We start from the raw sequence: 114535 nt of genomic DNA, 5'->3' as shown, positions 1-114535 counted from the left end.
ACGTGTACTCGATTTGCCTGTTGCGGTCCTGATGGCGGGCGTCAACGGGTACTCAACCTCCGGAATCTACTACCTGCCCGGTCCGTGACTGCCCTTCGCCGACGCTGCCCGTATCGTCATGCCCGACCCTCTGGCGCTGGCGCCCCGGACACTCAACGTCGGGCGCAGACGCAGGCGCTCCCTACACGCCCTGTGGAACACGGGACCTGCCCTCCAGCAACGAAGGATGACAACGAGCGAAAGTCGCTGGAGGCGGTCCACCGGTCATGGCCGGTCCCGCGTGTTGACGGGCTTAGTTTCGAAAATCAGCCGAAAAACCATCCTCAGTGGGGGTTCAAGTCCCCGTCCGCGCACAATACAAAGAAGGCCCTGATTCCAGGGCCTTCTTTGTGTCTCCGCGCACGGCCCTGTAGGTCCGGGCGGCCGCCTGGTTTCTGCCTGTTGACGGAACTGGGAAACCAGGCGTAGACAGGGCCGTACCCATCCATTCGCAGGCCACCGTTCGTGAGCCTGCACGCCTCAGGGAGCATGTCATGGCGGTTGCGATCATCATGGAGTTCGACGGCACCACCCTCGAGCAGTACGACGAGATCAACAGATTGATGGGCCTCACCGCAGGTGGTCCGGGCCCCGCAGGATCCATTTCCCATTGGGCAACCATGACCGACAAGGGGCTGCAAGTCACCGATGTCTGGGAGAGCCGCGAACAGTTCGATGCCTTCGCTCAGGAAAAGCTCGGGCCCCTCAGCGCTAAAGCCGGTTTTGCGGGGCCTCCGACAATGTCGTTCCATGAGGTGCACAACTATTACACTCCGGGCAAGGGCGCCTGACGCCCCACTGATCGGACCGTGTGCATCGCGTTCAGGCACGGTCGCCCCCCGGGAATTTGGATTTTCTTCGCCGTGCGCCGCAGTGTGGCGTCCACGTCCGATCCCTGAACACACTATCCATCGTTCAGGGACCGGGATAAGGGACTTATGGCCCGTCTTGTCGTGACGCAGTTTTCGAATCATCGGGCAGACTGTTGTGCGACGGCGATTGCCGAGCCCCCGGGCCCGCATCGGCGATGATGGTGGCATCTGGCGTTGCCAGCGAACAACACGCGAGGGAGTCCCTATGTGCCGACTGTTCGGCCTGCACGCCGGTCCCCTGCCGGTCCGGGCCACGTTCTGGCTGCTGGACGCTCCGGACAGCCTGTCAGACCAGAGCCGGCGCGAGCCGGACGGGGCCGGCATAGGCACCTACGACGCCGACGGCACAGCCCATGTGGCTAAGCAGCCGCTGGCCGCCTGGGAGGACCATGCGTTCGCCCGCGAGGCGCGGGACCTGAAGAGCACGACGTTCCTTGCCCACGTCCGATATGCCAGTATCGGCGCACACACGCTGGCCAACACGCACCCGTTTGAGCAGGACGGCCGGCTGTTCGCGCACAACGGCGCCTTTGGCGGCCTGGAACGGCTCGAGCACCGGCTGGCCACGCTGGGTGTCGGGGACCTCGTGCACGGCCAGACGGACAGCGAACGGCTCTTCGCCCTCATCACCGCCGAGAGCCGCAGGGCTGCCGGCGACGTCGGAGAAGGCATCGCCCGTGCCGTGACCTGGGTCGCCAAGGAGTTGCCGGTGTTGAGCCTGAACCTCATCGTGACGACGGCGACGGATCTTTGGGCGGTCAGGTACCCGGCCACTCATGAGCTGCACATCCTGGAACGGAACCCCGCCCGTGTCCACGGCCCGGCAGCGCCTCTGGACGCCCGGAGCCACCGTATCCACGCACGCAGTGAAGACCTCGCCGGCTCCTCGCATGTCCTGATCGCCACCGAACCCATGGATCACAACCCGGCGTGGCGACCTGTGGAGGCTGGTGAACTGGTGCACGTGGGTCCGGATCTGGCGGTCACGGCCAGCTTTCCCTTCCCAGGAGCACCCGCCCATCCACTGACGCTGTCCGATCTTGACCCGGCCGCCGCGGCATCCCAGCGGCCCTGACCTCGGCGCGGGCAGCCCGGGGGACTGTGCCTATTTGAGCAGTTCGGTCATGACCGGAGCGTTCCGGTCATTGTCCGTCAGGGCCGGCAGCCCCCACACTTCCTCGATCGTGTGGAGCAAGGAGTAGTGGCTGTACGCAGCATCGGAGCTGAACGCCTTACGGGCGGCCGGCCCGGCAAACACCGTGGCCACCCGATTGTCCTTACCGCTGCCCTCGTCCCACGTGACCACCAGCAGGGAGTTCTGGGTCGTGAACGCGGGCGAGCCCAGAATCTTACCGACCTGCGTGGACAACCAGTCATCTCCGGTGCGGACAGGGCAGTCGTGCGTATCGTTGCACAGGTCGGGGCTGATGAAGACGAAGTTCGGAAGACTTGAAGCGGACGCCAGGTCCTGGTCCAACCCGATCGAAGGCACCACATGCGCGGCGCAGGAGTTTTTGTCCGACGTGACGGAGGGGTAGTACATAAAGGGATTGTGCTTCACCGCGTACCGTCCGGAGTTCTCTGCCCCGCACGGCGCAGGCATTCCCTCGGCGTACATTTTCCAGGTCCGTCCGGAACTGGAGACCTCATCGGCGATGTTCCGCACCGCTGCCGTGCAGTCTTTCGGTTTGCAGTCGCTGGTGATCCCGGCGTTGGTGCCGCTGGTCAGGGCGAGGTAGTTGGGCAGGCTCGGGTGCATGATCGCCTGGTAATTCCTGGCCAGTGCGTTCTCGCCCGCGAGCTTGTTGAAATAGGGGGCCTCGTTGCCGCCCAGGATCTGTGAGGAGGGTTTGTTTTCCTGGACGATGATGACGATGTGGTCGATCCCGGTGCCGGCCCCCTGGGCGGCATGCGGGGGCGCCGTCGGCGCGACGCTAGCAGGGGACGACGGCGGCCGGGAGGACTCCGCGGAGGACGGCGGGTCACTCGTGTCCGGGGTGGCTGCCTGCTGGCTCGAACGTGACGGAGTCGGGGGCTGGGGAGGGTCCGGTTGTGACGGAGTGCAACCCGCCAGCAACAGGGCCAACGCAAAGCCGCCGGCGAGAGCGCGTCCACCAATTCGCCTCATCGGATCATGCTAGCGGGACTGGGCACTATGTGTCATGGCTTTCCGGCGGTAGCAGTGTCGGTCTTCCGGTCCGCCCGTCTCGAGTTTCGGCATGGAGGGCTGTCCGGACGGTCCCGACGAGGTCGCGGAACGACGGGATATCGGACAGGCCGTCCAGAAGGACGGGTCCGCCGGGTCCCGCGAGCGGGATGCACCAGTTCGGGTACTGCGTGCTGGTACCCGGCTGGTTCTGGGTGCGCGTCTCCCCCACAGCATCGACGAGGGCAACTCCGAGCAGCGAGGACGGCGACAGCGCCGTGAACGCGTACAGGGCCTCCACCGTCGACCGGACGTCCGGGCGGCCCGTCTGCGGCAGGAGTCCGCGTTCCCGGACGAGCGCCAGGACGGCTTCCTGCTCGGCAGCTGCCTCGGCGCGTTCTTCGTCGGCGGGACGCTGCAGCAGTCCCAGCGATTCACGGAGGGTGACGTGTTCACCGGCCAGGTAGCCCGCCGTCGGAGGCAAATCATGGGTGTTGACGCTGGTCAGGCACTGCCGGCGGTACCGCTCCGGCGGGATCGGGCCATCCGCGTCATGTTCGAACCAGAGGATTGAGGTGCCAAATATCCCCCGCTCGGCCAGGTAGTCCCGGACCCAGGGCTCGAACACGCCGAGGTCCTCGCCGATCACAACCGCCCCGGCGCGCTGGGCCTCCAGGGCAAGGATGCCGATGAGGGCCTCGTGGTCGTAGTAGACGTAGGTGCCCTGACCGGGACCCGCCCCGGCCGGGATCCACCACAGCCGGAACAGGCCCAGGATATGGTCCACCCGGATCCCGCCGGCATGGCGGAGCACGGTTCTGAGCATGTCGCGGTAGGCGGCGTAGCCGGATTCGGCGAGGCGGCCGGGATGCCACGGTGGCTGGGTCCAGTTCTGGCCCTGCTGGTTGAACATGTCCGGCGGCGCCCCCACGGTGACGCCCTTCGCCAGAACGCCCGAAAGTGTCCAGGCGTCGGCGCCGCCGATTTTTACTCCGACCGCCAGATCATGGATGACGCCGATTTCCATGCCTGACTGTCTGGCCGAGCGCTGCGCCGACTCCAGCTGCTGGTCGCAGCACCATTGCAGCCAGCGGTGGAATTCGATCCTGTCCGCGAGCGCAGTCCGTTGCTCCGCGCAGTACGGCGTTCCCGGGAAGGCGGCCGCGTCCGCCCACTCCGGGGCCTGTGGTGGCAGTTTTTCGGCAAGCGCACACCACAGGGCAAAATCGTCGAGCCCTGGCCCCTGTTCGGCGCAGAACGCTGCAAACTGCCGGGCCCGGGCCGGGTCCCGGCGGATCTTGAAGATCAGTTCCAGGGCGGACAGCTTAGCCCCGTAGCTCGCATTCCGGTCCAACAACTCCGGTGACCGGTTGGCCGTGTGGAATCCCCCGGCCAGCCGTGCCACCTGGCTCCGCCCGGCGGCGTCGAGGTAGCCGTACTCGGGAACCTCCTCCACCCTCAAGTAGAGCGGGTTAAAGAAGCGCCGTGTCGTGGGCAGGTACGGGGAATCCTCCACCGGCGGGGCCGGCTCTGCGGCGTGGAGGGGGTTGACGAGGACAAAACCGGCGCCCTCCAGCCCCGAAATGGTGGCAAGGTCCGCGAGATCCGTGAAATCGCCGATCCCCCACGACCGTGAGGACCGGACGGAGTAAAGCTGGGCCGTCAGCCCCCAGTGGCGCCGTCCCGCCAGCTGCCCGGTGGTGCGCAGCTGCCGCGGGGTCACGACGAGCGGGCACTCGGCGAGCACGCCGCCGGCGTCTGCCCGCAGGGTATGCCAGCCAAGGGCGAGATGGTCCGGAACGGCGAAGGTCGCGCGTCCGGTGAGGACGCCGTCGACCTCTGTGGGTTCGTCCCAGTTCTCCCGCTGGGCGGCGTCGTGCCTGCTGCCGTCCTCGGCATCAATCCAGACGGAGACCCCGCTTCCGTGCGGGACGTGGACATCAACATGGATCTCCTGGCCTTCCCGCAGCACGAGAACCGGGGGAAGGATGCGCCGCCACGGCGCCAGCCGGGCCTCGTGCAGGGACCGCTGCATCTCCTCGGTGCCGTGGGAGGGGATGCCCAGCGCCGCGAGCACCCCGTGCAGGGTGCTTGCCGGCACTGAACGTTCGACGCCGTCCCAGCCCCAGTAGCTTGTTCCGACGCCGTGGGCCGCTGCCAGCTCGTGCAGGAGCCCGCCTGCGAGATGCGCGTCATCGTGGTGCGTAGGGTCCGCCATGGGCCCACTCTAGACGCTGCCGCGGCGGTCCGCGCCCTCCCCGTGGATGTGGGATTCGCCTACCAGTTCCTCGTGCCCCTCCACTGCTGCGGCCAGTGAAAGCCCCGGGGTGGATGTGATGAACGGCAGCAGAAGCCGGTTCTCCCTATCCAGGTGCAGGGCGAAGATGCGGCGGAGGGCCCCGGCGGTGACCGCGGCATCCACGCCCCGGGCCGGGCGGAGATCGTCGACCAGGGCAACCATCACCTGGTTATCGGCCAGCAAGCTTTCCACCAGCAGCCGGCCCTCGGGCATCACCTGCGGCGCGCCATACAGCGGACCCTCCTCGGCGAGCGCATGCGGGACGAGTTCCGTTTCGCACCACTCGAGGAGAATTTCGTGGGCAGCGTGTTCCGCCAAAGCGTCTGCCGCTTTGACGGCGTGCGTGAGGGATTTCGCCAAGGCGTCCAAACGCTGCAGCATCGTGGCGTGGTGTTTCTCGACCGCCGCAAGGGCGCGGACTTCGTCGTCCGCGTCCCTGGGCAGCGCATCCCCGGGCGCTGCAGCCGCGGCCCGTGGCTCGTCCATGGCGACCCCCTGGTGCTGCTGTGAAGAGTGGCTGTTCCGGGAAAGGTAGGCCTCTTTCCACTCTAGGGCCGGCTGTGCACCGGCAAACGGGTCTTTCGACCCCCTCCCTGTCCTGCAGCGCCCTGCATCTGCTTCTTTGTCCCGCAGTTTCGACGCGGACGCGCGGTCCGCGTTAGCCTTGCAGCCTATGGTTGACGTCGAACACTTCCGGATCCTCCTGCTCGCGGAGCGAGACCGGAAACTTGCCCTCCTTCCCGCACTCCGCCAGGACATCACTTCGGTGAACGCCGCACGGCAGGACTCCAACGTCGACGACGAACACGATCCGGAGGGTGCCACGATCGCATTCGAGCTCTCCCAGGCCTCTGCGCTGTTGGAGCAGAGCAGGAAGGGGCTGGCCCAGATCGAGGCGGCCCTGGCCCGGATAGCGGACGGCACTTATGGAATCTGCGCCGTCTGCGGGGGACCCGTCGCGGAGGGCCGGCTCGAGGCCAGGCCCTGGACCCCCTATTGCATCGAGCATTCGGCGGGCAGGCCATGACTACCGCGGCCACCGACAACATTGCCGGGGCCTGGTGGGACCGGATCCTCGCCGGGTTCACGCATTCTCCCAGCCCGCACGTCACGGGAACCGAGCTGACTGTGGTGATCCTTCTCGCCGTTGCTGTGTCCCTGCCCCGTATCACGTGGCGCTACTTTGGACTGTTCGCGACGGTGACCCATGAACTGGGCCATGCGTTCGCCGCCCTCATGACGGGTCAGCGCCTCGGCGGGATCCGCCTGGGTCTGGACCATTCCGGCACCACCACGACGTACAGCAGGGGACGCCTGCCCGCCGTCTGGTCCACGTTCTGGGGCTACCCCGTGCCGGCCGTTGTTGGCGCCGCCATGGTGTGGTGCGGCTTCAACGGCTGGGGGCCGGCTGCGATGTCCGTGGGCACGCTTGTCCTGCTGGCCTCGTTCGTGTTCCTCCGGAACGGCATCGGCATCCTGATCACGGCCGCCGCGGTGCTGACCGCGGGGCTCCTTGTCCTGTTCGTACCCCCGGAGTTCAACGGACACGTAATGATCGTTCTTGGCCTGGCGCTTCTTGTGGCCGCAGTCCGGGACCTCGGCAAGCTGGCCAACGTGCACCTGCGGCACCGGGACCGGCTTCCGACCTCGGACGCGTTCTTGCTCTACCGGGCCACATCTGTTCCCGCCGCCATCTGGATTCTCTTCTTCGCCGCGGTGGTGGCGGGATCCTGGTGGGTTGCGTGGCAGCCGATGGCACAGGTCCTTGCTGTCCTGCTCGGCGGCGGCCCTTCCCCGGCATAGGCTGGGACCATGAGCCACAGCAAGACAACGCACACTGACGACCCCGGTTTCAGCACCAAAGGCGCCTACGTCACGGGCGGGGCGGAGTTCACCCGGGACACGAATTACATCGAGGACCGGATCACGAAAACGGGGGCCGAGGGCCGCAACGGCGAGCCCGGCTGGCGTGTGGAACCGGGAAGGTACCGTCTGGTCGCTGCCCGCGCGTGCCCCTGGGCGAACCGGACAGTCATCGTGCGGCGGTTGCTCGGACTCGAGGACGTGATCTCTCTCGGCCAGCCCGGTCCAACCCATGACGCGCGCTCCTGGACGTTCGACCTCGATCCGGGAGGCAGGGACCCCGTCCTCGGCATCGAGCGCATCCAGGACGCCTACTTCCGCCGCTTCCCGGACTATCCCCGCGGCATCACGGTGCCGGCAATCGTCGACGTCCCGACCGGCCAGGTCGTGACCAACAACTACCCGCAAATCACCCTGGACTTCTCCACCGAGTGGACCGAATACCACCGGCCCGGCGCCCCCGACCTGTATCCGGAGCACCTCCGCGGGGAGATCGACGCCGTCAACCGCAGGGTCTTCACCGAGGTGAACAACGGCGTCTACCGCTGCGGCTTCGCCGGCTCCCAGGCCTCCTACGACGCCGCCTATGACCGGCTCTGGACGGCCCTGGACTGGCTGGAAGAACGGCTCTCCGGCCAGCGGTACCTTGTGGGCGACACGATTACCGAGGCGGACGTCCGGCTCTTCACCACATTGGCCCGCTTCGACGCCGTCTACCACGGACACTTCAAGTGCGGCCGGCAAAAGCTCAGCGAGATGCCTGTGCTGTGGGCCTATGCACGGGACCTCTTCCAGACCCCGGGCTTCGGCGACACGATCGATTTCGTGCAGATCAAGCAGCACTATTACATCGTCCATGAGGACATCAACCCCACCGGGATCGTCCCGCGCGGACCGGAGCTGGGGAACTGGCTCACGGAACACGGCCGCGCGGCGCTCGGAGGCCGGCCGTTCGGCGACGGTACCCCGCCGGGGCCGGTCCGGGCCGGCGAGGAGGTCGCGCCCGGGCACGGCGCCCGTTGAGAAGACGGCCGGAGACGGGGCCGGGGTGGCCAGGGTAGTGCCATGAAATCCTCCGCCGACACGACCCCTGGGCAGTCCCTCCCACCCGCGGCAGGCTCTGCCGGGTACGCGGCGCCTGACTTTGCCGGCGCCGGCCGTTCGGCGTCGACTTCTTCCTGGGACTGCCCGAGGACCAGGAACCGCGCTACCGCAACGTCCTCTACGACGACGGCGGGGCGCCCTGGCTGGACCCGCAGAACAACGCCTTTGCTGTGGTGTTCATGAAGCCGCAGCCGGGACGAAACTTCGGCAGCCGTCGGGCCTTCGGCCATGAGGGTGCCAGCGCGGCGCTCGGGTTTGCGGATCCCTCCTATGGCCTTGGCTTCGGGTACGTGCCGCTGCGCAGCGAAGAGGGCCGCACCGGCGGTCGGGCGCAGCGCCTCTCACTCGCCGTCAGGCAGGCGGCGCAGGCCGCAGGCCCGGAGTTCGTCCACTTGTAGCACCATTCTTCCCCGCCTAGGGTGGGCCGGGATGAACAGCGCAGAGGAAACGACCAAGATACCGTCCCTGACCCGGAAAGCGGGGCGGATCGTCAGCGCCAGCGTCTCCTCGGCGCTTCTTTGGCCCCGCCTGCAGCTGGCAGCCAAGGCCGGGCTGGCGGCGGGGATTGCGTTCTTCCTCGCCCCCTTCATGCCGGGATCGGCAGCCGACTACCCGTATTACGCCCCCCTGGGCGCCCTCGTGGTCATGTACGAGAACGTGGCAGGATCCGTGCGGCAAGGCCTGCAGACGCTTGTGGGGCTGGGGCTGGGCATCGGCCTGGCATTCATGCTGTTCGTCCTCGGGAGTCCCTCCCCGCTGACGGTCGCCGTCGTGATGGCGCTGGGTGTGGTCCTCGCGGGACTGCCGCGGCTCGGATCCGGCGGGGACTGGATTCCGACAGCGGCGCTGCTGGTCCTCTTGGTGGGCGGGCACAACCCGGACAAATTCTCCTTCGGCTACCTGTTCCAGATGGGGGTCGGCGTGACGGTCGGCATCCTCGTGAACTTCCTTGTCTTCCCTCCGCTGCATTTCCGGGCCGCCGCGCTCAGCATCGCCGAACTGCGGCTCGCGCTGGCCCAGCAGCTCTGGGACATGGGCAAGGCGCTGAAAGAGAGCTGGCCGCCGGAACACGAAGACTGGTCAGGCCGGTCTGAGAAGCTCGCGGTTTCTGCCCGCTCGGTCCGCCTCGCGGTGCAGAAAGCCGACGCCAGCAGGCGCGCCAATCCCCGACGGCGGCGCTATCCCCGGGACGTGGAACAGGATTACCGGAACCTGAGGGACCTGGAGAAACTGACATTCCACGTCCAGGACGTCACCCAGGTCCTTTCGGATGTCATCTGGGCCACGGACACGCCCTTCGTGGTGCCGGACCAGTACGCGGGGCCGCTGGCCGACGCCATGTCAGCGACCGGGGATGTGCTGCGCGCCATCGAAGAGGACAGCGTTGAACGGCAGGGGGAACTCGTTGAAACCGCTGATGCGGCCGTGAATGCCCTCACAGCCCGGGTAGCCCAGGAGGATGTGCCGAGCGAGGGGCCCAGCGCGGTCGAGTCCATCCTGTTGAGCCTGCACCGCATGCTGCGCGTGGTGAAGACCGCACGCGCATAGCGCCCGCCACACGGCGGCGGCATCCCGAAGATCGCCGCCGCCGGCCGGCCGGCCGGTGCTTGGTGCAGGAAGCACGCCGCTACAGGGCGAAAACCGCTCCACTGAAGTGCTTGCGCCCCGACCGCGGGTTCCAAGCAACGTAGTCGGACCGCCGCCACGCGCCGCCGGCATCCTGGATGGTGCTGATGTCCAGCGCCACGCCCGTGGGCAGGAACACCGGCGCGTCGAAGGCTACATCCCAGGTGAAAGCTTCGCCCTTGGCTGCCCCCACATCGGCCAGGGCCCTTGAGGCGAGATACATGCCGTGCGCAATGGACCGGCGCATTCCGAGGGCCCTCGCCGTAAGGACGCTCAGGTGGATGGGGTTGAAGTCACCCGAAACTGCGGCGTACGCGCGTCCCGTGTCGACTCCCAGCCGCCAGAGGGCCGTGGGATCCGGCGCTGAAAAGGTCGCCGGCGCCGGAGCTGCCGAGGCTTTGTCGATCCCGGGCAGGAACACGCCCTTGGACAGGTAGGTGGAGACGCCGCGCCAGCGGAGGTCTTCCTCCCCCGGCCCGCGGACCTCGGCCACAACGTCAAGCTGGGTGCCGGCACGGTGGCCGCGCAGGTTCTCCACCCAGGAACGCACATCAAGTGCTTCAGTGAAGAGGACGGGCGCGTGCTGCACCACCTTGTTGGCCAGGTGGATCATGCCCAACAGCGGCAACGGAAAATCATCCCGGTTCATCACGCTCATGGCGAGGGGAAAGGCGAGGGCGTGGATGAACCCCGCCGGAAGCACATCGCTTGCAGTCTCCCCGACGAGGTGCTGATAGGCCGTGAGGTTGGCGACGTCCACGTTCACGCCCCGGACCTCATGGCTGGCCTCCGGCAGTCCGGTGCCCCCGTGGATGCCGAGCATCCGCCGCCTGGCCACTGTCGCGGCCGCGTTGACGTACAGCTTGGAGAGGGACGGCATTTCGCCCAGGATGACGGGCTGGGGACCGGTCATGCCCCCACCAGGTTCTGCCCGCAGACGCGGAGGACCTCGCCGGAGATCCCGCCGGCGGCGTCGCTGGCCAGGAACGCGATGGCCTCAGCGACGTCTCCGGGCTGGCCGCCCTGCTGCAGCGAGTTGAGCCTGCGCGCCACTTCGCGGGTGGCGAAGGGAATCCGGGCGGTCATTTCGGTTTCGATGAAGCCGGGGGCGACGGCGTTGATGGAGCCCCCGTGCGCGGCGATCAGCGGTGCCGTGGCCCGGACCATGCCCATGACGCCGCCTTTGGAGGCCGCGTAATTGGTTTGCCCGCGGTTCCCGGCGATCCCGCTGGTGGAGGCGACGGAAACGATCCGCGGCGAGGTGCGGAAGTGCTCCGAGGCAAGGAGTGCCTCGTTGATCCGTAGTTGCGCGGCGATGTTCACCGCGATGACGGAGTTCCAGCGGCCCTGGTCCATGTTGGCAAGCAGCTTGTCACGGGTGATGCCGGCGTTGTGGACCACGATGTCCAGGCGGCCCTGGCGCGCCACCGCATGCTCAATGATGCGCTGCCCTGCATCCTCGCGGCTGATGTCCAGCTGCAGTGCCGTCCCGCGGACCGCGTTGGCCACTTGTGCAAGGTGGTCCCCGGCGGCCGGGACGTCGACGACGATCAGGGTCGCGCCGTCGCGGTGCAGCGTCCGGGCAATCGCGGCGCCGATCCCCCGCGCGGCCCCTGTCACGACGGCGACCCGGCCGGCCAATGGCTTCCCGTCGTCGGCCGGCAATTCGCCCGCGCCCGAGGTGACCGTGAGGAACTGGCCGTCCACGAACGCGGACCGGCCGGAGAGGAAGAAGCGCAGTGCGCCCAGGGCGCTCGGGCTCGTGGTGGTGGCAGCGTCGGAAAGCAGGATGCCGTTGCCTGTGGCCCCGGCGCGCAGTTCCTTGGCCAGCGACCGCAGCAGTCCGTCCACTCCCTGCCGCGCCGCGGCAGCCGCAGGCCCGTCGGCGCCCGCCGCCGTCCGGGAGACGGTGATGACACTGCCGTTGGGGGCAAGGTCGCGCAGTGAAGCGGCCGCCGTCAGGACCGGTTTTTCCAGGTCCTCCGGACGGGCCAGCCCGTCGAGGACGAGGACAATGGCGCCGAGCTTTTCCCTGGGTACTGCGTGGCGGCGGACGTCCAGGTTCCATGCCAGCAGGGTTGCGGCCAGGTCATCGGCGCCGGTGGTGTGTCCCTGCACCAGCACCGGGCCTTCCAGGAGGGGCCGGCCCGGCTGGTGGCGCCGCAGGGCCACCGGCTGCGGCAGCCCGAGCCTGCGGGCCAGGTCCTTGCCCGGGCCCCGGCTCACGAACTGGGTGTATTTATCTGTCACGCGGTCCCCCTAGAGTGCTTCAAGAATTGCGGCGACGCCCTGGCCGCCGGCGGCGCAGATGGAGATCAGTCCGCGTGCCGGACGGCCGTCAACCTCACCCCTGGCGTGCAGCATCTTCGCCAGGGACGCCACGATCCGTCCGCCGGTTGCCGCGAAGGGGTGGCCGGCGGCGAGTGAGGATCCGTGGACGTTCAGCCTGGACCGGTCGACGGTGCCGAAGGGACCGTCGAGACCGAGCCGTGTGCGGCCAAAGTCATCGTCCTCCCACGCTGCCAGTGTGCTCAGGACCGTCCCCGCGAAGGCTTCGTGGATCTCGAAGAAGTCGAAGTCTTCGAGGGTGAGGCCATTGCGGGCGAGCAGCCGCGGCACGGCGAACGCGGGAGCCATGAGCAGGCCGTCTTTGCCGTGGACGAAGTCCACGGCAGCAGCTTCGCCGTCAACCACCGTCGCGAGCTTGGGCAGGTCATGGGCGTCGGCCCATTCCTCCGAGGCGAGCAGCACGGTGGACGCGCCGTCCGTCAGCGGGGTGGAATTTCCGGCCGTCATGGTCGCTTCGGCACCCAGATTCCTGCCGAAGACGGGTTTGAGCGAGGCGAGCTTCTCCAGGCTCGTGTCGGCCCGCAGGTTGGAGTCCTTGGCCAGTCCCCGGTAGGGGGTGAGGAGGTCGTCGAAAAAACCTGCGTCGTAGGCTGCGGCAAGGTTGCGGTGGCTGTTGAAGGCGAGCTCGTCCTGGGCCTCGCGGGTGATCTTCCACTGCGCCGTGGTCAGCGCCTGGTGCTCGCCCATGGACAGACCAGTGCGCGGTTCGCCGGTGTTCGGCGCGTCCGGGGCAAGGTCCTTGGGCCGGAGGCGGCTGAGGACCTGCAGCTTCTGGGGGAGCTTCCTGGCGCGGTTAAGATCCAGCAGCACCTCGCGCAGGCCCTCACTCACGGCGATCGGGGCATCCGACGCCGAGTCCACGCCGCCGGCGATCGCCGATTCGATCTGGCCAAGCTTGATCTTGTTGGCCAGGCCCAGCACGGTCTCCAGGCCGGTGGCGCAGGCCTGCTGGAGGTCATATGCCGGGGTCTCGGCGGACAGTGCCGAACCCAGCACGGCTTCCCGCGTCAGGTTGAAGTCGCGGGAGTGCTTGAGCACGGCCCCGGCAGCAACCTCGCCGATGCGCTCGTCCTGCAGGCCGAACCGTGCGATCAGGCCGTCGAGCGCCGCGGTGAGCATGTCCTGGTTGGAAGACTTCGTGTAGGCACCCCCCGTCCGGGCGAACGGGATGCGGTTGCCGCCCACCACCACGGCATTACGGAGCTGCGGCGCTACGGCACCGCCGGCCTGTCCGCCCGTCCGCGCTGCGGACGCGGGGGTCGGTTCCTGGGGTCCGGTAGCGGACTGTCCGTTGACGGGCATGGCTGTCTCCTTCAATCAAAACGGGTTACCGATACCCAGCGTACCTGATACGCTGGGTATCGTGAACATCCCCGACGCCGATTCCTCCGGCCCCGGCGCAGCCGGCCGGAGCACGCACAGTGTGCCCGTCCACAGTGCGCCCGTCGGTGCCGTTGACGGACGCGCGTCCCGCTGGGAGTCCCATCGCGAGGAACGGCGGCGGCACCTCATCAAGTCGGCCCGCAAGGCAGTGCACGTCCTTGGCAGTGCCGCCTCCATGGAGGAAATTGCCGCCGCGGCAGGAACCTCGAAATCGGTCTTCTACCGCTACTTCGGCGATAAGGCAGGACTCCAGCAGGCCGTGGGCGAGGTAGTGCTCAGCCAAATGCAGCGACGCATCCAGGAGGCAGCCCAGGCCGCGCAGACACCCCGCGAAGGCCTGTTCGCCATGGTGTCGGCCTACCTGCAGATGGCCGAGACCAGCCCCAACGTCTACACCTTCGTCACGCGCTACACCCCCGGCGAGCCGGAGGGCAGCGGCGGGTCGATCGCCACGGCAGGCGCCCTGGGGCATTTCTTCGCGGCAATCAGCGACATGATCGCCCGGCCCATGCGCAGCCACCTGGGCGGCGGCCAGGACAAGGAAGCCGTCATCGGCTACTGGCCGAACGCCGCGATCGGGCTGGTCCGGAATGCCGGCGAGCAATGGCTCGCCAGCCCGGCGTCCCCGGCCAAACCGGACCAGGCGGCGATGGCGCGCCAGATCACCGACTGGCTGTGCTTCGGGATCGCGCCGGAGCTGCGGGCTCCGGAACCCGGTGCTGCCGACTCTCCGGCTGCGGCCCCCCGGGCACCGCACTTCCCCGTTCCAGCCGCCGCCGGCACCTGAGTCATCGGGACCGGGTCATCCGGAACCGGGAACCACTGCCTGCAGAACCAGAGCTTCAGACCCCCTGTCAGAACCAAAGAAGGAATCGACATGACTGAACTAGCGGACCGCCCCGCGGCCCACCCGAAGACCGCTTCCGTCCAGGCCGCTACGGGCGCGGCGGCCACTCCCGGCGCCTCGACGGAACCTCCCGCCGTCGACGTTGCAGCCCTGGGTGAGCAGCTCCTGGGCAAGTGGGCCGACATCCGTCGCCACGCCCGTGCGCTCGCTGCCCGGCCGGAACTGTACAAGACCGAGGGCCTGACCCACACGGAGCACCGCGAGCGTGCGTTCGGCCAGCTCAAGTACCTGGTTGAGAACAACGCGGTGCACCGCGCTTTCCCTTCGTTCCTGGGCGGCTCGGATGATCACGGCGGTAACATCGCAGGATTCCAGGAACTCGTGATCGCGGACCCGTCGCTGCAGATCAAGGCCGGCGTCCAGTGGGGCCTGTTCGGCTCCGCCGTGATGCACCTGGGCACCGAGGACCACCACAGGAAGTGGCTGCCCGGGATCATGAGCCTGGATATCCCGGGCTGCTTCGCGATGACGGAGACCGGGCATGGCTCGGACGTGGCCAGCATCGCCACCACCGCGACCTACGATCCCGGCACCGGGGAATTTGTCCTGCACACCCCTTTCCGGGCGGCCTGGAAAGACTACATCGGCAATGCCGCAATCGACGGCCTGGCCGCCGTCGTCTTCGCGCAGCTGGTCACCCAGGGCGTTAACCACGGCGTGCACGCCTTCTATCTGGAGCTGCGCGATCCCGCGACGAAGCAGTTCCTGCCGGGAATCGGCGGCGAGGACGACGGCGTCAAGGGCGGCCTGAACGGCATCGACAACGGCCGCCTGCACTTCACCGACGTCCGGATCCCCCGCACCAACCTGCTCAACCGCTACGGCGACGTGGACGCTGCGGGCAGCTACAGCTCCCCCATCGCGAGCCCGGGGCGCCGCTTCTTCACCATGCTCGGAACCCTCGTCCAGGGCCGCGTGTCGCTCGACGGCGCCGCAGTGACGGCATCGAAGCTGGCCCTCAAGACCGCCATCCAGTACGCCACCGAGCGCCGGCAGTTCAACGCCTCGTCCCATACCGATGAGGAGGTCCTGCTGGACTACCAGCGGCACCAGCGCCGGCTGTTCACCCGGCTCGCCACGACCTACGCGGCGAGTTTCGCCAGCGAGCAGCTGCTCCGGAAATTCGACGACGTCTTCTCCGGCCGGAACGACACCGACGAGGACCGGCAGGACCTGGAAACCCTCGCTGCGGCACTCAAGCCGCTCAGCACCTGGCACGCGCTCGACACGCTGCAGGAATGCCGGGAGGCCTGCGGGGGTGCCGGCTTCCTGATCGAGAACCGCTTCGCGTCGCTGCGCGCCGATCTCGACGTCTACGCCACGTTCGAAGGCGACAACACGGTGCTGCTCCAACTCGTCGCGAAACGGCTCTTGGCCGACTACGCCAAGGAATTCCGGAGCGTGAACTTCGGTGTTCTGGCCCGCTATGTGGTCGGCCAGGCGACCGGGGCGGCAATCCACCGCACCGGGCTGCGGGGCGTAGCCCAGTTCGTGGCGGACTCCGGCTCGGCACAAAAGGCGGCCATCGCGATCAAGGACGAAGCCAGCCAGCGCACGCTGCTGACCGACCGCGTCCAGACCATGGTCGCGGAGGTGGGAGCCGCCCTCAAGGGCGCCAACAGGCTGCCGCAGCATCAAGGCGCGGCCCTCTTCAACCGGCACCAGAACGAACTCATCGAAGCGGCGCAGGCGCACGCCGAACTGCTGCAGTGGGAGGCCTTCACGGAAGCCCTGGGCGACGTCGCCGATCCCGGAACGAAGATGGTGCTCACCTGGCTGCGTGATCTCTTCGGCTTGTCGCTGATCGAGAAGAACCTGTCCTGGTATCTCATGAACGGCAGGCTCTCGATGCAGCGCGGCCGCACCGTGGGGGCCTACATCAACAGGCTGCTGGTGAAGATCCGCCCGCACGCCCTGGACCTCGTGGATGCCTTCGGTTTCGGCCCCGAGCACCTCCGGGCCGAGATCGCCACCGGGGCGGAAAAGGTCCGCCAGGATGAGGCCCGGGACTATGTCCGCACGCAGCGTGCCAGCGGAACGGCTCCCGTGGACGAGAAGATCCTGCTGGCCCGCAAGGCACTTGCCGCCAAGGCCGGCCGCAGCTGACGGTGCTGCTCCGGGAGCAGCCCGGCGCAAACGACGACGGCGCCGCCCCCTTGACCGGGGCGCCGCCGTCGTCGTTCTGACGGTTTCTTGCTGACTGCTTCGTCCGTTAGGGGGCAGCGTCGGGGAGGACCGACCGGTAGACCTCGAGGGTGGTTTCCGTGATGGATTCCCAGGAGAAGTGCTCCTCCGCCCGGCGGCGCCCGGCCCGGCCCATGGCACGCGCCCGTTCGGGATCGGACACGACTTCGGTGAGGGCTGCGGCAAATTCCGTGACGAACTTCTCCGGATCCAGCGGGGTGCCGGTCCCGTCGGTCACCTGCTCGAGCTGAACAAGAAGCCCGGTCTCGCCGTGCTGGACGACTTCCGGGATCCCTCCGGTGGCGCTGGCCACGACGGCGGCCCCGCACGCCATGGCTTCGAGGTTGACGATGCCGAGCGGCTCGTAGATGGACGGGCAGGCGAAGGCGGTCGCGTGGCTGAGGACCTGGATGAGTTCGTTGCGCGGCAGCATCCGTTCCACCACGACCACACCGCTGCGCTGGCCCTGGAGCTCCTCGATCAGGCGCGCCGTTTCGGCTGCCAGTTCGGGGGTGTCCGCGGCCCCGAGACAGAGCACGAGCTGGACGTCGGCAGGCAGTTTGGCGGCGGCCCGCAGCAGGTACGGAACACCCTTCTGCCGGGTATTGCGGCCGACGAAGACGACGCTGGGCAGCGCCGGGTCTATTCCGAGAGCGCGGATGACGTCGTCGCCCTCGTCCCGGTTCCAGAGGCTCACGTCGATGCCGTTGTGGACCACCTTGACCTTGGCCGGGTCCACCTCCGGGTAGCTGCGCAGGATGTCCTGGCGCATGCCTTCGGAGACGGCGATGATGGCCGCGGCGGACTCGTAGGCGGTCTTTTCCACCCAGGAGGACACCGCGTAGCCGCCTCCGAGCTGCTCGGCCTTCCACGGGCGCAGCGGCTCCAGGCTGTGGGCGCTGAGCACATGCGGGATGCCGTGGAGCAGCGACGCGATGTGCCCGGCCATGTTGGCGTACCAGGTGTGGGAGTGCACCAGGTCCGCGCCGGCGATGTCCGGAACGATCCTCAGGTCCACCCCGAGGGTCTGGATGGCGGCATTGGCGGAGCCCAGGTCTTCGGGTACGGAGTAGGACGTCACCGTCGCTCCGTGATACCCGGGCTCCCGGGGCGCGCCGAAGGCACGCACCTGTAGGTCCACGCGCTGGGCCAGCACCCTGCTGAGCTCAGCCACATGGACTCCGGCGCCGCCGTAGATTTCCGGCGGGAATTCTTTGGTCACAATATCTATTCGCACATGCACCAAGGTAGTCGTTACGGCGGAACTGATCTAGTGTGAAGACGTTCGGGCATGCCGGACTGTATTGGGGAGTAACGAAGGCGTTCAGGAGCTATCACCATGCCGCATCAAAAGAAAGTCTTGGCAATTGTCCTCGCAGGTGGCGAGGGAAACCGGCTCATGCCGTTGACGGCGGACCGGGCCAAGCCTGGCGTGCCCTTTGCCGGAAGCTACCGTCTCATTGACTTTGCCCTTTCGAATCTTGTGAATTCCCGCTATCTGCAAATTGTCGTGCTGACGCAATACAAGTCGCACAGCCTCGACCGGCACATTTCCGAAACGTGGCGCATGTCCACCCAGCTTGGAAACTATGTGGCCTCGGTGCCGGCACAGCAGCGCGTGGGCAAGATCTGGTTCCTTGGCAGCGCCAACGCGATCTACCAGTCACTGAACCTCATCCACGACGCCAACCCGGACATCGTTGTGGTCGTCGGAGCTGACCACGTGTACCGGATGGACTTCTCCCAGATGGTTGCCCAGCATGTAGCCAGCGGCGCCAAGGCCACCGTCGCCGCCGTGCGCCAGCCCCTGAACATGGCGGACCAGTTCGGTGTCATCGAAGTGGATCAGGACAACCCCGGGAAGATTGCCGCCTTCGTGGAGAAGCCGTCCTCCACTCCCGGGCTCGCTGCCGATCCGAGCCAGTTCCTGGCCTCCATGGGCAACTACGTTTTCAACGCCGACGCCCTCGTCGATGCCCTGCACGTCGACGCCGAGCGGCTCGACACCAAGCACGACATGGGCGGGGACATCATTCCCTACTTCGTCAACAAGGGCGAGGCCGGGGTCTACGATTTCACCCTCAACGACATCCCGGGCTCCACGGAACGGGACCGCACGTACTGGCGCGACGTTGGCACCATCGACTCGTTCTACGACGCGCACATGGACCTCATCTCCCCCGTGCCCGTGTTCAACCTGTACAACTCCGAGTGGCCCATATACACGCGCCAGAGCATCTCTCCGCCGGCGAAGTTCGTCCGCGGCAAGGCCAACACCGTGGGCACTGCGCTGGACTCGATCGTCGCGAGCGGCGTCGTCGTCTCCGGCGGCATTGTGGAGGGCTCCGTGCTGTCCAACGACGTGTACATCGACACGTCCAGCCGCGTGCTGGACTCGGTGCTGATGGACAAGGTCAACGTCGGTGAGGGCGCCGTCATCAAGCGCGCCATCATAGACAAGAATGTCAAGGTTCCGGCCGGCGCTGCGATCGGGCTCGACCCCGAACTCGACCGCGCGCGAGGCTTCAAGGTCACGGAATCCGGTATCACCGTCTTGTCCAAGGGGCAGCTGGTGCCGGAGCCCGGCGAGGCCGAGCGCGCCCTGTCCGCAGCCAACCTGCGCGTCGTGCCGAACGCCGTCCGGGCCGCCACGGAGAACTGGCCGGACCTTCGCGAATCCGTGGACAAGGTCGGCGACGTCCAGGCCGCCGCGGTGGGCGTGGACGGTCCCGCCAAGCACTCGACGAAGGCCTTCTAAGCACTACTGCGTGTGTTGGGAGCCGGGCCGTCGGGCCCGGCTCCCAACACGCTGTAAAATTGGGGCAATGAGCTCCCCCGATCTGCCTTCCGTCGTGAACCCTGCTGAATTGACCGCAGCGGAAATCCAGGCCTGCCTCAAGGTCCTGAACTCCATCCACGTCTACGACGAGGAGCACCCGGACTACGTTTCGGTCCGCCGCGCCACCGGCAAGATGTTTAAGGCGGTCAAGCGTCACCGCCGTGTCGCCAAACGGGACCTGATCGCGGAAGCGGACCGCGCCGTCATCGCCCGGACGGCGACGGCGGCCCCTGACCGGATCGACGACGAGACACGCGGCAACAAGCTGGCCACGTCCGCCACCGGCGAGGTGGCAGGACACCTGATCAGGTCGCGGCCGTGCTACATCTGCAAGCGGCACTACACCCAGGTGGATGCGTTCTACCACCAGCTCTGCCCCGAGTGCGCCGCCTTCAGCCACAGCAAGCGGGACGCCCGCACTGACCTCACCGGCCGCCGGGCGCTCCTGACCGGAGGCCGGGCAAAGATCGGCATGTACATCGCGCTTCGGCTGCTGCGCGACGGGGCCCACACCACCATCACCACCCGCTTCCCGAAGGACGCCGCACGGCGCTTTGCGGCCATGGAAGACAGCGGCGAATGGCTGCACCGACTGCGGATCGTGGGGATCGACCTCCGTGATCCTTCCCAGGTCATGGCGCTGACGGACTCCCTGGACGCTGCCGGCCCGCTGGACATTATCATCAACAACGCCGCCCAGACGGTCAGGCGGTCGGGCAACGCTTACAAGCCGCTGGTCGACGCCGAGGACGAGGCGCTGCCCGCTGCGCTGGAGGCGGCCAACGGCGGACCCGAACTCGTGACTTTCGGCCACGCCCACGACAAGCACCCGCTGGCCCTGGCCAGCACAGTCCTGGAGCATCCGGTGCTCGCCGGTGACGCCGTCACCTCGCTGGCCCTGTCCGCCGGGTCCGCCTCGCTGGAGCGCATCGCGGCCGGGACCGCCATCGATGCGGGCGGACTCGTCCCGGACCTCGCCGGCATCAACAGCTGGACCCAGGTCGTCGACGAAGTCGATCCGCTCGAGATGCTTGAGGTCCAGCTCTGCAATGTGACTGCCCCCTTCCTCCTGGTCAGCCGTCTGCGCGGGGCCATGAAGCGCTCCACTGCCAGTCGCAAGTACATCGTCAACGTCAGCGCCATGGAAGGCCAGTTCTCCCGCGCCTACAAGGGACCCGGGCACCCCCACACGAACATGGCCAAGGCCGCGCTGAACATGATGACCCGGACCAGCGCCCAGGAAATGCTGGATGCCGACGGCATCCTGATGACCGCGGTCGACACCGGCTGGATCACGGATGAGCGCCCCCATTACACCAAGGTCCGCCTCATGGAGGAGGGTTTCCACGCGCCGCTGGACCTCGTTGACGGCGCTGCCAGGGTTTACGATCCCATTGTGATGGGAGAGGCCGGCGAGGACCAGTACGGGGTCTTCCTGAAGGATTACAAGCCCAGCCCCTGGTAGGGCAGCGGAGGCGTGCAGGCCCCTGCTAGGGGCCTTATGGCCCTGATGGGTGCCCCGGGCGGTACGTAACGTGTCTCTACATGGACACAACGACGCCCGAGCCCGACTACAAGCTGACCATGGACCAGTGCTGGGTACTGCTGGACACCGAAACGGTCGGGCGGATCGCGTTGATCGTGGACAACCATCCGGAGGTCTTCCCCGTGAACTTCGTGCTGGAGCGCCGCGCGATCGTTTTCCGCACCTCCGGGGGTACGAAACTATGGGGCGCCATCACGTCCAAGCCGGTGGCCTTCGAAATCGACGGTTATGACGCCCACGAACAAAGTGCGTGGAGCGTCGTTGCCCGGGGGGAGGCCGAGCTGATCGACAGCCAGGAAGAGAAGGAAGCCGTGGATGCGCTTCTCCTGGAACCCTGGCAGCCGGGCGAAAAGAACTACTACGTCCGCCTCGCCCCGAAGGCCCTGACCGGACGCCGCTTCAAGGTCAACACACCGGATCTGTGGAACACCCGCCTCACAGACCCCCGTCGCTCGACGTTCGAATAGCCTGATGCTCCCGTAACCCGCTCTTGTAATCCGGCGTTCCGCAGGCCTCGACTAACGCGCGGCCGGCACAGCGGGACCGGGTGCGTTGCCGGCGCGGTCCTTTTCCGGTGTGTGGACAACCAGCACGGGACAATGTGCGTGTGCCACGCAGGCGGAACTCACCGAGCCCAGCAGCAGCCCGCCGAAACCCCCGTGCCCGCGACGGCCCAGCACCAACATGTCCGCCGACTTGCTCTCCTCGATGAGCATGCGCCGGGGGTGTCCCTGAACCAGCCGCTTCCCGACGTTGGCGGGGGTATCAGGACCGAAGGCCTTTGCTACGGCGTCAGCAAGGATTTCGCCTGCCCGGACGTCGAAGTCGTCGATGCCCATGGCGACGTAGCCGTCATAGACCGGCGGGAAGTCCCAGCAGGCCAAGGCAACGACCTTCGCCGAGAGCGGGACGGCGAGGCGCTGCGCCTGGCGCAGGGCCTCCACCGAGGCCTCAGAACCATCCACGCCCACCAGGATCGTCCGGACATCAAGGTCTTCACTCATTGCTGATCCCTTCATAGTCCCGGCAACCCGGTTCATACTCCTGGCAGCGCGGCGCCGGCAGCGTGTCCCTCCTAGGATGGCGGCGCAGGTCCGGGCCGCCTAGGGCCTAAAGTCACGCAGAGGACCGGGCCGCACTCCGGCGGCTAGGTCCAACGACCCTTGCCCCGTGAGTCGGCGTGCAGAAGAATGGCAGAGGCCAGGGGAACGGCATCACACGAGGCAGCGCCAAGCGGCCGGACAGGAGAATCATGATTGCCTGGGCAGACGGAGGTCTCTCTGCACCCGATGGCGTTCCGGCTGTCATCCGTGTCTTTATTCTCGATGACCATGAACTTGTCAGGCGGGGGCTGCAGGAACTCCTGGAGGGCGAAGGCTTCCAGGTCGTGGGCAGCTCCGGATCCGCGGTGGAAGCAACCCGCCGGATCCCCGCCCTGCATCCGGATGTCTGCGTGTTGGATGCCCGGCTCCCGGACGGAACAGGCATAGAAGTCTGCCGGGATGTGCGTTCCGTGGATCCTTCGCTGAACTGCATCATCCTCACGAGTTTCGACGACGAGCAGGCTTTGCGCGGCGCGGTACTGGCCGGAGCCAGCGGCTACGTCCTGAAGGAAATCGGCGGGACGGACCTCATCGGTGCGCTGCGGCGCGCCGCCGTCGGTGAATCCCTTTTCGAGGAGGGCCTGGCGGCCGGCATCGTCGACAGCCTCGTGCAGGCGGAGGACGTGGACCCCCGAACCGCGAATCTGACGCCCCAGGAACGCAGGGTCCTGGAGCTGGTGGGCGGCGGACTCACGAACCGCCAGATTGCCGCCGAAATGTTCCTCGCCGAAAAAACGGTCAAGAACTACGTATCCTCGCTATTGGCGAAGCTGGGTTTCGAGCGGCGCACCCAGGCCGCCGTCTTCATCGCCAGCCCCTCGTCACCGGTGGCGGCCGCCGCCAGCGGTTCCACTGAGGCCCACCGCCCGCACAGCGTCCGGTAGGCGCGGCTGGCTGCGGCAAGGGTTCGTTCGGCTAAAGCGGCACGGACCACTCCAGGCTGGTACCGGCGTCGGGCGCGCTGGTAATCGTGCATTCTCCGTCCAGCATCCGCGCGCGGTCCTCCAGATTGATCAGGCCATTACGCTTTTCGGGATCGGAGAAGCCCGTTCCGTTGTCAGTAATGACCACGGTGACCCGTCCCTTGATGGCGCCGACGGAGACCGAGATTGAGTCGGCGCCGGAATGGCGGATGGCATTGCTGAGGCCTTCGGAGACCACAGCGACGACGTTGTCTGCCTTGTCCGGGGTCACCGCGTCGACGGGACCGGTGATGGTCAGCCGCGGCGCGAACGGCATGGACTTGGCCGAGCTCCGGGTGACCCGCCGGATGCGGCCGCTGAGCAGCTCGGTTTCGCCGCTGTTGCTCTTCAGCGAGTAGATGGTGTCCCTAAGGCTCCGGATGGCCTCGTCCAGCTCGCCCGTGATGTTGCGGATCCGCTCGAGCGCGAGCTCGTCCTTGGTGAAGCGGGTCAGGCTCTGGACGCTCAACCCGGCCGCGAACAGCCGCTGGATGACGAGGTCGTGCAGGTCCCTGGCAATCCGGTCCCGGTCCGTGAAAACCAGGAGCTCTTCGCGGAGCCGGTGGACACGGGCCAGCTCGAGGGCCAGTGCCACGTGGGAGCCGAAGACGGCTCCCATTTCGATGTCCGTGCGGGCGTAGCGGACGGAATCGCTGTCGCGGAGCAATAGAAGCAGGCCGTGGTGGGCGCCCTGGGTGCTCAGGGCCACCGCCAGCAGCGGACCCCTGGCTCTCGCGTCGATCCCACCGAACAGGACTACAGCATCCTCAAGAAGCACGGGTTCTCCCCCGTCCAGTACCCCCTGGAGCACCGGGGAGTCCAGCATCAGCGTCCGGCCCGAATACAAGCTTCCGCGTTCACCGGCAACGCCCACGACGACGTACCCGGGTCCGTTCACCGCCGGGGCCGCCAGCAACGCCAGCTGGGATTCAGACTCCTGCAGGGCCCGGCTGGCGATCGGATCCAGCCCGCCCGAGGTGTAGTCGCGGTCGCTGCTGAGCATGAGCCCGGAGATATCCATGCAGGCTTCGAGCCAGCGCGCCCGGCGCCGCGCGTCGTCATAGAGCCTGGCGTTCTCGATGGCGACGCCGGCGGCGGCGGCCAGTGCTACAGCCAGGGCCTCGTCCTCCGCGGTGAAATCGTTGCCATCTTCCTTCTCCGTCAGGTAAAGGTTCCCGAAGACGACGTCCCGGACCCGGATGGGGACGCCGAGGAAAGACTGCATGGCAGGGTGGTGGGCCGGGAAACCATAGGCCTCCGAATGCTTGCTGAGGTCGTGCAGCCGCAACGGCCGCGGTTCGGAAATCAGCAGGCCGAGCACTCCGTGGCCCGTTGGCAGCGGCCCGATTTCGTGGGCCAGTTCGTCGTCGATCCCAACCGTGATGAAGTGGCTGAGCGCCCGGTCGTCGCCGATCACGCCCAACGCGCCATAGCGGGCGTGCAGCAATGTCCGGGCCGACTGGACGACTCGTTCCAGCACGGCGTTGAGGCTCAGGTCCTCGGCCACCGCGACAACGGCCTCGAGCAGACCCGCCATACGTTCCTGTGACTGGAGCAGCTCTTCGGCCCGGGCCGGGAATCCGCTCGGCAACTCCTCTGTCCGGGGAATGCCGCCCGGCACGGTCTGCTCCCGGCCTTCTCCCGTTGAATGCATGATCTATGCCCCAATTCAGTACGACGCACATCAACGCTGACGACGTGTTGCCAGAATACCGTGTCAGCGGGCGGAAAGCGGCTGTAAGTCGCAGTTTGTTGCTCGCGTGGGGGACCTTCTGCCCTAGCCGTCCGGCGCCGTGGGGGCATAGGCTCGCGGCCATGAGTACTGATTCGAAGCCCGGAGACCAGCAGCCGCACGCCGTGGAGAACCTTGATCATCATGAGTGCTGGAGGCTCCTGCGCAGCGTCACAGTGGGCCGGCTGGCGGTCTGGGTGGATGACCATCCGGATATTTTCCCCATCAACTACAAGGTGGACCACGGGACGCTGGTTTTCCGAACGGCGGAAGGCACCAAGCTGCAGGCAGCCACTGGGGACACCCCCGTGGCGGTCGAAGCAGACGGCGTCGACGCGGACACCGGGATTGCCTGGAGCGTGGTGGTCAAGGGGCAGGCGGCACCGGTGAAGAACCAGCAGGAAGTACTGGATACTGTGGGCCTGTTGCTGTTCCCGTGGCAGGCCGGCAAGAAGGAGCACTTCGTCCGGATCACTGCCGACACGGTCACCGGCCGGCGGTTCAAGGTGGTGCCGCCCCTGACCTGGTGGACGCCGCTGGACGACGCGACCCGGTCAGGCCTCGAATAGCCTCCGCCATCCCCGCTCAGACAACGGAGAGCGCATCGGGTGGTTCGGGGCTGATTAGGCGAGGCGCGTGATTTCCACACTCACGCTGAGGGCAGATCCCCCGCCGCCGGACAGGATGCCCTTGAGCGGGGGCACGTCGCGGTAGTCCCGGCCCCGTGCGACGGTGACGTGGAAGTCACCCGCAGGCTTGTGGTTTGTCGGGTCCCAGCTGCGCCACTCGCCGTCCCACCACTCCAGCCATGCGTGCGACTGCCCCGCGACGGTCTCGCCGAGGTCCGCCGTCGAACGCGGGTGCAGGTAGCCGGAGACGTAGCGGGCAGGGATCCCGCAGCTGCGCAGCGAACCGATGGCGAGGTGGGCCAGGTCCTGGCAGACGCCCTGGCGCTGGTTCCATGCCTCCTCCGCGTTCGTGGTGACGCCCGTGGAGCCCAACATGTACGTCATTTCGCCGCGCATCCACTCAAAGACCGCGAGGGCCGCCTCGTGCGGGTTGCAGCCCTCGACGACGCCCGGGACGATGCCAAGGACCTCGGCGCCTGGTCCGGTCAGCTGTGACTGGGGAATCCAGTCACTGAACTGGTTGAGCGTCTCCGGAGCGGCCAGCACGTCCCAGCCGGCGATGTCCGCCTCGGCCGGGATCCTCTCCACCCGGTGCACCTCGACCGTGGTGGTGGACAGGACCTCCAGGTGCTCGTGCGGCATCTGCATGTCGAACGCCGTCACGCGCGTGCCCCAGTAGTCGCGGTAACTGCTCAGGGCGGCCTGCGACGGTGAGACCTTCATGGAGGACTCCAGGACCACCTGCTGGGGATCCGTCAGCGGCGTCATGCGGGCCTCGTTGTAGGAGAGCGTCACGCGCTTGTTGTACTTGTAGGCCGTCTTGTGGACGATACTCAGCCGGGTCATGAAACTTCTCCCACCCAGGCCAGTTCGTCTGCCTGATTGAAGTACTTACGGGAAATGGCGTCCGAGGACTGCGAGACCGCCTTCTGCACCCGCTCCATGTGCTCCGGCAGCTCGGACATGAGGTCATCGGTGCGGTGGAATTCCAGGAACGTGCGGGCCTGGCCGACGATCCGGCGGGCGTCGTTGATGAAGCCGACACGCTGCGCCGACGGATCGAGCTTGGCCAGGCAGTCGTCCGCGTCGCGCAGCGCGTATACGATCGAGCGCGGGAACAGCCGGTCCAGCAGAAGGAACTCGGCAGCATGCTGGTCCCCGAACGCTGCCCGCCGGGTCCGCAGGAAGGATTCGTAGGCGCCGGCGCACCGGAGCATGTTCACCCACGACATGCCAGCGGAGAGCACGTCCCGGGTGGAGAGCATGCGGGCCGTCATGTCGGCGCGCTCCAGTGACCGGCCAAGGACCAGGAACAGCCAGCTTTCGTCGTGGCTGACGGTGGTGTCCGCGAGGCCGCTGACCATGGCTGTACGTTCCAGGACCCAGTTGCAGAACCGGTAGGTGCCAACGACGTCCTTGCGGTGCTGGTTGAGTCCGTAATACGTGGTGTTCAAGCTTTCCCAAAGCCCGGAGGAAACCGTCTCCCGGGCGCGCCGGGCGTTCTCCCGCGCAGCACCGAGCGAGCCGGCGATGGACGTGGCGCTGTGCTTGTCATATGCGAGGGCATTGAGCAGCTCGTTGAGGCCGAACTCCTCGTTCTGCGCGCGCGCCCCCATGACAGCGAGGAGTTCCTGCGCAACGCTGCGCTGCTCCTCCATGGGCAGGTGGTTCAACCGTTCCAGGTGGACGTCGAGGATGCGGGCGGTGCCGTCGGCCCGTTCCACATACCGGCCGATCCAGAAAAGGGACTCGGCAATACGGCTAAGCATTCGGGGCAACCTCCATCGGCTCTGAAATCTGCTGCTGCTGCTGCTGCTGCTGCTGCTGTTCCTTTTGGCTGTCGCGCCAGTTGCTCTCCACGGGCCAGACCGACACCCGTTCCCGGACGGCGATGGCGGGCCGGGGCAGGGTCTCAACCGGAACCTGCGGCGAGTCCGCCAGCACCCAGGTGTCCTTGGATCCGCCGCCCTGGCTGGAGTTGACGATCAAGGATCCTTCCTTGAGCGCCACGCGTGTCAGCCCGCCGGGCAGGACCCAGACGTCGTCGCCGTCGTTGACCGCGAAGGGCCGCAGGTCCACGTGCCGCGGGCCGAACTTGTCCCCGGACAGGGTGGGGACGGTGGACAGCTGCAGGACCGGCTGGGCGATCCAACCGCGGGGGTCGGCAATGATGCGTTTCCGCAAGGCCTCGAGCTCGTCCCTGGACGCGTCCGGGCCGATCACGAGGCCCTTGCCGCCGGAGCCGTCGACGGGCTTGACCACGAGCTCATCAAGCCGGTCCAGGACGTGCTCCCGGGCCTCTTTCTCTTCCAGGCGAAACGTGTCGACGTTGGCGATGACCGGCTCTTCGTTGAGGTAGTAACGGATCAGATCCGGGACGTAGCTGTAGACGAGCTTGTCGTCGGCCACGCCGTTGCCCACCGCGTTCGCGATAGTGACGCCGCCGGCCCGGGCGGCGTTGACCAGGCCGGGGCAGCCGAGCATGGAGTCGGCGCGGAACTGCAGCGGGTCGAGGAACTCGTCGTCGATCCGTTTGTAGATGACGTCCACGCGCTGTTCGCCGGCCGTGGTGCGCATGTAGACGCGGTTGCCGCGGCAGATGAGGTCCCGGCCCTCGACGAGTTCGACGCCCATCAGACCGGCCAGCAGTGTGTGCTCGAAGTAGGCGCTGTTGAAGACGCCGGGGGTCAGGACCACGACGGTGGGATCGTCGACGCCGGACGGTGCCGTCTTGCGCAGGGCGGACAGAAGCCTGCGGGGGTACTCCTCGACCGGGCGGATGAGCTGCTGGCCGAAGGCCTCGGGCAGGCCCTTGGCCATGGCCCGGCGGTTCTCGAGGACGTAGCTCACCCCGGAGGGCACGCGCACGTTGTCCTCGAGGACGCGGAAAGTGCCCTCGCCGTCGCGGACGACGTCGATGCCGGAGATGTGCACCCTGACACCGCCCGCCGGCTCGAAGCCGTGCACGGCGCGGTGGAAGTGGGCGCTCGTGGTGACGAGCTGGCGGGGAATGACGCCGTCGGCCACGACCGCCATTTTGCCGTAGACGTCATTAAGAAAGGCCTCAAGGGCCCGGACACGCTGCGCGACGCCGCGTTCCAGGACCGCCCATTCGTCGGCGGGGATCACGCGGGGAACGATGTCCAGCGGGAAGGGGCGCTCCTCCCCCGCGAAGTCGAAGGTTACGCCACGGTCCAGGAAGGTCCGCGCCATGGAGTCTGCGCGGGCGGTGACGTCAGCCAGCGAGAGTTCACGAAGGGCCCCGGCAACCTGCCCGTAAGACTTCCGGGCCTCTTGGCCGGGCGTAAACATCTCGTCGTAGGCGCCGGTGCGGCCGGCCGCCTCTGAGTAATCCTGGAAAAGGTCAGACATGGACTCTAGCCAACCATCTTTTCGTTACGAAATCATTTCACGGGCCCGGCAAGCCTACCGGGAACGCCGGAGGACTCAGGGCCGGAGGCGCCCGCAGATGGCCGCGCCGGGGCACTCCCGTGCAGCAGCCATGGCGATGTCCGATATTTGCGGCACGTGGGGCAAGGTAGGTGCGTGCCTTCGTTGAATCAGAAGTTCCCCGCTCTGCCCGGGCTGGTGGGCGCCGCGGCCGCCGTCGCCGTTGCCATGGCCGTCCATGCCCTGGTTCCCGTGCTCCCGGCGATGACCGTCGCCGTGGTGCTGGGTCTTCTCGCCGCCAACCTCCCGGGGGCAGGCGCGTGGACGGCCGGGACCGGCCGGCGCGGGCTCGACGCCGCCGGCAAGCACCTGATGCGGGCCGGGATCGTGGTGCTCGGCCTGAAGGTCAGCCTCGTGGACGTCCTGGGCCTGGGCTGGGCCGCCCTGCTGTTGATCACCGGTGTCGTACTGGCCGCCTTCGCCGGCACGTACGTCATCAGCCGGCTGTTCCGGCTTCCGCCGCATGTCTCGCTGCTCATCGCGACAGGATTTTCGATCTGCGGGGCGTCCGCGATCGGCGCGATGGCGGCCGTGCGCCGGATCCGGCACCCAGACACGGTCCTTCCGGTCGCCCTGGTGACCCTGTGCGGAACCCTTGCCATCGGCGTCCTGCCGCTGCTGATGCAGCCGCTTGGTCTCGGCCCGGAGACATTCGGGGCATGGACTGGAGCCTCCGTGCACGACGTCGGCCAGGTGGTAGCTACCGCTCAGACCGCCGGCGCGACCGCGCTTGCGACCGCCGTCGTCGTCAAACTCACCCGCGTCATCCTGCTGGCGCCGATGGTCGCCGCCGCCGGCTACCACCACCGGAGCGGTGCCGGGGCGGACACCGCCAACCGCCCGCCCATTGTCCCGCTGTTTGTCCTCGGATTTGTTGCACTGGCCGCCCTGCGTACGACCGGATGGCTCTCCCCCGCCGTGCTCGAGGCGGGTGCCGTGGTGCAGGATGTCCTGCTGGGCATGGCGCTCTTCGGACTCGGATCTGCAGTCCGGGTGGGACAGCTGCTGCACACCGGAGCCCGGGCACTGCTTGCCGCGCTGGCGTCCTGGCTGCTGATCGCCGGCCTGGGCCTGGCCGCCGCGCAACTGATGTTTCCGCACCGCTGATTGCCGCCCGGGGGCGCAGCGCGTGATCGCGCCCACACGCGGCCGTGATTGAATTGCTGGGTGTCAAACCAGAATCTGCGCCGCGATGAGGCCGCAATCCGCTCTGCCGTGATCACCACCCACAGCTACGACGTTTCCCTTGACATCCGCCAGGCGGCCGACCCGAACGCCGCCGGCTACACCAGCCGCAGCGTCATCACCTTCTCCGCCCACGAACCGGGAGCCTCCACCTTCGTGGACTTCATCGCGGGCGACGTGCACAGCGTGTTCCTGAACGGCAAGGGCCTGGCAGTCGCCGACGTCGTGGACGGATCCCGGATCCGGCTGGACGGCCTCCAGGCCGAGAACCAGGTCACAATCACAGGCACCGCGCTCTTCAGCACCTCCGGGGAGGGAATGCACCGGTTCTTTGATCCCGCAGACGGGCAGTGCTACCTCTATACGCAGTATGAGCCCGCGGATGCGCGGCGGGTCTTCGCGAACTTCGAGCAGCCGGATCTCAAGGCCGAATTCACTTTCCACGTCATGGCACCCGCGGAATGGCAGGTGGCCTCCAACGGCGCCGAAGCCGAGCGCACGCTCCTCACAAGTGATCCGGCTACAAGCCGCTGGGACTTCGCCCCCACCAGGGCCATGTCCACCTACATCACCACGGTCCTCGCCGGGCCATACTTCAAGGCCGAGGACACCTGGCGCGGCACGCTCGAGGACGGCACGGACCTCGATGTGCCGCTTGCGCTGTACTGCCGGGCTTCCATGGCGCCCTCCTTTGACACCGAGTCGCTGTTCCAGCTGACGAAGAACGGGCTGGACTTCTTCAGCGGGCTCTTCGACTACCCGTACCCGTGGGGCAAATACGACCAGGCCTTTGTGCCGGAGTACAACCTGGGCGCGATGGAAAACCCGGGCCTCGTGACCTTCACGGAGAGCTACGTGTTCACTTCCCGCGCCGCCGATTCGCAGTACCAGGCGCGCGCCAACACGCTGTTGCACGAGATGGCGCATATGTGGTTCGGGGACCTGGTCACCATGCAGTGGTGGGACGATCTGTGGCTCAAGGAATCCTTCGCCGACTACATGGGCACGCTGGGCGTGGACCGGACCACGGACTGGGACACGGCCTGGGTGAACTTTGCCAACAACCGCAAGGCGTGGGCCTACGTCCAGGACCAGCTGCCCACCACCCACCCCATCGTCGCCGATATCCCGGACCTGGAGGCCGCGAAGCAGAACTTCGACGGCATCACCTACGCCAAGGGCGCCTCCGTGCTCAAGCAGCTCGTCGCGTACGTTGGGTTCGAGGCCTTCGTCGCCGGCTCCCGGCAGTACTTCAAGGACCACGCCTTCGGCAACACCACGCTGGTGGATCTGCTCGCCGCGCTCAGCGCCGCTTCCGGCCGGGACCTGGGTGAATGGGCCCGGAAGTGGCTCCAGACCTCCGGTATTTCGGGCCTCACCAGCGAGATCGAGGACCATGACGGAGTCCTGGGCACTGTGACGGTGGTCCAGGACGCCGTGGACCCGATCACAGGGCAGCAGGAACCGCGGCCGCACCGGCTGCGGATCGGGCTCTACAACCACGATGCGGCCGGCCAGCTGCTCCGCATGGACAGTGTCGAGGCCGACGTCAGCGGGGCCCGGACAGCGGTGGCGGCCCTCGCCGGGAAGCGGCGCCCGGACCTGTTGCTCGTCAATGACGATGACCTCAGCTACGCCAAAGTCCGGCTCGACCCGCGCTCTGAAGCGACCGTCCGCATCTCGCTCGACAAGCTCCGGGACCCGATGGCGAGGGCCCTGTGCTGGACGGCGCTGTGGGATTCGGCGAGGGATGCCGTCACTCCGGCGTCACTCTATGTGGACGCCGTGCAGAGCTTCGGCCCGGCGGAAACCGGGATCGGCGTCCTGCTCAATGTGCTCGGCAACGCCTCCACCGCGATCGAACACTACGTGCCCCGGGGCCAACGGGACGCGGTTCGCCGCGTGTTCCTGGACGTCGCTGCCGACCACCTGCAGGCGGCGGCGCCGGGGTCCGACCAGCAGCTCGCATGGGCGCGTACCGTGGCTGCCACCAGCCGATACGACGCGGGCCGGCTGGACCTGCTCCGCAGCATCCTGGCCGGCAGCACGGTGATCGACGGACTCGCCGTCGATGCGGAACTGCGCTGGAACCTCTGGCACGCCCTGGCGGCCAACGGCCAGGCCACGCCGGACCAGCTCGACCAGGAGCTGGCCCGGGACAACACCGCGGCCGGCAAGTCCGGCCACGCCACCGCTCTCGCCGCACGGCCCGAGGCAGCCGTCAAGAGTGCCGCGTGGGACGCCGCTGTGCACGGCACGTCGCTGTCCAACCAGCTGCTCAGCGCCACGATCACCGGCTTCAATACCGGCCCGGCGGCCCTGCTGGGGAACTTCATTGATCCGTACTTCGAATGCCTGGAGCAGGTCTGGGGGGAGCGGAGCATCGAGATCGCCAGCAGGATCGTCCGCGGACTCTACCCTGCGGGGCAGGATCTCGACGGGCACGGCGGCTCGCCGGACCGGCATGCCGTCATTGTCCGGACCGACAACTGGCTGGCCGAACACGCCCACGCGCCGCACGCCCTGCGCCGCATCATCATTGAACAACGCAGCCACCTCTACCGGGCCCTGACGGCACAAGCCCTGGCCGCAAACCCGGCATCGACTGCTCCGTAACCGTCCTTTTGACGGCCCAGAACGGCCGTTACGGAGCAATCGACGGGGTCGTGGGTGGCCGCAGGGGGTCAGGGGACCCGGTGGAGCCACTCCGGGGTGCCGAACTTGGACTCCACCCGGCGGCGGGCCGCGGCCAGTTCGGCATCCGTGAGCTCCGAGGGCGTCGCCGAATAGCGTTCGGTGAAGACGTCCATCATCGCCGCGACGATCTCGGCGCGGGCCAGCCCGGTCTGGCGCCGGAGCGGGTCCACCCGCTTCCTGGCACTCCGTGTGCCCTTGTCGGAGAGCTTCTCCTTGCCGATCCGCAGCACCTCCACCATTTTGTCGGCGTCGATGTCATAGCTCATGGTCACGTGGTGCAGCATCCCGCCGTTGGCGAGCCGCTTCTGGGCGGCGCCCCCGATCTTGCCCTGGTCCGTGGCGATGTCGTTGAGCGGGACGTAGAACGCGGTGATGCCCACCTTCTCAAGTGCCGCCATGACCCAGGCATCCAGGAAGCGGTAGGAATCAGCGAAGCTGATGCCGTCCACGAGCGTTTGCGGCAGGTAGAGGGAATACGTGATGCAGTTGCCGGCTTCCATGAACATCGCTCCCCCGCCGCTGATCCGGCGGACGACGCTGATGCCGTGCCGGGCCACGCCCTCCGGATGGAGTTCGTTGCGGACGGACTGGAAGCTGCCGATCACGACGGACGGTTCCTCCCAGTCCCAGAAGCGCAGGGTCGGATTCCGCCGCCCGGCGCCGACCTCCTCGGTGAGGACCTCGTCGAGGGCGACATTGACGTGCGTGGGCAGCACGGAGGGCGCAATGATGTTCCAGTGGTGGTCCGCCCAGCCTGTCGCTTGCGCGAGGGCGCGGCGGACCGTGACCGCCACGGCGTCGGCAGAAAAACCGAACAGGACCGCATCCGGGGGCAGCGCCGCCTCCACCGCGGCGGCTATCTCTGCGGCACTGTTGTCCGCCGCCAGCCCAGTGAGTGCGCGGTTGATCTCCGGGAGGGCCTCGTCCGGTTCCAGGAAGAAGTCCCCGCTGAGCGAGACGTTGGCCAGGACACCGTCCGCGACGTCGAAGTCGGCGACCACGAGTTTGCCTCCCGGGACTTTGTACTCACCGTGGTGGCGTCCGCCGTCGTCGGCACTGGAGGGATTGCTGGGGCTGGAAGGCGGGTTGCTCATACCTTCCATCCTGCCCCAAGAACGGGGTAATCCGGAACGCAAAAAAAGCCCGCACCCAAGGGGTGCGGGCTTTTCCAAAAGACCTTGGGGAAAGAATGTTACTTCTTGCCGCCGAAGCCCTTGAAGCGAGCGTTGAAGCGCTCGACGCGGCCTGCAGAGTCCATGATGCGCTGCTTGCCCGTGTAGAACGGGTGGGACTCGGAGGAGATTTCGACGTCGATAACCGGGTAGGTGTTTCCGTCTTCCCACTCGATGGTCTTCTTCGAAGACACGGTGGACTTGGTCAGGAATTTGACGCCGGAAGCCAGGTCGTTGAAAACAACAGCTTCGTACTTCGGGTGTGTATCAGACTTCATAATTGGGCCTTTGTTCGCACAACTGGATTTTGCCAGCTGCCAGGTATGAATGGGATGGCCGCTTGGCGCCGGAAAGCGCAGTACAGCCAGCTACTTATGTTAGCGGAAATCCGCAGAGCCGACGAACCAGCGTGGCAGGCGGGCCAACCGGCAGGCAGCGGACCCTCAGTCCCGGGGCCGGAGCTCCCAGAAGGCAACGGCCGACGCGGCGGCTACGTTGAGCGAGTCCACTCCGGCGCGCATGGGGATCTTCACCGCCAGGTCAACGGCGGCAAGGGTGCCGTCGCTCATGCCCGCTCCCTCCGTGCCCAGCACCAGGGCCAACCGCTCCGGCCGGCGGGCGGCGAGTTCGTCGAGGTCCACGGCGTCTGCAGTGAGTTCCATCGCCGCCAGCGTGAAGCCGTGCCCGCGGAGAACCGCCAATCCCGCCTGCCAGTCGTCGAGCCGCGCCCACGGCACCTGGAAGACCGTGCCCATGCTGACCCGCACGCTGCGCCGGTACAACGGGTCCCCGCAGCGCGGCGAGACGAGGACGGCATCCACACCCAGGGCAGCGGCGGAGCGGAATATGGCCCCGACGTTGGTGTGGTCCACGATGTCCTCCAACACGGCGACGCGGCAGGCACCGGCGAGCAACTCCGCCAACGGCACGGGCGGCGGGCGGTGCATGGCAGCCATCGCCCCGCGGTGCAGATGGAAGCCGGTGATGTCCTCAAGCAGCGCGGCGGAACCGATGTACGCCGGCACGTCGGGGTACTTCTCAAAGATGTCCGACAGGTCCTCGAGCCACTTCTCGGCAAGGAAGAAGGACCGGGGGCGGTGCCCCGCGGCCAGCGCGCGGCGCAGCACACGGGAGGATTCGGCAATGTACATGCCCTCCGCGGGTTCCCTGATTTTGCGCAGGTGCACGTCCGTGAGCCGGGTGTAGTCCGCCACCCGGGGGTCGTGGGCGGATTCAAGGTAGTGGAAGGTCACGGGCAGGTCATTTCAATCGGTCATTTCAGGAGGTTGGCGATCATGAAGCCCAGCGCCACGATGCCCAGGGTGAAGATGACCCCGCGCAGGACCGCCGGCGGGAGCCGGCGCCCCACTTTGGACCCGATCACGCCGCCGATCAGGGAGCTGATGGCGATCAGCCCGACGGCGGGCCAGTTGATGCGGTCGAAGGCGAAGAGCAGGTACGAGGCCGCGGCGACGATGTTCACGCCCAGGACCAGGATGTTCTTCATGGCATTGGCGTTCTGGATGGTCCCGGCCATGAACACGCCGAGGATGCCGACCACCAGGATTCCCTGGGCCGCGACGAAGTAGCCGCCGTAGACGCCGGCGAGGTAGACCAGCACCACGAGCATGACGCCGTGGCTGCGGTCGCGGATGGCGTGCTCGGGGTTTTGTTCCCGGTTGTTGACCCATTGCTGGAGGCGCGGCTGGAAGACCACCATCAGCAACGCCACGACGATCAAGGCGGGGGCGGCGTACTGGAAGACCTTCTCGGGCAGGTGCAGCAGGAGATACGCCCCGGTGACGCCGCCGAGCAGCGAGGCAGGCATCAGCCGGATCAGCTGTCTGCGGCGTCCGGCCAGCTCCTTGCGGTAGCCCCAGGCGCCCGCGGCGTTGCCCGCCACGAGGCCTGTGGCGTTGCTGATGGAGGCTGTGACCGGAGCGTAGCCCAGTGCGATCAGCACCGGAAACGTCACGAGGGTCCCGGACCCGACCACGCTGTTGATCGTGCCCGCCCACAACCCGGCAAAGAAGATGAAGACGCTATTGAAGAACTCCACGCGCTGTCAGCAGCCCCGTCAGCGGCGGGCGGTGGCGGTGTAACGGCCGTCGTTGACGGTGACCTCCAGCGGCAGCCCGAACGTCTCGCTCAGGTTCCCTGTGGTGAGGACCTCGGCCAGCGGACCAGAGGCCACCACGCCGCCGTCGCGCATCAGCATGGCGTGGGTGAAGCCGGGCGGAACCTCTTCAAGGTGGTGGGTGACCAGGACGACGGCCGGCGCGGACTCGTCGCGGGCGAGCTCGCTGAGGCGCCGGACAAGGTCTTCACGGCCGCCGAGGTCAAGGCCGGCGGCCGGCTCGTCAAGGAGCAGCAGTTCCGGGTCCGTCATGAGGGCGCGGGCAATCTGCACACGTTTGCGTTCGCCCTCGGAGAGCGAGGCGAAGGGGCGGTTGAGCAGCGGGCCCATCCCCCACTCGTTCAAGAGGCGGAAGGCGCGGCGTTCGTCGTCCTTCTCGTAGCCCTCGCGCCAGCGGCCGGTGACGCCGTAGGCAGCCGTGACCACGACGTTGAGGACCTTCTCGTGTTCCGGGATCTGGTTGGCCAGGGCGGCCGAGGAGAGGCCGATCCGGGGCCTGAGCTCAAAGACGTCCACGGCGCCGAGGACTTCCTCCAGGATGCCGGCCATGCCGGACGTGGGATGGATCCGGGCGGCGGCCACCTGGAGAAGAGTGGTCTTGCCGGCGCCGTTGGGGCCCAGGACCACCCAGCGTTCACCTTCTTTGACCTGCCAGTCCACCTTGTTCAGGAGGGTTTTCGCCCCACGTTCAACGCTGACGCCGGCCATTTCAAGAACATCACTCATAGGAGTAGACACTAGGACAAAAAAGCGGACGACTGATAACCGGAACGGCGGCCCCCCGCGTCGCGTCACCTGGTGCGGCCGGGGCGCTACGAATTCGGGCCGTGCAGCGGCCGCTCGCTAGGATTGAAGCCATGACTTCGAACGTGACCGCAGTGAGCTACGGCCTGAAACTGTCCCTTCCCGACATCGAGCGGCTGCGTTCGCTCCTCACCGCCGCCGGGCTGACAGTCGACGCCGGGACCCGTACCGGGAACGGCCGCTTCGAGGTCCATACGGCGGAGTGCGCGCTGGAGTCCACGGGCGGCGGGCCGGCCGGTGACACCGCGCGGACGGCGGATGGACTGGACGGGCTCCGCCGCGTCATGGCCGGTTCCGGCATCGAGGGCGTGGATACCGCGCTTGTTCCCGCCGCCCTGCGGGACGCCCCGCGGAAGTTCCTGATCATGGACGTTGATTCGACCCTCATCCAGCAGGAGGTCATCGAGCTCCTGGCCGCCTATGCAGGCAAGCGCGAGGAAGTGACGGCGGTGACGGAGGCTGCGATGCGCGGCGAACTGGACTTCGCGCAAAGTCTCCACGCCCGGGTGGCGGTGCTCGCCGGTCTGCCGGCCGACGTCGTCGATTCGGTCCGTGCGGAAGTGAAACTCACGGATGGCGCGGCGGAGCTCGTGGCCGCGTTCAAGGCCGCCGGGCATGCGGTGGCGGTGGTCAGCGGCGGCTTCAACCAGATCCTCAGGCCCATCGCCGAAGGCCTCGGGCTGCACTACTGGATCGCCAATGAGCTGGAAATCGTCGACGGCGCGCTGACCGGCAAGGTGATTGGGGACGTCGTTGACCGTGCCGCCAAGGAGAAGTACCTCCGCGAGTGGGCCGCCGCGGAAGGCATCCCCATGGAGCACACGATCGCCGTGGGCGACGGGGCCAACGACCTCGACATGCTCGGGGCTGCCGGGATCGGCATCGCCTTCAACGCCAAGCCGGCTGTGCGGGCGGCCGCGGACGCCGCGGTCAACCTCCCCTACCTCGATGCCGTGCGCTACATCGCGGGCGTCTGAGGCCCTAAACGCGGGAAGGCACCCCGTGGCAATGTTCCTGGGAAACATGCCGGGGGGTGCCGTCGCGAAGGCTCGGTCGACTAGCTGGAGCGCTTGTCCTCTGCCTTGTCTGCGGTCTTATCGAAATAATCGGCGCCGCCGACGTATTCGGTGTGGCCGGTCCCGACGTCTGCCGTGACCATCCTGGCGACCTCTGCGGCGAACTCGGAGACCGAGTAGAGCTTGCCCGCCTCGGCGCGCCGGGCTTCGATGGCACCGGGGTTGGAGCGGTCCAGCAGCGTCGCCGTGACGGTGCCTTCGATCATGTCACCGGACACCACCACCAGCGAGATTCCCTTGTCGGCCAGGTTCGGGATGAGCTCGCGGAGGGCGTCCTCGCCGGCGCGCTTGCTGCGGGCCACGGGCTCGTACTCCGGCATGGTCGGCACTGAGTCGATGAAGTGGGCCTGGTGGCTCGTCACGAAGACCACGCGCGATCCCTCGGGCATGAGCGGCACGGCAGCGTTGAGCATGTTGACCTGGGCATCGCGGTTCAACTTCAGCGCGTAGCCCTCTTCCATGCCCGATTCCATGCCGCCGGAGGCATTCAGGACCAGGACGTCGAGCGAACCAAAGTTTTCCATGGCAGCGCTGGCCAGGGCCTGGACGCCTTCCTGGGTCGTGAGGTCCGCTCCGACGGCGGCCGCGCGGCCCCCGTTGGCCTCGATCTCCGCGACGACCTTGTTGGCGCGGGGTGCCTTCTGGCGGTAGTTCACGACGACGGCCGCACCTTCGGCGGCGAGGAACCTGGCGACTTCTGCGCCGATCCCCCGCGATGAACCGGTCACGATTGCGGTCTTGTTGTCCAGCAGTCCCATGCGAGCTCCTTTGTTCCAAACGTCCAAAAACTGTGGGTCTGCTGTCCATCATGCCAGCGGAGTGCGCGTTTTCGGTTGTTCAGGCCCCACAAAGAAGCTGCCGCAGGCTAGTTCCCGCAGGTGCGGCGGGCGCCCTGATCCTCCCCCGTCTCTCCCCCGCGCGGGACATGCCCTCCGCCTGGGCTCTGGACTGGACATGTGGCCCATATGTTCAACGGCCCAGGCAAAGACTGGACATGTCCCTCGGAAGACGGCCGGTCTCGTGCGGTCATGTTCCGCGGCCACGGCAAGGACTGGACATGTCCCCCGGGCCGGGACGGGCGGCCCTGGACTGACTGTGCTTCGGCCAGCCCTGTTGTGGAGAGTCGGCCTGACCTAGTCTCGCTGCCATGGAACGCCCGGCCGCCGAGTCGACACCGGAGGAGGACTTGAGCGGCTCGCCGCGGGGCTTGGCGCTGTTCCGGGCAGTGGAGGACTTGCTGGCATCTCCGGCCCCGCCGGAGATCCGGGCGACCAGGAGCCAGGCGGCTTTCCGGGAGGCCCGGGGTTTCGCCTATCTCTGGTGGCCGGGGCGGTACGTCTGCTCCGACGTTCCGGCCGTACTGTCGATCGCCCTGCGCAGCGGCATCGACTCCGCCAGGTTCAAGTCCGTGGCCAACCCGTCCCCCGGCGTCTGGATTCACCACCTGGATTCACCACCTGGAACTCCGCTCGGAAGTCGACCTCGACGCCGAGGTTGCCGCCTGGTTGCGGGAAGCCCGGGACGAGGCCCGCCGACCTCGCGCCGGCAGTTGCTGCCGCCCGTCCCGGCACGCCAGCGCCACGGACCGGTCAGCTGCGAGGATCCGTCGTGGCCAGTCAGGCGCAGCCGGTCAGCTGCGGTCGATCCGGATCTTCTTGGTTGTTTCCTCGGGCGTCACTACCGGCGCGGGGGCGCGCACCTCAAGGACCCCGTCCTTGTAGGTCGCCGTGATGTCTTCCTCCCGTGCCCCCCGCGGCAGCGCGATGCTGCGCATGAAGGATCCGTAGCGGAACTCCGAGCGGTAGCCGGTCTTGCTCTTGTGCTCGGTCTTTTCCTCGCGTTCGGCCTTGATGTGCAGCATGCCCTCGCTGACGGACACGTCGACGTCCTTGTCGGGATCGATTCCTGGAACTTCCGCCCGTACCACCAGGGTGTTTCCGTCCTGGAACTGCTCCACTTTGATCGACGTCATAGGCAGTTCGCCGTCGAGGAAGCGCCGGACCGGCTCAAGCATGTCCGAGGGCGCCCACTTGCTGAGGTCAGCCATGATAATCCTCCTGGTTCCATGCCCCTGCCTGTGCACGGTCCGGGGCGGTAAACCCCATTACACACTGACCACGCAACGGACACTAAGGGCAAAAGGCCTATCGGCTCGGGCTCTTTCCCCGGCCCGCACGCCGCGCTGGCGGCGCCGTCGAAGGAGGGAGGGCCGGCGCCGGCGGCACGAGCCGCCGTCGTCGGGCGGAAACCGGGTCTAGTGGCCCATGCCGAGGCCGCCGTCGACGGGGACGACCGCGCCGGAAATGTAGGCGGCCTCGTCGCTGGCGATCCAGCGGACGACGTTGGCGACCTCGGACGCCTCCGCGAACCGGCCGGCGGGGACCTTGGTGAGGTAGTCCTTCCGGGTCGCTTCCGGCAACTCCGCGGTCATGTCCGTGTTGATGAAGCCCGGGGCCACTACGTTGGCGGTGATGCCGCGGGCACCCAGTTCGCGGGTCAGCGAGCGGGCGATGCCGACGAGGCCGGCTTTCGAGGCGGAGTAGTTGATCTGGCCGGGGGCGCCGTAGAGGCCGGAGACGGAGGAAATCAGGACCACACGGCCCTTCCGTGCGCGGATCATGCCCTTAGAGGCCCGCTTGATGACACGGAACGCGCCGGTGAGGTTGGTGTCGATGACGGACGTGAAGTCGTCCTCGCTCATGCGCATCAGCAGGGTGTCCTTGGTGATGCCGGCGTTGGCGACCAGCACCTCCACGGGACCGTGGGCGGCTTCGACTTCGGTGAAGGCGGCGTCGACCGAGGCCTCGTCCGTAACATCGGCCTTCACGCCGAGAATGCCCTTCGGGAGTTCCGACGCACGGCGGTACGTCACAGCCACCTTGTCGCCGTTGGCCAGGAAGGATTCGGCGATCGCCAGGCCGATCCCGCGGTTCCCGCCGGTGATCAGAACGCTGCGGCCGGTGTTGGGTGTTTCAGACATGTGGGGCTCCGGGATTCTGCGGCGGGTCGGCGCCGCGATGGGGGCTGGATTTTCCTGCCTCCGATCTTAGCGCCCGGACAGCGTCCGTTTGGGCGGCACCGGTGATGGTGAGAGAATTGAAGTAAGCCTTGGGAGCGTGATCTGACAGCCTTGACACTCAAAAACCGAGCCGGTGAGCCGACGCCCGGCGACCCGGATGCGCCTTACGGCGACACCGAGGTGCACAGCATCACGGACGCGGCCGCCGCGCACTCTGACGAGATGCGCCAGCGGATGATCAAGTACGCCGTGGCCATGGGCATCCGCATGGTGTGCCTGGTCCTGGTGTTTGTGGTGGACGGCTGGTTCAAGCTCATTCCGGTCATGGGCGCGGTGTTCCTGCCCTGGGTGGCCGTCGTGATAGCCAATGGCAGCGACAGGGCCGAGGTCCACAGTGATTCGCTGCTGGACTACGTACCAAGGGGCGAGCTGGATGCCCCGGCCGCGGGCGCAGGCGCCCCCGCGTCCCCGGCAACAGGAACCCCGGAACCCGGGGAAGACGCCTCGGTGACGCTGCTCCAAGGCGAGCTGGTCGAGGACGGGAACGGACCTTTTGAGGACAACGGCGAACACGGGCGGGCAGCTTCATGAACCTATTTGACCTGGCCGGACGCGGCGATGGGAACGGCGGCGAGGCAGCCCTGCCCGCCGGCACTCTCTGCTCCCGCAAGGCCTGCCGCGCGTCGGCCCAATGGCAGTTGCTGTGGAACAATCCCAAGATCCACACCCCGGAGCGGCGCAAGATCTGGCTTGCGTGTGCAGAACACCGGGCGTGGCTCGAGGACTACCTCCAGACCCGCGGCCTCTGGAAAGACACCATGGCCCTTGACGCCATCCCGACTACAGGCCAGGTCCGCTGAATGTATCGTTTCCTCTTCTCCAGCAAATGGCTGGGGTACTTGTTGCTGGCCGCGATTTTCGCTGCCGCCTGCGTCGGCCTGGGCCGCTGGCAGATGGACCGCCGGGCGGAGACTCTGGCGGAAATCAACCGCGTCGTCTCCAACTACTCCGCCACGCCGGTCCCCTTCGCCAGCGTCAGGGAGCAGTTCTCGAGGCTGGATCCCGAGCGGGAGTGGACGCAGGTGGAACTCCGCGGCAGCTACGACGCCGCCGGGCAGCGCATCGTGCGCAACCGCCCGCTCAACGGACAGCCGGGCTACGAGGTAGTGGTACCGCTCAAGCTGGACAGCGGCGAGACGGTGGTTGTGGACCGCGGCTGGCTGCCGATCGGGAACAACACCCCGGGCCGGCCCGACTCGGTTCCCGCACCGCCGCAGGGCCACGTGACAGTCATTGGCCGTCTCAAGGCGGCCGAACCGGAACTCCAACGCGGCGCCCCGGACGGGCAGTTGGCCTCGATCGACCTGCCCGCCTATTCCGCGCAGCTGGGCTATCCCCTGCTCACCGGCGCCTACGGTCAGCTCGCCTCCGAGAACCCCTCGGTGGCGGACATGCCGGTCGGCTTCCCCATGCCGTCGACGGACGAGGGGACGCACCTTTCCTACTCGCTGCAGTGGTTTGCTTTCGGGGTGCTGATGTTCGTCGGCTTCGGCTACGCAGCGAGGCAGCAGGCACGCAACGCCGCGATCGACGCGGAGGACGCCGGGACCGGGGCTGCCGAGGGCGGATACGTGCATTCCAGCGGCCCGACCGTCCGGCGTCGTCCTGTCCCCAGGAAACGGAAGAATGCCACGGCGGAAGAAGAAGAAGATGCCATCCTCGATGCCCAGGGGTTCTGAGAAGGTCGCCGGGGTGCCTCCGGAACCGGTCGCGAACGTGAAGGACGCGCTCATCGCGGCCGGAGCCGAGGACACGGTGACGGTCTTCGGCTCAGAAGTCCCGACGGCGGCCGCGGCGGCAGAAGCCCTGGGCTGCGACGTCGCCGCCATCACCAACAGCCTCGTGTTCGATCTCGGCGGGTCTCCCCTGCTGATCCTCGCCAGCGGCGCCGCCAAGGTTGATATCCGCAAGGTGGCCGCACAGCTGGGCGTGGGAAAAATCCGCCGGGCCAGCCCTGACTTCGTGCTGGAACATACGGGCCAGGAAATCGGCGGAGTAGCCCCGGTGGGGCACCCGGAGCGGATCAGGACCCTGCTGGACGAGTCATTGTCCGCCCACCCCGTGCTCTGGGCGGGCGCGGGAGACCACTATTCCATGTTCTCGATCACCTACAGCGAACTCCGGCGCATCACCGGCGCGGAGGAAATGCCAGTCCGCTAGCGAAGGCAGCCTGGGCCCCGGGCGCAGCCGCGACATGACCGCAAGCGCAACAGTGACGGCGGCACAAGCGCCGAACGCGGATGATTTGCGTAGCGTGCGTCTATGCGCGGGTCCACGCCGTCCGGGTTCCCTGGCCGAGCTTGCGAGGTTAGGGGGACGTGGGGAGAACGAGCGAGCACGCGGCAAATGATCCGCGCGAGGCGTGAAGGCGCCCGAAGCAGCCTACGCCAGCGTGATCAGGTCCAGGTAATCTTCGTTCCAGAGGTCCTCGACGCCGTCGGGCAGCAGCACGACGCGCTCGGGGTTCAGCGCCTCGACCGCGCCCTCATCGTGGCTGACCAGGACGACCGCCCCGGTGTAGTTGCTCAGGGCGCCGAGGATTTCGGCGCGGCTGGCAGGGTCGAGGTTGTTGGTGGGCTCGTCGAGGAGCAACACGTTGGCACTCGATGCCACGATCGTCGCCAGCGCCAGCCGGGTTTTCTCGCCGCCGGAGAGCACGCCGGCGGGCTTGTCGACGTCGTCGCCGGAGAACAGGAAGGAACCGAGGATGCCGCGCACCTCGGCGTCGTTCATGTCGGGGGCCGAGGAGCGCATGTTCTGCAGGACGGTGCGGTCGACGTCGAGCGTCTCGTGCTCCTGGGCGTAGTAGCCCACCTTCAGGCCGTGGCCTGCAACGACTGCGCCGGTGTCCGGCTTGTCGACGCCGGCGAGCATCCGCAACAACGTCGTCTTGCCGGCGCCATTGAGGCCCAGGATGACCACCTTGGAGCCGCGGTCGATGGCAAGGTCCACATCGGTGAAGATTTCCAGCGAGCCGTAGGACTTGCTGAGGCCGTCCGCTGTGAGCGGGGTCTTGCCACACGGCGAGGGGTCCGGGAAGCGCAGGGCTGCCACGCGGTCGTTCTCGCGGACTGCCTCGAGGCCGCCGAGGAGACGTTCGGCGCGCTTGGCCATGTTCTGCGCGGCGACAGCCTTGGTGGCCTTGGCGCGCATCTTGTTGGCCTGGTCGAACAGCACCTGGGCCTTCTTCTCCGCGTTGGCACGTTCGCGCTTGCGGGCCCGCTCGTCGGTTTCGCGCTGCGCGAGGTAGCGCTTCCAGTCCATGTTGTAGAAGTCGATCTGCGCGCGGTTGGCGTCCAGCAGGAAGACCTTGTTCACGGTGGCTTCGAGGAGTTCGGTGTCGTGGCTGATCACGATCAGGCCGCCCTGGTGGTTTTTGAGGAACTCACGGAGCCAGGAGATGGAGTCGGCGTCGAGGTGGTTGGTGGGCTCATCGAGAAGCATGGTCTCGGCGCCCGAGTACAGGATGCGCGCAAGCTCCACACGGCGGCGCTGGCCACCGGAGAGTGTCTTCAGGGGCTGGTTGAGGAGCCGGTCCGGCAGCGCCAGGTTGGAGCAGATCGCCGCGGCCTCGGCCTCTGCCGCGTAGCCACCCGCCGCCAGGAACTCGGATTCGAGGCGGTCGTAGCGGTTCATCGCCTTGCGCTGGACCTCGGCGTCCTCGCTGGCCATGTCCTCATGCGTCTGGCGCAGCTTGCCGACGGCGATATCAAGTCCGCGGGCGGACAGGATCCGGTCGCGGGCCAGTTGCTCCATGTCCGGCGTCCGGGGATCCTGCGGCAGGTAGCCGATCTCGCCGGTGCGTGTCACCTTGCCGCCGGCCGGCAGGCCCTCGCCGGCGAGCACCCGTGTGAGCGTGGTTTTTCCTGCACCGTTACGGCCAACGAGACCGATCTTGTCTCCCTTGTCGATCCGGAAGCTCACCTGGTCCATAAGGAGGCGGGCGCCGGCGCGCAGTTCGAGATCCTGGACGGTAATCAATGCAGCTAATGCCTTTCACAACAGGGAACGCCGCGGCACAACGGATGGAAGCTGGAGGGGGCCGGGGCGGTGCGGCCGAGAGAACGGCCTCTACCAGTCTACCGGGGCCTGCCTCCGCCCAGTGACATCGGTCAGGAACGGGGAGCCGGCCGGCGCCGTTGGCGGCCGGTCAGGAACCGCCCGGGTCCGTTGGCTGTGCCGGTCCGGCGCGGCCGGTCCGGAACCTCCCCGCCCCCGTTGGCGGTGCCCTCCAGCATCCGGGCCGCCCCTTAGTGGGCCACCTACAAAAAACCCGTTGCCCGGCGAACGTACAGTCGGAAGTACGAGCCCCACCGATTGCCTCACTCGACAGGAACACCCATGATCCAGATAGATAAGGCCCTCCCCGCCCGGCCCGTCCAGCGGCGGACCCGCTGGAACGCCACCGACCTCGGCCTGATCGCCGTCTTCGCTGCCCTCGTGGCCGTTTCCGCGCTGGTAGCAGCCGTTCCCGTGGGCGGACTGGGAGTCCCCATCACCCTGCAGACGCTCGCCGTTATTCTCACAGGCCTGGCCCTCGGCCCCGGCCGGGCGTTCGCGGCGGTAGGCCTCTACACGCTCCTGGGACTCGCCGGGCTGCCGATCTTCAGCGGCGGACGAAGCGGGCTCGGCATCCTCGCCGGGCCCTCGGCGGGCTACATCATTGCATTCCCGCTGGCCGCCGCAGCAGCCGGCTGGCTGGCCGCCGTCGTGCTCCGGCGCACTTCACGAAAGCTCCGGGCGGTCCTGCTGTTCTGCGCCGCCATGGTGAGCAGCATCGTCCTCATCCACACCCTGGGCATCCTGGGCTTGGCCGTCAATGCCAAACTGGACTTCGCCGAGGCTTTCGTCGTCGACCTTGCCTACTACCCGGGCGACATCATCAAGAACATCCTGGCTGTCAGCATTGCGCTGGCACTGCACAAGGCGTTCCCTGACCTCCTGATCCGCCGGGTGCGGATGGCAGATCCCCGCCCGTGAGCAGCATCGTCCTTGACCGGGTGGCAGTGCGGGTCGCCGTCGAGGACCGTCCCGCCCTAAAAACCCTGCTCGGTGAGCTGACGCTGACCCTCACCGAGCACCGGATAGGGATCATCGGGGCCAACGGCTCAGGCAAATCCACCCTGCTCCGGCTCCTCAACGGCCTCGTGAGGCCCAGCGCCGGGGCTGTCACGGTCGACGGCAAGGACACGGTCCGGGCCGTGCGGGAAGTACGGCGCCGGGTCGGGTTCGTTTTCACGGACCCGCTCTCCCAACTGGTCATGCCTACGGGACGCGAGGATGTGGAACTGTCGCTGCGGCGCTCCGTGCGAAACGCCAGGGAACGCCGCGGCCGGGCTGAGGCCATCCTGGACCGATTCGGCCTCCTGCCCCTGGCCGACCAGAGCATCTACGAACTCTCCGGCGGCGAACGCCAGCTGCTGGCACTGGCCGCTGTCATGGCCGTTGAGCCGGACGTCCTGGTGCTGGACGAGCCCTCGACGCTGCTGGACCTGCGCAACAGGGAACTGCTGCGCCGGACGCTGGCGGGGCTGCGCCAACAGGTCATCCTGTCCACCCACGACCTCGACCTCGCGCTGGACCTGGACCGGGTACTTGTCGTCGAAGCCGGAATCGTGGTGTTCGACGGCGCCGCTGCCGCCGCCGTCGCCCATTACCGTGAGCTCTCGACAGCGGGCGTCCCTGGCGTTTACCCGGCGGGCAGTCCTGTTGTGGCGGGTGCCAAACCGGATCGACAGGACCCGGAGCGACGGTGAGCGGCCACGGCTTCCTTCTGGCCAACTACGTGCCGGGCGCCTCCGGGGTCCACCGGGCTCCGTTGTGGTTGAAGTTCCTGCTGGTCCTCGGCTGCGGCATGGCGTCCTTCCTGATCGCAGACTGGGCTGTGGCGGCCGGGGCACTGGCGCTGTTGTCGCTGTTGTTTCTGCTCAGCGGGGCCGGCGTCGCCCGGCTGGTCCGCGCCGTGCGTCCGGTCCTGCCCGTACTGCTGGCGATCGGCCTGTTCCAGTGGTGGCAGCTTGGCGCGCCTACCGCCGCGCGGATCGTCCTCAACGTGCTCGTCTGCGTCGTGGCTGCGTCGGTCCTGACCGCCACCACACCTGTCCAGGCCCTGCTGGACGGCGTAGCATCGCTTGCCGGGCCTTTCCGGCGTTTCGGTGCGGACCCGGAACGCTTCGCCCTGACCATTGCCATCATGCTCCGCAGCATCCCGTTCATCGCCGGAGCCTATGCGGACGTCCGGGATTCCGCCAAGGCGCGGGGGCTGGAACGCAACCCCCGCGCGATCGTGCTGCCGGTATTCATCACCACTGTGGCCTTCGCACGCCAGACCGGGGAAGCCCTCGCCGCACGGGGCCTGGGCGACGCCGAGGACCTCGACGACTGACGCTAGCTCTGCGGCTCCGCACCACGGGACATGCCCTCCCCTGCCCTCGGCCAATGGACATGATCCCGCTATGCTCACCCGCCAGCACCAAGAATGAGCATGTCCCGTAGAGGGCTGGCGGAGGGTTCAGCCGGGTTCGGACGGAGGCGTTGTCCAGCGCCCACCAGGGATGGACATGCCCTCCCCTGCCCGCAGCCAATGGACATGTTCCCGCCATGCCCACCCGCAAGACCAAGGAATGAGCATGTCCCGTGGAGGGGGTCGGCTGAGGGGTCGGCTGAGGGTTCAGGCGGGGAGGTCAGGCGGAGGCTTGGTCGTGCGCCTCCCACCAAGGATGGACATGCGCTCCCCTGCCCGCAGGCACCGGACATGATCCCAGGATGCCCATCCGCCAGCCCAAAGAATGAGCATGTCCCGCGGACAAGAATGAGCATGTCCCGCGGACAAGAATGAGCATGTCCCGCGGACAAGAATGAGCATGTCCCCCGGACAAGAACGAGCATGTCCCGCGGAGGGGTCAGCCGAGGCGGCAGTACCCAAACAACGCGGCCGTCCCCATGCCGCCTGCAATGCTGATCATGGCCAGGGCCAGCTGTCCTTCCACCGGATTCCGGCGCGCCTGGGCCAGCAACCGGGTCACGAGCACCGCGCCCGACGCCCCGTAGGCGTGGCCCAGGGCCAGTGCGCCGCCGTCGAGGTTTACCCGCCCGGGGTCGATGCCCAGCTGGTCAAAGCAGGCAAGGGCCTGGGCGGCAAAGGCCTCATTGAACTCGATGAGGCCCACATCCCCGGCCGTCAGCCCCCGCTCCGAGAGTAGCCGGTCTGCCGCCGCCGCCCCCCCGATCCCCAGGAGCTGCGGGTCGACCCCGGCAGTATCCGTGCCCAGGACCAGGAGCCCGTCGGTCGCGCCAAGCTGCCGCGCCCGCCCTACCGTAGTGATCACGACGGCGGCAGCACCGTCTGCGTCGAAGCAGGAGTTTCCCGCCGTCACGGTGCCTTGCTCGGAAAACACGGGCGGGAAGCGCGCCATGAGCGCCGCACCGAGGCTGGCCCGGGGGCCGTCATCCGACCGGACAACGTCGGCCTTCACGTTCCTGGAGCCGGACATGCGAGCGAGCGGGACGAGTTCGCCGTCGAACGAGCCGGCGGCAGCGGCGGCCAGCGCCAGCCGGTGGCTGCGGAGTGCAAAGGCGTCCTGGCGTTCCCGGCTGATGCCGAACCGGGCGGCCACGGTTTCCGCCGCCACCCCCATGTCCGGATCCCCGTAGCTGAGGGGCGCGAACTGGGCGCGGCGGAAGAAGTCCGGAGTGCCGTCGTCACCGCGGCGGGCGCGCAGGGGTGCCGTGCTGATGCTTTCCACCCCGCCGGCCAGATACACGCCGCCACCGCCGGCCGCCACCAGGCGTGACGCCAGCACGATCGCGTCCAGTCCCGAACCGCACTGCCGGTCCACTGTCACCCCGGGGACGCTCACGGGCAGCCCGGCCTCCAGGGCAGCAAGCCGGGCGACGTTGCCCCCGCCGCCCACGGCGTTGCCGATCACGACATCGGTCACGGATCCCGCGGCCAAGCCGGCGGCCCCGCCCACGCCGGCCAAGCCGGCGGCCCCGCCCACGCCGGCCAAGCCGGCGGCCCCGCCCACGCCGGCCAAGTCGGCCCCGCCCGCGCCGCCCGCGCCGGAGCCGTCGAGCAGGCTGCGGAGGACAGGTGCGAGGAGTTCGTGGGCCCGCAGAGTTTTCAGTGCCCCGTTGGCGCGGCAGATCGGCGTCCGGCGCGCGGCAATGATGACCGGCTGCCGGTCCTCCGGAAGGGTCCTCGTGCGGTGCTCAGGCAAGGCGCCGGATCCTTGGGTCGTTATGGCCGACCCAGTCGAGGAGGAGTTGCCTGCTGAGTTTGCCCCGGTCCGTCAGGGGAAGCTCGGCCAGTGCGTAGTACTCGAGCGGGCGCTTGTTCCTCGCCAACACGCCCTCGACGCCTGCTTTGAGCTGGGTGGCCGTGACCGCCCCGTGAGACGGCACCACGCCGGCCACCACGCGCTGGCCGCGGACGTCATCAGCCGCGCCGGCGGCAACGGCTGCCGCCACACCCGGCACGGACGCCAGTGCCAGTTCGACCTCGTGCGGATAGACGTTGGTGCCGGCGGTGATAATCATGTCGGAGCGCCGGCCCAGCATGTGCAGCGTGCCGCCGGACAGGTAACCCTGGTCCCCGACCGTAAACCAGCCTTCGAAGCACCGCAGAGCCTGCCCGTCGTCGCCCCACAGGTAGCCGTCGCTGACCATGCCGCTGCGGACGCAGATGTTTCCGTCGACGCCGTCGGCCAGCCGGGTTCCGACGTCGTCCAGTATCCGGATTTCGACGCCGGGAAAGGGCTTCCCGATGCCGGTGCCGCCAGGCTCCGCTGCCTGGCCAGGCCGCAGACCGGAGCCTGAGACGAAGCTGAGCTCCGAGGCACCGTAGTACTCAAAAATGGTGGCGTTCGGTGCCCAGCGGCGGGCTGCTTCAAGCGTCCGGGCGTCCAGCTTGGAGCCCGCGCAGATGATGCTGCGGATGCCGCAGCCGTCCACGCCGCCGGTGAGTCCGCGTTCGCTCAGCAGCCTGAGCATCGTCGGAACGAGGACCAGACGGGTAATACCGTCGTGATTGACGGCGGCGTGCGCGGCGCCGACGTCGAAGTGGGCCAGTGTGTGGAACTCCGCCCCGGCGTACAAACATTCGGCCAGGGCGTACAGGTTCAGGCTGGCCGCGAGGGGTCCGGGGGCTAGGGTCCTGTCTTCCGGGGTGAGACCGAAGAATTCAATCGAGGCGTCGAAGGACTGCTGCCAGGACCGGCGCGAGCGCGTGAACGCCTTGGGAATCGATGTGGTGCCGGATGTCAGGCCGATCAAAAACGGCGCCGCCGGCGGTCCGTCCGTAAGTTCCGCCCCGTTCGCAGGACTCCGCAGCGCAGGACCCCCCAGCGCAGGACCGGGCGCCGCCGGCACGGCCTCGGCGATCCGCTCCGCGATCCCGTCCTGCAGCTGGTGAGGCCACGCAGGGTCCAGGACGGCGCACTGCCGTTCCCCGGCGACTGCTGCCGCGAAGGCCACGACGAAGCCGGTGGAGTTGTTTTCGGACAACACGGTCACCGCCGGCGCTGCGGGCACGAGGGCGGCGGCCGCATCCCGGAGCCCGGCCCAGCTCAGGCGCTGCCCGGCCACGGCGACGGCTGTACCGTCGGGGCGCTCATCGGCCCAGCGCTGGAGTCTGTCGAGAAAAGGCATCGGATCAACTTTACCGGCCGTCGGTCCGGTCACAGTCAGCACACGATATTGTGACAGCATGAGTTTCAACGACAACGCCCAGCTGGATCCTTCGCAGGTCCAGGACCGCCGCGGGATGGGCCGCGGCCCGATGATCGGGGGCGGGATCGGCGGCGGCATCATCTTGCTGCTGGCGGCCCTGTTCGGCATCAACCCTTCCCTCCTCGAGGGCCTGACCGGCACCTCGCAGAACCCCACGTCACAGGCGCAGGGTTCCGCGCCCGCCTGCAGGACAGGCGCGGACGCCGATGCCCGGCTGGACTGCCGGATTACCGGCACGGTCAACAGCCTCAACGCTTTCTGGCCGACGTATCTGGCCCAGTACAACAAGAAGTACCCGCAACCCAAGACGGTGATTTTCAGCGGCAGCACCAGCACCGGCTGCGGCGCCGCGACGTCAGCCGTGGGACCGTTCTACTGCCCGACCGACACCACGGCCTACTTTGATCCCGGCTTCTTCCAGGAACTCGTCGACCGGTTCGGATCCTCCGGCGGCCCGCTGGCCCAGGAGTACGTGGTGGCCCATGAGTTTGGCCACCATATCCAGAACATCCTCGGCACCATCGACCGGGCCCAGCAGGATCCCCAGGGACCGGCATCCGGTTCCGTGCGCGTCGAGCTGCAGGCGGACTGCTACGCCGGAATCTGGGTGCATTACGCCACGACGCAGCCTGATCCCAAGACCGGCCAGCCGTACCTGGATCCGTTGAAGGCCCAGGACGTCAACGACGCATTGTCGGCGGCGTCGGCCGTGGGTGATGACCGGATCCAGAAGGCCGCCACCGGCCGGGTGTCCCCCGAGGCCTGGACGCACGGCTCCAGCGCGCAGCGGCAGAAGTGGTTCTCGCAGGGCTACAAGACGGGCGACATCAACCAGTGCGATACGTTCGGCGTCGCAACTCCCTTCGCTGGAAGGTGGCCGGCCGCCGTCTCAAGCAGGGAAGGCGGTGGGGATTTAGATGTTGAAGCCGAGGGCGCGCATCTGGTCGCGGCCGTCTTCGGTGATCCGTTCCGGACCCCACGGCGGCATCCACACCCAGTTGAGCCGCCATTCGTCGACGACCCCGTCCAGGGCCTTGCCGACCTGTTCCTCGATCACGTCGGTGAGCGGGCAGGCGGCCGTGGTGAGGGTCATGTCGATGAGCAGCGCGCCGTCGCCGTCGGAGTACTTCAGACCGTACAGCAGGCCAAGATCAACGATGTTGACCCCGAGTTCCGGGTCGATCACATCCTTGAGTGCCTCTTCGACATCTTCGAGGCCCGTGCGGGCCACATTGAGTTCGGTCATGGTGGAGTCCTAACTAGGCCTGGGCTGCGGCGTCGGCGGCAGCGATGGTGGCTGCCCCTGCGCCGGTGGCGTAGCGGTCGTAGCCTTCTTCTTCGAGGCGGTCGGCGAGCTCCGGGCCGCCCTCTTCGACAACCTGGCCGTCAACGAACACGTGCACGAATTCCGGCTTGATGTAGCGCAGGATCCGCGTGTAGTGGGTGATGAGCAGGGTGCCCATGTTGCCTTCGGCGTGGGCGCGGTTGACGCCCTCGGAGACGACCTTCAGCGCATCGACGTCGAGCCCGGAGTCGGTCTCGTCGAGGATGGCGAACTTCGGCTTGAAGAGCTCCAGCTGGAGGATCTCCACGCGCTTCTTCTCGCCGCCGGAGAAGCCTTCGTTGACGTTGCGCTGGGTGAAGTCGGCGTCGATGCGCAGCTGCGCCATGGCGGCCTTGACGTCCTTCGTCCAGGTGCGGAGCTTGGGGGCTTCGCCGTCGATGGCGGTCTTGGCGGTGCGCAGGAAGTTGGTCATGCTCACGCCGGGAACCTCGACGGGGTACTGCATGGCCAGGAACACGCCGGCGCGGGCGCGCTGGTCGACGCTCATGGCGAGGACGTCTTCGCCGTCGAGGGTGATCGAACCCGAGGTCACGTTGTAGCGCGGGTGACCGGCGATGGTGGACGCGAGGGTGGACTTGCCCGAGCCGTTCGGGCCCATAATGGCGTGCGTTTCGCCGGTCCTGATGGCCAGGCTGACGCCCTTCAGGATTTCCTTGGTGCCCTGCTCGGTGTCAATGCTGACGTGCAGGTCCTTGATCTCAAGAGTAGACATGTGCCTTGTTCTCCTCTGCACGGTGCCCTCCGGCACTGTGCGTTTTCTTGTCGAATTCTTGTCGATAAATTTCTGTGGTGCGGGTTGCCGGCTGCGGGCAGCTAGCTGAAGTTCGGAGCCTCGGCGCCGTTGAGGACGTTCGTGAAGTCCACGTAGACCTCGTCGCCCACGACGGTCACGGCAAAAACAGGAACAGGATCGTAGGCCGGCAGCTGGAGCGGCTCGCCGCTGCGCAGGTCGAACTGGGAGCCGTGGCCCCAGCACTCGATCTTGCAGCCTTCCACTTCCCCTTCGGAGAGGGAAATGTCCGCGTGCGAGCAGGTGTCGCCGATGGCGTGGATCTCGCCCATCGAGTCCTTCACGATCGCTACGGGGTAGTCGTCGATCAGGATCCGCAGCGCCTGCTTGAGGTGGATCTCGCTGGCGTTGCAGACCAGTTCGCCCTTTGGCTGTTCAGTCATTGATGTTTTCCGTGTTCTCTGGTGCTGCGCACTAGTGGTTCGTTGCCGCGAGTTCGCGCTCGACGGCGGCCGTGAGGCGTTCTTCGATGGCCGGAACCTTGATCTGCTGGATGATCTCGTTCAGGAAGCCGCGGACCACCAGACGGCGGGCCACCTCTTCCGGAATGCCGCGGGCCATCAGGTAGAACAGGTGCTCGTCGTCGAACCGGCCGGTGGCGCTGGCGTGGCCGGCGCCGGCGATCAGGCCGGTCTCGATTTCAAGGTTGGGCACGGAGTCCGCGCGGGCGCCGTCGGTCAGGACCAGGTTGCGGTTGGCCTCGTAGGTGTCGGTGCCTTCTGCTTCCTTGCGGATCAGGACGTCGCCCACCCAGACGGTGTGCGCATTCCGGCCCTGCAGGGCGCCCTTGTACAGGACGTTGGACTTGCAGTTGGCGACGGCGTGGTCCACGAACAGGCGCTGCTCGAGGTGCTGGCCGGCGTCGGCGAAGTACAGGCCGAAGAGTTCCACTTCAGCGCCGGGGGCTGTGAAGCGTGCCGACGGCGTGACGCGCACGAGGTCGCCGCCGAGGCTGACAACGATGTGCTTGAACTTGGCGTCGCGGCCGAGCTTCACCTGCTGGGAGGACGCATGGACGGCGTCGTCGTTCCATTCCTGGAGCGAGATGACCGTCAGCTGCGCGCCGTCCCCGACGACGATCTCGACGTTTTCCGAGACAACGGCAGTGCCCTGGTGGTCCAGGACAACGACGGAGCTGGAGAGCTTTTCTGCCACGATGACGAGGTGCTGCGCCGCAGCGGCCGTGCCCTGGCCGGTCAGCACAACGCTGACTTCGCCGTCCGCCTGGACCCCGGCGGGAACGGTGACGACCGTGGCCTCGGAGAAGTTCTCCCAAGCGTTGGCGGAGACCCGGTCCTCGGGGATGCCGGCGGAGCCGATCCGTTTGTCGCCGCGGCCGACCGTCTCGACCGTGACGCTGGCCGGAGCGGTGACGCTCACGGACGGGGCGGCACCATTGAGAACCTCGGTGTGCAGGCCGCGGAGGCGCTTGAGCGGGGTGAACCGCCAGTCCTCCTCCATGCCGGTCAACGGCTTGAAGTCGGCCAGCTTGTAGGACGTGAGGCGTCCGGCGCGTGAGCTGTCCGGAATGCCGACGCCGCCGCCGTGCGAGTGGCGCTTGACGGCCTCGCCGCCCAGCGGTGACTTGGACTCCGCCGCGTTCACGGGTGAGAGGCTTTCGCCTTCCTCCGTGAAGCCGTTGATGAACGGCTGGGAAGAGGGCGCGCCGATGCGGGCCTTTTCAGTAGTGATGTCAGTCATTAACCGACCGATCCTTCCATCTGCAGTTCAATCAGTCGGTTCAGCTCGAGGGCGTATTCCATCGGCAGTTCGCGGGCAATCGGCTCGATGAAGCCGCGGACGATCATCGCCATGGCCTCGTCTTCGCGCATGCCGCGGGACATCAGGTAGAAGAGTTGCTCTTCGCTGACGCGGGAGACCGTCGCCTCATGCCCCATCGTGACGTCGTCCTCACGGATGTCGATGTACGGGTAGGTGTCCGACCGGCTGATGGTGTCCACCAGGAGGGCGTCACAACGGACCGTGTTGGCCGAGTGCTTGGCGCCTTCACGGACCTGGACCAGGCCGCGGTAAGCCGCACGGCCGCCGCCGCGGGCCACGGACTTGGACACGATCGAGCTCTTGGTGTTGGGCGCGATGTGGACCATCTTGGAGCCGGTGTCCTGGTGCTGGCCTTCGCCGGCAAAGGCGATGGAGAGGGTCTCGCCCTTGGCGCCCTCGCCCACGAGGTAGACGGCCGGGTACTTCATGGTGACCTTGGAGCCGATGTTGCCATCGATCCACTCCATGGTGGCGTTCTCCTCGCAGATGGCGCGTTTGGTGACCAGGTTGTACACGTTGGTGGACCAGTTCTGGATCGTCGTGTAACGGACGCGGGCGCCCTTCTTCACGATGATTTCCACTACGGCGGAGTGCAGTGAATCCGAGGTGTAGATCGGTGCGGTGCAGCCCTCGATGTAGTGGACGTAGGAGTCCTCGTCAGCGATGATCAGGGTGCGCTCGAACTGGCCCATGTTTTCCGTATTGATGCGGAAGTACGCCTGCAGCGGGATGTCCACGTGGACGCCCTTGGGCACGTACACGAAGGAACCGCCGGACCAGACGGCCGTGTTCAGCGAGGCAAACTTGTTATCGCCCACCGGGATGATCGTGCCGAAATACTCCTGGAAGATCTCCGGGTGCTCGCGCAGGGCCGTGTCCGTGTCCAGGAAGATGACGCCCTGCTGTTCCAGGTCCTCGCGGATCTGGTGGTAGACGACCTCGGACTCGTACTGGGCGGCGACGCCGGAGACGAGGCGGCTGCGTTCCGCTTCCGGGATGCCCAGCTTCTCGTAGGTGTTCCGGATGTCCTCCGGAAGGTCTTCCCACGTTGCGGCCTGCTTCTCGGTGGACCGTACGAAGTACTTGATGTTGTCGAAGTCGATGCCGGACAGGTCCGCGCCCCACGTGGGCATCGGCTTCCGGTCGAAGTACTTCAGGCCCTTGAGGCGGAGGTCGAGCATCCATTCCGGCTCGTTCTTCTTGGCCGAGATGTCACGGACCACGTCCTCATTAATCCCGCGGCGGGCATTGGCGCCGACGTCGTTCTTGTCGGCCCAGCCGTACTCGTAGGTGCCGATTCCGTGGAGCTCGGGATTCTTTTCCAGAATCTCCGAAATCACAGTAGATTCAGCAACCGTCTTCTCTGATAGTTGGTCCGTCATCACGGCCTTTCTTGCAGATGGTTGGATACTTCGTCCAGGGCGCCCGGAGCTGCGGAGCCCAGGGGCCTCCTGGCTGCCGGACGCCCTGTAGGTATATGGGTGGTGCAGACATGGCCGCCGCGCGCCAGCGTGGAAAGCCGGCGTACGTCGACGCCGACCAGCCGGGAAAATACGTCGGTCTCCACATCGCAGAACACCGGGAACTGGGCGGCCAGGTGCTGGATGGGGCAGTGTCCCTGGCATAGCTGGACGCTGGACAGGGCTGCCGGCAACGGGGCTTTGGCTTCGACGGATTGCGCCGAGGCCACGAAGCCGTCACGGCTCAGGGCCTCCGAAAGGACCCGGGCGCGTGCCGTGATGTCCGTACCGGCCGCTTCGATTTCCGGCGCGTAGCGGCGTTCCATGTCGGCGAAGCGTTCGACGGCGAACTGCCGGACTGCCTCCGGGCCGGCCATTTCGCCGAGGCGGCGCAGCGCCAGGGTGGCGATGTCGAGGTAGTCGTTGCCGAGCGTGGACTGGCCCTGCGAGCTGAGGACGTAGCGGCGGGCCGGTCGTCCCGCGCGCGCACCGGCGCGGGCAACCCGCTTGACCTCGATCACGCCGCTCCGCGCGAGGTGGTCCAGGTGCCGGCGTACCGCGGCAGGGGTGAATCCGAGCTGGTCACCGAGTTCTGCGGCGCTGATCGGGCCATGCTCAAGGACCGCGTTCAGGACGCGGTCCCGGGTGCGCTCTTCGGCGTCGTGCACCGGAACCGCACCCGCTGCCGGCACTGCCACTGCGGCAGTGCTGCGCGGGGCGCCGTGCCCGGCGAGGGCAACAGAGGAGGAACTCACGGAATACACAACACAATCATGTCGTAATTTACTCCGGCAAGCCAGTAAGGCATGGCTACGCTCCATACGGCCGCGCTCGGCCCCGGCCGTACTACATCACGTAGAATGCTGTGGTGCGATCTCCCGAATCCCCCGTCCTGTCCATCAGCGGGCTCGTCAAGGATGTTGGTCCACTGTCCTCCCTCGACGGCAAGATGCTGCGGGTGGTCAGCGGGCTCTCCCTCGTTGCCGAACGCGGCCAGGTCACGGCCCTGCTGGGCGCCAACGGTGCCGGCAAGACCACCACCATCGAGTGCGCCCAAGGGCTGCAGAAGCGCACCGCGGGCAACATCAGCCTGCTGGGCCAGGATCCTGACACGGCCGGCGCCGGGCTGCGGGCACGCGTCGGTGTGATGCTGCAGGACGGCGGCCTGCCGCCGTCGGCCCGGCCGATTCCGCTCCTCCATCACATTGCCGGCATGTACCAGGACCCGTGGCCGGTCGACGAGCTGATCCGGCGCCTCGGCATTGACACGTTCAGCCGCACCAACGTCCGCCGCCTCTCCGGTGGCCAAAAGCAGCGCCTCGCCCTCGCCGCGGCCCTCGTCGGCAACCCCGAGGTACTCTTCCTCGATGAGCCGAGCGCCGGCCTGGACCCGCAATCCCGCCAGATGGTCTTCGAACTGATCTCCGAGCTCCGCGACCGCGGCATGGGAATCATCCTCACAACCCACCTGATGGACGACGCCCAGCGCCTGGCCGACTACATCTACATCATCGACGCCGGGCGCAACGTGGCCGAAGGCACCGTGGCACAGCTGCTGCAGCACGAGCTGGAGCCCGGCGGCGGCGAACAGCACGTCCGGACTCTCCTGTTCGAGGCCCCGCCAGGACTGGACCTGACCGGGGTACTCCCCGACGCCGTCGAGGTCCGGGAATCCAGGGCCGGCAGCTACTCCGCGACCGGCGCACTCACCCCCGCCGACCTGGCCGCCGTGGCAGCCTGGTGGGCTGCCCGCGGCATCATGCCCACGTCCATGAGCCTCGAGGCCCGCAGCCTCGAGGACGTTTTCCTGGACATCTCCGGAAGGGAGATCCGATGACCCCCGTTCCGGGCAACCGTGCCCTGGGCAGTGCCCCCGCCCCGCTGCTGCAGCGGATCCTCCTGCAGGGCAGGTACGAGACCGTCACCATGCTCCGCAACGGCGAACAGCTGATCCTCGCCGTGGTCCTTCCACTGCTGGCCATGGTGGGGCTGACCGTCACCCCTGTGCTTGACGGGCTCGGCTCCAGCCGGATCAACATCGCGGTTCCCGGCATTCTGGCCCTCTGCGCCATGTCCACGGCCTTCACCGGCCAGGGCATCGCCACGGGCTTCGACCGCAGGTACGGCGTGCTCCGCTTCCTCTCCACCACTCCGCTGGGCAGGACCGGGCTGATCGCCGGCAAAGTGCTCGCCGTCCTGGCCGTGCTGCTCCTGCAGGTCCTGGTCGTCACCGCCGTGGCCCTGATGCTCGGCTGGCAGCCCGACCCGCTCGGCTGGCTGCCGGGCCTGGCCTTGCTTGTCCTCGGTGCGGCCTCCTTCACCTCACTGGGTCTTCTCGTGGCCGGCACGGTCCGGCCGGAGGCGACGCTGGCCATCACCAACCTGCTGTGGATCCTGCTGGGGGCGCTTGGCGGCATCGTGATACCGGCCGAACGGCTGCCCGCCCTGGCGCAGGCCGTGGTGCATTTCCTGCCTTCAGGCGCGCTGGGTCAGGCACTGAGGGACGCGTTCCTGCATGGCAGCATCAACAGCGCTGCCGTGCTTGTCATGTTGCTCTGGACGGCGATTGCCGGCGGCGCAGCAACCCGTTGGTTCAAGTGGAATTGAGAAAAACTGTGAGTACGGCGTCACGCCCACCCCTCGCCTCCCGGATAACGTCCATGCTGCCCGTCGCCGTGGACAAGACGGTGAAACGGCTTGCCGTGTTGTCCCTGGTCGGCCAGATCGTCCTCGTGGTGACCGGCGGGGCCGTCCGCCTGACGTCCTCGGGCCTGGGCTGCCCGACATGGCCCCGCTGCACCGAAGGCTCCCTCGCGACCACGCCGGAAATGGGCTACCACGGCGTCATCGAATTCGGTAACCGGCTCCTGACGTTTGCACTGGCCGCGGTCGCCGTGATGATGCTGGTGTACCTGTGGAACCTGCGCAAGGAACGCCGCGACCTCTACCTCCTGGCTTTGGGGCTGCTCGCCAGCATCCCCGCGCAGGCCATCATCGGAGGCATCACCGTGCTCACGGGGCTCAACCCCTGGGTGGTCGGGCTGCACTTCCTGGTGTCCATGGCCCTCGTGGTCCTCGCGACCCTGCTCGTCAACCGGGCCTTCGGCCGGACCGGCAGGGCCCGGCACCAGTCCGTGCCCGCATCGCCGCTTCCCGCATCGTCCCTTCCGGCGCTGCCGGGTGCCGCGCGTCCGGTGATGCTCGCCGTCGCCATCTTCTCCGCCGTCGCGGTCTGCCTGGGCGTGGCCGTGACCGGGGCCGGCCCGCACGCCGGCGACGCCAACGCACCGCGGAACGGCCTGGACTGGGACCTGATCTCGCACGCCCACGCCGTGCCGGCCTACCTCGTCACGGCAGGAGCGCTGTTCGGGCTGTTCCTGGTGTTCCGGGACCGGATTGGCGGCCCGTTCCGGAGCGGTGTGTTCCTGCTTCTTGGCGTCACCGTGCTGCAGGCCGTCATCGGCTTCACGCAGTACTACAACGGCATCCCTGCCCTCCTCGTGGGGGCACACATGCTGGGCGCCGCCCTGCTCATGTGCGCTGCCACCAACGCCGCCGACGTCGCCCGGTCCAGTCCCGTGAAATAGCCCGACTCTGTAGCCTGACTCTGTAGAGAGAAAGGTGCCCGCCGTGAACGCAATCATGGAAGGCCTGCTGAACATCAGTCCCGCGCTGGCTTTCACCATCGTGGGGTGCCTGGTTTTCGCTGAGGACGCGGTGTTCATCGGGTTCGTGTTCCCGGGCGAGACCGCCGCGGTACTGGGAGGCGTTGTCGCCAGCCGCGGCGAGGTGCCGCTGTGGGGCATGGTTGCGGTCGTTGTGCTGGCCGCGGTGGCCGGCGACACGGTCGGCTACGAGCTCGGAAAGCACCTCGGTCCCAGGTTGCTGGATTCCGGGGTCATGAAGAACCGGCGCGCCGCCCTGGCCAAGGCCCAGGAGTTCCTGCGCCGGCGCGGCGGCTCGGCCGTCTTCCTCGGCCGCTTCGTGGCGTTCTTCCGGGCCGTCATGCCGGCCCTGGCCGGGACCTCGCGGATGCACTACCCGCGCTTCCTGGCCTTCAATGCAGCCGGGGGCCTCGTCTGGGGTGCCGGCTTCGTCCTGCTGGGCTTCTTTGCGGGCAATTCCTATGAAGCCGTCGCCAAGGCTGCCGGCCGGGACATCACGGCAGCTGTCCTGGTGCTCGGCGTGCTCGCCCTGATCATCTGGCGTATCCGCCGTGCCCGCGTCAACCGCCGGCAGTCGGCGGAGCCTTCAGATCCCCCTTCAGAGCCGAAGGGCCATGCGGAGCCGGGGGTCACAGGCGGCCCCGGGAACCCGGGGGGTACTAACGGCCCATGACGGCCGGGCCCACGAACGGGTCGATGGCCAGGGCGATGAACAGCAGGGTGAGGTAGCTGATGGAGCCGTGGAAGACCTTCATCGCGCCCTTGTTGGAGACGTCGCCGCCCTGTGCGCGGGTGTGCAGCGCATGGGACTCGTAAAGGAACCAGGCTCCGGCGACAACGGCCGTGACCGTGTAGACCCAGCCCGCTCCGCCGGCCGGGACCATCAGCAGGGAACACGCCACCATGGCCCACGCGTACAGGACAACCTGCACTGAGACGACCTTGGCGCCGGCGATGGCGCCGAGCATCGGCACGTTGGCGTTGCGGTAGTCCTCGCCGTAGCGCATGGAGAGCGGCCAGTAGTGCGGCGGGGTCCAGAGGAAGATCACCATGAAGAGCACGACGGCGGGCCACTGCACCGTGTTGGTCACGGCGGCCCAGGCGATGAGTACCGGGAAGCAGCCGGCAGCGCCGCCCCAGACGATGTTCTGAGCGGTGCGGCGCTTGAGGATCATGGTGTAGATGACCACGTAGAAGACAATGGCGCCGAGACCGAGCCAGGCCGAGAGCGGGTTCGCGCCGAACCAGAGGATCGCCAGCGCCGCCGCCCCAAGAAGCCAGGAGAAGACGAGCGCTTCCCGGGGGGTGACCTCGCCTGTGACCAGCGGCCGGTTCTCCGTGCGGTGCATGAGTTTGTCGATGTCGCGGTCGATGTAGCAATTGAACGCGCCCGCGCTGCCGGCCGCGAAGGCTCCGCCGACAAGAGTCGCCAGGATCAGGCCGATCGAGGGGAACCCGCGCTGTGCGTAGATCATGGTCGGGAGCGTGCTGACCAGCAGGAGCTCGATGACGCGGGGCTTCGTGAGAGCCAGGTAGGCCTTGGCTTTGCGGGCGAAGCCGGTCCGTCCCCGGGCCGGGGAGGCGTTCAGCGGCGTATCTGTTGTGCTCACGGTGGCAGTCACTCTGTTCTGTCTGGCTGTTCAGTCCGGCTGGGAATTCGCACCACCGGTAGCGTAAGGAAACGGTCCACGCCCGGGACACGCGCGTGTCCCCGCCCCCGGTGGAAGCCACGTCCCATCATACCGTGGTGCCGCAGGCGCGGACGTCCCGGGAACGGCGCTGTGGCGCACGCCATGATTCCGGCACGTTAACGCGTGCTCACCGCCGCTCCCGTGCGTGGTGATTCATATAAGCCGAAATGCGGTCCAATTGGTGAGATATACGCTGCCCGCCCAGTGGAATAGGGCTAAGCTGTCTGCAGATCAGCGCACACGGGCGATTGCGCAAAAAGGCGTTTCCCGCATCTGTTGATGCGTCTGAATGATAGATCAACGTTTCGATGGTGAACGGCTGGTACGAACCGCAGCGGGCACCGAACTGTGCCCGGGACCGGACCGACCGTACCGCCGGCCGTCAGCACAGAGAGGGGCCCGGTTTTCGTGCCACATTTGGAAGAGCAAGAACTGTCATGGACCAGCTTGGACCAGCGCGCCGTGGACACTGTCCGCGTGCTGGCCGCCGATGCGGTGGAGAAGGTCGGTAACGGCCACCCCGGCACGGCGATGAGCCTGGCCCCGGCCGCGTACCTTCTTTTCCAGAAGCTGATGCGGCACGATCCGAAGCATCCGGACTGGCTGGGCCGGGACCGGTTCGTCCTCTCCCCTGGCCACACCTCCTTGACCCTGTACATCCAGCTTTTCCTCTCCGGTTACGGACTGGAGCTCAAAGACCTGCAGGCGCTGCGGACCTGGGGATCGCTGACCCCGGGCCACCCTGAGTACAAGCACACCTCCGGTGTGGAGATCACCACCGGCCCGCTGGGCCAGGGCCTGGCCTCCGCGGTCGGCTTCGCCTACTCCCAGCGGCGCCAGCGTGGCCTGTTCGACGCCGACGCCGCCCCGGGCACCAGCCCCTTCGACCACACCATCTGGGTGATCGCCTCCGACGGCGACATGCAGGAGGGCGTGACGTCCGAGGCGTCCTCGCTGGCCGGCCACCAGGAGCTCGGCAACCTCGTCGTGATCTACGACGAGAACCACATCTCCATCGAGGACGACACCGACGTCGCCTTCACCGAGGACGTCCTGAAGCGCTACGAGGCCTACGGCTGGCACGTCCAGCGCGTGGACTGGACCAGGACCGGCGAATACGTCGAAGACGTCCCGGAGCTCTACGCCGCCCTCCGCGCGGCGAAGGCCGAGACCGGCAAGCCCTCCATCATTTCGCTGCGGACCATCATCGGATACCCGGCCCCGAAAAAGCAGAACACCGGCAAGATCCATGGCTCGGCCCTGGGCGCGGAGGAAGTCGCGGGGCTGAAGAGGGTCCTCGGCTTCGACCCGGAGCGTTCCTTCCAGGTCGACGAGGACGTCCTTGCCCACACCCGTGAGGCCGGGGACCGCGGTGCCGCCGTGCGCCGGGACTGGCAGGGGGCCTTTGAGGCCTGGCAGGCCGGCAACCCGGAGGCCGCGGCGCTGCTGGAACGCGTCGAGGCCCGCAAGCTGCCGGCCGAGTTCGACGCCGCACTGCCGGTGTTTGAAGCCGGCAGGGATGTCTCCACCCGCGCCGCGTCCGGCAAGGTACTGAACGCGATCGGTCCGGTCATGCCGGAACTGTGGGGCGGTTCGGCCGACCTTGCCGAATCGAACAACACCACGATCGAGGGGTCGCCGTCGTTCATTCCGGCGTCCCGGCAGACTGAGGCGTGGAAGGGCAACCCCTACGGCCGGGTCCTGCACTTCGGTATCCGCGAGCACGCCGCGGCCTCCATCGTCAACGGCATCTCCCTGCACGGTGCGACCCGCGCGTTCTCCGGCACCTTCCTGATCTTCAGCGACTACCAGCGCCCCGCGATCCGCCTCGGTGCCCTGATGGGCGTCCCGTCGCTGTACGTGTGGACCCACGACTCCATCGGACTGGGCGAGGACGGCCCCACGCACCAGCCCGTCGAGCAGCTGGCTTCGTTGCGTGCCGTCCCGGGCCTGGACGTCGTCCGCCCGGGCGACGCCAACGAGGTCGCCGCAGCATGGAAGAGCATGCTGGAGAACCACGCGAACCCTGCCGGGATCGTCCTGACCCGCCAGAACATCCCCACCTGGGCCCGGGGCGGGGGCGACGCCGAGGGCGACACCTTCGGTTCCACCGCCGGCGTCGCGAAGGGCGGCTACGTCCTGGCCGAGGCTTCCCGGGACGGCGCCACCGCCCCCGCCGAGGTCATCCTCATCGGCACCGGCTCCGAGGTCCAGCTGGCCGTCCAGGCCCGCGAGGCCCTCCAGGCCGAGGGAATCCCCACCCGCGTGGTGTCCATGCCGTGCGTGGAGTGGTTCAACCGCCAGGACGCCGCTTACCGCGAGGCCGTCCTGCCCGCCGCCGTCAAGGCCCGTGTCTCCGTGGAGGCCGGCCTCGCCCTCGGCTGGAAGGACTTCGTCGGCGACGCCGGCCGCAGCATCTCGCTCGAGCACTTCGGTGCCTCCGCGGACTACAAGAGGCTCTTCCAGGAATTCGGCATCACCGCGGAAGCAGTCGCCGCGGCAGCCAAGGAATCCCTCGCCGGCCTCACGGCCTGACCCGCACCTGCCCTGTTTCAAGGACCCAGATTTCCAGGAGTTATCCCATGAACACCACCCCCACCCAGCAGTTGTCCGACGCCGGCGTCTCCATCTGGCTCGATGATCTCTCCCGCGGACGCCTCGCCACCGGCACGCTGCGCAAGCTCATCGAAGAGAAGAATGTCGTGGGCGTCACCACGAACCCCAGCATCTTCCACGCCGCCATCACCACCGGCCACGACTACGACGCCAAGATCAAGGAAATGGCCGCAGCCGGCGCCAGTGTCGAGGCGACCGTCTTCGCGATCACCACGACCGACGTCGCCGATGCCTGCGATCTCTTCGCCCCCGTGGCTGCGGCCACGAAGGGCGTCGACGGCCGTGTGTCCATCGAGGTGGACCCCCGCCTCGCCTGGGACACCGCCGGGACGATCACCGAAGCCAAGGAACTTTACGGCCAGGTCAACAAGGACAATGTCCTGATCAAGATCCCGGCCACCGTCGAAGGACTGGAAGCCATCACCGCCACCCTGGCGGCCGGCATCAGCGTCAACGTGACACTGATCTTCTCCCTCGAGCGGTACCGCGCCGTCATCAACGCGTTCCAGTCCGGCCTGGAGCAGGCCAAGGAAAACGGCCACGACCTCTCCACGATCCACTCGGTGGCATCCTTCTTCGTCTCCCGCGTGGACACCGAGATCGACAAGCGCCTTGACGCGATCGGTACCGACGAGGCCCGGGCACTCAAAGGCAAGGCTGGTGTGGCCAACGCCCGCCTTGCCTACCAGGTCTACGAGGAGCTTTTCTCCACCGAGCGCTGGGGGCTTCTGGCTGACGCCGGCGCGCTCCCCCAGCGTCCGCTCTGGGCGTCCACCGGCGTCAAGGACCCGGCATACCCGGACACCCTGTACGTCACCGAGCTCGTCGCCCCCGGCGTCGTGAACACCATGCCGGAAAAGACGCTCGACGCGACCTTCGACCACGGCACTGTCACGGGCAACACGATCTCCCGCGGCTACGACGACGCCAACGCCACGCTCAACGCGCTCGATGCCCTCGGCATCTCCTACAACGACGTTGTCGCGGCGCTCGAGTCCGAAGGCCTCGACAAGTTCGTGGCAAGCTGGAAGGAACTGCTGGCCGACGTCGAGGTGGCCCTCGCCGCTGCACGGAAGGACGCCTAGCCCACATGACCACTCTCAGCTACGACGCCACGGGCGGTGCCCGCCAGGCCCACGAACAGCACCTGCCCGCACTGCTCGAGGACCGGGTCGCCACCCGGATCTTCGCCAAGGACGCGACCCTGTGGGGTCCCGATGCCGAGTCCGAGGCCTCCGTCCGGCTCGGCTGGGTCGAGGCGGCCACCGTCTCCCAGCCGCTCGTGGCGGACATCCTGGCACTCCGCGACGCCCTCCGGTCCGAGGGTGTTAACCGGATCGTCCTGTGCGGCATGGGGGGTTCCTCGCTGGCCCCTGAAGTCATTGCCGGAACCGCCGGCGTCGAGCTGACCGTGCTGGACAGCACCGACCCGGAGCAGGTTGCCGCCGCGCTGGCGGACCGCCTCGCTGAGACGGCAATCGTGGTGTCCTCCAAATCCGGTTCCACACTGGAGACGGATTCGCAGCGCCGGATCTTTGAGCACGCCTTCACCGAGGCGGGCCTCGACGCCAAGAGCCGGATCATCATCGTCACCGACCCGGGCTCGCCGCTGGACAAGGCCTCCCGCGAGGCCGGCTACCGGGCTGTCTTCAACGCGGACCCGAACGTCGGCGGGCGCTACTCGGCGCTCACGGCGTTCGGCCTCGTTCCCTGCGGCCTTGCCGGAGTGGACATCCAGGCGTTCCTGGACGAAGCCGAGGAAGCCGCCGAGGTCCTCAACGAGGACTCGGAGGACAATATCGGCCTTGCCCTCGGCACCGCACTGGGCGGGACAAGCCCGCTGCGCAATAAGATCGTGATCGCCGAGGACGGCTCCGGAATCGTGGGCTTCGCGGATTGGGCGGAACAACTCATCGCTGAATCCACGGGCAAGCTCGGCACAGGCGTTCTGCCGGTTGTCGCCGGCCCCGCCTCGCCGGAGGCCACCCTCGGCGCTCCCGATGTCCTGGTCATCCGGCTCGTCGCGGCGGATGCGGATGTCGTACTCGCTGAAAACGAGGTTGCGATCGCCGGCGGCCTGCCCACCCAGATGATGGCGTGGGAATTCGCCACCGCCGTGGCCGGCCGCCTGCTGGGCATCAACCCCTTTGACCAGCCCGACGTCGAAGCCGCCAAGGTCGCCGCCCGCGGACTGCTGGATGCGCAGCCGGAACCGACGCCGGCGAGCTTCACCGACGGCGCCATCGAGGTCCGCGGCGGCGAGTGGCTCGGCCGTGCGGCTACGGCGGCGGAAGCCGTCAGCGCACTCCTCGCGGAACTCGGTGCGGACGGCTACCTCAGCGTCCAGGCCTACTTCGACCGCCTGGCCTATGCGCCGCTGGAAGGGGTCAGGGACCAGCTGGCCGCGATCAGCTCCCGCCCCGTCACGTTCGGCTGGGGACCGCGCTTCCTGCACTCCACCGGCCAGTTCCACAAGGGCGGCCCGGCAATTGGCGTGTTCCTCCAGGTCACGGCGGCGTCCGCGACCGATCTTGCCATCCCGGACCGGCCTTTCACCTTCGGTGAGCTGATCTCGGCGCAGGCGGCCGGGGACGCGCAGGTCCTTTCCGAACACGGCCGGCCGGTCCTCCGGCTGCACCTCACCGACCGCGCAGCGGGTGTCCGGCAACTGCAGGACCTCGTCGCGTCACTGGCCGGCAAGGCCGCACTCTCCACTGAAAGCTAAGGCACCCACGCAACCATGCCAGAAACCTACATCGGCGGCAGGAGTCCTGCGGGCCGGGGGCGCAATCCGCTCCGGGACCCCCGCGACCGCCGCCTGAACCGTATTGCCGGGCCGTCCTCCCTGGTCCTCTTCGGCGTGACCGGGGATCTCGCCCGCAAGAAGCTCATGCCGGCCGTGTACGACCTCGCCAACCGCGGGCTGCTGCCGCCAAGCTTCGCCCTCGTGGGCTTCGCCCGGCGGCAGTGGGAGAACGAGGACTTCGCCGCCGAGGTGAAGGAGTCCGTGAAGGCCTACGCCCGCACCCCGTTTGATGAAACGGTGTGGAAGCAGCTTTCCGAGGGCATCCGCTTCGTGCAGGGCGAGTTCGACGACGACGAGGCGTTCAAGCGCCTCAGCGACACGATCGACGAGCTCGACGAGCAGCGCGGGACGCGGGGAAACCACGCGTTCTACCTGTCCATCCCGCCGAAAGCGTTTGAGCAGGTCTGCCGCCAGCTCTCCAAGCACGGCCTGGCCCAGGCCGAGGGCGACAAGTGGCGCCGGGTGGTCATTGAAAAGCCGTTCGGGCACGACCTCGAATCGGCCCGCCAGCTCAACGACATCGTCGAGTCGGTCTTCCCGCCGGACGCGGTCTTCAGGATCGACCACTACCTCGGCAAGGAGACGGTGCAGAACATCCTGGCGCTGCGCTTCGCGAACCAGCTGTTCGAGCCGCTCTGGAACGCGAACTACGTGGACCATGTCCAGATCACCATGGCGGAGGACATCGGCACCGGCGGCCGGGCAGGCTACTACGACGGCGTCGGCGCGGCCCGCGATGTCATCCAGAACCACCTCCTGCAGCTGCTGGCGCTGACCGCCATGGAGGAGCCGATTTCCTTCAACGCGGACGACCTCCGTGCCGAGAAGGAAAAGGTCCTGGCGGCCGTGCGGTTGCCGGAGGACCTTTCCACCCACTCCGCGCGCGGCCAGTTCACCGGCGGCTGGCAGGGCGGCGAGGAGGTCCTCGGCTACCTTGACGAGGACGGCATCCCGGCCGATTCCAAGACCGAGACGTTCGCGGCGATCCGGGTGGACATCAACACCCGGCGCTGGTCCGGTGTGCCGTTCTACCTGCGGGCCGGCAAACGGCTGGGGCGCAGGGTGACCGAAATCGCCGTAGTGCTTAAGCGCGCGCCGAACCTGCTCTTTACGGACCACGGCGAGGACGACTTCGGCCAGAACGCGGTGGTTATCCGCGTCCAGCCCGATGAAGGCGCCACCATCCGGTTCGGCTCCAAGGTCCCTGGCACGCAGATGGAAGTCCGTGATGTCACCATGGACTTCGGCTACGGCCACTCCTTCACGGAGTCCAGCCCCGAAGCCTACGAGCGGCTCATACTTGACGTGCTGCTGGGAGAACCGCCGCTGTTCCCCCGACATCAGGAAGTGGAGCTGTCCTGGAAGATCCTGGATCCGTTCGAGGACTACTGGGCCGGCCTCGACGAGCAGCCGGAGCCCTACGCGCCCGGCAGCTGGGGCCCCGCCTCGGCCGACGAGCTGCTCGCCCGCGACGGACGAACCTGGAGAAGGCCATGATCGTAGATCTTCCTGACACAACAACTTCCAAGATTTCCAAGAAGATCATGGCCCTGCGTGAGCAGGGCGGTGTGATCGCCCTGGGCCGGGTGCTGACCCTCGTGGTCGTCACCCGGTCCGGGCTCGAGGAGGAGGCCATTGAGGCGGCCAACGAGGCCAGCCGGGAACACCCGTGCCGCATCATCGTCCTCGCCGACGCCGGGTCTTCGGCGCCGACGCGCCTCGACGCCCAGATCAGGGTCGGCGGCGACGCCGGGGCGTCCGAAGTGATCCTGCTCCGCGGCTATGGCGAGCTGGCGGAGGAAAGCGAGTCCCTCGTGGCTGCCCTGCTGCTGCCGGACGCGCCGATCGTGGCGTGGTGGCCGCACGGTGCCCCGAAGAACGCCTGCCAGACGTCGATCGGGCGGATCGCGCACCGGCGCATCACGGACTCGGCCAACGAGGCGGACCCGGTGACGGCGCTGGAAAACATCCGCCGCACCTACAAAGCCGGCGACACCGACCTCGCCTGGACCCGCCTGACCAACTGGCGCATCCAGCTGGCCGCGGTCCTGGACCAGGTGGACGACTCCCCGGTGACGGCCGTCGCCGTCGAGGGCGCCTCGGACTCCCCCAGCACCATTCTGCTCGCAGCCTGGCTCACACTGGCGCTGGACGTTCCTGTGACCATCGTCGCGGACCCGGCCGGGACGGGGATCCGGCGCGTCCGCCTCGGCCGCACCGGCGGCGATATCCAGCTGTTCCGGCCCGGACTCACGGTGGCGGAGCTGACGCAGCCCGGCCAGCCCGCGCAGCGCATCTCCCTCCCGCGGCGCAGCCTCAAGGACTGCCTCGCCGAAGAACTGCGGCGCCTTGATCCGGACGAAGTCTTCGGAGAAGTGATTACTATTGGACTGCCACGTACCAACCTAAGGAGTGTCCGTCCCAGTGAGCGCTGACCCCAGAGTAAGCATCCATCCTGACTCGAATGTGCTCATGGCCGCGATCGCGGCACGGCTGATAACCAAGCTCGTGGATATCCAGGACCGGCACGGCGAGGCGACTGTGGTGCTTACCGGGGGGTCCATGGGGATCGGCTCGCTCAAGGCTGTGGCCGAGTCGCCGGCGGCGCCCGCCGTCGACTGGACCAAGGTCAACTTCTGGTGGGGCGATGAGCGCTTCGTGGCAGCTGACGACGCGGAGCGCAACGCCCGCCAGGCGGAGGATGCCCTCCTGTCACGCATCAGCGTTGATCCGGCCCGTGTGCATGTTCCCGGGTCTTCGGACGATTTCGAGACTCCTGAAGACGCAGCCGCGGACTACGCGCGCCGCCTGAGCGAGGCGGCCGCCGCCGAGCACGCCGCGGACATGTCCGATGACCGTCCGGAACATCCGGGACGCCTTCCCCGCCTGGATATCGTCCTGCTGGGTGTCGGACCGGACGCCCACATCGCGTCCCTGTTCCCCGAGCAGACCGGCATCCGCGAGAAGGAGCTGACGGTCGTGGGCGTCCGCAACTCCCCCAAGCCGCCGCCTGGGAGGGTGTCCCTCACGCTGCCGGCCATCAACACGGCAGCGGAAGTGTGGATGGTGGTGGCCGGTGAAGACAAAGCCGGCGCCGTGGGCCTGGCACTGGCCGGGGCCAACCCGGTACAGGTGCCGGCGGCAGGTCCGCGGGGGCGTCGCCGGACGCTGTGGCTGATCGACGAAAACGCGGCCTCACGCGTCCCGGAACAGCTAGTCCGGAAGGGCCCGTCGGGCGCGTAGGCGCTCCAGCGCTCCAGCGAGCACGTCTTCGGCGTCCTGGCTGGAGCGCCGCTCTTTAACGTATTCGAGGTGGGTCTTGAAGCCTTCGGCGGGGACGTCTTCGAGGGCGAATTTTGCCTCGTCCCGGGTAGCCGTGCCGCCGCACCGCCGGCAGTCCCAGACGCCCGGGATCTGGTCCTCGGGGAGCTGTGCGAAGACCAGGGCAGTTTCATGGCCTTTGGCACAAAGGTAGGACACACGAATACGGGGCTGGCGTACGCCAGCCCCGTCAAGCGGCTCGTGGCGGGGTGTTGCCCCTTCGGTCGCACCCACACGGATGCCCCTGAATCCGGAAGCAGAATGCAGCATCGGGAACTCCTGGCTACTCAGCTGGTGGAATGGTGCTTACCTTCAGCGACAGTGTAGTTCGCGGGTTCCCGATGCCGGCAGGGCCGCAAGGCCCCTTGCAAAGTTCCTGAAAAGAGGCGTCTAGGAACTGGCCCCGGTGCTGAACCGCATGAGGAGTCCGAGGGCGATGATGACGACCGCCCAGGTGACGCCCAGGATGATCGTGAACCGGTTGAGGTTCCGCTCGGCGACGCCCGAGGAGCTCAGGCCTGAGCTCATGCCGCCGCCGAACATGTCGGACAGCCCGCCGCCACGGCCTTTGTGGAGCAGGATGAGCAAAGTCAGCAGGAGGCTGGTGATGCCCAGGAGAACCTGCAGAATGACATGAAGAACGTCCACGACGGCCTTTCAGAAGATTTGGAATGCGGGGGCCACGCCTGTGTCCGGTCTAATCCGTCAGCAGGTGACTCTCGAACCTGACAATATTAGCAAACTCGACAGCATCCAGGCTGGCGCCGCCCACGAGCAGCCCGTCGACGTCGCGCTCCCTGAGGATTGACGCTGCGTTGTTCGCCTTGACCGAGCCGCCGTAGAGGAGCCGGGTCTTGGCCGCGACGTCCGCTCCGAAGAGGGTGGACAGCTCGGCGCGGATGGCCGCGCACATTTCCTGCGCGTCTTCCGGGCCTGCCACTTCACCGGTCCCGATCGCCCAGACGGGCTCGTACGCGACGACGAGGCCGGCGGCCTGCTCGGCAGTGAGGGCTTCGACGCCGGCCCGCAGCTGGGCGAGGGTGTGGTCCACGTGCGTTCCGGCCTGGCGGATTTCCAGGCCTTCGCCGACGCAGAGCACGGGGGTGATGCCGTGGCGGAAGGCGGCCTTGGTCTTGGCGTTGAGGACGTCGTCGGACTCGTTGTGGATGGTGCGGCGTTCACTGTGGCCGACCAGGACGTAGGTGCAGCCTAGCTTGGCGAGGAACTGTCCCGAGATATCGCCGGTGTACGCGCCGGAGTCGAACTGGGAGAGGTCCTGGCCGCCGTAGACGACCTTGAGCTCATCGCCCTGGACGAGGGTCTGGACGCCGCGGAGATCCGTGTACGGAGGGAAAACGGCCACCTCGGCGCGGCTGTAATCGTGCTTGGCGTCGGACAGGGTCCACGCGAGCTTCTGCAGAAGCGTGATGCCCTGGACATGGTCCATGTTCATCTTCCAGTTGCCTGCGATGAGGGGCGTGCGGTCGAAGGTGCCGTTGGTTGACGTTGTCACGTGATCTCCAGGAGAAGTGGTGCGGATCAAGAAAGTCTGGTGGTGAAAAAGCCGGCAGGGCGCCCCGCTGGGTGCGGGCGGCGCCCTGCCGGCCGGTGCTGCTACCGGTCCAGTACGCTCAGGCCGGGCAGTTCCTTGCCCTCAAGGTACTCGAGGCTGGCGCCGCCGCCCGTGGAAATGTGGCCGAACTGGTCATCGGCAAAACCCAGGGTCCGCACCGCCGCAGCGGAGTCGCCGCCGCCGACGACCGTGAACGCCCCGGTCTGCGTGAGCGCCTGGGCGATTGCCCGGGTGCCGGCCGCGAAGGCCGCGAACTCGAAGACGCCCATGGGTCCGTTCCAGAACACGGTCCTGGCTCCCTTGATCCGTTCCGCGAAAGCGGCTGCCGATTCCGGCCCGATGTCCAGGCCGATGCCCTGCCGGCCGAAGGCGCCGGACTCGATGGCGTCGGCAGGGACGGTCTCGTGCTCCGCGTCCGCCGCGAACTTGCTGGCCACCACGACGTCCGTGGGAACCACGAATTCGGTGCCGGCATCCGCGGCCCGCTTCAGGTAGGCCTGGACCACGGGGATCTGGTCCTGTTCGAGCAGGCTGCCCGCCACCTTGTGGCCCTCAGCCGCGAGGAAGGTGAACAGCATGCCGCCGCCCACCAGGATCGTGTCCGCCTTGCCGATCAGGTTCTCGATGACCGCAAGCTTGTCCGAGACCTTGGAACCACCAAGCACAACGACGTACGGGCGCTGGGTGTCCGTGGTGAGCTTGCGCAGCACCTCGACCTCCGTGCGCACGAGGTCGCCCTGGTAGGACGGCAGCCGCGTGGCGACGTCGTAGACGGACGCGTGCTTGCGGTGCACGGCACCGAAGGCGTCGTCGACGAACGCTCCATCGGAGCCCGTGAGCGCCACGAGCTCGTCTGCGAACGCGCCGCGCTCGGCGTCGTCCTTTGAGGTCTCGCGGGCGTCGAAGCGCACGTTCTCCAGGACCAGCGCTTCGCCGTCCTGCAGCGCGGACGCCAGCTCCTTGGCGGACTTGCCGACCGTATCGCCGGCCAGTGAGACCTTGAACGGGGCAAGCTCCGCCAGGCGCGCGGCCGCGGGCTTGAGCGAATACTTCTCTTCAGGGGCGCCCTTGGGGCGTCCCAGGTGTGCTGTGACCAGCACGCGGGCACCGGCGTCCGTGAGCTTCGCCAGCACTGGCAGGGAGGCCTTGATGCGGCCGTCGTCAGTCACTGTAGAGCCGTCGAGCGGCACGTTCAGGTCACTTCTGACCAGAACGTACCGCCCGCGGACACCATCAGCGATCAGTTCGTTGAGGGTGTGGAATGTCATGAGTCCTACCCTAGCCCAGCTTGTCTGCGACGAGCTCCGTGAGGTCCACGAGGCGGTTGGAGTAGCCCCATTCGTTGTCATACCAGGAAACAACCTTGACCTGGTTTCCGATGACCTTGGTGAGGCCGGAGTCGAAGATGGAGGATGCCGGGTCGCCGACGATGTCCGAGGACACGATCGGCTCGTCGGTGTAGGTCAGGAGGCCCTTGAGTTCCTCGGACTCCGACGCCGCCTTGAGGGCTGCGTTCACTTCGGCCACCGTGGTTTCACGGGACACGGTGACGGTCAGGTCCGTGGCGGAACCCGTCGGGACCGGGACGCGGATGGCGTAGCCGTCGAGCTTGCCCTTGAGCTCGGGCAGGACCAGGCCGATTGCCTTGGCGGCACCCGTGGAGGTGGGGACCATGTTGATGGCGGCAGCGCGGGCCCGGCGGAGGTCCTTGTGCGGGCCGTCCTGCAGGTTCTGGTCGGCCGTGTAGGCGTGGATGGTGGTCATCAGTCCGCGCTCGATGCCGAAGGAGTCGTTGATGACCTTGGCCAGCGGGCCGAGGCAGTTGGTGGTGCACGAGGCGTTGGAGATGATGTGGTGCGCGGCGCCGTCGTACAGGCCGTCGTTGACGCCCATGACGATCGTGATGTCCTCATCCGAGGCGGGTGCGGAGATCAGGACCTTCTTCGCGCCGGCGTCGATGTGCTTCTGCGCGTCGGCTGCCTTCGTGAAGAAGCCCGTGGACTCGATGACGATGTCGACGCCAAGCTCACCCCAGGGGAGCTTGGCGGGGTCGCGCTCGGCGAGGACCTTGATGATGTTGCCGTCGACGACGATGTTGCCGTCCTTGACCTCGACGGTTTCCTTCAGGCGGCCGCCGACGGAGTCGTACTTGAGCAGGTGGGCGAGGGCTTCCGGGCTCGTGAGGTCGTTGACGGCAACGATCTCGAGGTCTGCACCCTGTGCCAGTGCTGCGCGGAAGTAGTTGCGGCCGATGCGGCCAAAGCCGTTGATGCCAATACGGGTCGTCACGTTTTCAGTCTCCTTGGTGCTTGTGCAAGCACGACTAGTTGAGTCAGGCGTTCAAGCCAACTAACAGATCCCGCACGCCATTGGGCAGAGATGATTACCAGATCGGAGGGCGACCAGCCACATTGCTGAAGGCTAACCGCCTTCCGTGACCTATCTTACGTTTAACTGGGTCTGCCCCCGCAAGTGCAGGGGCAGACCGTCCACGATTCGGGCCTAACGGAACGAATTGTGAGGTTTGTTACACGCAGGTGTCCGCCGGGTCACGCTAGAGGGTGATGAGCCCCGTGGCGTTCCTGCGGGCACCGTCGAAGCGCTTGGCGACATCAGCCCAGTTGACGATGTTCCAGAAAGCCTTGACGTAGTCGGCCTTGACGTTGACGTAGTCCAGGTAGAAGGCGTGCTCCCACATGTCCAGCATCAGCAGCGGGGTGGTGCCCAGCGCAACGTTGCCCTGCTGGTCGTAGAGCTGCTCGATGACGAGGTTGCCACCAATCGGCTCGTAGGCCAGGAAGCCCCAGCCCGAACCCTGCAGGCCCAGCGCCGCGGCGCTGAACTGGGCACGGAAGGCGTCAAAGGAGCCGAAGGCATCGTCGACCGCCGCAGCGAGCTCGCCCTCGGGCTTGTCGCCGCCGTCCGGCGAGAGGTTCTTCCAGAACACGGAGTGGTTGATGTGGCCGCCGGTGTGGAAGGCAAGGTCCTTGGAGAGGCGGTTGATGTTGGCGAAGTCGCCCTTCCCGCGCGCCTCGGCCAGCTGGGCGAGGGCGTTGTTGGCGCCGGCCACGTAGGCGGCGTGGTGCTTGCTGTGGTGCAGCTCCATGATCTTCGCGGAGATGTGCGGCTCCAGCGCTGCGTAGTCATAGTCGAGCTCGGGCAGTACGTACTCGGTCACAAAATCCTCCAATGTCGTGGACGGGTTGTCCGGTTCGGTAACTCTCGGATTGTGCATCCGGATGGCTGAGCACCCGGAAATATGTTCTTGATTCTAGGACGGCGCTAGTCGTCCAGCATTTCGGGCGTCACATTGGCTTCCGTGCCGGGGATGCCGAGGTCCTGGGCGCGTTTGTCCGCCATGGCCAGGAGCCTGCGGATGCGACCGGCGATGGCGTCCTTGGTCATGACAGGGTCCGCGAGGCGGCCGAGCTCGTCCAGGCTCGCCTGCTTGTGGGCCACCCGCAGCTCGCCGGCGTACTTGAGGTGGTCCGGGACGTCGTCGCCGAGGATTTCCAGGGCGCGGTCGACGCGGGCGCCGGCGGCGACGGCGGCCTGCGCCGAACGGCGCAGGTTGGCGTCGTCGAAGTTGGCCAGGCGGTTGGCCGTGGCCCGGACCTCCTTGCGCATGCGCCGTTCTTCCCAGACCATGAGCGCGTCGTGCGCGCCCATCCGGGTCAGCAGCGCTGCGATGGTGTCGCCGTCGCGGATCACGACGCGGTCCACTCCCCTGACCTCGCGGGCCTTGGCCTGGATGCCAAGGCGCCGTGCGGCACCGACCAGGGCGAGTGCGGATTCGGGGCCGGGGCAGGTGACCTCCATGGCGGAGGAGCGTCCGGGCTCGGTGAGCGAGCCGTGGGCCAGGAAGGCGCCCCGCCACACCGCTTCGGCGTCGGCGGCGGAGCCGTTGACGACCACCGACGGCAGCCCGCGGACGGGACGCCCGCGGGCGTCCAAAAGACCCGTCTGGCGCGCGAGGGCCTCGCCGTCGCGGACTACGCGCACCACGTAGCGGCTGCCGCGGCGAAGCCCGCCGCCGGAGACGACGATGATCTCGCTCTGGTGGCCGTAGACCTCGGCGATGGCGGCGCGCAGCCGCCGGGCGGTCGAGGCGAGGTCGACTTCGGCCTCGATCACAATCCGGCCGGAGATGATGTGCAGGCCCCCGGCGAAGCGGAGCATGGCCGAGACCTCGGCCTTGCGGACGGATGACTTCTTGATATCCAGACGGGAAAGTTCTTCCTTGACTGATGCTGTCAGTGCCATGGCACCTTTCCTAACTGTTCCCGAAAATATCGTGGTACGCCGTCGCCAGCCGCAACGGATCGTGGACCGGACGGCGACCAGACGCCCCCACTTTACCCAAGACCACCTCGGCACCGAGCATCCCGGCCGCCTGTTCGAAGTCGGGCAGGTCCTGGACCGACGCCGGATCGGCCAGGACGACGTCGACTGTGAACTCGGGCGCGTACTCGCGCAGCACCCGGAGGTGGTCCGCGGCGCTCATGCCCAGGGTTTCCTTGGTATCCGTGGCAAGGTTCATCGTCAGGCAGCGCCGCGCAGCCGTGTTGCAGAGGGCTTCGCGCATCTCGGGGAGCAGCAGGTGCGGCAGCACGGAGGTGTACCAGGATCCCGGGCCCAGGATCACCCAGTCGGCCAGCTCGATCGCGGTCAGGGCCTCCATGCATGCAGTGGCGTTCTCGGGCAGCAGCCGGACGCGCTCCAGCGAACCGGCGACGGCACACTTGGCCTGGCCGGTCAGGGTCTGCAGCACCGACGTGCCGTCCGGGGCAGTGACCCGGACCTGGCCTTCGATGGTCAGCGGGATGCTGGACATGGGCAGCACCTCGCCGCGCGCGCCGAGGAGGGCGCCGGCCCACTTGAGGCCGGCGACCGTGTCGCCGAGCAGCTCCCAGAGGGTCACGATCAGCAGGTTGCCCATGGCGTGCTCATCGAGGGAACCGCCGCGCCCCTTGCCGGGGGCGAAGCGGTGCTGCATGACGTCGCGCCAGGTGCGGCCCCAGTCGGTGTCGTCGCACAGCGCGGACAGGGCCATGCGGAGGTCGCCGGGCGGGAGGACGCCGTACTCCTCGCGGAGCCTGCCGGAGGATCCGCCGTCGTCCGCGACCGTGACGATCGCGGTCAGCTCCGAAGTGAGCAGGCGCAGGGCGGAGAGCGAGGCGGACAGGCCGTGGCCGCCGCCCAGGGCCACCACGGAGGGTCCTTTGTCCTGCTGGCTGGCGAAGGCCGCACTGGCTGGCGGGACCAGGGGCAGTGGACCGGTGAGGAGTGCCATTATTCGCGGCCCAGGTCCCGGTGGGTGGTGGTCACGGTGACGCGCGGGTACTGCGCGAGCCTCCGTGAGAGCTCGACGGCCACGGCCACGGACCGGTGCTTGCCGCCGGTGCAGCCGACGGCGATCGTGGCGTAGTGCTTGTTCTCCCGCCGGTAGCCGTCCAGGACCGGCTCCAGCGCCAGCACGTAGCGTTCCACGAAGTTGCTCACCCCCTGGGCCTCCAGTACATAGTCGCTAACATCCTTGTCCAGGCCGGTGTGGGGCCGGAGCTGCGGTACCCAGTGCGGGTTGGGGATGAAGCGGGCATCCGCCACGAAGTTGGAGTCGACGGGCAGCCCGTATTTGAATCCGAAGCTCATGACGTTCAGCCGGAGCGCCACCGGCCCGGTTTCGCTGAACAGCTCGGTGATCGCGGTGGCGAGGCCGTGCACGTTCAGTGCGGAGGTGTCCAGGACGATGTCGGCCATGTCCCGGAGTTCGCGCACGAGTTCCCGCTCGGCCGCGATGCCCTCCAGGATCCGGCCGCCGCCCTGGAGCGGGTGGGGCCGCCGGCCCTGCTCGAAGCGGCGGACCAGCGCGTCGTCGTTGGCGTCAAGGAACAGCACGCGGAAGCTCACGCCGGACGCTTCGAGGGAGCGGAGGGCCGTGCGGATGTCGGCGAAGAGTTCCTTACTGCGGACATCCATCACGACGGCGAGCTTGGACATCGAGTGCGGCGTCCGCGACACCAGTTCCGCGAGCGTGCCGAGCATCTGGGGCGGGAGGTTCTCCACGACGTACCAGCCGTGGTCCTCCAGTGCGTCCGAGGCGGTGCTCCGGCCGGCTCCCGACATGCCTGTCACTACGAGCAGCTCCGCCTCTACGGGCTTGACCGGCGTCATACCGTTCTCGTCCGCGCCGGATTCTGCCGTCGACTCTGCCATCTGTGAAGCCCCGTTTCTGCTGTGCAATGCCTGCTGGTCGCGTCGTGCTGGTCGCGCCTTGAGCGGCGCAGGGATGTCTGCCACCGCGCGCGCCGTTCCAACTCCTTACCCTAGCTAAGTTTCGCGGAGCTAGCTAAGTTTCGAGGATTTCGCCGGTGGTCATGTTGACGGCAGGCACGCCGGCCGCGCCCGCATCACCCTCGGGGCCGAAGTGCCGGACGATCGCGTCGGCCAGGGACGGGCCGATCCCCTTGGCCGCCATGAGGTCCCCGGCCGTTGCCGCCTTGATGCTCTTAACGGAACCGAACTGGGCCAGCAGCGCCTTGCGCTTGGACTCCCCCAGGCCCGGAACGCCGTCAAGCGCGGACACGGTCATGGCCTTGCCGCGTTTCTGCCGGTGGAAGGAGATCGCGAAACGGTGCGCTTCGTCGCGGATGCGCTGCAACAAGTAGAGCCCCGCCGAGGCGCGGGGCAGGATCACCGGGAAGTCGCTGTCCGGCAGCCAGACTTCCTCCAGTCGTTTGGCGAGGCCGACGACGTAGACGTCCTCGATGCCGAGTTCGGCCAGTGCCCGGGCCGCAGCGTTGACCTGGGGCTGGCCGCCGTCGACCACGACGAGGTTGGGCGGGTAGGCGAACTTCGTCCGGGACGCCGGCGTCGTCGTGTCCTCGGCCGGGCCGGCCAGTGCGACGGCGACCGCTGCCTCGGACGCCGCATTCAGCGCCGCCTGGCGGCCCGACTGCCGGCCGTGCTGGCGGACGGCTTCCACTTGGGCCGCCTGCGCCGCCTGGTCGTCCAGATAGTGCCGGAAGCGGCGGGTCAGGACATCGTGCATCGCGGCCGTGTCATCGGCGGCGGCGTCTCCGGTCACGGAGAACTTGCGGTAGTCGGACTTCTTCGGCAGTCCGTCCTCGACCACCACCATGGAGCCCACGACGTTGGTGCCCTGGATATGGGAGATGTCGTAACATTCGATCCGCAACAGCGCGACGGGAAGGTCCAGTGCCTCCTGCAGTTCCTGGAGCGCCTGGGAGCGGACGGTCAGGTCGCCGGCGCGCCGGGTTTTGTGGAGCCGCAGTGCGTGCTCGGCGTTCTCCCGCACGGTGGACAGCAGGGCGGCCTTGTCGCCGCGCTGCGGCACCCGGACGTCGACCTTGGCGCCGCGCAGGCCACTGAGCCATTCGGTCAGTTCCGCCGCGTTGCTGGGCTCTGCCGGGACGAGGACCTCGCGCGGCAGCCGGCCCTGGATGCCGGCCTCGTCGCCGTAGACCTGCAGGAGCAGATGTTCCACGAGGTCCGGAGTCGTGGAGTCCTCCACTTTTTCCACGACCCACCCGCGCTGGCCCCGGATCCGGCCGCCGCGGACGTGGAAGACCTGGACCGCAGCCTCCAGCTCGTCCTCGTGCAGGGCGAAGACGTCGGCATCGGTGTCCTCGGCGAGGACCACCGCGTTTCGTTCGAAAACCTTTTTCAGCGCGACGATGTCGTCCCGGAGGCGGGCCGCCCGTTCGTAGTCGAGTTCCGCGACGGCGGCGGCCATCTCCTTTTCGAGCCGTGAGACGAACGGTTTGGCTTCCCCGCCCATGAAGGAGCAGAAATCCTCGGCCAGGGCGCGGTGGCCCTCCGGCGAGATGCGCCCGACGCAAGGGGCGGCGCATTTGTCGATGTAGCCGAGCAGGCACGGCCGGCCGCTGGCTTCGGCGCGCTTGAGGACCCCGGCGCTGCAGCTGCGGACCGGAAAAACCCGCAGCAGCGTGTCCAGCGTTTCGCGGATGGCGCCGGCGGTGTACGGGCCGAAATACCGGGTGCCTTTCCGGCGTTCCCCGCGCAGGACCTGTACGCGGGGGTATTTCTCCCCCATGGTGACGGCGAGGTACGGGTAGGTCTTGTCGTCCCGGAACATGACGTTGAACCGGGGCGCGAACTCCTTGATCCAGGTGTATTCGAGCTGGAGGGACTCGAGCTCACTGCCGACGACTGTCCATTCCACGCTGGAGGCGGTGTGGACCATGGCGTACGTCTTGGGCAGCAGTCCGGCCGGGTTGGCGAAGTAGGAATTCAACCGGGAACGGAGGTTCTTGGCCTTGCCCACGTAGATGACCCGGCCGTGCGGGTCGCGGAAGCGGTACACGCCCGGATTGGTCGGAATTTCACCCGTCTGGGGTCGGTAACTCGCTGGATCTGCCACGTGTCCAGTCTACTGAGCCTGCCGCGGTGCCGCCGACCGCGGCCCGGCGGGACGGCTACTCGGCGCTCTTGCTCTGGTTGTAACTCGTGGAGCGCGCCTGGCCGCTGAGTTCCGCGATCGCGTCCATGATGCGGTCGGTGACCTGGCGGCGTGCGGGCAGCGAATGGTCCGGGCCCGTCTTCTCGAAGTACAGGGGCTCGCCCACTTTCATGGTGAAGTGCTGTGGCTTGACCGATTTGCTGTCCGCGGGCTGCAGGTTCTCCGTGCCGATCAGGCCTACCGGGATGACCGGGGCGCCTGTCGTGAGGGCCAGCCACCCCACCCCGGTACGGCCGCGGTACAGGATCCCGTCCCGGGAGCGTGTGCCTTCAGGGTAGATGCCGATGCCCTTGCCGGAGTCGAGGATGTCCAACAGCGTCTTCAGCGCCTGGACGCTGGCCGCCTGCTCGCCGCGCTCCACCGGGATGGAGCCCACCGCTTCGAAAAAGGACTTCATGACTTTGCCTTTGACGCCGCCGGTGGTGAAGTATTCCGCCTTGGCGAAGAATGCCACGGGCCGGGGCATCAGGGCCTGGACGATCACGCTGTCGAGGAAGGAAAGGTGGTTGGGCGCCACGATGAACGGCCCGTGCCGGGGCACGTTTTCGAGGCCGATGACCGTGGGCCGGCAGGTGGAGGATATGAGTCCCCGGGTCGTCCAGCGGATTGCGTCAAACATTGCCATTGGCGTGGACCTCGTTCAGGGCGGTGGTCATCAGGGCGGGAGTGCGGACCCGGTCCCGACTGCCGATGGCGTCATCCAGGGCCGCGGTGCTGTGCACAATCTCGACGGCGCCCGCCTCGCGGAGTTCGCCGTCGAGCGCAAAACCCCAGCCGACGCCGATGCAGTCAAGTCCGTTCGCCGCGGCGCCGGCAACGTCCTGGGCCCGGTCCCCCACCATCAGGGCGTGCCGGACGTCAACGCCGGCCAGTGTATCCAGATCCGCCAGTGCAGCAGCGACGATCCCCGCCTTCCCGGCCGGGCCGGAAGCAGGACCGGCCTCGTCGGCCGCCGAGCCGCGGATGAACCGGAAGCAGGCGGCGATGCCGTGGTGCTCGAGCACGATCCGGGCCAGGCCCTCGGGCTTCTGGGTGGCGACGGCGATCGGCCGTCCGGCTTCGACGTACGAATCCAGGAGGCTCCGGATACCCGGGTACAGGCGGCTCTGCGCGATCCCCGTCGAAAGGTAATGGGCCCGGTAGATCCGGATGGCCTGTTCCAGCTGCGAGTCCGGGACCCCGGCGATCTCCCTCAGCGAGTGGCTGAGTTTGGGGCCGATCATCGCATCCAGCCGGGCCTTGCCGGGGACTGCGAGTCCCAGTTCGGTGAGGGCCGCGGCTATTCCGTCCGAGATTCCCTGCGCCGGATCGACAAGAGTGCCGTCCAGGTCAAAGATCACGGGCACTGTTGTATGGGTCACCGGCCTAGTTTCTCACGAGTCCGCTGATGCCAGAAACTCCCATGCCCGGAAGGGAATACGTCCGGGAGAGCTTCGGCCTCGGGACGGGGCATCCGCCGAATGCTTTCGCGGATGCCCCGTCCCCGGGAGGATGCCCCGGCCGTGCTCAGGCCAGGAGTTCCGCCAGGAATGCCGCCGTATGGCTCTCGGTCGACTTGGCGACGTGTTCGGGCGTGCCGGTGGCGATGACCCTTCCTCCGCCTGATCCGCCGTCCGGGCCAAGGTCGACGATCCAGTCCGCGCTCTTGATAACGTCGAGGTTGTGCTCGATCGTGATCACGGTGTTGCCCTTGTCCACCAGGCCCTGGAGGACCATCAGGAGCTTCCTGATGTCCTCGAAGTGCAGGCCGGTGGTGGGCTCGTCCAGGACGTAGACGCTGCGGCCGTTCGAGCGCTTCTGGAGTTCCGCCGCGAGCTTCACGCGCTGCGCCTCGCCGCCGGACAACGTGGTGGCGGGCTGGCCCAGCCGGACGTAGCCGAGCCCGACGTCGACGAGGGTGTTCAGGTGCCGGGCGATCGGTGAGAACGCGGCAAAGAACTCGGCGCCTTCCTCGATGGGCATGTTCAGGACATCCGCAATGGTCTTGCCCTTGTAGTGCACCTCGAGGGTTTCCCGGTTGTACCGGGCTCCATGGCAGACCTCGCAGGGGACATACACGTCCGGGAGGAAGTTCATCTCGATCTTCAGGGTGCCGTCACCGGAGCAGGCTTCGCAGCGGCCGCCCTTGACGTTGAAGGAGAACCGGCCGGGCTGGTATCCGCGCACCTTGGCCTCCGTCGTTTCGGCGAAGAGCTTCCGGATGTTGTCAAACACGCCGGTATAGGTGGCCGGGTTGGACCGCGGGGTGCGGCCGATGGGGCTCTGATCGACATGCACCACCTTGTCGAGGTGCTCCAGGCCCTGGATCGACTTGTGGCGTCCGGCCACCTGCTTGGCGCCGTTGAGCTTGTTGGCCAGCACCTTGTAAAGGATCTCGTTGACCAGGGTGGATTTGCCCGAGCCGCTGACGCCCGTCACTGCTGTGAAGAGTCCCAGCGGGAAACTGGCGTCGACGTTCAGGAGGTTGTTCTCCTTGGCCCCGACCACCTTGAGCTCACGCTTCTTGTCGTACTTGCGGCGTTTCTTCGGGATGTCAATTTTCTTGCGGCCGGAGAGGTAGTCGCCGGTCAGGGACGCCGTGTTCTCCAGCAGGGCCTGGTAGGAGCCGGAATGCACTACGTTGCCGCCGTGTTCGCCGGCGCCGGGTCCGATGTCCACTACCCAGTCGGCTTCCTGGATGGTGTCCTCGTCATGCTCCACCACAATCAGGGTGTTGCCGAGGTCGCGCAGCCTGGTCAGCGTTTCGATCAGCCGGCGGTTGTCGCGCTGGTGCAGGCCGATGGATGGTTCGTCGAGGACGTAGAGCACGCCGACAAGTCCCGATCCGATCTGGGTAGCGAGCCGGATGCGCTGGGCCTCGCCGCCGGAGAGCGTACCCGAGGGGCGTTCGAGGTTCAGGTACTCAAGTCCGACGTCGAGGAGGAAGGTCAGGCGGGCCTGGATTTCCTTCAGGACCTGGTGTGCGATCTGGGCCTCCCGGCCGGTGAGCACGAGGGTGTTCAGGAAATGCGCGCATTCGCGCATCGGCAGCGCTGCGACCTCCGCGATGGACTTGCCGTTGATCAGGACCGAGAGCGACGCCGGGTTCAGCCGGGCACCGTTACAGGCCGGGCACGGGACCTGCCGCATGTACTCCTCGTAGCGGTCCCTGGCCGTGTCCGAGTCGGTTTCAGTGTGCTTGCGGTGGACGTACTGGACGACGCCCTCGAAGCCCGTGCTGTACTTGCGTTCCCGGCCGAAGCGGTTGCGGTACTGCACCACGACCTTGTGGTCTTTGCCGTGCAGGACGGTCTGCCGCGCCTCGGCGGGAAGCTTCTCCCACGGCGTGGTCATGGAAAATCCGAGCTCCTTCGCGAGGCCGCCGAGGAGCCGGTTCCAGTACTCGGTCGTCGCCGTCCCGAGCGACCATGGCGCGATGGCGCCTTCGGAGAGTGAGAGCTCCGGGTTGGGGATGAGGAGTTCCTCGTCGACCTCAAGCTTGGTGCCGATGCCGCTGCAGGCAGTGCAGGCGCCGAAGGGGTTGTTGAAGGAGAACGATCGCGGCTCGATCTCGTCGATGGCGAGGGGGTGCTCATTGGGACAGGCAAGGTGCTCGGAGAATGCCCGGATCCTCTCGGGATCGTCAGCCTCAAGGTCGACGAATTCGGCCAGTACCCGGCCCTCGGCGAGTCCCAGGGCGGTCTCGACCGAGTCGGTGAGGCGCTGGCTGATGCCTTCCTTGACCACAAGGCGGTCAACGACAACTTCGATCGTGTGCTTGAACTGTTTGCCCAGCTTGGGCGGGTCGCTGAGCTGGATGAGCTTGTCATCCACCCGCGCCCGCGAGTAGCCCTTCGCGGTGAGCTCCTTGAACAGGTCAACGAATTCGCCCTTGCGGCCCCGGACCACGGGCGCCAGCACCTGGAACCGCGTGCCGTCCGGCAGTTCGAGCAGCTGGTCCACGATCTGCTGGGGGGTCTGCTTCGCTACCGGCTCCCCGCAGATGGGGCAATGCGGCCGGCCCACGCGGGCCCACAGCAGGCGCATGTAATCGTAGATCTCGGTGATGGTGCCCACCGTTGAACGGGGGTTCTTGCTGGTGGACTTCTGGTCGATCGACACTGCGGGCGAGAGGCCCTCGATGAAGTCGACGTCGGGCTTATCCACTTGACCGAGGAACTGCCGGGCATAGGCCGACAGCGACTCGACATAGCGGCGCTGTCCTTCGGCAAAAATCGTATCGAACGCCAGGGATGACTTCCCGGACCCGGACAGCCCGGTGAAGACGATCATGGCGTCGCGGGGAAGATCGAGGTCAACGTTGCGCAGGTTGTGTTCGCGCGCGCCCTTGACGACAAGCCGCGTCAGGTCGGGACGCTTCACGTCCGGGCGCGCCTGGTCGGGGCCCGGCCGGCCAGGGCCCGGTTCGGCGGACGCCACTGGTGCGGAGGCGGACTGGACTTCAACGGCTGGATCTTCAGCTACAGCTTTAGGCACGGAACTAATGCTAATCGAAAACTTCTTCGAAGAACTATTCTCCCCGCAGTCCCGGGGCCGCGCGGCCCTACTGGCGGTCGTAGGCGGCGGCAAGCAATTGGACGGCTTCGGCGAAACTTGCCCCCTGGGCCTTGGCCGCCGCAGCGAAGTCGGCAGCGGAGGCTGACAGCGAGCCCCAGGCGGCGTCCCGGGCACAGACGACCGTCCCGTTCCGTCCCCGCGTCGCCACGATACCGGCGGCTTCGAGTTCCTTGTAGGCGCGCGCCACCGTGTGGGGGGCCACGCCCAGTTCTCCGGCCAGGATTCGGACTGCCGGCAGCCTCGTTCCAGGCGCCAGGGCGCCGTTGTCGGCGCGTTCAATGATGTGGAGCCGGAGCTGTTCGAACAGCGGGACGGTGCTGGCCGGGTTGGGCCGCCACGAACCAGGGAAGCGTCCCGCGGCGGCCTCCGTCGGGCTCACTGTTCCCGCTCCCGGACGCCCTGCAGCTGTTCGCGACCCGCGAACTGCGCCTCGTACAACGTTGCGTAGTGCCCGCTCCTGGCCATCAGCTGCTGATGGGTCCCGAGTTCAACGATCCGTCCATGGTCCATGACGAGAATTAGATCAGCGTCCCGGACCGTGGACAAACGGTGCGCGATGACGAAGCTCGTATGACCCCGGCGCAGCCGCTGCATTGCCTGCCGGATCTGCACCTCGGTGCGGCTGTCCACGGAGCTGGTCGCCTCGTCCAGCACCAGGATGCTGCGCCCGGCAAGCTCTGCGCGCGCGATCGAAATGAGCTGGCGCTGCCCCCGGCTCAAGGAGTCGCCGTCGTTGCCGATCACTGTGTTGTAGCCTGCAGGCAGGGCCCGGACGAACTGATCCACATGGCTGGCCCGGGCCGCCGCGACGATCTCGGCGTCGCTGGCGCCGGGCCGGCCGTATTCGATGTTTTCCCTGATGCTCCCGGTGAACAGCCAGGCATCCTGGAGCACGACGCCGAAGACGGACCGCAACTCATCGCGCGGCAGGTCCGCTATGTTGATGCCGTCAACACTGATCCGCCCCGAATCGAGTTCGTAGAACCTCATCAGCAGGTTTACGACAGTTGTCTTGCCGGCGCCGGTGTGTCCCACGATGGCCACCGTCTGCCCGGGCTCCACGGCAAAGGAGAGATCCTGGATCACCGGGGATCCCGGGCTGTAGCTGAACGTGACATGCTCGAAGGCGACGCGTCCCTCCACGCCCGGAACTGCGCCGGTGGCGCCCGGGTTCCCGGGAGTGCCCGTGTCCGCGGAGGCCCGGTGTGTGGGCGCGGGGTGTGGAAGCCGGACAACGGCCGGACCCTCCGGCGCGATCTCCGGCGCGTCCAGGAGGGCGAAGACACGCTCCGCGGAGGCAAGACAGGACTGCATGAGCGTCAGCATGCCGCCGATCTGGCCCATCGGCTGGCTGAAGAGACGGCTGAACTGGATGAAGGCCTGGATGCCGCCAATGGTCAGGACGCCTGCCGTGACCTGAAACGCCCCCACCACGGCAACAGCGATGTAGTTGAGGTTGGCCATGAAGATCATCAGCGGCTGGACGACGCCCGACAGGTACTGCGCGCGGGCGCTGGAGCGGGTCAGCTTGTCGTTGCTGTCCGTGAAGCTGGCTGCCGACGCGTCCTGCCGCCCGAAGGCCTTGACCACCTCCTGCCCCGTGATGAACTCCTCCAGCTGGGAGTGCAGCTCGCCCGTGTTGGCCCACTGTGCGGTGAAGTGGGCCTGGGATTTCCGTGCCACGGGCACGGTGATCAGCGTGGACACCGGAACGGTCACCAGTGCGATCAGGGCAAGGAGCGGTGAAAGCCACAGCATCATGGCCAGCGCTCCGGAGAGCATCAGGACGGACATGATCAGCTGGTTGAGGAGCTGGTTGAGGGCCTGCGAGATATTGTCGACGTCGTTGGTGGCTCGGGAGAGCACCTCACCGCGGTGCTGTTCATCGAAGTGGCTTGAAGGCAGCAGATGCAGTTTGTCCTCGACAGAGGCGCGAAGGGCGTAGCCGACGCGCTGCACGGCACTGGCGGTCAGCGCACCCTGGATCCAGCTGAAAAGGGATGCGCCGATGTACATCACGGCGACGGTCACCAGCAGGGTCTCGAGCTTTTGCTCGTTAAAGGACCCTCCCAGGAATCCATGCACGACCACATCGGTGGCATCCCCCAGGATCTTCGGGGCCGCTACGTTGAGGGTGACAAAGGCGCAGGTGGCGGCAATGACGCCTGCCATCCGCCACTTGGCCGGCTTGAGCAGTCCAAGCAGCCGCATGGCGGTCCCCCACCGCAGCCGGTCCGTGTCCCGGCTCACTGCGACTCCTCCAGCACGAGCTGGGAGGCTGCGATCTCCCGGTAGCTCGGCGAGGACTCCATAAGTTCCTTGTGGGTGCCCTGCGCGACGAGCCGGCCATCTTCAAGCACGAGGATGAGGCCGGCGTCCATGATCGTGGCCACCCGCTCGGCCACGATCAGCACGGTGGCCGAGCGCAGTAGGGGTTCAATCGCCTCCCGAAGCCTGGCATCCGTTCCGTAGTCCAGCGCCGAAAAACTGTCATCGAACAAATAGACCGGGGCGCGACGGAGCAGGGCCCGGGCGATACACAGCCGCTGCCGCTGGCCGCCGGAGAAGTTGGTGCCGCCCTGGCTCACCGGCGAGTCAAGGCCCTCCGGCAGTGCGCGAACAAAGTCCTCGGCCTGGGCGGTCCGGAGCGCGGCCCAGAGCTCCTCGTCGCCAGCTGTGGGCGAACCGAAACGGAGGTTCGCCGCGAGCGTCCCGGAGAAGAGATAAGACTGCTGGGGCACAAGGGAGATGTGGGAACGGAGAACGGCCAGCGGCAGCGCACGCAGGTCGCAGCCGCCGAGGCTGATCTGTCCGCCAGTGGCGTCAAGGAAACGCGGCAGCAAGTTGAGCAGGGTGGTCTTGCCGCTGCCGGTGGCGCCGATGATCGCCGTCGTGGTCCCGGGAACCGCGGTGAAGCTGACGCCGTCCAATACGGGAGACTGGGCCCCCGGGTAGGCGAAAGTAACGTTGCGGAACTCCAACGGGCAAGCGGAAGGGACGGCGCCGCCGGACGGCAGGGCAGCAGCCGCACCGGCGGCCGCTGCAGGGTCCGCGATCGCGGGATCGGTATCCAGCACTTCCTGGATCCGCTCGGCGCACGCGGCCGCGCGCGGTGCGGTCATGAACACGTACATTGCCATCATGATTGCGATGAGGATCTGGAGGATGTAGGCGATGAGGGCGGTGAGGGCGCCCACCCGCATTTCCCCGGCTTCGATCCGGTGGCCGCCGAACCAGATGACGCCCACGGACGAAAGGTTGACCACGAGCATGATCATCGGCAGCATCCCCGCGACCAGCAGCGCGGACTGCAGGCTGTTCCGTGTGAGCTCCACGTTGACGGCGTCGAAGCGGCGGGCCTCGTGGCGCTGCCGGACGAAGCCGCGGATCACGTTGGCGCCGATGATCTGCTCGCGCAGCACCCGGCTCATCCGGTCGATGAGCCCCTGCCCCTCACGGTAGAGGGGTATCAGGCGGCGCACGATCACGGTCATGATGACGGCGAGCACCGGGATCACGGCAACCACGATGCCGGAGAGTGCCATGTCCTGGTGCACCGCGAGGGCAATGCCGCCGAGGAAGATCGCCGGGGCCGCGATCAGCATGGTGAAGACCAGCACGGCGAGGTTCTGGATCTGGGTGACGTCATTGGTGGCACGGGTGACGAGGCTGGGTGCACCGAAGGCCCCGACCTCCTGCGACGACATGGACTGCACCTTGGCGAATAGTTCCGCACGCAGCTGGCGCCCCAGCTCCATGGCCACGACGGCGCCCAGGTAGCCGGCCCCGATCGCGGCTACAACCTGGACGGCAGCGATCCCTGCCATCCACGAACCAAGGCGAAGGATTTCCGCCGTGTTGCCGGCGATTATTCCGTCATCGATGACGGCGGCATTCAAGGTGGGCAGCAGCAGATTCGCCGAGGTTTGCACGAGCTGCAGGAGGACGATGGCCAGCACGGTCACCTTATGGGCGGACAACAGGCGCCCCATCAGGCCAATAAGCACCGAACCTCCATCACTAGCGCAGGGCTCGGACAAGGAAACAGCATGACGCCCACCCCCGAGGCCGCTCCGTCATTGTAAGCCCCGCCGCGGAGTGCTCCGTGTCATACCGCCGACACCCCGTTCAGTCGTGTTTGCGGGCCACTGCAAAAATGCGCCGGAAGGCGAAGACCGTCCCGTGGGGGCCGGGCGGATAGGCTTCGGCAAGGCGGGCCGAGTACTCGGCCTCGAACTCCTTCGCCTCCGCGGGGGTGAGGGCCGCAAGGACGGGCCGGAGGCCCGTACCCCGCACCCATTCCAGCACCGGGTCCTGACCGGCGAGAAGCTGCAGGTAGGTGGTCTCCCATGCGTCGGCGTCGCATCCGGCGTCGAGCATGATGTCAAGGTAGTCGGCGGGCTCCCCCACGACGTCGTCGTGACGCAGCACCCCGGCAAGCCGCCCGGACCAGGCCTCCGATTCCGCGAGCCCGCGCATGAGCGTGTGCGACGGAGAATTGAAATTGCCGGGCACCTGCAGCGCGAACCAGCCTCCCGGTTTGAGCGCGTCAAGCCAGCGGCGGAGCATCCCACGGTGGCCGGGCACCCATTGCAGCGCCGCGTTGGTGACCACCACGTCCGTCTCCCCCGACGGCATCCACCCGGCGATGTCGGCCAGGCTGAAGGAGAGATTCTCCGCCTGGGCAGCGTAGCCGCCGGACTTCGCCAGCATCTCCTGGGAGGAGTCCAGGCCCAGCACCTGCGCATCCGGCCAGCGGTCCGCGAGAGTCGCCGTCAGGTTGCCCGGACCGCAGCCCAGGTCAACGACATGGTGTGGGGCGTCCGCATGCACCCTGGCCGTCAGGTCAAAGTAGGGTCTGTCCCGGTAATCCCCGAACTGCACGTATTTTGCGGGGTCCCATTTCACTAGTTTCCTCCAGTCGCCGGCAACAAGCCTTATTCGCGATGCGTTATTTGAGATGCGTCGTTTGAGAAGCCCTGTTCGAAGCGTAACCCCGGCTGGGGGGCGCGCCAAGGAGGCCACGCACCCGCGGGCAGTGCCCCGCGGACGCCGCCTGGGGAGTGCGCGCCCGGCCGCGGGCACTAAGCTGGAAAGCAATGAAACTCGTTGATCAGCTCCCCGCCCCGGTCGCCCGAATTCCCGGCAGAACCGGCCTCGATCCGGACGAGCTCTACACCAGATTTGTCGAGTGGACCGAAAGCCGCGGGCTGGCGCTCTATACCGCCCAGGACGAAGCCATCATGGAGTTTGCCTCCGGCGCCAACGTGATCCTGGCGACCCCCACAGGCTCCGGAAAGTCGCTCGTCGCGATTGCCGCACATTTCCAGGCCATGGCCCGCGGCCAGCGCAGCTATTACACCGCACCCATCAAGGCCCTCGTGTCCGAGAAGTTCTTCGCCCTCTGCGAGATCTTCGGCGCCGAAAACGTCGGAATGATCACCGGTGATTCCGGCGTCAACCAGGACGCGCCGATCATCTGCTGCACCGCCGAAATCCTCGCCAACACCGCCCTGCGCGAGGGCGCCGCCGCCGAGCTCGGCGCCGTCATCATGGACGAGTTCCATTTCTACGCCGACCCCCAGCGCGGCTGGGCCTGGCAGGTTCCCCTGCTCGAGCTCCCCCAGGCCCAGTTCCTGTTGATGTCCGCAACACTTGGCGACGTCAGCCGCTTCGAGGCGGGCATCAGCGAACTGACCGGTCGTCCGACGACGACCGTCAGTTCCGCGGAGCGTCCCATTCCGTTGCACTACTACTACGAGCAGACCCCCGTCCACGAGACCCTCGAGGAGTTGCTCGCCACGAAGCAGGTGCCCGTCTACGTCGTGCACTTCAGCCAGGTCGAGGCGATCGACCGGGCCCAGAACCTCATGAGCATCAACGTCTGCACCCGTGAGGAGAAGGACAAGATCGCCGAGCTGATCGCCGGCTTCCGTTTCGCCGCCGGCTTCGGCAAGACCCTGAACCGGCTGGTCCGCCACGGCATCGGCGTCCACCACGCGGGGATGCTCCCGAAGTACCGCAGGCTCGTGGAGCAACTGGCCCAGGCCGGGCTGCTCAAAGTCATCTGCGGCACCGATACGCTCGGCGTCGGCATCAACGTGCCGATCCGCACTGTGCTGCTCACCGCCCTGAGCAAGTACGACGGCGTCCGCACCCGGCTGCTGAATTCCCGCGAGTTCCACCAGATCGCCGGCCGGGCCGGCAGGGCCGGCTACGACACGGCCGGGACTGTCGTCGTGCAGGCGCCCGAGCACGTCACCGAGAACGTCAAGGCGATGGCCAAGGCCACGGCGAAATTCGGCGACGACCAGAAGAAACTGCGCCAGGTGGTCAGGAAGAAGCCGCCCGAGGGCTTCGTGTCCTGGGGCGAACCGACCTACAAGCGGCTTGTCGACTCCGTCCCGGACCCGCTGACGTCGAGTTTCACCGTGACCCACGCGATGCTGATGAACCTGATGGAACGGCCCGGTGATCCGTTCACCGCCGCCCGCCGGCTGCTCACCGAAAACCATGAGCCGCGCAGCTCCCAGCTCCAGCTCATGAAGAAGGCCCTCGGCATCTACCGGGAGTTGCTGGCGGCCGGCGTCGTGGAGCGGATTCCGGCCGCCGAGCAGGGCGCGGACGGCCGGACGGTCCGGCTCACGGTCCACCTGCAGGCCAACTTCGCCCTGAACCAGCCGCTGTCCCCGTTTGCCCTCGCGGCGCTGGAGCTGCTGGACCCGGAGTCGCCGTCGTATGCCCTGGACGTCGTGTCCGTGATCGAGGCGACGCTGGAGAAGCCGAGGCAGATCCTGTCCGCCCAGCAGAAGAAGGTCCGCGGCGAGGCCATTGCGGCGATGAAGGCCGACGGCATTGAGTACGACCAGCGCATGGCCATGCTCGAGGAGGTCACCTACCCGCAGCCGCTGGCCGGGATCCTGGGCGAGGCGTTCGACGTCTACCGCAAGGCCGCACCATGGATCGGCGACTTCGAGCTGGCGCCAAAGTCCGTGGTCCGTGACATGTACGAGCGTGCCATGAACTTCGGCGAGTTCGTGCAGTTCTACGGCCTGGCCCGGTCCGAAGGCATTGTGCTGCGCTACCTCGCGGACGGCTTCAAGGCCCTCCGCCAGACCGTCCCCCGGGACGCGCTCCGCGAAGACCTCGAGGACCTCATCGCCTGGCTGGGCGAACTGGTGCGCCAGGTGGACTCCAGCCTCCTTGACGAGTGGGAGGAGCTCACCTCCGGTGCCGTGCCGACCCGGCACGACGCTCCCCCGCCCCCGCCGCCGTCCCTGACGTCCAACATCCGGGCCTTCCGGGTGATGGTGCGCAACGAGATGTTCCGCCGCGTGGAACTGTTCGCCGACGAGGCCGCCACGGCCCTGGGCGACCTCGACGCCGGCTCCGGCTGGGACGCCGAACGGTGGGAAGACGCGCTGGACGACTACTTCGACGAACACGACGACATCGGCACGGGCCCCGACGCCCGCGGACCAGGCCTCCTCATCATCACGGAGGAGCCCGGGGCGTGGAAGGTCCGCCAGATCTTCGATGATCCGGCCGGCAACCACGACTGGGGCATCTCGGCCGACGTCGACCTGGCGGCCTCGGACGACACCGGCACCGCAATCGTTCGTGTGACGGACGTCAACCGCCTCTAGTCGCTAGTAAACTCGAACAATGAGTGTAATCCGGCCCGCCAGCGCGAACGATGTCCCCGCCATCCTGCGGATGATCCATGACCTGGCCATCTACGAGAACGAACCCGACGCCGTCAGGAACACCCCGGAGATGCTCACGGAGGCGCTGTTCGGCGAGAACCCCCGGGTCTTCGCCACGATGGCTGAAAACGAGACCGGCGACGTCCAGGGCTTTGCCCTCTGGTTCCTGAACTACTCCACGTGGGAAGGCGTCCACGGCATCTACCTCGAGGACCTGTACGTGAGGCCGGAGTCCCGCGGCTACGGCCACGGGAAGGCGCTCCTGCAGCACCTTGCGGCGACCGCAGTTGAACGCGGCTACGCGCGCGTCGAGTGGAGCGTCCTGGACTGGAACGAGCCGTCCATCAATTTCTACAAGAGCCTCGGCGCTTCCCCCATGGAGGAATGGTCCACTTTCCGCCTCACCGGCGGGGCGCTGGAGGCTTTCGGCAACTCCCGCAAGGCGGCGGCCCGTGCCTGACCTGCCGATGACCGGGCTCGCCGCAGCCGCGCTCCTGGAGGCCGGCAGCACCGCGCCCCACATCGTGACCGTGCCCCACATCGTGAAGGCGCGGCACGAGTACCGCGGCGTGCGCACCGCCGAGCACTTCTTTGAGGTGCCCCTGGACCACTTCAGCGAGGACGGATCCGGCGGCGAGACCATCACCGTCTTCGCCCGCGAGTATGTCTCGGCGGACCACAGTGCGGAGGCGGCAGCGGAGTTGCCGTGGCTGCTGTACCTCCAGGGCGGCCCGGGCGGCCGCGGCAACCGGTTTCCGTCCCTGGGCGGCTGGAGCAAAGCCGCTGCGAAGGACTTCCGGATCCTCATGCTGGACCAGCGCGGCACCGGTCTGTCGTCCCCCATCGACCGCAACACGCTCCCCTTGCGCGGCAACGACGCGGACCAGGCGGATTACGTGGCCCATTTCCGGGCGGACTCAATCGTAGCGGACGCGGAGGCCATCCGGCAGGCACTGGGTTCGGCTCCGTGGACCGTCTACGGCCAGAGCTACGGCGGATTCTGCGCGCTGACCTATCTTTCCTTCGCGCCCGAGGGCCTGCGCGAAGTGCTCGTCACGGGCGGCCTGGCTCCGCTGGCGGGCCCCGCGGACCGGGTCTACCAGGCCACCTTCCGGCGCGTCGCTGCACGCAACGCCGAGTACTTCAGCTGGTACCCGGAAGACCGTGCCGTGGTCAGCCGGATCGCCCGGCACCTGCGCGATGTGGAGGAAGTCCTGCCCGATGGCTGCCGTCTGACCGTGGAGCGGTTCCAGATGGTGGGTTCTTTCCTCGGCGGAAACACCCGCGTCGATGCCCTGCACCACCTGCTGGAGGATGCCTTCGTCAGCACCCCCGGCGGCGACCGGCTTTCGGACGCTTTCCTGGGCCAGGTCCACGCGCTCGTGTCCCGGTCCGGCAACCCTCTCTACGCACTCATGCACGAATCCATCTACGGGCAGGGCGACGCCACCGACTGGGCCGCCCTCCGGGCGCTTCAGGACTTCCCGGAATTCCGCCCGGACGTCCCGGAGCCGCTGCTGACCGGGGAGATGGTCTACCCCTGGTACTTCGAGCAGGATCCCGCACTCCTCCCGCTCCGCGGCGTGGCACAGCTGCTTGCCGAGAAGTCCGACTGGACGCCGCTCTACGACCCGGAGCGACTTGCGCTGAACACCGTCCCCGTCGCCGCAGCCGTGTATAGCGAGGACATTTACGTGGATCGTGAGTTGTCCCTCGAAACCGCCGCCGCGGTACGCGGGCTGCAGGTCTGGGAGTCCGCGGACTACCACCACGACGGCATCGCGGACGACGGCGAGGCGATTTTCGCCCGTCTCCTGGGCATGGTCCGTTCCGCCGGGCGCTGACGGCGGACCCGTCCCGGGGCCCGCCGGCGCTGCTACTCCACGTCGCTCAAACTCGTCCGCGAGTCTTCCGCCAGGCGGGCGTCCAGTTTCGCTTTGGAGGCCTTGGAGCTCATCAGGCTGGCGATGACCGCGACGATGATCGTGGCGATGATCACCGCGAGGGAGACGTACGTCGGGATCTCGGGAGCCCACTCGATGTGCCTGCCGCCGTTGATGAACGGCAGCTCGTTGACGTGCATGGCGTGCAGGACCAGCTTGACGCCGATGAACGCCAGGATGACCGAGAGCGCGTGCTTGAGGTAGATCAGCCGGTTCATGAGCCCGCCCAGCAGGAAGTACAGCTGGCGCAGCCCCATCAGCGCGAAGAGGTTGGCGGTGAAGACGATGAAGGCGCTCTGCGTCAGGCCGAAGATGGCCGGAATGGAGTCCACCGCGAAGAGCAGGTCCGTCATACCGATGGTCACGAAGACGATCAGCATGGGCGTGAAGACGTTCCGGCCGTCCACCACGGTGCGAAGCTTCCCGCCGTCGAACTTTTCGGACATGGGAAGGATCCTGCGGATCCGGGCGATGAGCGGGTTTTCTCGGTCCTCCTCGTCTTCGCCTTCGTCCTGCGCCTGCTTCCAGGCGGTCCAGAGGAGGAAAGCGCCGAAGATGTAGAAGACCCAGCTGAACTGTTCGATCACGATGGCACCGAGCAGAATGAAGATCCCGCGCAGGATGAGCGCGATGATGATGCCCACCATGAGCACTTCCTGCTGGTACTTACGGGGCACGGAGAAGCGCGCCATGATGATGATGAAGACGAAGAGGTTGTCGATGCTGAGGCTGTATTCCGTCACCCAGCCGGCGATGAACTGGCCGCCGTACTCGGGGCCGGTAAAGGCGAACATGGCGCCGGCGAACGCCAGGGCGAGTGCCACGTAGAAGGTGACCCACAGCCCGGCCTCCTTCATGGAGGGCTCGTGCGGGCGTTTCAGGACCAGCAGCAGGTCAACGGCGAGAATGATGCCGATAACGACAAACGAGCCAATCTCAAACCAAAGGGGAAGTTCAGGCACGGGGATACCTTTCGCAGGGTACAACTCAGCGGTGCAAGTCTCTCCGGTTGCCCGGACCCGGTATGACCGGCCGGCAGCCCGCTACGCCCGGCAAGGCATCTGTGCCGTGCGTGTTGACGATCGTAGCGCTTGGGATACTCCCCTACGTTGGACCAACTTTACCCTAGGCGTGCCCCGCGGACTGCATCTGCCGCAGTTCTTTCTTGAGTTCCCCGACCTCGTCCCGGAGCCGGGCAGCGAGCTCGAACTGGAGTTCCCCTGCCGCGGCGTGCATCTGTTCCGTGAGTTGTTCGATCAGCCCCACAAGGTCCTCGGCCGGAGCCGCCGCGAGCCCGTCGGCCCGGACCTTCGATGCGCCCTTGCCCTTGCCGCGCGTCTTGCCGGCGGCGGCCAGGAGCTCGCGGGTGTCCGCGTCCTCCTTGTTGATCTGGTCCGTGATGTCGGCGATCTTCTTCCGCAGGGGCTGCGGGTCGATGCCGTGTTCGGTGTTGTACGCCACCTGGATTTCGCGGCGGCGGTTGGTCTCGTCGATGGCCTTCGCCATGGAGTCGGTGATGCGGTCCGCGTACATGTGGACCTCGCCGGAAACGTTGCGGGCGGCGCGGCCGATAGTCTGGATCAGCGAGGTCGCCGAGCGGAGGAAGCCCTCCTTGTCCGCGTCGAGGATGCTGACGAGGGAGACTTCCGGCAGGTCGAGGCCTTCACGGAGCAGGTTGATGCCGACGAGGACGTCGAAGACGCCCATCCGGAGTTCGCGGAGCAGCTCCACGCGGCGGAGCGTGTCGACGTCGGAGTGCAGGTATTCGACCTTGACCCCGTGGCCCAGCAGGTAGTCGGTGAGGTCTTCGGCCATCCGCTTGGTCAAGGTGGTGACGAGGACGCGTTCGTTCTTCGCGGTGCGGGTCCGGATCTCACCCAGGAGGTCATCGATCTGGCCCTTGGTGGGCTTGACGATCACCTCGGGGTCGATCAGGCCGGTGGGACGGATGATCTGCTGGACGTAGCCGTCGGACTTGCCGAGCTCGTATTTGCCCGGCGTGGCGGACAGGTAGACCGTCTGGCCGACGCGGTCCTGGAACTCGTCCCACTTGAGCGGCCGGTTGTCCATCGCTGAGGGCAGCCGGAAGCCAAAGTCCACGAGGTTCCGCTTGCGGGACATGTCTCCCTCGTACATGGCGCCGATCTGCGGCACGGTGACGTGGGATTCATCGATCACCAGGAGGAAGTCGTCCGGGAAGTAGTCGATGAGGCAGTGCGGCGCCGTGCCGCGGGCGCGGCCGTCGATGTGCGAGGAGTAGTTCTCGATGCCGTTGCAGAACCCCATCTGCTGCATCATTTCCAGGTCATAGGTGGTGCGCATCCGGAGCCGCTGGGCTTCGACCAGCTTGTTCTGGCTCTCCAGCACGGCGAGACGCTCGGCAAGTTCGTCTTCGATCCTCTTGATCGCCCGGCCCATGCGTTCCGGACCGGCCACGTAGTGCGAGGCGGGGAAGACGTACATTTCTTCCTCGTCCCGGAGCACTTCGCCGGTCAACGGGTGCAGGGTGTGGATGTTCTCAATCTCGTCCCCGAAGAACTCGATCCGGATGGCAAGCTCCTCGTACATCGGGATGATTTCCACGGTGTCGCCGCGGACCCGGAACGTGCCGCGGTGGAAGTCCATGTCGTTGCGGGCGTACTGCATGGAAACGAATTTCCGGAGGAGGTCGTCGCGGTTCATCTCCGCGCCCTTGCGGAGGGTCACCATGCCGGCGATGTATTCCTCCGGGGTGCCGAGGCCGTAGATGCAGGAGACGGTAGCCACGACAATCACGTCCCGGCGGGTCAGCAGCGCGTTGGTGGCGGAGTGCCGGAGCCGTTCGACTTCCTCGTTGACGGAGGAGTCCTTCTCGATGAAGGTGTCCGTCTGCGCCACGTACGCTTCGGGCTGGTAGTAGTCGTAGTAGGAGACGAAGTACTCGACCGCGTTGTTGGGCAGCAGTTCGCGGAATTCATTGGCCAGCTGCGCGGCGAGGGTCTTGTTCTGCACCATCACCAGGGTGGGCCGCTGGACCTGCTCGATCAGCCAGGCCGTCGTCGCACTCTTACCGGTGCCGGTGGCACCGAGCAGCACCACGTCCTTCTCGCCGTTCTTAATGCGCTCGGTGAGTTCGGCAATCGCTGCGGGCTGGTCACCCGCGGGCTGGAACTCGCTGATGACCTCGAAGGGCGCCACGACCCGGTTGATTTCCTGGGCAAGACTCATGCATCTAATCTACCGCCGCCCACCGACTGTATTCCTTGATTCAGCTTTGGGCGGTACCGGAGGCTGCCGGGGACGCGCTGCCCGCTGTCGTTTCGGTGCGGTACGACGGCGGCTGCCAGCCGGTACGCGCCACCCAGGCGTCCATCCGGGGCGCAGCGTATTCCGTGAACCAGCCCTCCTTGTCCGCCGCGTAGCCGGCGGTGGACTTATCGACGTCGTGCAGCTCGGCGGCCCGGCATTTCTCCGCCACGTAGTCCGCCCGCGCTCCGGCGTCGGACCGCAGCCAATCCCGGAAGCAGAGCGCGTACCGCCATCCGGGCGACCCGGCGGCGCGGAGGTGGAGGTTGACGGGACGGCCGGGATCGGCGTTGCCGTGCAGCCGCTTTCCCCAGTCCGCCGGGTCCGGGTGCGAGGGCTTGGGGTTATCGGAGATGATGCCCGGCCACCGGGGGAACCCCGCCGCGGCCAGCAGCGGCGAAATCCGGTCCGCCGCGGCGAGGTCCGGGACACTGAGTTGGAGGTCGATCACGTCCTTGGCATCGAGCCCGGGGACAGCTGTTGAGCCGATATGGTCCACCGCCAGGACGTCCTGCGGCACCGCGGTCTCCAGCCGTGCGATCAGCCGGCGCGCCTGGGCGTCCCAGTCAGGATTCGCGGCCTTGAGGACCGGGCCGCCCTGCCGGGGCGCGATCCTTTCGGCGGCCAGGTTCTGCGCGAACGGAACGAGCCGCTGCTCCCACAGCCGGTCGACCGTATCCCGAAGCTCCTCCCGCGTGCCTGAATTGTCCAGCACGACGTCGGCCGCCGCCAGCCGGTCTTCCCGGCGGGCCTGGGCGGCCATCCGGGCGCGGGCCTGGCTGATGGTCATGTGCCGGTGTTCCACCATGCGCTGCACCCGCACCGCGTCCGGGGCGTCAACGACAAGGACCAGGTGGAAGTTGCTTCCCTGCCCGGTTTCCACCAGGAGGGGAATGTCCTGGATGACGACGGCGGTGGCCGGGGCGGTCGCGATCATCGCGGCGGCGCGTTCCCGAACAAGGGGGTGGATGATGCCGTTCAGCACGGCCAGCCGTTCCGGGTCGCCGAAGACGAGGGTACCGAGCCGGGCCCGGTCCAGGCCGCCGTCGGCGGTCAGTATGGCGGAGCTGAACGCGTCGACCACCTCCGCCAGCCCGGGCGTGCCCGGCTCCACAACGTCCCGGGCCAGCGCGTCGGCGTCGACCACGACGCCACCGAGCTCGCGCAGCCGCGAGGCCACCACCGATTTCCCTGAGGCGATGCCGCCCGTTAACCCGATCTTCAGCATCCCACCAGACTAAACTGATCCGGTGGCAGATGACGCGCTTTCTCTTCAGAGCAGGGCCGCGGTCTATGCAACCCTTGCCGACGGGCCCGGGTTCCGCCGCGAAATCGACGTCAGACGGTCCCGTTTCATCACCGTCCTCCGCCGCACCGGGGACGAGGCAAGCGCCCGCTCCCTGCTGGCCGGGCTGCGCAAGGAATTCCACGACGCGCGGCACCACTGCTCGGCCTTCGTCATCGGCCCCGACCGCGGCGTGCAGCGTTCCAATGACGACGGTGAGCCGTCCGGCACGGCTGGAACGCCGATGCTCGAGGCACTATTGAAGCGTGAGACAGCCCCCGGAATCGCGGACCTCAGTGACGTCACCGCCGTCGTCGTCCGCTATTTCGGCGGGATCCTGCTGGGCGCCGGCGGTCTGGTGCGGGCCTATTCCGAATCGGTCTCCGGCGCCCTGGACCTCGCCCCGCTGGTGCAGCGGCGCCGGTTGCGGATCTGCTCGGTGCGGGTGCCGCATGCCGCTGCCGGACGGCTGGAGAACGACCTCCGCGCCGCGGGCTATGTCATGGCAGGAACCGGCTACGAAGCCGAGGCAACTGTCCTGGGGCTCGCCCTCCCGGACGAACCGCTCGCTCTGGCCCGGGCCGCCGAGCACTTGGCGGCCATGACGGCCGGGAACACCTCGCTGCTGCTGCAAGGAACGGAGTGGATCGATGTCCCCGTCAGCTGAGCGCTGCCACACCGTCGCGCTTGTGGACGTCAGCGACGACGTCCTGGAGGCGCTGCTCGCGGTGGCGATCAAGGACGCCGACGCCGACGAGGTCACCCCGCCGCTGGGACGTGCCGCCGGCTGGAACCCGGAACGGGTTCGCTGGTTCCGGGAATACCACCACGCCGCCGCGGCCGGGCTGGACGGACCCGCGCACCAGCAGACCTGGGCCATTAGCTGGAATGGCCAACTTGCCGGTTCCATCCGGCTCAGCCGGCAGGTGCGCGCCGGACGCGTCGCCCCGTGGGACGCTTCGTCAGGCGTTTCGTCAGGCGTTTCGCTGGAGACCGGGATCTGGCTGGGACGGAGCTTCCGGGGCCGCGGTATCGGCACGCAGGCTCTCCAGTTGGTCAAGGCGGTCGCCCGTGCGTTGGGAGCCGACACCTTGGAAGCCGACACCACCGCGGGCAACAGTGCCGCGCAGGCCCTCCTGCGCTCCGCCGGCGCCACGGTGGCCCTCCGGGACGCGTCCGGCGGCCCCGGTGGAGCAGCGGGAATGGTGCAAGCCCGGATCCTGCTGGGCTGAGGTGTTGCATGGCCCCGCGGCTGAGAGCATGCACGGGGACATGCCCCACCCTGGGGGCCAGCGATGGACATGATGCCCGCATGCCCATCCCTGATCCCCAAGACTGGACATGTCTCCCCGCAGCGAGCGGCACCAAGATTGGGCATGTCCCGTTCTGGGCGCGGGCGATGGACATAATGCCCGCATGCCCATCCCTGATCCCCAAGACTGGACATGTCCCCCCGCAGCGACCGGCACCAAGATTGGGCATGTCCCGTTCTGGGCGCGGGCGATGGACATAATGCCAATATGCCCATCCCTGAGCCTCAAGACTGGACATGTCCCCCCGCAGCGACCGGCACCAAGATTGGGCATGTCCCGTTCTGGGCGCAGGGGATCGACATAATGCCCGCATGCCCGTCCCTGAGCCCCAAGACTGGACATGTCCCCCCCGCGACGACGGCGCCAAGATTGGGCATGCCCCCTGGCCAGCGAAGGGACGCGGCAGGCCCGGGCTTTGGTTAGTGGGCGATCTCCCAGATGTGGCCGGCGGGGTCGCGGAAGCAGGCCGTGCGGATCCCCCATGGCCTGTCCATCGGGCCGTTGAGCATCTGCACGCCGCGGCGTTCCAGTTCGACGCACATGGCGTCGACGTCGTCCACCTCGATCGTAAATTGCATGCGGGATCCCGCCAGTGCGCTGGCCACCGGCGCCGGATGGATGAGCTCGGCAGCCTCGGAGTCCTTCAGTAGATTGACCATGGTGTTTGCGAACTTGAAGACGGCCGAAGCATCGTCCTCAAAGACGAGCGGCAGCCCGAAGACTTCCTGGTAGAAACGTTTGGTGGCTGGCAGGTCGGCGGCAAACAGCGTGATGGCGCCAATCCCTTTGGGCCAGGCACCGCCGTCCTCACCGTTTGCTGACGCCTGAGCTGCTTCCGATGCTTCAACCATGGATGTCCCCCTGGGGTGTGTTCTTCCTGAAATCGGACTTACGGTTCCGTCAACAGCCCGGCGCTCAACAGGCCGGTTGCTGCGGCGCCGGTCCGGCTTGTACCACCCGGGCCGACGGCGTCGCCGGACAGCTCAAGCGCAGGCATGCCAACGGCACGTCGCAGCTCGAGGCTACCTGAATTTTCGACGAAATATCCTCCAGCCTCTTCACTCGTGGCCACTTTGCCTGCATGGCTTAAACGAAAGGTGGCCGCCCCTTAGGGACGGCCACCTTCACGGTGCTACTTCAAGCTACCAACTGCCTGGACTCCGGGAGCGGACTCCCGAAGTCTTAAGGGCAAATTAGTTGCCGGTCAGCTTCTCGCGCAGTGCGGCAAGAGCCTCGTCCGATGCAAGCGTGCCTGCACCGGTCTCGGTTGCGGCCGGCTCGGAGGAGTAGCTGGTGGTGCCGGAATCGCTCTCGCCGGACGTTGCTGCTGCAGCGTCGTCGGCAGCGTGCTGGGCAACCTGCTTCTTGTGGGCTTCCCAGCGGGTCTGGGCGTCAGCGTACTGCTGCTCCCAGACGGCGCGCTGCGTCTCGTAGCCTTCAAGCCACTCGTTGGACTCCGGGTCGAAGCCCTCCGGGTACTTGTAGTTGCCCTCTTCGTCGTACTCGGCGGCCATGCCGTAGAGAGCCGGATCGAATTCGGTGCTTTCGGCGTCAACGCCCTCGTTAGCCTGCTTGAGGGAGAGGGAGATGCGGCGACGCTCAAGGTCGATGTCGATGACCTTGACGAACAGCTCGTCACCAACGGAGACAACCTGCTCCGCCAGCTCAACGTGGCGCACGGCCAGCTCGGAGATGTGGACCAGGCCTTCGATGCCGTCTTCAACGCGAACGAACGCGCCGAACGGAACCAGCTTGGTGACCTTACCCGGCACAACCTGCCCGAGGGCGTGGGTGCGGGCGAAGGTCTGCCACGGATCTTCCTGCGTAGCCTTGAGCGAGAGGGAAACACGCTCGCGGTCCAGGTCGACCTCGAGGACCTCGACGGTGACTTCCTGGCCAACTTCGACAACCTCGGACGGGTGGTCGATGTGCTTCCAGGACAGCTCGGAAACGTGAACGAGGCCGTCTACGCCGCCCAGGTCCACGAATGCACCGAAGTTGACGATGGAGGAAACGACGCCGGGACGGACCTGGCCCTTTTCCAGCTTGTTGAGGAACGTGGAGCGGACCTCGGACTGGGTCTGCTCGAGCCATGCACGGCGGGACAGCACAACGTTGTTGCGGTTCTTGTCCAGCTCGATGATTTTGGCTTCGATCTTCTGACCGATGTACGGAGCGAGGTCGCGCACACGGCGCATCTCGACGAGGGATGCCGGCAGGAAGCCGCGCAGACCGATGTCGAGGATAAGACCACCCTTGACAACCTCGATGACGGTACCGGTGACAACACCGTCTTCTTCCTTGACCTTCTCGATGTCGCCCCAGGCACGCTCGTACTGAGCGCGCTTCTTGGAGAGGATCAGGCGGCCTTCTTTGTCTTCCTTGGTGAGCACCAGGGCTTCGACGAGATCGCCAACGGAGACGACGTCTCCGGGATCAACATCGTGCTTGATGGACAGCTCGCGGGAGGGAATGACACCTTCGGTCTTGTAACCGATGTCGAGCAGAACTTCGTCGCGGTCGACTTTGACGACGGTACCTTCGACGAGGTCTCCGTCGTTGAAGTACTTGATGGTGGCGTCGACTGCTGCGAGGAAGTCCTCAGCGGTACCGATGTCGTTAATCGCGACTACGGGGGTACCGGGCTTCTCGGTGGAGGTGATGGTCATGTAGTAGGGGCTCCGTTGTGGATAGTGAGTCGGTCAGGCAAACCGCTTCACCTGCATTATGGAATGCAGGCCAAGAACACGGCTTCACAGCAAGCGATCCGCCGGGTCATCCTGATTTTGTGGATTGTAGATGCGCGCACGTAGTACACGCCCGTTTAGTCTAGTCGTTTCCGGGAACGCGGGTCAAAGCGCGCAGGGGCCGCCGCCATGGGAAGCGGGCCGCAGGAAACGCACCGGCGAGCTAGAAGTGCGTGAGGCAGTGCGGCGGGCGTTCGACGGCGAACATGAGCCGCGCCGTCAGCGCCGCCCCGGCTGTGTGCTCGGTGATCCGGCCGGCCGCTTTCAGGGTCACAGGACAGACGGCGCCCAGATAGACGGAGCCGAGATCCGCGACATCAAGCGACAGATCCGGTTCTGCTTCCGGGGCCGGCGTCACCGTCGCTTCTCCCCCGACGATCTTTACGGCGAAGGTCCCGGCAGCGAAACCCAGGCTGTCGGTCACGCGGAGCACCAGGGACCCGTCGGCGGAGTAGCGCCGGGCGCCGAGCGCCTTAGGGGTGTCCAGGATCCGGAGCCAGAGCATGTCCCGGGCCTCCGAAGCATCAACGCAGCGCGGATCCCTGAGGGCCCAGGGCAGCGGGTCGTCAACGGGTGCCTCGTCCCAAGTCACGCGTTCGACGAGGTCGATGGCTCCGAGGTATTGCCACAGTTCCAGGTAGCCCGCATCGGTGGCCGCCACCAGGTCGACGACCTCCATCGTGTAGGGGGTGCTGGACCAGCCGCCGAACTTGTAGGACACGTAGCCGTCCACGTCGCCGTCGGGGCCGTAGTGCAGCGCAACCTTGACCTTCGGGTCCTCACTATCCTCCCGGCTGATAGAACCGGAGACGAACTGCCGGTAGAACTCGTGCCGGCCTATGGAACCCGGCGTCAGGCGGTGAAGGCGGTCGAAGATCACCGGAGCCAACGCAAGGAGCACCTTGGGATCAGCCACCTCGACACTGCCGACCGGGGCGTGGTTCACGACGAAGCGGGCACTAGTGTCGACCTTGATCGACTGCTCCGACGTCGCGACGCCGAAGCCGAAACGCCCGTAGATGGAGGCTTCCGAGGCGGTCAGTGCCGCCATCGCCAAGCCCTCCTGATGTGCCAGCCCCAGTTCCTCGGCCATCATGCGGCGCAACAGCCCGCGGCGGCGGTGCGAGGTCCGTACGGTTACGGCGGTCACGAGTCGGGTGTCCAAGAACCGCCCGAAGCCAATGTTCAGCGTCTTGTTCATCGTGCCGAAAGTCGCCACCGGCACGTCGGCGCCGAGTGCGTGGTCGGCGACGGGCCCGGCGTAGTAGACGCCTGTCATCGTCCGACTGTCCGCGCGCTGCATCTCGAGGCCTCTATCGACCCGTTCATCGCTGCGGCGGGCATCGTGGAAGCCGAATGCAACGGCCCGCATCCAGGCGACGGACTCCGGGTACCCCGGGTCGTCCTTGGCCGCCGGTTTGAACCGCCTGATTTCGTACTGCTCTGCCATGTGCTTCTCCCCCTGGAATCCTGCCAATCCCGCGGTGCCGGCGGCGCCGGCACCGGTAAACCGTTAGTGCCCCGCCTCGTACCAGCTGGAGCCGACGCCGATCTGGACGTCCAGCGGAACGGTGAGGTCCGCGGCCGAGCCCATTTGTTCGGTCACGAGCTTCTCGACGGCCTCGCTTTCGCCGTTGGCGACTTCGAGGACCAGTTCATCATGGACCTGCAGCAGCATCCGCGATTTAAGGCCCTGCGCCGCCAGCGCGCCGGAGACGCCCAACATGGCGCGTTTGATGATATCCGCGGCGGACCCCTGGATGGGAGAGTTCAACGCCACCCGCTCCGCGTTCTCGCGCAGCTGGCGGTCAGTGCTGGTGAGGTCCGGGAGGTAACGGCGGCGTCCCTCGATCGTGGCGGTGTAGCCGTCGATCCGCGCCTGGTCCACCACTCCGCGGAGGTAGTCGCGGACGGCGCCGAACCGGTCGAAGTAGTCCTTCATGAGGGTCCGGGCCTCGTCCACGGAGATCTCCAGCTGCTTCGACAGGCCGAAGGACGTGAGACCGTACGCCAGGCCATAGGACATCGCCTTGACCTTCGAACGCATGGCACTCGTCACCTGGTCTGTGGGCACATGGAAGATGTTGGAGCCCACGAACCGGTGGAGGTCTTCGCCGTCCTTGTACGCCTGGATCAGCCCGGCGTCACCCGAGAGGTGGGCCATGATGCGCATCTCGATCTGGGAGTAGTCGGCGGACAGCAGGCATTCATAGCCCTCGCTGACCACGAAGATGCCGCGGACGCGCCGGCCTTCCTCGCTGCGGATGGGGATGTTCTGCAGGTTGGGGTTGTTGGAGGAGATCCGGCCCGTGGCTGCGACGTTCTGCGCGTAGGTGGTGTGGATCCGGCCGTCTTCCGTGACGGACTTCTTGAGCGACTCCAGCATTTGGCGCAGCTTCGACGACTCGCGGTGCGCCATGAGCTGGACCAGGAATTCGTGCCCGGTCTTTTCCAGCAGGTTCTTGAGCGAGGCCGCGTCGGTGGTGTAGCCGGATTTGATTTTCTTGGTTTTCGGCAACTGGAGTTCATCGAACAGCACCGTCTGGAGCTGCTTCGGCGAACCAAGGTTGACCTCGTGGCCGATCGCGGCGAAGGCGAGCTCCTGGGCGTTGTCGATCACCTTGGCGAGGTCCGACAGCTGCTCGTCCATGCGCGGCATGTCGATGGCGATGCCCGCGAGTTCCATGTCGGCGAGAACCCGGCTGACAGGCAGTTCAAGGGTGGTCAGCAGGTCCTGGGCTTTGCGTTCCTTCAGTTCCGACTCGAAGTAGCGGCTCAGGGCCAGGACGACGGCGGCCACGTGGACCAGCGCGCCGGCGGCGGCGGCGTCATCGCCGTCGAACGCCAGCTCCAGCTGGCCTGCCTTCGCGGCCTCGGTGGATACCGCAATGTTGAGGTGGTGCTGCGCCAGCTCCGCGAGCTCGTAGCTGCGGCGGTCGGGCTGGATGAGGTAGCCGGAAATGGAGGTGTCATCCACGACGCCCTCCAGTTCCAGGCCGCGGGCGGTCAGAGCCTTCAGGGCAGCCTTGAATCCGTGCATCACCTTCGGTGCTTGGGCGTCACGCAGCCACGCGGCCAGGACGTTTTCGGCGGCGGCGTCCTGGCTGGCCAGGTCGATGTAGACGGCGGCGTCGTCGCGGACGATCGCCACCGCCGCCGCGTCCTCGCCGATCCGGCCAGGCACAAGATCGACCGCGACGGCGGACCGCTTGCCGGCGGCGGCCGCGAGGAAGGCGCTCAGCTCGGCGGCGTCTGCGGGGACGGCGAAGTCCGGAGTATCGAGGCTTTCCCGCTCGGCTTCGGTCACTTCACTGCCGTACAGGGCAAACAGCCGGGTGCGGATGGTCTTGAATTCAAGGGCGTCGAAGAGCTCCTCAAGGGCGCCCTGGTCCGGCCGCGGCTCCGCGAGGTCCTCGAGCGTGACGGGCAGCTCCAGATCGGTACGGAGCCTGTTGAGCCGCCGGTTGCGCTTGACGTCCTCGACGTTTTCGCGGAGGGAATCCCCCACCTTCCCGCCGATCGCCTCGAGGTTCTCCAGGACACCCTCCAGGCCGCCGTAGAGGTTGATCCATTTGGCGGCCGTCTTGGGGCCGACGCCGGGAACACCCGGGAGGTTGTCCGCGCTCTCGCCGACCAGGGCGGCGAGATCCGAGTACTGGGCCGGGCTGACGAAGTACTTTTCCTGGATAGCGTCCGCGTCCATCCGGGGAATGTCGCTGACACCCTTCTTCGGGTACAGGACGAACACGTTGTCCGTGATGAGCTGGAACGCATCCCGGTCGCCGGAGACCAGCAGCACCTCGTAGCCGGCCTTCTCACCCATGGCGGCGAGGGTGGCCAGGATGTCGTCGGCCTCCCAGCCGGGCATCTTGATGGTCTTGATTCCCCAGGCGCCCATAACCTTGTCGATGAGGTCGATCTGGCCGCTCATTTCCCGCGGCGTCTCATTTCGTCCGCCCTTGTAGCCGTCGTACTCGGCCTTGCGGTGCGTGGTGTCGTCGGAGACGTCGAATGCCACCGCCACGTGGGTGGGCTTCTGTTCCTTGATGAGGTTGATCAGCATGGACGTGAAGCCATGCACGGCGTTGGTGTGCTGCCCCGTGGCGGTGGAGAACTTGTCCGCAGGCAGGGCGAAGAAAGCGCGAAACGCCATCGAGTGGCCGTCGAGCACCAGCAGCCGGGGCTGGTCCGTGACGGGGATGACCGGCGCCTCGGTGGCGGAAACCTCCGCGCCGGCACGGCGGGACTTCGCCGCCGGTTCGGCCACAAGCACGGAACCGCCAGCCGCTGCATCAGTCAGGGTGGCAGTTTCAGCGCTGACGGCGGTGACTGCGGCAGAAGGGGCAGGGGCCGGTTTGGTAGTTTCACTCACAGGTGCCAGCCTAGTTCCCATGATGGACAATTTCACGCCCGGACCCTACGCGGCCGAACTCGCAGCGGCCGGAGTTCCCGAGGACATGCACGATTGGCTGGGCCGGTACGGTGTCGGCGCCCTCGTGGTGAAGATGGGGATCCGCTTCCTGGAGATGAGTCCGCAGCGGACTGTGGCCACCATGCCGGTCGAAGGCAACACCCAGGTGGCAGGCATCCTGCACGGCGGCGCGCACGTGGTTCTCGCCGAGACACTCGGCTCCTTTGCCGCCGGGATGCATGCAGGCCCGAAGCGGCAGGCGTTGGGGATCGAAGTCGGCGCGACCCACCACCGTGCGATTTCCGAAGGGCTCGTGACCGGCACGTGCACGGCCATCCACCTCGGGCGGACCCTCACCACGCATGAAATCGTCATGACGGACGAGAAGGGGCGCCGGCTCTCCACGGCCCGGATCACGAACCTCATCCGCGATATCGCGGACTAGGCGGGCGGCGGACTCCCGGCAGCCTGGGGCTTGCTGAAACGGTAGTGCAGCTCCATGATTCCGCGGCCCATGGTGCGGGACGAGATCAACTCCAGCGGCGGCGTCGGGCCTGACAGCGGGAGCACGGGCTTGCCGTTGCCCAGCACCACCGGAATGATCGAGATGATCAGCTCATCCAGGAGCCCGGCCTCCGCGAACTGGGCCGCCAGGACTCCCCCGCCCACAATCCAGACGTTCCTGCCGCCGGCGGCCTCGTGGAGGTCCCCGACGAACTCCCGGACCGGCCCCCGGACAAACGTGATGTCGGTGCCCCGGGGCGCTGAGAGCTCGTGGTGGGTGAAGACCCAGCAGGGTGTGGCAGGGTAGGGCCAGCTGCCGGCTTCGTGCTCCGTCAGCCAGGCGTACGTTTCGCCCCCCATGACGATGCAGCCGACGTCGGCCATGAACGCGTCGTAGCTTTCCTTGCCGCCGGAGAACCCGTCGAACTGGATCAGCCAGTCCAGCCCGTCATCGGCCGTGGCGATGAATCCGTCGAGCGATGAGGCAACGAAGTACTGCAGACGCGGCATGGCGCCAGCTTAGCCACTTCGACCACGGGTTCCCAGAGCCGGGCTTCCCGTCGCCTGCGCCTACTTGCTGAAGTAGGGAATGATCAGGTAGAGCCCGAACAGGACGGCGATGCCGCAAGCCGCAAAACACACGTAGGCGAGCGGACGGACCCACCCCGGGCTGCTCTCGCGGACATCACCGGCGATAGCGGTGAGCCGGACACCGAGTGCGTAGAGCACAACGATAGTCAGCGCCGCGACGAGGCTCGCGCCCGCGACGGTGATGATTTCCAACCATTTCATCGCTGGACATCCTTATTCTTGCTCGACTTGCCGGCGGACTTCTTCTTGCGGAACAGGACGGCTTGGCCTGCTTCTTCGACCTCGACGGCGTTGTGGTGGCCCACGTGCGATTTCCGCGAGGCGATGAACATATAGACAACGGCGCCGGTGCCGGCGATGGCCGCGATGACCAGGCCAACCACACCGGTCTTGACGAGCAGCGCAGTCAGTGCTCCAACGATCCCGGCAGCCGGCAGCGTGAAGAGCCAGCCGACGAAGATCCGTCCGGCCATGCCCCACCGGACTGTGGTGCCGCGGCGTCCCATCCCGGAACCGATGACTGAGCCGGAGGCCACGTGCGTGGTGGACAGGGCGAACCCGAGATGTGAGGAAGCCAGGATGGCGGATGCCGTGCTGGTCTCGGCGGCGAAGCCCTGTGCCGGCTTGACCTCGGTGAGCCCGGCCCCCATGGTGCGGATAATCCGCCAGCCGCCCGCGTACGTGCCCACTGCAATGGCGAGGGCGCAAGCGGTAATGACCCACCACTGTGGTCCTGAGCCAGCGGGCTGGGTGCCGGCCGCGATCAGGACGAGCGTAATGATGCCCATTGTCTTCTGCGCGTCGTTGGTGCCGTGGGCGAGGGCGACCAGGCTGGACGTGAAAATCTGGCCGGTGCGGAATCCGCCGCGCTTCTGCGTGAGCTTGCCGCCGGTCTCGGGATCGTGCCGGGACGTCAGTGCGTAGGCCAGGCGGGTGCACAGGTAGGCCACGCCGCCGGCGATAAGCGGGGCGAAGACTGCCGGAAGGATGACCTTCTGGAGCAGCGAGTCGAAGTTCACGGAGTGGATGCCGATGCCCGCGATGGCTGCACCGATCAAACCGCCGAAGAGGGCGTGCGACGAACTCGACGGCAGCCCCTTCAACCACGTGATCATGTTCCAGAGGATGGCGCCCATCAGGCCCGCGAAGATAATGTCCGGGGTGATCTGGATGCCGTTGGAACCTTCACGGATGATGCCGCCCGAAACGGTCTTGGCCACTTCCGTGGAGAGGAACGCTCCCACCAGGTTCAGCACCGCCGCGAGGGCGACTGCCGTTTTCGGCTTGATGGCACCGGTCGCGATGGGCGTAGCCATGGCGTTAGCGGTGTCATGAAATCCGTTGGTGAAGTCGAAGAACAGCGCCAGCGATATCACTAGCGCCACCATTACGGTGATTTCCACCTGTTGCCCAATCTGCAGAGTCGACGGTCAGAAGTTCCACTTCCCCGTTGCCGCATTGCGCGCGTTCGTCCGCTGTCAAGGGACGACGCAAGACGTGCGGCAAAGCAGCTTGAAACCTTATCGATGGTACGTGGGAAAGACGGCTCGGCAAAACATCAGCCCGGGCCCCCGGAAGCCCCGGGGTTGGCAGCGGACGGGCGGATCGCAGACGCCGGATGCCGGACGCCGGTTGGACGTCCGGCATCGGGCACTGCCGTGCGGCGTGAGCCTATGCGTGAACCTTGGCCCGGTCTGCCGGGCTGTGGGCGGGAGGAACACCTTCCCCCACCTGGCCATACAGCCAGTCGTTGTACTGGAAGTCGCCGTCCTTGCGGCTCTTGAACAGCAGGTTCCGCAGGACGCGGGCGAGACCCGAAACGTGCCAGGATTCACCCCAGATACGGGCTGTGCGCTGGACCTTGGCCGTGCGTCCGGCGCGCTGGGCGTTGAAGTCCCGGATCGCATCCTCCCAGGCCGCCGGGTTGATGCCCTCAGCCGTGAACACCGTGCCGTGGCTGGCGTCCTGCAGCACCGCTGCGTCCTCCAGGGCCTGGCAGGCGCCCTGGGCGAGGTACTGCAGCATGGGGTGGGCAGCGTCACCCATGAGGACCATCCGGCCGGCGACCCAGTTTTCGATCGGGTCGCGGTCGTACATGGGCCAGCGGATCCCGGTGGCCAGGTTCTTCAGCGCTTCCTGCACGGCCGGGACGCAGTCCCTGTAGGCTGCCTCGAGCTCGTCCACGCCGCCGTACTGTTCCTCGCCGCGCTCGAACGATGCGGATTTGAAGACGGCCACCGTATTCAACAGCTCACCCTTCCGCAGGGGGTACTGCACCAGGTGGCAGTCCGGTCCAAGGTAGACGATCACATCTTCGAGGTCGGCCTTGGGTGTGTTCTCCGTGATGGGGACGGTGCCGCGGTAGGCCACGTAGGCGGACGGCACGGGGGCGTCGTCCGCCACGAGCGGGCGGAGGGTGGACTTCAGGCCATCGGCGCCGATCACGACGTCGGCCTCGTAGTCCACGCCGGCGGCGGTGTGGGCAACCCCACGGCCGTTCACGGTTTCCACGCTCTCGACCAGGACGTCGTTGACAAGCTTGACGCCCGCCGCCTCACAGCCTTCGAGCAGGACGCGGTGCAGGTCGCTGCGGTGGATCACAACGTACGGAGCGCCGTAGCGTTCCGCGAATTCGGCGCCCAGCGTCTGACGGGTGAGTTCCTCGCCGGTCACGGCGTCGCGGAAGACGAGGTGCTTGGGCTGGACACCGATTTCGAGTGCCTTTTCGAGCAGGCCCCAGCGCTTCAGCACGCGGGATGCGTTCGGGGCCATCTGCAGGCCCGCGCCGACCTCACCGAATTCCGGGGCCCGCTCCACGAGGGTGACGTCGGCGCCGTTTTCACGCAGGGCGAGGGCTCCGGCCAGGCCGGCCATTCCCCCTCCGATGACGAGGACATCGGTGGACGTGGCGTGCTCAGACATTGCTTGCTCCTTGAGGGATTGAGGGTGAGATGGAGGCCGGATGTGAGGCTCGTGCCTTCAGCTTGATGCCGATGGCGGCGAGCAGCACTGCGGCGATGGCGGCTGCGCCGGCGAAGGCGAGGAAATTCGAGTTGACGCCCAGCCCGGCGGCCAGCAGCAGGCCACCGACCTGCGGTGCGGCGACGGCGCCGATCCGGCCGACGCCCAGGGCCCAGCCCAGGGCGGTTCCCCGGAGGTGTCCGGGATAGTGTCCGGCGACCGCGGCGATGACCAGGCACTGCGTGCCGTGGGTGCCGATGCCGGCCAGGACGAGCATGAGGTAGACGACCATGACGGACGGGCCGCTGACGAGCACCACGAGGGCGCCCGCGGCGACGGCGGCTGCGGCGATGGCGGTCGGCGCCGGACCGAAGCGGGTGCCGGCCCAGGCGGTGAGGACCGAACCGGCCACCGCGCCGAGGTTCAGGGCGAGGGCGAAGGTCAAAGCAGACCCCAGGTTGTACCCCGCCAGTTGCATCAGGTTAGGCAGCCACGTCCCGAGGCCGTACCAGGCGAAGAGTGTGGCCAGCGTTGCCAGGGCGAACAGGACGCTGATCCCGAGGTAGGGGGCACGCAGGAGCGACGCGAAGCCGGCCGGCTCCTTGATCGCGGGGTCGCCCGCCGCGGACGTGCCGGCCGGGGCCAGCGTTTCCGGAAGATAGAGCAGGCCGAGCGGGACAACCACCATCAGTGCGACGACGGCGACCAGGAACATGGCCGGCCAGCCGAGGGCCGGAATCAGCGGAATGCCCACAAGGGCGGCGACGGAGCCGCCGATAGGCACGCCGGACATCATCAGGGTTGCGATCGTGGAGCGCCACTTGTCGGGGACGAGTTCGGCGACCAGGGCGTTGGCCGATGGCACGAGGCCGCCGAGTCCAATCCCGGCCATGAGGCGCATGGCACCGAAGACGGGAGCGTTGGGGGCAAAGGCGCACAGGATGGTGAAGACGGAGAAGACGATCGCGCAGCCGAGGATGGTGCGGCGACGGCCCCAGGAGTCGGCCATGCGTCCGGCGAAGATGGCTCCGATCATCATGCCCAGGAAGGCCATGGACCCGATAGTCCCGGCTGTGGCCTTCGTCAGGCCCCAGCCGGTTTGGGAGATCAGGGAGGACTGGACGGTGCCGTAGACGATCAGGTCGTATCCGTCGAAAACTACGAGGAGCCAGCAGACGAGTACGGCCGCGGCCGATGCCCGGGAAGACCGGAATGCCGGCCCATCCTCGGTCGTGGAAATGGCGATGCCTGGTGCGGGCCGCTCCGGCGCTGCAGCGGAAGGTTTGTGATTCATACCACTACTTTCGTGGCGGGCGTCGACGAACCACAATACAATTCTGATGTGCAGAACAACCCGTCAGCCAAGGCCGCGAGGCGGCCGGCACAGAAACGGCCGACGTATTCGGTTGAAGCGGTAGACAACGCCTTGCAGCTGCTGCAGTTACTTCGCGACGGCGGAGCGCTGCGGCTCAAGGATGCGGCCTCAGAGCTCGGCGTGGCGCCGTCCACTGCGCACCGGCTTCTCGCGATGCTTGTCTACCGCGGCTTCGCCGTCCAGGACGAGAACCGCCGATATGTGCCCGGGCCGGCGATGGGCGTGGGCCCGGCGGGACTGAGCTGGACGAGGCTGCTGCGCAGGATCGCCCAGCCGCATATGGAGGTTTTGTCCGGCCAGCTCAACGAAACCGTGAACCTCATGGTGCGGGTGGGCACGAAAGTCCGGTTCCTGGCCACGGTGGAAGGAAACAACGTGTTGCGGGTGGGTGACCGGCAGGGCACGGTGATGCCTGCCAACAAGACCTCGGGGGGCAAGGCGATGCTGGCGGAACTGGAGCCGTCCATGATCGAGCAGCTGTTCCGCAGCAACAACGCTGAAATCGGCGGCGACGTCATTCCGGACAGTGAATACACGGCCTTCCTCCGTGAACTCGAGGCGATCCGGAGCAATGGGTTTGCCGCCAACTTCGAGGGCACGGAGGAAGGAGTCAGCGCCCTCGGTATCGCCCTGCACAACGGGCGGGGCGAAGTGGTGGGGGCGCTCAGCGTCGCCACGCCGGCCACCCGGTTCCGCAGCGTATTCGACGCCGGACTGGTCCCCGCTTTGCGCGAATGCTGCCGCCAGCTGGAGATCGACATCGCCGCCAATCCCGCCGATCCGGACTGAGTCAGGCAGCCCAACTGACTCGCAGTTAAGGCCGTTTTGAGGGCTCATAACGGCCTTAACTGCGAGTCAGTTGGATGGCAATTCTGACTGGCAGAATATGCTGGGGGTCACACACCGGGATCCGTAGAGTCGTACTACGCCAAAGAACTGTTCTGACCTACCGAGGAGGCCCACGTGTCCATCAGCGCCGACAACACGACTCATGAATCAGTGGCCGCGGGGCACACTGCCCCGGAGCCGACGCCCGAAGAGGCTGCCCAGCTCAAGGAGCTGTACCGGGATTTTGACCGGGAGAACCTGATTCCGTTGTGGACGGAGATCGCGGATTTGATGCCGATGGTCCCGGCCCCGAACGCAGTCCCCCACGTCTGGAGGTGGAGCGACCTTTACCCGCTGGCGGCCCGGGCCGGGGATCTGGTGCCGGTGGGCCGCGGCGGGGAACGCCGCGCCATTGCCCTGGCGAACCCGGGCCTGGCCGGGACGCCGTACGCCACCCCGACGCTGTGGGCGGCCATCCAGTACCTTGGTGCCCGGGAAACCGCCCCGGAACACCGGCACTCCCAGAACGCGTTCCGCTTCGTCGTCGAGGGCGAAGGGGTCTGGA

The 114535-nt window shown here is 67.2% G+C and carries 99 protein-coding genes and 3 pseudogenes; 43 read left to right on the top strand and 59 right to left on the bottom strand.

All coding sequences use genetic code 11. The annotated features are described in order from the left end of the window. Positions 1 to 533 precede the first annotated feature (533 nt). Both AC1DES_RS15500 and AC1DES_RS15495 read left to right on the top strand, forming a co-directional pair. On the top strand, positions 534 to 830 hold the full coding sequence (locus AC1DES_RS15500; RefSeq protein ID WP_476896595.1) for a hypothetical protein: 297 nt from the start codon (positions 534 to 536) through the stop codon (positions 828 to 830). Positions 831 to 1116: 286 nt separating this feature from the next. After that, entirely contained in the window at positions 1117 to 1986 is an 870-nt protein-coding gene (locus tag AC1DES_RS15495; protein WP_476896594.1) for a class II glutamine amidotransferase, read from the top strand. Positions 1987 to 2016: 30 nt separating this feature from the next. Here AC1DES_RS15495 and AC1DES_RS15490 read toward each other — a convergent pair whose 3' ends face one another. The 3 genes from AC1DES_RS15490 to AC1DES_RS15480 are packed head-to-tail and all read right to left on the bottom strand — an operon-like array spanning position 2017 to position 5842. After that, positions 2017 to 3039 carry an alkaline phosphatase family protein gene (locus AC1DES_RS15490; RefSeq protein WP_476896593.1) on the bottom strand — a complete coding sequence of 341 codons (1023 nt, stop codon included), beginning with the start codon at positions 3037 to 3039 and terminating at the stop codon, positions 2017 to 2019. Positions 3040 to 3064: 25 nt separating this feature from the next. Further along, positions 3065 to 5275 (bottom strand): 4-alpha-glucanotransferase, encoded by a 2211-nt coding sequence (malQ, locus tag AC1DES_RS15485; RefSeq protein WP_476896592.1) that lies wholly within the window; start codon positions 5273 to 5275, stop codon positions 3065 to 3067. 9 nt (positions 5276 to 5284) lie between these two features. Beyond that, on the bottom strand, positions 5285 to 5842 hold the full coding sequence (locus tag AC1DES_RS15480; protein ID WP_476896591.1) for a hemerythrin domain-containing protein: 558 nt from the start codon (positions 5840 to 5842) through the stop codon (positions 5285 to 5287). A 187-nt stretch (positions 5843 to 6029) separates the two neighbouring features. Between AC1DES_RS15480 and AC1DES_RS15475 the strand changes: the two genes are divergently transcribed. From AC1DES_RS15475 to AC1DES_RS15455, 5 genes are all read left to right on the top strand, one after another. Beyond that, positions 6030 to 6383: a TraR/DksA family transcriptional regulator gene (locus AC1DES_RS15475; RefSeq protein WP_476896590.1), complete on the top strand. Its 354-nt coding sequence runs from the start codon at positions 6030 to 6032 to the stop codon at positions 6381 to 6383. Further along, positions 6380 to 7159, top strand: coding sequence for a M50 family metallopeptidase (locus tag AC1DES_RS15470; protein ID WP_476896589.1), 780 nt, complete (start codon positions 6380 to 6382; stop codon positions 7157 to 7159). The genes AC1DES_RS15475 and AC1DES_RS15470 overlap by 4 nt, the downstream gene beginning before the upstream one ends. 9 nt (positions 7160 to 7168) lie before the next feature. Continuing rightward, positions 7169 to 8242 (top strand): glutathione S-transferase family protein, encoded by a 1074-nt coding sequence (locus AC1DES_RS15465; RefSeq protein ID WP_476896588.1) that lies wholly within the window; start codon positions 7169 to 7171, stop codon positions 8240 to 8242. Between the two features lie 260 nt (positions 8243 to 8502). Then, on the top strand, positions 8503 to 8721 hold the full coding sequence (locus AC1DES_RS15460) for a hypothetical protein (protein ID WP_476896587.1): 219 nt from the start codon (positions 8503 to 8505) through the stop codon (positions 8719 to 8721). A gap of 31 nt (positions 8722 to 8752) precedes the next feature. After that, positions 8753 to 9871 (top strand): FUSC family protein, encoded by a 1119-nt coding sequence (locus AC1DES_RS15455; protein WP_476896586.1) that lies wholly within the window; start codon positions 8753 to 8755, stop codon positions 9869 to 9871. Between the two features lie 79 nt (positions 9872 to 9950). Here AC1DES_RS15455 and AC1DES_RS15450 read toward each other — a convergent pair whose 3' ends face one another. From AC1DES_RS15450 to AC1DES_RS15440, 3 genes are read right to left on the bottom strand one after another with little or no spacing between them, the layout of a single operon-like run. Further along, positions 9951 to 10862: a MaoC family dehydratase gene (locus AC1DES_RS15450; protein ID WP_476896585.1), complete on the bottom strand. Its 912-nt coding sequence runs from the start codon at positions 10860 to 10862 to the stop codon at positions 9951 to 9953. Next, positions 10859 to 12199 (bottom strand): 3-oxoacyl-ACP reductase, encoded by a 1341-nt coding sequence (locus tag AC1DES_RS15445; RefSeq protein WP_476896584.1) that lies wholly within the window; start codon positions 12197 to 12199, stop codon positions 10859 to 10861. The genes AC1DES_RS15450 and AC1DES_RS15445 overlap by 4 nt, the downstream gene beginning before the upstream one ends. 9 nt (positions 12200 to 12208) lie before the next feature. Continuing rightward, entirely contained in the window at positions 12209 to 13600 is a 1392-nt protein-coding gene (locus AC1DES_RS15440; protein WP_476896583.1) for an acetyl-CoA C-acetyltransferase, read from the bottom strand. A 121-nt stretch (positions 13601 to 13721) separates the two neighbouring features. Here AC1DES_RS15440 and AC1DES_RS15435 point away from each other — a divergent pair, with 121 nt between their 5' ends. Both AC1DES_RS15435 and AC1DES_RS15430 read left to right on the top strand, forming a co-directional pair. Further along, complete coding sequence (locus AC1DES_RS15435; RefSeq protein WP_476896618.1) at positions 13722 to 14468, top strand: TetR family transcriptional regulator; 747 nt, start codon at positions 13722 to 13724, stop codon at positions 14466 to 14468. Positions 14469 to 14558: 90 nt separating this feature from the next. Continuing rightward, positions 14559 to 16694 carry an acyl-CoA dehydrogenase family protein gene (locus AC1DES_RS15430; RefSeq protein ID WP_476896582.1) on the top strand — a complete coding sequence of 712 codons (2136 nt, stop codon included), beginning with the start codon at positions 14559 to 14561 and terminating at the stop codon, positions 16692 to 16694. A gap of 106 nt (positions 16695 to 16800) precedes the next feature. Here AC1DES_RS15430 and glgA read toward each other — a convergent pair whose 3' ends face one another. Beyond that, positions 16801 to 18009, bottom strand: coding sequence for a glycogen synthase (glgA, locus tag AC1DES_RS15425; protein ID WP_476896581.1), 1209 nt, complete (start codon positions 18007 to 18009; stop codon positions 16801 to 16803). 102 nt (positions 18010 to 18111) lie between these two features. Here glgA and glgC point away from each other — a divergent pair, with 102 nt between their 5' ends. From glgC to AC1DES_RS15410, 3 genes are all read left to right on the top strand, one after another. Further along, the gene (glgC, locus tag AC1DES_RS15420; protein WP_476896580.1) at positions 18112 to 19530 is read left to right on the top strand and encodes a glucose-1-phosphate adenylyltransferase; all 1419 of its coding nucleotides are present in this window, start codon (positions 18112 to 18114) and stop codon (positions 19528 to 19530) included. Between the two features lie 67 nt (positions 19531 to 19597). Continuing rightward, on the top strand, positions 19598 to 21076 hold the full coding sequence (locus AC1DES_RS15415) for an SDR family NAD(P)-dependent oxidoreductase (RefSeq protein ID WP_476896579.1): 1479 nt from the start codon (positions 19598 to 19600) through the stop codon (positions 21074 to 21076). A gap of 80 nt (positions 21077 to 21156) precedes the next feature. Continuing rightward, complete coding sequence (locus AC1DES_RS15410; RefSeq protein ID WP_476896578.1) at positions 21157 to 21624, top strand: pyridoxamine 5'-phosphate oxidase family protein; 468 nt, start codon at positions 21157 to 21159, stop codon at positions 21622 to 21624. 51 nt (positions 21625 to 21675) lie between these two features. Here AC1DES_RS15410 and AC1DES_RS15405 read toward each other — a convergent pair whose 3' ends face one another. Continuing rightward, complete coding sequence (locus AC1DES_RS15405) at positions 21676 to 22161, bottom strand: universal stress protein (RefSeq protein WP_476896577.1); 486 nt, start codon at positions 22159 to 22161, stop codon at positions 21676 to 21678. Positions 22162 to 22409: 248 nt separating this feature from the next. Between AC1DES_RS15405 and AC1DES_RS15400 the strand changes: the two genes are divergently transcribed. Then, positions 22410 to 23144, top strand: coding sequence for a response regulator (locus tag AC1DES_RS15400; protein ID WP_476896576.1), 735 nt, complete (start codon positions 22410 to 22412; stop codon positions 23142 to 23144). A 31-nt stretch (positions 23145 to 23175) separates the two neighbouring features. Here the strand turns inward: AC1DES_RS15400 and AC1DES_RS15395 are convergent, their stop codons facing one another. Next, positions 23176 to 24876, bottom strand: coding sequence for a GAF domain-containing sensor histidine kinase (locus AC1DES_RS15395; protein ID WP_476896575.1), 1701 nt, complete (start codon positions 24874 to 24876; stop codon positions 23176 to 23178). A gap of 161 nt (positions 24877 to 25037) precedes the next feature. Here AC1DES_RS15395 and AC1DES_RS15390 point away from each other — a divergent pair, with 161 nt between their 5' ends. Next, positions 25038 to 25523 (top strand): pyridoxamine 5'-phosphate oxidase family protein, encoded by a 486-nt coding sequence (locus AC1DES_RS15390; RefSeq protein WP_476896574.1) that lies wholly within the window; start codon positions 25038 to 25040, stop codon positions 25521 to 25523. A gap of 54 nt (positions 25524 to 25577) precedes the next feature. On the opposite strand, the gene AC1DES_RS15385 is transcribed toward AC1DES_RS15390, so the two are convergent. From AC1DES_RS15385 to AC1DES_RS15375, 3 genes are read right to left on the bottom strand one after another with little or no spacing between them, the layout of a single operon-like run. After that, positions 25578 to 26429 (bottom strand): transglutaminase family protein, encoded by an 852-nt coding sequence (locus AC1DES_RS15385; RefSeq protein WP_476896573.1) that lies wholly within the window; start codon positions 26427 to 26429, stop codon positions 25578 to 25580. Continuing rightward, positions 26426 to 27352, bottom strand: coding sequence for an alpha-E domain-containing protein (locus AC1DES_RS15380; RefSeq protein ID WP_476896572.1), 927 nt, complete (start codon positions 27350 to 27352; stop codon positions 26426 to 26428). Before AC1DES_RS15380 ends, AC1DES_RS15385 begins: the two co-directional genes overlap by 4 nt. Next, positions 27345 to 28955 carry a circularly permuted type 2 ATP-grasp protein gene (locus tag AC1DES_RS15375; protein WP_476896571.1) on the bottom strand — a complete coding sequence of 537 codons (1611 nt, stop codon included), beginning with the start codon at positions 28953 to 28955 and terminating at the stop codon, positions 27345 to 27347. The genes AC1DES_RS15380 and AC1DES_RS15375 overlap by 8 nt, the downstream gene beginning before the upstream one ends. 183 nt (positions 28956 to 29138) lie before the next feature. On the opposite strand from AC1DES_RS15375, the gene AC1DES_RS15370 reads away from it, so the two are divergent. Continuing rightward, positions 29139 to 30140 carry a YeiH family protein gene (locus tag AC1DES_RS15370; RefSeq protein WP_476896617.1) on the top strand — a complete coding sequence of 334 codons (1002 nt, stop codon included), beginning with the start codon at positions 29139 to 29141 and terminating at the stop codon, positions 30138 to 30140. Between the two features lie 60 nt (positions 30141 to 30200). After that, positions 30201 to 32834, top strand: coding sequence for an aminopeptidase N (pepN, locus tag AC1DES_RS15365; protein ID WP_476896570.1), 2634 nt, complete (start codon positions 30201 to 30203; stop codon positions 32832 to 32834). A 68-nt stretch (positions 32835 to 32902) separates the two neighbouring features. On the opposite strand, the gene AC1DES_RS15360 is transcribed toward pepN, so the two are convergent. The 5 genes from AC1DES_RS15360 to AC1DES_RS15340 form a co-directional block, all read right to left on the bottom strand. Further along, complete coding sequence (locus AC1DES_RS15360) at positions 32903 to 34009, bottom strand: lipoate--protein ligase family protein (protein ID WP_476896569.1); 1107 nt, start codon at positions 34007 to 34009, stop codon at positions 32903 to 32905. A gap of 98 nt (positions 34010 to 34107) precedes the next feature. Beyond that, positions 34108 to 34365, bottom strand: a complete 258-nt coding sequence (locus AC1DES_RS15355; protein WP_024365679.1) for a type B 50S ribosomal protein L31 — start codon at positions 34363 to 34365, stop codon at positions 34108 to 34110. Positions 34366 to 34530: 165 nt separating this feature from the next. Then, positions 34531 to 35340, bottom strand: coding sequence for a TrmH family RNA methyltransferase (locus AC1DES_RS15350; RefSeq protein ID WP_476896568.1), 810 nt, complete (start codon positions 35338 to 35340; stop codon positions 34531 to 34533). A 20-nt stretch (positions 35341 to 35360) separates the two neighbouring features. Further along, positions 35361 to 36146 carry a sulfite exporter TauE/SafE family protein gene (locus AC1DES_RS15345; protein ID WP_476896567.1) on the bottom strand — a complete coding sequence of 262 codons (786 nt, stop codon included), beginning with the start codon at positions 36144 to 36146 and terminating at the stop codon, positions 35361 to 35363. A gap of 18 nt (positions 36147 to 36164) precedes the next feature. Further along, entirely contained in the window at positions 36165 to 36950 is a 786-nt protein-coding gene (locus tag AC1DES_RS15340) for an ABC transporter ATP-binding protein (protein WP_476896566.1), read from the bottom strand. 131 nt (positions 36951 to 37081) lie between these two features. Between AC1DES_RS15340 and serB the strand changes: the two genes are divergently transcribed. Then, positions 37082 to 38005, top strand: a complete 924-nt coding sequence (gene serB, locus AC1DES_RS15335; protein WP_476896565.1) for a phosphoserine phosphatase SerB — start codon at positions 37082 to 37084, stop codon at positions 38003 to 38005. A gap of 80 nt (positions 38006 to 38085) precedes the next feature. On the opposite strand, the gene AC1DES_RS15330 is transcribed toward serB, so the two are convergent. The 3 genes from AC1DES_RS15330 to fabG form a co-directional block, all read right to left on the bottom strand. Continuing rightward, complete coding sequence (locus AC1DES_RS15330) at positions 38086 to 38862, bottom strand: SDR family oxidoreductase (RefSeq protein WP_476896564.1); 777 nt, start codon at positions 38860 to 38862, stop codon at positions 38086 to 38088. An 872-nt stretch (positions 38863 to 39734) separates the two neighbouring features. Further along, complete coding sequence (locus AC1DES_RS15325) at positions 39735 to 40151, bottom strand: Hsp20/alpha crystallin family protein (protein ID WP_476896563.1); 417 nt, start codon at positions 40149 to 40151, stop codon at positions 39735 to 39737. A gap of 207 nt (positions 40152 to 40358) precedes the next feature. Next, positions 40359 to 41084 (bottom strand): 3-oxoacyl-ACP reductase FabG, encoded by a 726-nt coding sequence (fabG, locus tag AC1DES_RS15320; RefSeq protein WP_476896562.1) that lies wholly within the window; start codon positions 41082 to 41084, stop codon positions 40359 to 40361. Positions 41085 to 41234: 150 nt separating this feature from the next. Between fabG and AC1DES_RS15315 the strand changes: the two genes are divergently transcribed. From AC1DES_RS15315 to AC1DES_RS15300, 4 genes are read left to right on the top strand one after another with little or no spacing between them, the layout of a single operon-like run. After that, positions 41235 to 41714, top strand: a complete 480-nt coding sequence (locus tag AC1DES_RS15315; protein ID WP_476896561.1) for a DUF3099 domain-containing protein — start codon at positions 41235 to 41237, stop codon at positions 41712 to 41714. Beyond that, on the top strand, positions 41711 to 41983 hold the full coding sequence (locus tag AC1DES_RS15310; protein ID WP_476896560.1) for a hypothetical protein: 273 nt from the start codon (positions 41711 to 41713) through the stop codon (positions 41981 to 41983). Before AC1DES_RS15315 ends, AC1DES_RS15310 begins: the two co-directional genes overlap by 4 nt. After that, complete coding sequence (locus AC1DES_RS15305; protein WP_476896559.1) at positions 41984 to 42862, top strand: SURF1 family cytochrome oxidase biogenesis protein; 879 nt, start codon at positions 41984 to 41986, stop codon at positions 42860 to 42862. After that, the gene (locus AC1DES_RS15300; protein WP_476896558.1) at positions 42846 to 43343 is read left to right on the top strand and encodes a YbaK/EbsC family protein; all 498 of its coding nucleotides are present in this window, start codon (positions 42846 to 42848) and stop codon (positions 43341 to 43343) included. Before AC1DES_RS15305 ends, AC1DES_RS15300 begins: the two co-directional genes overlap by 17 nt. Before the next feature lie 222 nt (positions 43344 to 43565). On the opposite strand, the gene AC1DES_RS15295 is transcribed toward AC1DES_RS15300, so the two are convergent. After that, positions 43566 to 45164: an ABC-F family ATP-binding cassette domain-containing protein gene (locus tag AC1DES_RS15295; protein ID WP_476896557.1), complete on the bottom strand. Its 1599-nt coding sequence runs from the start codon at positions 45162 to 45164 to the stop codon at positions 43566 to 43568. Positions 45165 to 45524: 360 nt separating this feature from the next. Here AC1DES_RS15295 and AC1DES_RS15290 point away from each other — a divergent pair, with 360 nt between their 5' ends. From AC1DES_RS15290 to AC1DES_RS15280, 3 genes and pseudogenes are all read left to right on the top strand, one after another. Further along, on the top strand, positions 45525 to 46163 hold the full coding sequence (locus AC1DES_RS15290) for a biotin transporter BioY (RefSeq protein WP_476896556.1): 639 nt from the start codon (positions 45525 to 45527) through the stop codon (positions 46161 to 46163). Positions 46164 to 46264: 101 nt separating this feature from the next. Continuing rightward, positions 46265 to 46939: pseudogene (locus AC1DES_RS15285) on the top strand (energy-coupling factor ABC transporter ATP-binding protein); the annotation flags it as partial. After that, positions 46936 to 47568, top strand: coding sequence for an energy-coupling factor transporter transmembrane component T family protein (locus AC1DES_RS15280; protein WP_476896555.1), 633 nt, complete (start codon positions 46936 to 46938; stop codon positions 47566 to 47568). The pseudogene AC1DES_RS15285 and the gene AC1DES_RS15280, both read left to right, overlap by 4 nt. A gap of 517 nt (positions 47569 to 48085) precedes the next feature. Here AC1DES_RS15280 and AC1DES_RS15275 read toward each other — a convergent pair. Further along, positions 48086 to 49402: a thiolase family protein gene (locus AC1DES_RS15275; protein ID WP_476896554.1), complete on the bottom strand. Its 1317-nt coding sequence runs from the start codon at positions 49400 to 49402 to the stop codon at positions 48086 to 48088. After that, positions 49395 to 50831, bottom strand: a complete 1437-nt coding sequence (locus tag AC1DES_RS15270) for an AMP-binding protein (protein WP_476896553.1) — start codon at positions 50829 to 50831, stop codon at positions 49395 to 49397. The genes AC1DES_RS15275 and AC1DES_RS15270 overlap by 8 nt, the downstream gene beginning before the upstream one ends. Positions 50832 to 50889: 58 nt before the next feature. Between AC1DES_RS15270 and ypfJ the strand changes: the two are divergent. Continuing rightward, a pseudogene (gene ypfJ / locus AC1DES_RS15265) lies at positions 50890 to 51771 on the top strand (KPN_02809 family neutral zinc metallopeptidase); the annotation flags it as partial. A 54-nt stretch (positions 51772 to 51825) separates the two neighbouring features. On the opposite strand, the gene AC1DES_RS15260 reads toward ypfJ, so the two are convergent. The 6 genes from AC1DES_RS15260 to AC1DES_RS15235 form a co-directional block, all read right to left on the bottom strand. Further along, positions 51826 to 52158, bottom strand: coding sequence for a metal-sulfur cluster assembly factor (locus AC1DES_RS15260; protein WP_476896552.1), 333 nt, complete (start codon positions 52156 to 52158; stop codon positions 51826 to 51828). 13 nt (positions 52159 to 52171) lie between these two features. Then, entirely contained in the window at positions 52172 to 52969 is a 798-nt protein-coding gene (gene sufC, locus AC1DES_RS15255) for a Fe-S cluster assembly ATPase SufC (protein WP_476896551.1), read from the bottom strand. A gap of 101 nt (positions 52970 to 53070) precedes the next feature. Further along, a complete protein-coding gene (locus AC1DES_RS15250) occupies positions 53071 to 53430 on the bottom strand; it encodes a non-heme iron oxygenase ferredoxin subunit (RefSeq protein WP_476896550.1) in 360 nt (119 codons plus the stop codon). 31 nt (positions 53431 to 53461) lie between these two features. After that, complete coding sequence (gene sufD, locus AC1DES_RS15245; RefSeq protein ID WP_476896549.1) at positions 53462 to 54748, bottom strand: Fe-S cluster assembly protein SufD; 1287 nt, start codon at positions 54746 to 54748, stop codon at positions 53462 to 53464. Continuing rightward, positions 54748 to 56211, bottom strand: a complete 1464-nt coding sequence (gene sufB / locus AC1DES_RS15240) for a Fe-S cluster assembly protein SufB (protein WP_476896548.1) — start codon at positions 56209 to 56211, stop codon at positions 54748 to 54750. Before sufB ends, sufD begins: the two co-directional genes overlap by 1 nt. Further along, positions 56211 to 57053, bottom strand: a complete 843-nt coding sequence (locus tag AC1DES_RS15235) for a helix-turn-helix transcriptional regulator (RefSeq protein WP_476896547.1) — start codon at positions 57051 to 57053, stop codon at positions 56211 to 56213. The genes sufB and AC1DES_RS15235 overlap by 1 nt, the downstream gene beginning before the upstream one ends. A 104-nt stretch (positions 57054 to 57157) precedes the next feature. Here AC1DES_RS15235 and AC1DES_RS15230 point away from each other — a divergent pair, with 104 nt between their 5' ends. From AC1DES_RS15230 to AC1DES_RS15215, 4 genes are read left to right on the top strand one after another with little or no spacing between them, the layout of a single operon-like run. Next, a complete protein-coding gene (locus tag AC1DES_RS15230) occupies positions 57158 to 58126 on the top strand; it encodes an ABC transporter ATP-binding protein (protein ID WP_476896546.1) in 969 nt (322 codons plus the stop codon). Then, a complete protein-coding gene (locus AC1DES_RS15225; protein ID WP_476896545.1) occupies positions 58123 to 58896 on the top strand; it encodes an ABC transporter permease in 774 nt (257 codons plus the stop codon). The genes AC1DES_RS15230 and AC1DES_RS15225 overlap by 4 nt, the downstream gene beginning before the upstream one ends. Positions 58897 to 58904: 8 nt before the next feature. Continuing rightward, positions 58905 to 59876: a COX15/CtaA family protein gene (locus AC1DES_RS15220; protein ID WP_476896544.1), complete on the top strand. Its 972-nt coding sequence runs from the start codon at positions 58905 to 58907 to the stop codon at positions 59874 to 59876. 43 nt (positions 59877 to 59919) lie between these two features. Further along, a complete protein-coding gene (locus AC1DES_RS15215; protein ID WP_476896543.1) occupies positions 59920 to 60627 on the top strand; it encodes a DedA family protein in 708 nt (235 codons plus the stop codon). Here the strand turns inward: AC1DES_RS15215 and AC1DES_RS15210 are convergent. After that, entirely contained in the window at positions 60614 to 61576 is a 963-nt protein-coding gene (locus AC1DES_RS15210) for a heme o synthase (RefSeq protein ID WP_476896542.1), read from the bottom strand. The genes AC1DES_RS15215 and AC1DES_RS15210 overlap by 14 nt on opposite strands. Positions 61577 to 62062: 486 nt before the next feature. On the opposite strand from AC1DES_RS15210, the gene tkt reads away from it, so the two are divergent. The 6 genes from tkt to pgl are packed head-to-tail and all read left to right on the top strand — an operon-like array spanning position 62063 to position 70310. Then, positions 62063 to 64180, top strand: a complete 2118-nt coding sequence (gene tkt, locus AC1DES_RS15205) for a transketolase (protein WP_476896541.1) — start codon at positions 62063 to 62065, stop codon at positions 64178 to 64180. Positions 64181 to 64227: 47 nt separating this feature from the next. Next, positions 64228 to 65346 (top strand): transaldolase, encoded by a 1119-nt coding sequence (gene tal / locus AC1DES_RS15200; RefSeq protein WP_476896540.1) that lies wholly within the window; start codon positions 64228 to 64230, stop codon positions 65344 to 65346. A 5-nt stretch (positions 65347 to 65351) separates the two neighbouring features. Beyond that, complete coding sequence (locus AC1DES_RS15195; RefSeq protein WP_476896539.1) at positions 65352 to 66986, top strand: glucose-6-phosphate isomerase; 1635 nt, start codon at positions 65352 to 65354, stop codon at positions 66984 to 66986. 15 nt (positions 66987 to 67001) lie between these two features. Beyond that, complete coding sequence (gene zwf, locus AC1DES_RS15190) at positions 67002 to 68564, top strand: glucose-6-phosphate dehydrogenase (RefSeq protein WP_476896538.1); 1563 nt, start codon at positions 67002 to 67004, stop codon at positions 68562 to 68564. Then, positions 68561 to 69502 (top strand): glucose-6-phosphate dehydrogenase assembly protein OpcA, encoded by a 942-nt coding sequence (locus tag AC1DES_RS15185; RefSeq protein ID WP_476896537.1) that lies wholly within the window; start codon positions 68561 to 68563, stop codon positions 69500 to 69502. Before zwf ends, AC1DES_RS15185 begins: the two co-directional genes overlap by 4 nt. Beyond that, positions 69492 to 70310, top strand: a complete 819-nt coding sequence (gene pgl / locus AC1DES_RS15180; RefSeq protein WP_476896536.1) for a 6-phosphogluconolactonase — start codon at positions 69492 to 69494, stop codon at positions 70308 to 70310. Before AC1DES_RS15185 ends, pgl begins: the two co-directional genes overlap by 11 nt. Here pgl and AC1DES_RS15175 read toward each other — a convergent pair. The 17 genes from AC1DES_RS15175 to AC1DES_RS15095 form a co-directional block, all read right to left on the bottom strand. After that, positions 70281 to 70658, bottom strand: a complete 378-nt coding sequence (locus AC1DES_RS15175) for an RNA polymerase-binding protein RbpA (protein WP_476896535.1) — start codon at positions 70656 to 70658, stop codon at positions 70281 to 70283. The two genes, pgl and AC1DES_RS15175, sit on opposite strands and share 30 nt — an antisense overlap. A gap of 120 nt (positions 70659 to 70778) precedes the next feature. Beyond that, positions 70779 to 71036 carry a preprotein translocase subunit SecG gene (secG, locus tag AC1DES_RS15170; protein ID WP_476896534.1) on the bottom strand — a complete coding sequence of 86 codons (258 nt, stop codon included), beginning with the start codon at positions 71034 to 71036 and terminating at the stop codon, positions 70779 to 70781. A 49-nt stretch (positions 71037 to 71085) separates the two neighbouring features. Further along, the gene (gene tpiA / locus AC1DES_RS15165; RefSeq protein ID WP_476896533.1) at positions 71086 to 71901 is read right to left on the bottom strand and encodes a triose-phosphate isomerase; all 816 of its coding nucleotides are present in this window, start codon (positions 71899 to 71901) and stop codon (positions 71086 to 71088) included. Positions 71902 to 72002: 101 nt separating this feature from the next. Continuing rightward, entirely contained in the window at positions 72003 to 73229 is a 1227-nt protein-coding gene (locus tag AC1DES_RS15160; protein ID WP_476896532.1) for a phosphoglycerate kinase, read from the bottom strand. A gap of 10 nt (positions 73230 to 73239) precedes the next feature. Further along, a complete protein-coding gene (gene gap, locus AC1DES_RS15155; protein WP_476896531.1) occupies positions 73240 to 74250 on the bottom strand; it encodes a type I glyceraldehyde-3-phosphate dehydrogenase in 1011 nt (336 codons plus the stop codon). 265 nt (positions 74251 to 74515) lie between these two features. After that, entirely contained in the window at positions 74516 to 75139 is a 624-nt protein-coding gene (locus AC1DES_RS15150; RefSeq protein WP_476896530.1) for a superoxide dismutase, read from the bottom strand. A gap of 104 nt (positions 75140 to 75243) precedes the next feature. Then, entirely contained in the window at positions 75244 to 76224 is a 981-nt protein-coding gene (gene whiA, locus AC1DES_RS15145) for a DNA-binding protein WhiA (RefSeq protein WP_090577741.1), read from the bottom strand. Between the two features lie 10 nt (positions 76225 to 76234). Beyond that, positions 76235 to 77254, bottom strand: a complete 1020-nt coding sequence (locus AC1DES_RS15140; RefSeq protein WP_476896529.1) for a gluconeogenesis factor YvcK family protein — start codon at positions 77252 to 77254, stop codon at positions 76235 to 76237. After that, on the bottom strand, positions 77254 to 78177 hold the full coding sequence (rapZ, locus tag AC1DES_RS15135; protein WP_476896528.1) for an RNase adapter RapZ: 924 nt from the start codon (positions 78175 to 78177) through the stop codon (positions 77254 to 77256). The genes AC1DES_RS15140 and rapZ overlap by 1 nt, the downstream gene beginning before the upstream one ends. Before the next feature lie 133 nt (positions 78178 to 78310). Then, on the bottom strand, positions 78311 to 80365 hold the full coding sequence (uvrC, locus tag AC1DES_RS15130; RefSeq protein WP_476896527.1) for an excinuclease ABC subunit UvrC: 2055 nt from the start codon (positions 80363 to 80365) through the stop codon (positions 78311 to 78313). 55 nt (positions 80366 to 80420) lie between these two features. Further along, on the bottom strand, positions 80421 to 81089 hold the full coding sequence (locus AC1DES_RS15125; protein WP_476896526.1) for a lysophospholipid acyltransferase family protein: 669 nt from the start codon (positions 81087 to 81089) through the stop codon (positions 80421 to 80423). Then, positions 81076 to 81825: an HAD hydrolase-like protein gene (locus tag AC1DES_RS15120; RefSeq protein WP_476896525.1), complete on the bottom strand. Its 750-nt coding sequence runs from the start codon at positions 81823 to 81825 to the stop codon at positions 81076 to 81078. Before AC1DES_RS15120 ends, AC1DES_RS15125 begins: the two co-directional genes overlap by 14 nt. A 145-nt stretch (positions 81826 to 81970) precedes the next feature. Beyond that, positions 81971 to 84940 (bottom strand): excinuclease ABC subunit UvrA, encoded by a 2970-nt coding sequence (gene uvrA / locus AC1DES_RS15115; RefSeq protein ID WP_476896524.1) that lies wholly within the window; start codon positions 84938 to 84940, stop codon positions 81971 to 81973. Between the two features lie 67 nt (positions 84941 to 85007). Then, entirely contained in the window at positions 85008 to 85400 is a 393-nt protein-coding gene (locus AC1DES_RS15110; RefSeq protein ID WP_476896523.1) for a GntR family transcriptional regulator, read from the bottom strand. Beyond that, positions 85397 to 87232 carry an ABC transporter ATP-binding protein gene (locus tag AC1DES_RS15105; RefSeq protein ID WP_476896616.1) on the bottom strand — a complete coding sequence of 612 codons (1836 nt, stop codon included), beginning with the start codon at positions 87230 to 87232 and terminating at the stop codon, positions 85397 to 85399. The genes AC1DES_RS15110 and AC1DES_RS15105 overlap by 4 nt, the downstream gene beginning before the upstream one ends. Before the next feature lie 35 nt (positions 87233 to 87267). Further along, positions 87268 to 89013: an ABC transporter ATP-binding protein gene (locus AC1DES_RS15100; protein WP_476896615.1), complete on the bottom strand. Its 1746-nt coding sequence runs from the start codon at positions 89011 to 89013 to the stop codon at positions 87268 to 87270. Positions 89014 to 89149: 136 nt separating this feature from the next. Then, positions 89150 to 89929, bottom strand: a complete 780-nt coding sequence (locus AC1DES_RS15095; protein WP_476896522.1) for a trans-aconitate 2-methyltransferase — start codon at positions 89927 to 89929, stop codon at positions 89150 to 89152. Positions 89930 to 90120: 191 nt separating this feature from the next. Here AC1DES_RS15095 and AC1DES_RS15090 point away from each other — a divergent pair, with 191 nt between their 5' ends. Genes AC1DES_RS15090 through AC1DES_RS15080 form a run of 3 tightly spaced genes read left to right on the top strand, consistent with a single transcriptional unit; the run spans position 90121 to position 94571 of the window. Continuing rightward, a complete protein-coding gene (locus tag AC1DES_RS15090; protein WP_476896521.1) occupies positions 90121 to 92667 on the top strand; it encodes a DEAD/DEAH box helicase in 2547 nt (848 codons plus the stop codon). 19 nt (positions 92668 to 92686) lie between these two features. Continuing rightward, positions 92687 to 93187 carry an N-acetyltransferase family protein gene (locus AC1DES_RS15085; protein ID WP_476896520.1) on the top strand — a complete coding sequence of 167 codons (501 nt, stop codon included), beginning with the start codon at positions 92687 to 92689 and terminating at the stop codon, positions 93185 to 93187. Continuing rightward, positions 93180 to 94571, top strand: a complete 1392-nt coding sequence (locus tag AC1DES_RS15080) for an alpha/beta fold hydrolase (RefSeq protein ID WP_476896519.1) — start codon at positions 93180 to 93182, stop codon at positions 94569 to 94571. The genes AC1DES_RS15085 and AC1DES_RS15080 overlap by 8 nt, the downstream gene beginning before the upstream one ends. A 32-nt stretch (positions 94572 to 94603) precedes the next feature. Here AC1DES_RS15080 and AC1DES_RS15075 read toward each other — a convergent pair whose 3' ends face one another. The 3 genes from AC1DES_RS15075 to coaE all read right to left on the bottom strand — a co-directional run bounded on the left by AC1DES_RS15075 (position 94604) and on the right by coaE (position 99183). Then, positions 94604 to 95632: a TerC family protein gene (locus tag AC1DES_RS15075; RefSeq protein WP_476896518.1), complete on the bottom strand. Its 1029-nt coding sequence runs from the start codon at positions 95630 to 95632 to the stop codon at positions 94604 to 94606. 163 nt (positions 95633 to 95795) lie between these two features. After that, complete coding sequence (gene uvrB / locus AC1DES_RS15070) at positions 95796 to 97877, bottom strand: excinuclease ABC subunit UvrB (protein ID WP_476896517.1); 2082 nt, start codon at positions 97875 to 97877, stop codon at positions 95796 to 95798. 40 nt (positions 97878 to 97917) lie between these two features. Further along, positions 97918 to 99183, bottom strand: coding sequence for a dephospho-CoA kinase (gene coaE / locus AC1DES_RS15065; protein ID WP_476896516.1), 1266 nt, complete (start codon positions 99181 to 99183; stop codon positions 97918 to 97920). A gap of 22 nt (positions 99184 to 99205) precedes the next feature. Here coaE and AC1DES_RS15060 point away from each other — a divergent pair, with 22 nt between their 5' ends. Both AC1DES_RS15060 and AC1DES_RS15055 read left to right on the top strand, forming a co-directional pair. Then, positions 99206 to 99907, top strand: coding sequence for an IMPACT family protein (locus tag AC1DES_RS15060; protein WP_476896515.1), 702 nt, complete (start codon positions 99206 to 99208; stop codon positions 99905 to 99907). Further along, positions 99891 to 100472 carry a GNAT family N-acetyltransferase gene (locus tag AC1DES_RS15055; RefSeq protein WP_476896514.1) on the top strand — a complete coding sequence of 194 codons (582 nt, stop codon included), beginning with the start codon at positions 99891 to 99893 and terminating at the stop codon, positions 100470 to 100472. The genes AC1DES_RS15060 and AC1DES_RS15055 overlap by 17 nt, the downstream gene beginning before the upstream one ends. A gap of 500 nt (positions 100473 to 100972) precedes the next feature. Here AC1DES_RS15055 and AC1DES_RS15050 read toward each other — a convergent pair whose 3' ends face one another. The 4 genes from AC1DES_RS15050 to polA all read right to left on the bottom strand — a co-directional run bounded on the left by AC1DES_RS15050 (position 100973) and on the right by polA (position 107453). Then, positions 100973 to 101404 (bottom strand): VOC family protein, encoded by a 432-nt coding sequence (locus tag AC1DES_RS15050; protein WP_476896513.1) that lies wholly within the window; start codon positions 101402 to 101404, stop codon positions 100973 to 100975. Between the two features lie 342 nt (positions 101405 to 101746). Next, positions 101747 to 103222 carry a 30S ribosomal protein S1 gene (rpsA, locus tag AC1DES_RS15045; protein WP_476896512.1) on the bottom strand — a complete coding sequence of 492 codons (1476 nt, stop codon included), beginning with the start codon at positions 103220 to 103222 and terminating at the stop codon, positions 101747 to 101749. Between the two features lie 241 nt (positions 103223 to 103463). Then, a complete protein-coding gene (locus AC1DES_RS15040; RefSeq protein ID WP_476896511.1) occupies positions 103464 to 104750 on the bottom strand; it encodes a GNAT family N-acetyltransferase in 1287 nt (428 codons plus the stop codon). 63 nt (positions 104751 to 104813) lie between these two features. After that, a complete protein-coding gene (gene polA / locus AC1DES_RS15035; RefSeq protein ID WP_476896614.1) occupies positions 104814 to 107453 on the bottom strand; it encodes a DNA polymerase I in 2640 nt (879 codons plus the stop codon). Positions 107454 to 107691: 238 nt separating this feature from the next. On the opposite strand from polA, the gene AC1DES_RS15030 reads away from it, so the two are divergent. Beyond that, positions 107692 to 108156: a hotdog fold thioesterase gene (locus AC1DES_RS15030; protein WP_476896510.1), complete on the top strand. Its 465-nt coding sequence runs from the start codon at positions 107692 to 107694 to the stop codon at positions 108154 to 108156. On the opposite strand, the gene AC1DES_RS15025 is transcribed toward AC1DES_RS15030, so the two are convergent. The 5 genes from AC1DES_RS15025 to AC1DES_RS15005 all read right to left on the bottom strand — a co-directional run bounded on the left by AC1DES_RS15025 (position 108153) and on the right by AC1DES_RS15005 (position 113061). Then, entirely contained in the window at positions 108153 to 108725 is a 573-nt protein-coding gene (locus AC1DES_RS15025) for a dihydrofolate reductase family protein (protein WP_476896509.1), read from the bottom strand. The two genes, AC1DES_RS15030 and AC1DES_RS15025, sit on opposite strands and share 4 nt — an antisense overlap. A gap of 60 nt (positions 108726 to 108785) precedes the next feature. After that, positions 108786 to 109007 (bottom strand): hypothetical protein, encoded by a 222-nt coding sequence (locus tag AC1DES_RS15020; RefSeq protein ID WP_476896508.1) that lies wholly within the window; start codon positions 109005 to 109007, stop codon positions 108786 to 108788. Further along, the gene (locus AC1DES_RS15015; protein ID WP_476896507.1) at positions 109004 to 110209 is read right to left on the bottom strand and encodes an inorganic phosphate transporter; all 1206 of its coding nucleotides are present in this window, start codon (positions 110207 to 110209) and stop codon (positions 109004 to 109006) included. The genes AC1DES_RS15020 and AC1DES_RS15015 overlap by 4 nt, the downstream gene beginning before the upstream one ends. A gap of 268 nt (positions 110210 to 110477) precedes the next feature. Beyond that, a complete protein-coding gene (locus AC1DES_RS15010) occupies positions 110478 to 111728 on the bottom strand; it encodes an FAD-dependent oxidoreductase (protein ID WP_476896506.1) in 1251 nt (416 codons plus the stop codon). Then, the gene (locus tag AC1DES_RS15005; protein ID WP_476896505.1) at positions 111721 to 113061 is read right to left on the bottom strand and encodes an MFS transporter; all 1341 of its coding nucleotides are present in this window, start codon (positions 113059 to 113061) and stop codon (positions 111721 to 111723) included. The genes AC1DES_RS15010 and AC1DES_RS15005 overlap by 8 nt, the downstream gene beginning before the upstream one ends. A gap of 48 nt (positions 113062 to 113109) precedes the next feature. Between AC1DES_RS15005 and AC1DES_RS15000 the strand changes: the two genes are divergently transcribed. Continuing rightward, complete coding sequence (locus tag AC1DES_RS15000; protein ID WP_476896504.1) at positions 113110 to 113931, top strand: IclR family transcriptional regulator; 822 nt, start codon at positions 113110 to 113112, stop codon at positions 113929 to 113931. A 174-nt stretch (positions 113932 to 114105) separates the two neighbouring features. Further along, positions 114106 to 114535: pseudogene (locus tag AC1DES_RS14995) on the top strand (cupin domain-containing protein); the annotation flags it as partial.

Source organism: Arthrobacter sp. 05T442, from assembly GCF_056395945.1.
This window is presented reverse-complemented; position numbering and strand designations above follow the sequence as displayed.

Bases quoted from the DNA above. Each gene is read 5' to 3' on its own strand.
- AC1DES_RS15500 (WP_476896595.1), top strand. From the start codon at position 534: ATGGCGGTTGCGATCATCATGGAGTTCGACGGCACCACCCTCGAGCAG.
- AC1DES_RS15495 (WP_476896594.1), top strand. From the start codon at position 1,117: ATGTGCCGACTGTTCGGCCTGCACGCCGGTCCCCTGCCGGTCCGGGCC.
- AC1DES_RS15490 (WP_476896593.1), bottom strand. From the start codon at position 3,039: ATGAGGCGAATTGGTGGACGCGCTCTCGCCGGCGGCTTTGCGTTGGCC.
- malQ (WP_476896592.1), bottom strand. From the start codon at position 5,275: ATGGCGGACCCTACGCACCACGATGACGCGCATCTCGCAGGCGGGCTC.
- AC1DES_RS15480 (WP_476896591.1), bottom strand. From the start codon at position 5,842: ATGGACGAGCCACGGGCCGCGGCTGCAGCGCCCGGGGATGCGCTGCCC.
- AC1DES_RS15475 (WP_476896590.1), top strand. From the start codon at position 6,030: ATGGTTGACGTCGAACACTTCCGGATCCTCCTGCTCGCGGAGCGAGAC.
- AC1DES_RS15470 (WP_476896589.1), top strand. From the start codon at position 6,380: ATGACTACCGCGGCCACCGACAACATTGCCGGGGCCTGGTGGGACCGG.
- AC1DES_RS15465 (WP_476896588.1), top strand. From the start codon at position 7,169: ATGAGCCACAGCAAGACAACGCACACTGACGACCCCGGTTTCAGCACC.
- AC1DES_RS15460 (WP_476896587.1), top strand. From the start codon at position 8,503: ATGAAGCCGCAGCCGGGACGAAACTTCGGCAGCCGTCGGGCCTTCGGC.
- AC1DES_RS15455 (WP_476896586.1), top strand. From the start codon at position 8,753: ATGAACAGCGCAGAGGAAACGACCAAGATACCGTCCCTGACCCGGAAA.
- AC1DES_RS15450 (WP_476896585.1), bottom strand. From the start codon at position 10,862: ATGACCGGTCCCCAGCCCGTCATCCTGGGCGAAATGCCGTCCCTCTCC.
- AC1DES_RS15440 (WP_476896583.1), bottom strand. From the start codon at position 13,600: ATGCCCGTCAACGGACAGTCCGCTACCGGACCCCAGGAACCGACCCCC.
- AC1DES_RS15430 (WP_476896582.1), top strand. From the start codon at position 14,559: ATGACTGAACTAGCGGACCGCCCCGCGGCCCACCCGAAGACCGCTTCC.
- glgC (WP_476896580.1), top strand. From the start codon at position 18,112: ATGCCGCATCAAAAGAAAGTCTTGGCAATTGTCCTCGCAGGTGGCGAG.
- AC1DES_RS15415 (WP_476896579.1), top strand. From the start codon at position 19,598: ATGAGCTCCCCCGATCTGCCTTCCGTCGTGAACCCTGCTGAATTGACC.
- AC1DES_RS15410 (WP_476896578.1), top strand. From the start codon at position 21,157: ATGGACACAACGACGCCCGAGCCCGACTACAAGCTGACCATGGACCAG.
- AC1DES_RS15405 (WP_476896577.1), bottom strand. From the start codon at position 22,161: ATGAGTGAAGACCTTGATGTCCGGACGATCCTGGTGGGCGTGGATGGT.
- AC1DES_RS15400 (WP_476896576.1), top strand. From the start codon at position 22,410: ATGATTGCCTGGGCAGACGGAGGTCTCTCTGCACCCGATGGCGTTCCG.
- AC1DES_RS15395 (WP_476896575.1), bottom strand. From the start codon at position 24,876: ATGCATTCAACGGGAGAAGGCCGGGAGCAGACCGTGCCGGGCGGCATT.
- AC1DES_RS15390 (WP_476896574.1), top strand. From the start codon at position 25,038: ATGAGTACTGATTCGAAGCCCGGAGACCAGCAGCCGCACGCCGTGGAG.
- AC1DES_RS15385 (WP_476896573.1), bottom strand. From the start codon at position 26,429: ATGACCCGGCTGAGTATCGTCCACAAGACGGCCTACAAGTACAACAAG.
- AC1DES_RS15380 (WP_476896572.1), bottom strand. From the start codon at position 27,352: ATGCTTAGCCGTATTGCCGAGTCCCTTTTCTGGATCGGCCGGTATGTG.
- AC1DES_RS15375 (WP_476896571.1), bottom strand. From the start codon at position 28,955: ATGTCTGACCTTTTCCAGGATTACTCAGAGGCGGCCGGCCGCACCGGC.
- AC1DES_RS15360 (WP_476896569.1), bottom strand. From the start codon at position 34,009: ATGAGCAACCCGCCTTCCAGCCCCAGCAATCCCTCCAGTGCCGACGAC.
- AC1DES_RS15355 (WP_024365679.1), bottom strand. From the start codon at position 34,365: ATGAAGTCTGATACACACCCGAAGTACGAAGCTGTTGTTTTCAACGAC.
- AC1DES_RS15340 (WP_476896566.1), bottom strand. From the start codon at position 36,950: ATGAGTGATGTTCTTGAAATGGCCGGCGTCAGCGTTGAACGTGGGGCG.
- serB (WP_476896565.1), top strand. From the start codon at position 37,082: ATGACTTCGAACGTGACCGCAGTGAGCTACGGCCTGAAACTGTCCCTT.
- AC1DES_RS15330 (WP_476896564.1), bottom strand. From the start codon at position 38,862: ATGGGACTGCTGGACAACAAGACCGCAATCGTGACCGGTTCATCGCGG.
- AC1DES_RS15325 (WP_476896563.1), bottom strand. From the start codon at position 40,151: ATGGCTGACCTCAGCAAGTGGGCGCCCTCGGACATGCTTGAGCCGGTC.
- fabG (WP_476896562.1), bottom strand. From the start codon at position 41,084: ATGTCTGAAACACCCAACACCGGCCGCAGCGTTCTGATCACCGGCGGG.
- AC1DES_RS15310 (WP_476896560.1), top strand. From the start codon at position 41,711: ATGAACCTATTTGACCTGGCCGGACGCGGCGATGGGAACGGCGGCGAG.
- AC1DES_RS15305 (WP_476896559.1), top strand. From the start codon at position 41,984: ATGTATCGTTTCCTCTTCTCCAGCAAATGGCTGGGGTACTTGTTGCTG.
- AC1DES_RS15300 (WP_476896558.1), top strand. From the start codon at position 42,846: ATGCCCAGGGGTTCTGAGAAGGTCGCCGGGGTGCCTCCGGAACCGGTC.
- AC1DES_RS15290 (WP_476896556.1), top strand. From the start codon at position 45,525: ATGATCCAGATAGATAAGGCCCTCCCCGCCCGGCCCGTCCAGCGGCGG.
- AC1DES_RS15270 (WP_476896553.1), bottom strand. From the start codon at position 50,831: ATGCCTTTTCTCGACAGACTCCAGCGCTGGGCCGATGAGCGCCCCGAC.
- AC1DES_RS15260 (WP_476896552.1), bottom strand. From the start codon at position 52,158: ATGACCGAACTCAATGTGGCCCGCACGGGCCTCGAAGATGTCGAAGAG.
- sufC (WP_476896551.1), bottom strand. From the start codon at position 52,969: ATGTCTACTCTTGAGATCAAGGACCTGCACGTCAGCATTGACACCGAG.
- AC1DES_RS15250 (WP_476896550.1), bottom strand. From the start codon at position 53,430: ATGACTGAACAGCCAAAGGGCGAACTGGTCTGCAACGCCAGCGAGATC.
- sufD (WP_476896549.1), bottom strand. From the start codon at position 54,748: ATGACTGACATCACTACTGAAAAGGCCCGCATCGGCGCGCCCTCTTCC.
- sufB (WP_476896548.1), bottom strand. From the start codon at position 56,211: ATGACGGACCAACTATCAGAGAAGACGGTTGCTGAATCTACTGTGATT.
- AC1DES_RS15225 (WP_476896545.1), top strand. From the start codon at position 58,123: ATGACCCCCGTTCCGGGCAACCGTGCCCTGGGCAGTGCCCCCGCCCCG.
- tal (WP_476896540.1), top strand. From the start codon at position 64,228: ATGAACACCACCCCCACCCAGCAGTTGTCCGACGCCGGCGTCTCCATC.
- AC1DES_RS15195 (WP_476896539.1), top strand. From the start codon at position 65,352: ATGACCACTCTCAGCTACGACGCCACGGGCGGTGCCCGCCAGGCCCAC.
- zwf (WP_476896538.1), top strand. From the start codon at position 67,002: ATGCCAGAAACCTACATCGGCGGCAGGAGTCCTGCGGGCCGGGGGCGC.
- AC1DES_RS15185 (WP_476896537.1), top strand. From the start codon at position 68,561: ATGATCGTAGATCTTCCTGACACAACAACTTCCAAGATTTCCAAGAAG.
- AC1DES_RS15175 (WP_476896535.1), bottom strand. From the start codon at position 70,658: ATGCTGCATTCTGCTTCCGGATTCAGGGGCATCCGTGTGGGTGCGACC.
- AC1DES_RS15160 (WP_476896532.1), bottom strand. From the start codon at position 73,229: ATGACATTCCACACCCTCAACGAACTGATCGCTGATGGTGTCCGCGGG.
- whiA (WP_090577741.1), bottom strand. From the start codon at position 76,224: ATGGCACTGACAGCATCAGTCAAGGAAGAACTTTCCCGTCTGGATATC.
- AC1DES_RS15140 (WP_476896529.1), bottom strand. From the start codon at position 77,254: ATGGCACTCCTCACCGGTCCACTGCCCCTGGTCCCGCCAGCCAGTGCG.
- rapZ (WP_476896528.1), bottom strand. From the start codon at position 78,177: ATGGCAGAGTCGACGGCAGAATCCGGCGCGGACGAGAACGGTATGACG.
- AC1DES_RS15125 (WP_476896526.1), bottom strand. From the start codon at position 81,089: ATGGCAATGTTTGACGCAATCCGCTGGACGACCCGGGGACTCATATCC.
- AC1DES_RS15105 (WP_476896616.1), bottom strand. From the start codon at position 87,232: ATGCGGCTGCTTGGACTGCTCAAGCCGGCCAAGTGGCGGATGGCAGGC.
- AC1DES_RS15100 (WP_476896615.1), bottom strand. From the start codon at position 89,013: ATGGGGCGCCTGTTGTCCGCCCATAAGGTGACCGTGCTGGCCATCGTC.
- AC1DES_RS15090 (WP_476896521.1), top strand. From the start codon at position 90,121: ATGAAACTCGTTGATCAGCTCCCCGCCCCGGTCGCCCGAATTCCCGGC.
- AC1DES_RS15085 (WP_476896520.1), top strand. From the start codon at position 92,687: ATGAGTGTAATCCGGCCCGCCAGCGCGAACGATGTCCCCGCCATCCTG.
- uvrB (WP_476896517.1), bottom strand. From the start codon at position 97,877: ATGAGTCTTGCCCAGGAAATCAACCGGGTCGTGGCGCCCTTCGAGGTC.
- coaE (WP_476896516.1), bottom strand. From the start codon at position 99,183: ATGCTGAAGATCGGGTTAACGGGCGGCATCGCCTCAGGGAAATCGGTG.
- AC1DES_RS15055 (WP_476896514.1), top strand. From the start codon at position 99,891: ATGTCCCCGTCAGCTGAGCGCTGCCACACCGTCGCGCTTGTGGACGTC.
- AC1DES_RS15050 (WP_476896513.1), bottom strand. From the start codon at position 101,404: ATGGTTGAAGCATCGGAAGCAGCTCAGGCGTCAGCAAACGGTGAGGAC.
- rpsA (WP_476896512.1), bottom strand. From the start codon at position 103,222: ATGACCATCACCTCCACCGAGAAGCCCGGTACCCCCGTAGTCGCGATT.
- AC1DES_RS15040 (WP_476896511.1), bottom strand. From the start codon at position 104,750: ATGGCAGAGCAGTACGAAATCAGGCGGTTCAAACCGGCGGCCAAGGAC.
- polA (WP_476896614.1), bottom strand. From the start codon at position 107,453: ATGGCGTTTCGCGCTTTCTTCGCCCTGCCTGCGGACAAGTTCTCCACC.
- AC1DES_RS15030 (WP_476896510.1), top strand. From the start codon at position 107,692: ATGATGGACAATTTCACGCCCGGACCCTACGCGGCCGAACTCGCAGCG.
- AC1DES_RS15025 (WP_476896509.1), bottom strand. From the start codon at position 108,725: ATGCCGCGTCTGCAGTACTTCGTTGCCTCATCGCTCGACGGATTCATC.
- AC1DES_RS15020 (WP_476896508.1), bottom strand. From the start codon at position 109,007: ATGAAATGGTTGGAAATCATCACCGTCGCGGGCGCGAGCCTCGTCGCG.
- AC1DES_RS15010 (WP_476896506.1), bottom strand. From the start codon at position 111,728: ATGTCTGAGCACGCCACGTCCACCGATGTCCTCGTCATCGGAGGGGGA.
- AC1DES_RS15005 (WP_476896505.1), bottom strand. From the start codon at position 113,061: ATGAATCACAAACCTTCCGCTGCAGCGCCGGAGCGGCCCGCACCAGGC.